Source organism: Prescottella equi, from assembly GCF_002094305.1.
Classification (GTDB): domain Bacteria; phylum Actinomycetota; class Actinomycetes; order Mycobacteriales; family Mycobacteriaceae; genus Prescottella; species Prescottella equi.
Genome location: NZ_LWTX01000005.1, coordinates 1 through 115343 on the forward strand (window position 1 = coordinate 1; position 115343 = coordinate 115343).

81 protein-coding genes (1 of these 81 running past the window's edge) are annotated in these 115343 nt (G+C 68.7%); 17 read left to right on the top strand and 64 right to left on the bottom strand.

All coding sequences use genetic code 11. The features are described from left to right. From A6I89_RS13930 to A6I89_RS13975, 10 genes are all read right to left on the bottom strand, one after another. The coding region (locus A6I89_RS13930; protein ID WP_084978814.1) for a non-ribosomal peptide synthetase at nucleotides 1-7189 on the bottom strand (7189 nt) is incomplete at its 3' end. An 87-nt stretch (nucleotides 7190-7276) separates the two neighbouring features. Next, complete coding sequence (locus tag A6I89_RS13935) at nucleotides 7277-28036, bottom strand: non-ribosomal peptide synthase/polyketide synthase (RefSeq protein WP_044991382.1); 20760 nt, start codon at nucleotides 28034-28036, stop codon at nucleotides 7277-7279. Between the two features lie 356 nt (nucleotides 28037-28392). Continuing rightward, nucleotides 28393-28809 carry a PPOX class F420-dependent oxidoreductase gene (locus A6I89_RS13940; protein WP_044991336.1) on the bottom strand — a complete coding sequence of 139 codons (417 nt, stop codon included), beginning with the start codon at nucleotides 28807-28809 and terminating at the stop codon, nucleotides 28393-28395. 65 nt (nucleotides 28810-28874) lie between these two features. Continuing rightward, nucleotides 28875-29630, bottom strand: coding sequence for a FadR/GntR family transcriptional regulator (locus A6I89_RS13945; protein WP_005518344.1), 756 nt, complete (start codon nucleotides 29628-29630; stop codon nucleotides 28875-28877). Nucleotides 29631-29791: 161 nt separating this feature from the next. Next, nucleotides 29792-31753 (bottom strand): acetoacetate--CoA ligase, encoded by a 1962-nt coding sequence (locus tag A6I89_RS13950; RefSeq protein ID WP_022597374.1) that lies wholly within the window; start codon nucleotides 31751-31753, stop codon nucleotides 29792-29794. A gap of 3 nt (nucleotides 31754-31756) precedes the next feature. Further along, a complete protein-coding gene (locus A6I89_RS13955; protein WP_022597376.1) occupies nucleotides 31757-32614 on the bottom strand; it encodes an HpcH/HpaI aldolase/citrate lyase family protein in 858 nt (285 codons plus the stop codon). Then, nucleotides 32611-33084, bottom strand: a complete 474-nt coding sequence (locus A6I89_RS13960) for a MaoC family dehydratase (RefSeq protein WP_005518341.1) — start codon at nucleotides 33082-33084, stop codon at nucleotides 32611-32613. Before A6I89_RS13960 ends, A6I89_RS13955 begins: the two co-directional genes overlap by 4 nt. Nucleotides 33085-33087: 3 nt before the next feature. After that, nucleotides 33088-34251, bottom strand: coding sequence for an acyl-CoA dehydrogenase family protein (locus tag A6I89_RS13965; RefSeq protein ID WP_022597377.1), 1164 nt, complete (start codon nucleotides 34249-34251; stop codon nucleotides 33088-33090). Continuing rightward, on the bottom strand, nucleotides 34248-36272 hold the full coding sequence (locus tag A6I89_RS13970) for an acetyl/propionyl/methylcrotonyl-CoA carboxylase subunit alpha (RefSeq protein WP_022597379.1): 2025 nt from the start codon (nucleotides 36270-36272) through the stop codon (nucleotides 34248-34250). Before A6I89_RS13970 ends, A6I89_RS13965 begins: the two co-directional genes overlap by 4 nt. A gap of 8 nt (nucleotides 36273-36280) precedes the next feature. Beyond that, nucleotides 36281-37840: a carboxyl transferase domain-containing protein gene (locus tag A6I89_RS13975; RefSeq protein WP_022597381.1), complete on the bottom strand. Its 1560-nt coding sequence runs from the start codon at nucleotides 37838-37840 to the stop codon at nucleotides 36281-36283. Between the two features lie 117 nt (nucleotides 37841-37957). On the opposite strand from A6I89_RS13975, the gene A6I89_RS13980 reads away from it, so the two are divergent. Next, the gene (locus A6I89_RS13980) at nucleotides 37958-38587 is read left to right on the top strand and encodes an SACE_7040 family transcriptional regulator (protein ID WP_022597382.1); all 630 of its coding nucleotides are present in this window, start codon (nucleotides 37958-37960) and stop codon (nucleotides 38585-38587) included. A gap of 5 nt (nucleotides 38588-38592) precedes the next feature. On the opposite strand, the gene A6I89_RS13985 is transcribed toward A6I89_RS13980, so the two are convergent. The 11 genes from A6I89_RS13985 to exaC form a co-directional block, all read right to left on the bottom strand. Then, nucleotides 38593-38856, bottom strand: coding sequence for a GlsB/YeaQ/YmgE family stress response membrane protein (locus tag A6I89_RS13985; protein ID WP_005518336.1), 264 nt, complete (start codon nucleotides 38854-38856; stop codon nucleotides 38593-38595). Nucleotides 38857-38975: 119 nt separating this feature from the next. Continuing rightward, a complete protein-coding gene (locus tag A6I89_RS13990; protein WP_005518335.1) occupies nucleotides 38976-40088 on the bottom strand; it encodes an NDMA-dependent alcohol dehydrogenase in 1113 nt (370 codons plus the stop codon). 38 nt (nucleotides 40089-40126) lie between these two features. Continuing rightward, nucleotides 40127-41620: an aldehyde dehydrogenase family protein gene (locus A6I89_RS13995; protein WP_005518334.1), complete on the bottom strand. Its 1494-nt coding sequence runs from the start codon at nucleotides 41618-41620 to the stop codon at nucleotides 40127-40129. Between the two features lie 106 nt (nucleotides 41621-41726). Next, nucleotides 41727-43367: a sigma-54-dependent Fis family transcriptional regulator gene (locus tag A6I89_RS14000; RefSeq protein ID WP_005518332.1), complete on the bottom strand. Its 1641-nt coding sequence runs from the start codon at nucleotides 43365-43367 to the stop codon at nucleotides 41727-41729. A 15-nt stretch (nucleotides 43368-43382) separates the two neighbouring features. Beyond that, nucleotides 43383-45035: an AMP-binding protein gene (locus tag A6I89_RS14005; protein WP_013416904.1), complete on the bottom strand. Its 1653-nt coding sequence runs from the start codon at nucleotides 45033-45035 to the stop codon at nucleotides 43383-43385. 171 nt (nucleotides 45036-45206) lie between these two features. Continuing rightward, on the bottom strand, nucleotides 45207-46523 hold the full coding sequence (locus tag A6I89_RS14010; protein ID WP_013416905.1) for an MFS transporter: 1317 nt from the start codon (nucleotides 46521-46523) through the stop codon (nucleotides 45207-45209). Nucleotides 46524-46638: 115 nt separating this feature from the next. Beyond that, nucleotides 46639-47295 (bottom strand): YoaK family protein, encoded by a 657-nt coding sequence (locus tag A6I89_RS14015; protein WP_013416906.1) that lies wholly within the window; start codon nucleotides 47293-47295, stop codon nucleotides 46639-46641. A gap of 61 nt (nucleotides 47296-47356) precedes the next feature. Further along, nucleotides 47357-47917, bottom strand: coding sequence for a hypothetical protein (locus A6I89_RS14020; RefSeq protein ID WP_022597385.1), 561 nt, complete (start codon nucleotides 47915-47917; stop codon nucleotides 47357-47359). Between the two features lie 64 nt (nucleotides 47918-47981). Then, nucleotides 47982-48512, bottom strand: a complete 531-nt coding sequence (locus A6I89_RS14025; protein WP_022597387.1) for a DUF779 domain-containing protein — start codon at nucleotides 48510-48512, stop codon at nucleotides 47982-47984. Beyond that, on the bottom strand, nucleotides 48509-49534 hold the full coding sequence (gene adhP / locus A6I89_RS14030) for an alcohol dehydrogenase AdhP (RefSeq protein WP_013416909.1): 1026 nt from the start codon (nucleotides 49532-49534) through the stop codon (nucleotides 48509-48511). The genes A6I89_RS14025 and adhP overlap by 4 nt, the downstream gene beginning before the upstream one ends. 27 nt (nucleotides 49535-49561) lie before the next feature. Continuing rightward, the gene (gene exaC, locus A6I89_RS14035) at nucleotides 49562-51085 is read right to left on the bottom strand and encodes an acetaldehyde dehydrogenase ExaC (RefSeq protein ID WP_005518324.1); all 1524 of its coding nucleotides are present in this window, start codon (nucleotides 51083-51085) and stop codon (nucleotides 49562-49564) included. A 257-nt stretch (nucleotides 51086-51342) separates the two neighbouring features. Here exaC and A6I89_RS14040 point away from each other — a divergent pair, with 257 nt between their 5' ends. After that, nucleotides 51343-52965, top strand: coding sequence for an acyl-CoA synthetase (locus A6I89_RS14040; RefSeq protein ID WP_022597389.1), 1623 nt, complete (start codon nucleotides 51343-51345; stop codon nucleotides 52963-52965). A gap of 1 nt (nucleotide 52966) precedes the next feature. Here A6I89_RS14040 and mftG read toward each other — a convergent pair whose 3' ends face one another. From mftG to A6I89_RS14060, 4 genes are all read right to left on the bottom strand, one after another. Continuing rightward, complete coding sequence (gene mftG, locus A6I89_RS14045; protein ID WP_022597391.1) at nucleotides 52967-54448, bottom strand: mycofactocin dehydrogenase MftG; 1482 nt, start codon at nucleotides 54446-54448, stop codon at nucleotides 52967-52969. A 2-nt stretch (nucleotides 54449-54450) separates the two neighbouring features. Then, a complete protein-coding gene (gene mftF, locus A6I89_RS14050; RefSeq protein ID WP_044991337.1) occupies nucleotides 54451-55848 on the bottom strand; it encodes a mycofactocin biosynthesis glycosyltransferase MftF in 1398 nt (465 codons plus the stop codon). A 73-nt stretch (nucleotides 55849-55921) separates the two neighbouring features. Then, nucleotides 55922-56614, bottom strand: coding sequence for a mycofactocin biosynthesis peptidyl-dipeptidase MftE (gene mftE / locus A6I89_RS14055; RefSeq protein WP_044991338.1), 693 nt, complete (start codon nucleotides 56612-56614; stop codon nucleotides 55922-55924). Nucleotides 56615-56643: 29 nt separating this feature from the next. After that, nucleotides 56644-57495: a DUF1707 SHOCT-like domain-containing protein gene (locus tag A6I89_RS14060; RefSeq protein ID WP_022597396.1), complete on the bottom strand. Its 852-nt coding sequence runs from the start codon at nucleotides 57493-57495 to the stop codon at nucleotides 56644-56646. 70 nt (nucleotides 57496-57565) lie between these two features. Between A6I89_RS14060 and A6I89_RS14065 the strand changes: the two genes are divergently transcribed. Continuing rightward, nucleotides 57566-58867 (top strand): HNH endonuclease signature motif containing protein, encoded by a 1302-nt coding sequence (locus tag A6I89_RS14065; protein WP_022597398.1) that lies wholly within the window; start codon nucleotides 57566-57568, stop codon nucleotides 58865-58867. 27 nt (nucleotides 58868-58894) lie between these two features. On the opposite strand, the gene A6I89_RS14070 is transcribed toward A6I89_RS14065, so the two are convergent. The 7 genes from A6I89_RS14070 to mftA all read right to left on the bottom strand — a co-directional run bounded on the left by A6I89_RS14070 (nucleotide 58895) and on the right by mftA (nucleotide 66562). Next, the gene (locus A6I89_RS14070; RefSeq protein ID WP_022597400.1) at nucleotides 58895-60853 is read right to left on the bottom strand and encodes a mycofactocin system FadH/OYE family oxidoreductase 2; all 1959 of its coding nucleotides are present in this window, start codon (nucleotides 60851-60853) and stop codon (nucleotides 58895-58897) included. 12 nt (nucleotides 60854-60865) lie between these two features. After that, a complete protein-coding gene (locus A6I89_RS14075; protein ID WP_005518310.1) occupies nucleotides 60866-61678 on the bottom strand; it encodes a mycofactocin-coupled SDR family oxidoreductase in 813 nt (270 codons plus the stop codon). A 9-nt stretch (nucleotides 61679-61687) separates the two neighbouring features. Further along, the gene (locus tag A6I89_RS14080; protein WP_022597403.1) at nucleotides 61688-63619 is read right to left on the bottom strand and encodes a mycofactocin system FadH/OYE family oxidoreductase 1; all 1932 of its coding nucleotides are present in this window, start codon (nucleotides 63617-63619) and stop codon (nucleotides 61688-61690) included. 12 nt (nucleotides 63620-63631) lie between these two features. Continuing rightward, the gene (gene mftD / locus A6I89_RS14085) at nucleotides 63632-64810 is read right to left on the bottom strand and encodes a pre-mycofactocin synthase MftD (protein ID WP_022597405.1); all 1179 of its coding nucleotides are present in this window, start codon (nucleotides 64808-64810) and stop codon (nucleotides 63632-63634) included. 33 nt (nucleotides 64811-64843) lie between these two features. After that, nucleotides 64844-66094, bottom strand: a complete 1251-nt coding sequence (gene mftC, locus A6I89_RS14090) for a mycofactocin radical SAM maturase (protein WP_005518306.1) — start codon at nucleotides 66092-66094, stop codon at nucleotides 64844-64846. A gap of 61 nt (nucleotides 66095-66155) precedes the next feature. Continuing rightward, a complete protein-coding gene (mftB, locus tag A6I89_RS14095; RefSeq protein ID WP_022597407.1) occupies nucleotides 66156-66476 on the bottom strand; it encodes a mycofactocin biosynthesis chaperone MftB in 321 nt (106 codons plus the stop codon). Next, nucleotides 66461-66562, bottom strand: coding sequence for a mycofactocin precursor MftA (gene mftA / locus A6I89_RS14100; RefSeq protein ID WP_022597409.1), 102 nt, complete (start codon nucleotides 66560-66562; stop codon nucleotides 66461-66463). The genes mftB and mftA overlap by 16 nt, the downstream gene beginning before the upstream one ends. Before the next feature lie 124 nt (nucleotides 66563-66686). Between mftA and mftR the strand changes: the two genes are divergently transcribed. From mftR to A6I89_RS14125, 5 genes are all read left to right on the top strand, one after another. Beyond that, entirely contained in the window at nucleotides 66687-67319 is a 633-nt protein-coding gene (gene mftR, locus A6I89_RS14105; RefSeq protein WP_005518304.1) for a mycofactocin system transcriptional regulator, read from the top strand. Then, the gene (mftM, locus tag A6I89_RS14110; RefSeq protein ID WP_005518303.1) at nucleotides 67316-68119 is read left to right on the top strand and encodes a mycofactocin oligosaccharide methyltransferase MftM; all 804 of its coding nucleotides are present in this window, start codon (nucleotides 67316-67318) and stop codon (nucleotides 68117-68119) included. Before mftR ends, mftM begins: the two co-directional genes overlap by 4 nt. Nucleotides 68120-68278: 159 nt before the next feature. Continuing rightward, on the top strand, nucleotides 68279-69334 hold the full coding sequence (locus tag A6I89_RS14115; protein ID WP_005518302.1) for a ferredoxin--NADP reductase: 1056 nt from the start codon (nucleotides 68279-68281) through the stop codon (nucleotides 69332-69334). 192 nt (nucleotides 69335-69526) lie between these two features. Then, nucleotides 69527-69889, top strand: a complete 363-nt coding sequence (locus A6I89_RS14120) for an SPW repeat protein (RefSeq protein WP_013416921.1) — start codon at nucleotides 69527-69529, stop codon at nucleotides 69887-69889. 25 nt (nucleotides 69890-69914) lie between these two features. Then, nucleotides 69915-70532, top strand: coding sequence for a TetR/AcrR family transcriptional regulator (locus A6I89_RS14125; RefSeq protein WP_005518300.1), 618 nt, complete (start codon nucleotides 69915-69917; stop codon nucleotides 70530-70532). Between the two features lie 23 nt (nucleotides 70533-70555). On the opposite strand, the gene A6I89_RS14130 is transcribed toward A6I89_RS14125, so the two are convergent. Together A6I89_RS14130 and A6I89_RS14135 are read right to left on the bottom strand one after the other, a co-directional pair. Beyond that, entirely contained in the window at nucleotides 70556-71323 is a 768-nt protein-coding gene (locus A6I89_RS14130) for a glutamate racemase (RefSeq protein ID WP_005518299.1), read from the bottom strand. 18 nt (nucleotides 71324-71341) lie between these two features. After that, a complete protein-coding gene (locus A6I89_RS14135; protein ID WP_080559339.1) occupies nucleotides 71342-72553 on the bottom strand; it encodes an NAD(P)/FAD-dependent oxidoreductase in 1212 nt (403 codons plus the stop codon). Between the two features lie 172 nt (nucleotides 72554-72725). On the opposite strand from A6I89_RS14135, the gene A6I89_RS14140 reads away from it, so the two are divergent. Genes A6I89_RS14140 through A6I89_RS14165 form a run of 6 tightly spaced genes read left to right on the top strand, consistent with a single transcriptional unit; the run spans nucleotide 72726 to nucleotide 75892 of the window. Then, entirely contained in the window at nucleotides 72726-73205 is a 480-nt protein-coding gene (locus tag A6I89_RS14140) for an Asp23/Gls24 family envelope stress response protein (RefSeq protein ID WP_022597412.1), read from the top strand. Further along, nucleotides 73202-73522 carry an Asp23/Gls24 family envelope stress response protein gene (locus tag A6I89_RS14145; protein WP_005518284.1) on the top strand — a complete coding sequence of 107 codons (321 nt, stop codon included), beginning with the start codon at nucleotides 73202-73204 and terminating at the stop codon, nucleotides 73520-73522. Before A6I89_RS14140 ends, A6I89_RS14145 begins: the two co-directional genes overlap by 4 nt. After that, complete coding sequence (locus A6I89_RS14150; protein ID WP_005518282.1) at nucleotides 73519-73698, top strand: hypothetical protein; 180 nt, start codon at nucleotides 73519-73521, stop codon at nucleotides 73696-73698. The genes A6I89_RS14145 and A6I89_RS14150 overlap by 4 nt, the downstream gene beginning before the upstream one ends. Next, on the top strand, nucleotides 73691-74644 hold the full coding sequence (locus tag A6I89_RS14155; RefSeq protein WP_022597416.1) for a DUF6286 domain-containing Asp23/Gls24 family envelope stress response protein: 954 nt from the start codon (nucleotides 73691-73693) through the stop codon (nucleotides 74642-74644). Before A6I89_RS14150 ends, A6I89_RS14155 begins: the two co-directional genes overlap by 8 nt. Further along, entirely contained in the window at nucleotides 74641-75258 is a 618-nt protein-coding gene (locus A6I89_RS14160) for a hypothetical protein (protein WP_013416926.1), read from the top strand. Before A6I89_RS14155 ends, A6I89_RS14160 begins: the two co-directional genes overlap by 4 nt. Nucleotides 75259-75262: 4 nt before the next feature. Beyond that, on the top strand, nucleotides 75263-75892 hold the full coding sequence (locus tag A6I89_RS14165; protein ID WP_022597418.1) for a pentapeptide repeat-containing protein: 630 nt from the start codon (nucleotides 75263-75265) through the stop codon (nucleotides 75890-75892). Here A6I89_RS14165 and A6I89_RS14170 read toward each other — a convergent pair. Continuing rightward, nucleotides 75886-76257 carry a YybH family protein gene (locus A6I89_RS14170; RefSeq protein ID WP_022597420.1) on the bottom strand — a complete coding sequence of 124 codons (372 nt, stop codon included), beginning with the start codon at nucleotides 76255-76257 and terminating at the stop codon, nucleotides 75886-75888. The genes A6I89_RS14165 and A6I89_RS14170 overlap by 7 nt on opposite strands. Before the next feature lie 102 nt (nucleotides 76258-76359). Here A6I89_RS14170 and A6I89_RS14175 point away from each other — a divergent pair, with 102 nt between their 5' ends. Then, nucleotides 76360-77232 carry a LysR family transcriptional regulator gene (locus A6I89_RS14175; protein WP_022597422.1) on the top strand — a complete coding sequence of 291 codons (873 nt, stop codon included), beginning with the start codon at nucleotides 76360-76362 and terminating at the stop codon, nucleotides 77230-77232. 103 nt (nucleotides 77233-77335) lie between these two features. Here the strand turns inward: A6I89_RS14175 and tuf are convergent, their stop codons facing one another. The 7 genes from tuf to A6I89_RS14210 form a co-directional block, all read right to left on the bottom strand. Further along, nucleotides 77336-78526, bottom strand: coding sequence for an elongation factor Tu (tuf, locus tag A6I89_RS14180; protein ID WP_005518275.1), 1191 nt, complete (start codon nucleotides 78524-78526; stop codon nucleotides 77336-77338). Between the two features lie 89 nt (nucleotides 78527-78615). Then, nucleotides 78616-80718, bottom strand: a complete 2103-nt coding sequence (gene fusA, locus A6I89_RS14185; protein ID WP_005518274.1) for an elongation factor G — start codon at nucleotides 80716-80718, stop codon at nucleotides 78616-78618. A 151-nt stretch (nucleotides 80719-80869) separates the two neighbouring features. Then, nucleotides 80870-81340, bottom strand: coding sequence for a 30S ribosomal protein S7 (gene rpsG, locus A6I89_RS14190; RefSeq protein WP_005518273.1), 471 nt, complete (start codon nucleotides 81338-81340; stop codon nucleotides 80870-80872). Further along, on the bottom strand, nucleotides 81340-81714 hold the full coding sequence (gene rpsL / locus A6I89_RS14195) for a 30S ribosomal protein S12 (RefSeq protein WP_003937662.1): 375 nt from the start codon (nucleotides 81712-81714) through the stop codon (nucleotides 81340-81342). Before rpsL ends, rpsG begins: the two co-directional genes overlap by 1 nt. 330 nt (nucleotides 81715-82044) lie before the next feature. Continuing rightward, on the bottom strand, nucleotides 82045-82602 hold the full coding sequence (locus tag A6I89_RS14200) for a DUF3558 domain-containing protein (protein WP_044991383.1): 558 nt from the start codon (nucleotides 82600-82602) through the stop codon (nucleotides 82045-82047). Between the two features lie 46 nt (nucleotides 82603-82648). Then, nucleotides 82649-83197: a DUF3558 domain-containing protein gene (locus A6I89_RS14205; protein ID WP_037086064.1), complete on the bottom strand. Its 549-nt coding sequence runs from the start codon at nucleotides 83195-83197 to the stop codon at nucleotides 82649-82651. Nucleotides 83198-83238: 41 nt separating this feature from the next. After that, entirely contained in the window at nucleotides 83239-83853 is a 615-nt protein-coding gene (locus tag A6I89_RS14210; protein ID WP_005518270.1) for a TetR/AcrR family transcriptional regulator, read from the bottom strand. 208 nt (nucleotides 83854-84061) lie between these two features. On the opposite strand from A6I89_RS14210, the gene A6I89_RS24960 reads away from it, so the two are divergent. Beyond that, nucleotides 84062-84196 (top strand): hypothetical protein, encoded by a 135-nt coding sequence (locus tag A6I89_RS24960; RefSeq protein ID WP_005518268.1) that lies wholly within the window; start codon nucleotides 84062-84064, stop codon nucleotides 84194-84196. 54 nt (nucleotides 84197-84250) lie between these two features. On the opposite strand, the gene A6I89_RS14215 is transcribed toward A6I89_RS24960, so the two are convergent. The 12 genes from A6I89_RS14215 to A6I89_RS14270 form a co-directional block, all read right to left on the bottom strand. Beyond that, a complete protein-coding gene (locus A6I89_RS14215; RefSeq protein WP_022597430.1) occupies nucleotides 84251-85039 on the bottom strand; it encodes an enoyl-CoA hydratase family protein in 789 nt (262 codons plus the stop codon). 11 nt (nucleotides 85040-85050) lie between these two features. Next, entirely contained in the window at nucleotides 85051-86214 is a 1164-nt protein-coding gene (locus A6I89_RS14220; RefSeq protein WP_022597431.1) for an acyl-CoA dehydrogenase family protein, read from the bottom strand. After that, on the bottom strand, nucleotides 86211-88220 hold the full coding sequence (locus A6I89_RS14225; RefSeq protein WP_022597432.1) for an acetyl/propionyl/methylcrotonyl-CoA carboxylase subunit alpha: 2010 nt from the start codon (nucleotides 88218-88220) through the stop codon (nucleotides 86211-86213). The genes A6I89_RS14220 and A6I89_RS14225 overlap by 4 nt, the downstream gene beginning before the upstream one ends. Before the next feature lie 8 nt (nucleotides 88221-88228). After that, nucleotides 88229-89827, bottom strand: coding sequence for an acyl-CoA carboxylase subunit beta (locus A6I89_RS14230; protein ID WP_005518263.1), 1599 nt, complete (start codon nucleotides 89825-89827; stop codon nucleotides 88229-88231). Then, nucleotides 89824-90972, bottom strand: a complete 1149-nt coding sequence (locus A6I89_RS14235) for an acyl-CoA dehydrogenase family protein (protein ID WP_022597433.1) — start codon at nucleotides 90970-90972, stop codon at nucleotides 89824-89826. Before A6I89_RS14235 ends, A6I89_RS14230 begins: the two co-directional genes overlap by 4 nt. Further along, nucleotides 90969-92720: an acyclic terpene utilization AtuA family protein gene (locus tag A6I89_RS14240; protein ID WP_022597434.1), complete on the bottom strand. Its 1752-nt coding sequence runs from the start codon at nucleotides 92718-92720 to the stop codon at nucleotides 90969-90971. Before A6I89_RS14240 ends, A6I89_RS14235 begins: the two co-directional genes overlap by 4 nt. After that, nucleotides 92717-93517, bottom strand: a complete 801-nt coding sequence (locus tag A6I89_RS14245) for a TIGR03084 family metal-binding protein (RefSeq protein WP_022597435.1) — start codon at nucleotides 93515-93517, stop codon at nucleotides 92717-92719. Before A6I89_RS14245 ends, A6I89_RS14240 begins: the two co-directional genes overlap by 4 nt. A 109-nt stretch (nucleotides 93518-93626) precedes the next feature. Further along, nucleotides 93627-93980 (bottom strand): hypothetical protein, encoded by a 354-nt coding sequence (locus A6I89_RS14250; protein WP_005518257.1) that lies wholly within the window; start codon nucleotides 93978-93980, stop codon nucleotides 93627-93629. 145 nt (nucleotides 93981-94125) lie between these two features. Next, nucleotides 94126-95637: a DHA2 family efflux MFS transporter permease subunit gene (locus A6I89_RS14255; RefSeq protein ID WP_005518255.1), complete on the bottom strand. Its 1512-nt coding sequence runs from the start codon at nucleotides 95635-95637 to the stop codon at nucleotides 94126-94128. Next, nucleotides 95634-96104, bottom strand: a complete 471-nt coding sequence (locus A6I89_RS14260) for a MarR family winged helix-turn-helix transcriptional regulator (protein ID WP_037084951.1) — start codon at nucleotides 96102-96104, stop codon at nucleotides 95634-95636. The genes A6I89_RS14255 and A6I89_RS14260 overlap by 4 nt, the downstream gene beginning before the upstream one ends. 151 nt (nucleotides 96105-96255) lie before the next feature. Then, complete coding sequence (locus A6I89_RS14265; RefSeq protein WP_044991340.1) at nucleotides 96256-97221, bottom strand: NADPH:quinone oxidoreductase family protein; 966 nt, start codon at nucleotides 97219-97221, stop codon at nucleotides 96256-96258. 71 nt (nucleotides 97222-97292) lie between these two features. Then, a complete protein-coding gene (locus A6I89_RS14270) occupies nucleotides 97293-98987 on the bottom strand; it encodes an FAD-dependent oxidoreductase (protein ID WP_022597437.1) in 1695 nt (564 codons plus the stop codon). 208 nt (nucleotides 98988-99195) lie between these two features. Here A6I89_RS14270 and A6I89_RS14275 point away from each other — a divergent pair, with 208 nt between their 5' ends. Then, a complete protein-coding gene (locus tag A6I89_RS14275) occupies nucleotides 99196-100005 on the top strand; it encodes an acyl-[acyl-carrier-protein] thioesterase (protein ID WP_044991384.1) in 810 nt (269 codons plus the stop codon). Nucleotide 100006: 1 nt separating this feature from the next. Here A6I89_RS14275 and A6I89_RS14280 read toward each other — a convergent pair whose 3' ends face one another. From A6I89_RS14280 to A6I89_RS14325, 10 genes are all read right to left on the bottom strand, one after another. Further along, on the bottom strand, nucleotides 100007-100207 hold the full coding sequence (locus A6I89_RS14280; protein ID WP_005518249.1) for a hypothetical protein: 201 nt from the start codon (nucleotides 100205-100207) through the stop codon (nucleotides 100007-100009). A 116-nt stretch (nucleotides 100208-100323) separates the two neighbouring features. Then, a complete protein-coding gene (locus A6I89_RS14285; protein ID WP_022597439.1) occupies nucleotides 100324-104283 on the bottom strand; it encodes a DNA-directed RNA polymerase subunit beta' in 3960 nt (1319 codons plus the stop codon). A gap of 133 nt (nucleotides 104284-104416) precedes the next feature. After that, complete coding sequence (gene rpoB / locus A6I89_RS14290; protein WP_022597440.1) at nucleotides 104417-107923, bottom strand: DNA-directed RNA polymerase subunit beta; 3507 nt, start codon at nucleotides 107921-107923, stop codon at nucleotides 104417-104419. Between the two features lie 388 nt (nucleotides 107924-108311). Beyond that, nucleotides 108312-109034, bottom strand: coding sequence for a hypothetical protein (locus tag A6I89_RS14295; RefSeq protein ID WP_022597441.1), 723 nt, complete (start codon nucleotides 109032-109034; stop codon nucleotides 108312-108314). 69 nt (nucleotides 109035-109103) lie between these two features. Next, nucleotides 109104-109730, bottom strand: a complete 627-nt coding sequence (locus tag A6I89_RS14300; RefSeq protein WP_022597442.1) for a hypothetical protein — start codon at nucleotides 109728-109730, stop codon at nucleotides 109104-109106. Between the two features lie 40 nt (nucleotides 109731-109770). Beyond that, nucleotides 109771-111021 (bottom strand): MCE family protein, encoded by a 1251-nt coding sequence (locus tag A6I89_RS14305; RefSeq protein WP_005518242.1) that lies wholly within the window; start codon nucleotides 111019-111021, stop codon nucleotides 109771-109773. After that, nucleotides 111021-112268, bottom strand: a complete 1248-nt coding sequence (locus A6I89_RS14310) for an MCE family protein (RefSeq protein ID WP_005518241.1) — start codon at nucleotides 112266-112268, stop codon at nucleotides 111021-111023. Before A6I89_RS14310 ends, A6I89_RS14305 begins: the two co-directional genes overlap by 1 nt. After that, complete coding sequence (locus A6I89_RS14315; RefSeq protein ID WP_022597443.1) at nucleotides 112265-113512, bottom strand: MCE family protein; 1248 nt, start codon at nucleotides 113510-113512, stop codon at nucleotides 112265-112267. Before A6I89_RS14315 ends, A6I89_RS14310 begins: the two co-directional genes overlap by 4 nt. Nucleotide 113513: 1 nt before the next feature. Next, complete coding sequence (locus A6I89_RS14320; RefSeq protein ID WP_022597445.1) at nucleotides 113514-114509, bottom strand: MCE family protein; 996 nt, start codon at nucleotides 114507-114509, stop codon at nucleotides 113514-113516. Then, nucleotides 114506-115343: the 3' portion of an MCE family protein gene (locus tag A6I89_RS14325; protein WP_037086055.1), read on the bottom strand. It continues 230 nt past the right edge of the window; only the last 838 of its 1068 coding nucleotides appear in the window; its start codon lies off the right edge, out of view; its stop codon occupies nucleotides 114506-114508. Before A6I89_RS14325 ends, A6I89_RS14320 begins: the two co-directional genes overlap by 4 nt.

A 115343-nucleotide genomic window follows, 5' to 3' on the forward strand; every position in this document is an offset into this window, starting at 1 on the left:
CGACAGCCACACCCTTCGGCCGACCCGTCGAACCCGACGTGAAAATCACATACGCAGTGTTGCCGGACCGCAGCGGAGCATTCCGCTCGACGTCGGCGATCGGACCGTCGGCGAAGTCCGACACGTCGACCGTGTCGATCTCCACGCTACGCAGGCCCGGCACGTCACCCGCGTCACGCGACGTGGTAAGCAGCAGCACGGGATTCGCGGTCGCGAGGATGTACCGGTTGCGCTCGGCCGGCTGATCGGGGTCGATCGGCACATACGCACCACCGGCCGCGAGCACCGCATACATGCCCACCAGCAGATCCACCGACCGCCGCATCCCCAGACCCACCAACGAGTCCGGCCCCACACCCTCCGCAATCAGCAACCGCGCAGTACGCCGCACCCGCGAAGCGAACTCCGCATACGACAGCGACTCACCCTCGAACACCACCGCAACCGCATCCGGCGTCCGCGCCACCTGCGCCTCGAACAGATCCACCAACGTTGCGTCCGGCACCGGCCGCGACGTCGCGTTCCACTCCCCCACCACCAACGACCGCTCGACCTCGTCCAGCAGCTCGATGTCGCCGACGACCCCCGACGGTGTGGCGGTCACGACCGACAGCACGCGAAGACAGCGGTCACCGAGAATACGAATCGTGTCGGCGTCGAACAGTTCCGTCGCATACGTCAGGTCGATCGTCAGCCCACGGTCGGGCGCGCCTTCCGTGACCGTGACTTGCAGATCGAACTTCGCTGTCGTCGAATCGAACTCGACGTCCGAGACCGCGAGCCCACCGAGTTCGAAGCTGGTGAGGCCGAGGTTCTGGAACGTCAGCATCACCTGGAACAGCGGATGCCGCGCCTGCGAGCGCGCCGGGTCCAGAATCTCCACCAGCCGCTCGAACGGCACGTCCGCATGCGCGAACGCCGCCAGATCGGTCTCCCGCGTCCGTGCCAGCAGGTCCTCGAACGAGCCGGCGGCGTCGACCTCGGTCCGCAGCACCAAAGTGTTGACGAACATGCCGATCACGTCGTCGAGAACAGCCTCGCCACGACCCGCGACCGGCGTGCCGATCGCGATGTCCGACGTCCCACTCAACCGCGCCAACAGCACCGACAACGCCGCATGCACCACCATGAACGGCGTGACGCCGCGGGTGCGGGCGAGCTCGGCGATCGCCGACTGCAGGTCCGCCGGAACCTCGACTGTGTGGCGGGCGCCGCGGTACCCGGCGACGGCGGGCCGCGGCCGGTCCGTCGGCAGGTCCAGCTGATCCGGCAGCCCCGCAAGGGTCCGCTTCCAGTACGCGACCTGCGTCGACATCGGCGATTCCGGATCGTCCTCCGAGCCGAGGACTTCGCGCTGCCACAGCGTGTAGTCGGCGTACTGCACCACGAGCGGCGCCCATGCGGGCAGCGTGCCCGCCGAGCGGGCGGCATACGCGGTCATCACGTCGCGCGTCAGCGGACCCATCGAGAATCCGTCGGCAGCGATGTGGTGCACGACGAGCACCAGCACGTGCTCGGTGGGCGAGACCGCGAACAGACCCACCCGGACCGGGATATCGGCGGTGAGGTCGAACCCGGCGACCACCATTCGCTCGACGAGCGCCGGCAGGTCGGCCTCCGTGACCGCCTCGGCGGTGAGCGTGCCCGCAACCTCGGAGGTCGGGCGAATCGACTGGTAGCCGACACCGTCGACGTCGGGGAACACCGTGCGCAGCGATTCGTGCCGGTCCAGCACGTCACCGATTGCGGCAGAGAGCGATTCGACGTCGAGGTCACCCGACAGCCGGATCGCCAGCGGGATGTTGTTCACCGCAGATTCCGGTTCGAACCGGTTCAGGAACCACATCCGCTGCTGCGCGAGCGACAGCGGGATCCGGTCCGGGCGCGGCGCGGCCACGAGGGCCTTCGTCCGCGCACCGGTGGACGCCGACACCCGTGCAGCGAGGGCCTCGACGGTGGAGGCGTCGAACAGGACGCGGACCGGGACCGTGGTGTCGAGCGCCGCGCCGAGGCGGGCGCATACCTGTGTCGCCAGCAGCGAGTTGCCGCCGAGCTCGAAGAAGTCGTCGTCGCGGCCCACCCGGTCGACGTCGAGGACGTCGGCGAAGACCGCGGCGACGGCTTCCTCGACCGGAGTGCTCGGGGCCCGGAATTCCCGCGCCTCGAACTCGGGTTCGGGCAGTGCCTTGCGGTCCAGCTTGCCGCTGCCGGTCAGTGGCAGGCGGTCGAGAACCACGAACACCGCCGGCACCATGTACGCCGTGAGGGAGCGGGCCGCGAACTCCTTCAGTTCGGCCACCTCGATCGACCGATCCGCGGCCGCGACCACGTACGCGACGAGCTGGTCACGCAGCACGACGACGGCGGTCTGGGCCACCGTGTCGTGCCGGGCGAGAACGGATTCGATCTCACCGAGCTCGATGCGGAAGCCGCGCAGCTTCACCTGGTCGTCGGCGCGGCCGACGTACTCGAGCACCCGGTCCGCGGTGGTGCGCACGACGTCACCGGTCCGGTACAGGCGCGAGCCGGGCAGGCCGAACGGGTTGGCCACGAACCGTTCCGCCGAGAGCGCGGGACGGCCGAGGTAGCCGCGGGCGACTCCGGCACCGGCGAGGTACAACTCTCCGGGGACGCCGGCCGGGACGGGCCGCAGGCGGCCGTCGAGGACGTACGCGTCGGCGCCGCGGATGGCCCGACCGATCGTGACGGGCTCGCCGGGGACGAGGGCGTCGGAGATGTTGGACGCGACGGTGGCCTCGGTGGGACCGTACGCGTTGAACATCCGGCGGCCCGGCGCCCATCGTGCGACGAGTTCGGCCGAGCAGGCCTCGCCGCCGACGACCACGGTGCGCAGGGCCTCGAGGCCCGCCGGGTCCACCGAGGCCAGGGCGGCCGGCGTGACGAACGCGTGCGTGACGTGCTGCGTGCGCAGGAGGTCGGCCAACTCGTGACCGCCGTAGATCGACGTCGGGGCGATCACCATCGTCGCGCCCGCACCGAAGGCCATCAGCAGTTCCAGGATCGACGCATCGAAGCTCGGGGATGCGAAATGCAGTGTCCGCGAAGCGGAATCGATGCCGTACCGCTCCACCTGCTCGGCCGCGAACGCGGCCAGGCCGGTGTGCGTGACCACGACGCCCTTCGGCACACCCGTGGAACCGGACGTGTAGATGACGTACGCGGCGTCGGTGACGCGCAGCGGTGCGGTGCGGTCCGCGTCGCTCACCGGAGCATCCGGCTGCGCGGCCACTTCGTCCGCCGTCGCGGGGTCGTCGAGCACGAGCCACGGCACCGCGGCGGGCAGGGCGCCCTCGTGTTCGGTGCGGGTGATGCCGAGCAGCGCCCGGGAATCGGTGACCATGTGCGCGACGCGGTCGGCCGGATAGTGCGGGTCCACCGGAACGAAGGCCGCGCCGCTCTTCGCGACGGCCCACACGGCCACGACCGACTCGATCGAGCGAGTGAGCGCCACCGCGACCACCGTTTCCGGGCCGGCGCCGCGCGCGATCAGTGCGCGCGCCAGTCGTGACGACTGCTCGTCGAGGTCCCGGTACGCGACGGTCCGCTCGCCCGAGACGAGCGCGGCCCGCGCCGGATCCGCGCTCGCGGCAGCGGACAGGATCTGCGGCAGCAGCATCGGGGCCGGGCCGGCGTCGCCGGACGCGGCGGTGAGCGCGGAGCGCTCCGCCGCATCGAGGACGTCGATGTCACCGACGACGACGGACGCGTCGGCGGCGACGGCCTCGAGCACGCGGACGAAGCGGTCGGCGAACACCCGCATCGTCGACGCGTCGAACAGGTCGGTCGCGTACGTGAGGTCCACGTCCAGTGCGCCGGTCGCGGAGTCGCTCTCGGCGACCGTGACGGCCAGATCGAACTTCGCGACAGCGGCGTCGAAGTCGACTCCCGACACTGTCAGATCACCGAGCGCGAGGTCGGTGCGGTCCATGTTCTGGAACGACAGGGCGACCTGGAACAGGGGGTGACGGGACTGCGAGCGGGCCGGGCTCAGTGCCTCGACCAGGCGCTCGAACGGCACGTCCGCATGGCCGAACGCCTCGAGATCGGTGGCGCGCACACCGGTGAGTAGTTCGGTGAAGGGGCGGTCGCCGCGGACGTCGGCCCGCAACACCAGGGTGTTGACGAACATACCGACCAGGTCGTCCAGCGCTGCCTCGCCGCGGCCCGCGACGGGGGTACCGATCGCGATGTCCGACGTGCCGCTCAGACGCGCCAGCAGCACCGACAGGGCCGCGTGCACCACCATGAACGTCGACGCCCCGTGGTCGCGGGCGATCGCGTCGAGTCGCGCCGCCGTCTCGGCACCGATCGAGAAGCGATGCGAGGCACCGTTGTTCGAGGCGACGGCGGGACGCGGGCGATCCGCGGGCAGATCCAGGCGGTCGGGCAGATCGGCCAGGGCGCCCCGCCAGAACTGCATCTGCTGGGCGATGACCGACTCCGGGTCGTCCTCGCTGCCGAGCACCTCGCGCTGCCACAGCGCATAGTCGGCGTACTGCACCGCGAGCGGCGCCCGTGACGGGGCCGCACCGGCCGACCGCGCGGCGTACGCGGTGACGATGTCGCGCGTGAGCGGATTCATCGAGAAGCCGTCGGCGCTGATGTGGTGCACCACCACCACCAGCACGTGCTCGGTGGGCGTCACCGCGAGCAGCCGCATCCGGAGGGGGACGGCCGCCGTGACGTCGAAGCCCTGCGAGATCGTCCGCGCGACGGCGTCGGCGACGTCGGACTCGCGCACCGGTTCCGCGGCGAGATCCACCTTCACCCGGTCGGCGGGCAGGATCACCTGGCTCGCGGCGCCGTCGATCTCCGGGAACACGGTGCGCAGCGACTCGTGCCGCTCGATCACGTCGGACACGGCCTCGCGGAGAGCGTCGACGTCCAGCGCGCCGGTCAGCCGGATCGCGACGACGATGTTGTTCGCCGCCGAGTCGGTGTCGAAGCGGTTGAGGAACCACATCCGCTGCTGTGCCATCGACAGCGGGAGCGTGTCGGGGCGCTCCTGCGCCACGAGCGGGGCCCGGGTGTCGCCGCCCGCGGCCACGGCCGCGTCGACGAGTGCCGCGAGCTGCGCGACGGTGGGGGCGTCGAAGAAGTCGCGCACATCGATGCGGATGCCCAGGTCGGCGTTGATGCGTGCGACGACGCGGGTGGCGCTGAGCGAGTTGCCACCGAGCGCGAAGTAGTCGTCGTCGACGCCGATGCGCTCGGCACCGAGGACCTCCGCGAACGTCGCGGCGAGTGTCTCCTCGGTGGGGGTGGTCGGTGCCCGGTACTCACTCGCGAGCGACGAGAAGTCCGGGGCCGGAAGGGCCTTGCGGTCCAGTTTGCCGCTGGCGTTCAGCGGGAACTCGGCCAGCGCGACGAACAGCGACGGCACCATGTACTCGGGTAGGCGGACGCTCACCGCGGCGGCCAACTCGTGCCGGTCCACGTCGGCGCCGCCGTCGGTGACGACGTACGCCACAAGGTGGTCGCCCAGGTCGGCGTCGGCGTGCACCACGACGACGGACTGCGACACTGCCGGGTGGTCCAGCAGCGCCGACTCGATCTCGCCGAGTTCGATACGCAGACCGCGCAGCTTCACCTGGAAGTCGGTCCGGCCGATGTACTCCAGCTCACCGGAGCGGCCCAGCTTGACCAGGTCACCGGTCCGGTACATGCGCGCGCCCGGTGCGCCGTACGGGTCGGCGACGAATCGGTCGGCGGTGAGGTCGGGACGCTGCAGGTAGCCGCGGGCCAACTGCACGCCCGCAAGGTACAGCTCACCCTCGGTGCCGGCCGGGACCCGCCGCAGGCCCTCGTCGAGGACGTACAGGGCGGTGTCGGCGACCGCCGCACCGATCGGGACCGTCGTCTCGTCGTCCGCGGTGACCTCGTGGAACGTGACGTCGACGGCGGCCTCGGTGGGCCCGTACAGGTTGTGCAGCGCGGCGCCGGAGATATCCCGGAAACGGGCCGCCGTCTGCGGCGGCAGCGCCTCACCCGACGCGAAGACGTTCCGCAGCGTCGCGACGTCCTCCGCGCTCGGCTGTGTCGGGTCCCCCGCCGCTCCGCTCGCCAGCGACGCCACGAACACCGACAACATCGAGGGCACGAAGTGCGCGACGGTGACGCCGCGCTCGGCCATGATCCGCGCGAGGTACGCCGGATCCCGGTGCCCGTCGGGCGCCGCGACCACCAGTCGTGCACCGACCTGCAACGGCCAGAAGAACTCCCACACCGACACATCGAACGTGAACGGCGTCTTCTGCAGCACGACGTCGGCGTCGGTCATGGGGTACATGTACTGGCGCCAGCGCAGGTTGGCCACGATCGCCCCGTGCCCCACCGCGACGCCCTTGGGCCGGCCGGTGGAGCCGGACGTGAAGATGACGTACGCGAGGTTCTCCGCCGACAGCGGCGCCGACCGGTCCGCATCGGTGACCGGCGTGTCCGAGTGGGCCTCCAGATCCAGGGCGTCGACCGCGACGATCGGGGTGTCGGTGTCCAGGGTCAGCTCGTCCCGAGTGGTCGTGAGAATCACGACGGGACGCGCGATGTCGAGGACGTAGCCGAGGCGGTCGGCGGGATGATCGGGGTCGAGGGGCACGTACGCGCCGCCCGCCTTGACGATCGCGTACATGCCGACGAGCAGCTCGAGCGAGCGCCGGATTCCCAGACCCACCAGGCTGTCCGGTCCCACACCGAGTGAGATCAGGTGGCGCGCGAGACGATTGGCACGCGCGTCCAGGTCCGCGTACGTGAGGGTGGCGCCGGCGTACTCGAGCGCGACCGCGTCGGGGGTGCGGGCGACCTGCTCGTCGAACAGCGATGCGAGTGTTACGGCCGATCCGGCCGGCGCGGCGGTCGCCGAGTCGCCGAGCACCTCTACAGCGTCCGCGAACAGTGTGTTCAGCAGCCCGGGCAGTCCCCCGGTCTCGGGGGCCTCGAGCAACCCGGGCGCCACGGTCGACAGCACGACCGGGACGAGCGCATCGATGCCGAGCACGCCGCCCATCGCGGCATCGAGGTTCTCGATCTCCTGCTTCAGCCGGGCGTACGTGACGGTGGTGTCGCCGACGGTCAACGCGATCCGGTCGGCATCGACCTCGACCACACCGGCGAGAAGCCTGGGCAGGTCCTCGATCGTCAACGCGTCGACTCCGGGCTGCTGGGCCGCCATGTACTTATCCTTCCCGACATCTGAAAACTTCGATCGCTCGATGCGGGGGAGCCGACGGATCGGCTCCCCCGCATCATCCGAGCGCGATCACTCGTGTCCGCCCTCGATGATCGCCGATGCGGCGACGATCATCTCGGCAACCGCCGACCGGTAGCCGTCCGGGCCCAGCGCCGGCAGGATGCCCGGCAGCAGCCCCGTCAGCGCAACGGTCATCAGCGCCTCACCCTTCAGCGCCGCGCCCATCAGGGCGACGGTCGCTTCCAGTTTCGCGTGCAACTGCCCGAACGTGACGTCGGTGCCGTCGTGCGCGACGGCCACCGTCTCCGGCGCGATCTGCGCGGCACCCGCGACCAGTTCGGGCAGGTCGTCGACCGTGAGCTGCTTCTTCGGTTCCAGTGCCGCCCGCTCGGCATCCGTGGTGACGTCGATGGCGCGCAGAACCACCGACGGGTTCTCGGTGACGACATCGAGGATCCGCACGAACCGGTCGGCGAAGACCTCGACGGTCTCCCGATCGAACAGTTCGGTGGCGTACGTGAACGATCCGTCGATCCCGGTGAGGGCACCGGACTGGTCGAACTGTTCCACCGCGGTGACCTGGACGTCGAACTTCGACTGGTCGGCACCGAGATCCAGCGCCGACACCTCCAGGCCGGGCAGGGCGAACGTGCCCGTCTGCATGTTCTGGAACGTGAGCATCACCTGGAACAGCGGCGAGTGGGAACTCGCGCGCCGGACACCCACGGCCTCGACCACCTGCTCGAACGGCACGTCGGCGTTCGCGAAGGCCGCGAGATCCTGCGTTCGTGCGTGCGCGAGCAGATCCGCGAACGACGCGCTCGGCTCGACACGGGTGCGCAGCGCGAGCGTGCCCACGAACATGCCGATCAGGTCGTCGAGGGCGGCGTCACCGCGGCCCGCGACCGGGGTGCCGATCGTGATGTCGTTCGACCCACCGAGCCGCGACAGCAGGATCGCGAGCGCCGCATGGAAGACCATGAACGTCGTCGCGCCCTGCTCGCGGGCCGTCTTCTCGACGCGCGCAGCGAGATCCGCGTCGACCGCGAACGGAACCGCGGCCCCCGCGAGCGACGGACGGGCCGGCCGCGGACGGTCGGTCGGCAGCGCCGAAAGTTCCGGCGCCCCCTTCAGTTCGTCCACCCAGTAGGCGATCTGCCGGGCCACGGCCGAGTCCGGATCCGACTCGTCGCCGAGAACCTCGCGCTGCCACAGCGTGTAGTCGGCGTACTGCACGCCCAACGGCTCCCACTGCGGCACACCGCCGTCGACCCGCGCGACGTACGCGAGCACGACGTCGCGGATCAGGGGGCCCATCGAGAACCCGTCGGCCGCGATGTGGTGTGCGACGAAGGCGAGCACGTGCTCGGTCTGCCCCACCGCGAACAGTGCGGCCCGGACCGGCACTTCGGCCGTGACGTCGAATCCACGTCCCAGGAACTCGATCAACCGATCGGTGACGTCCGCCTCGGACACCGCGATCGGCTGCAACCGCGGCACGGCCCGATCGAGCGGGACCAGCACCTGAGCCGGACCGTCGGCGGTGTCCGGGTACGTCGTGTGCAGCACCTCGTGCCGCGCGATCACGTCTGCCACGGCACTCGCGAGGACCCCGGCGTCGAGCGCGCCGGACAGGCGCACGGCGACCGGAATGTTGTAGGCCGCCGAGGCGGTATCGACCTGGTTGAGGGTCCACATCCGCTGCTGCGCGAGCGAGAGCGGAACGTGCGGCGGGCGCGGCCGCGCGGTGAGCGCTGGGCGTCCGCCCTGGCCGACGAGCGGCGTGACCGCGCCCGCGACGCCCGCGACGGTCGAGTCCTCGAACACCACGCGCACCGGCACCTGCGTGTCGAGCGCCGCACCGAGCCGGGCCACCAACTGGGTGGCCACCAGCGAGTTGCCGCCGAGTTCGAAGAAGTCGTCGTCCAGACCCACCCGTTCGATCCCGAGCACGTCGGCGAAGGCACCGGCGACGATTTCCTCGATCGGCGTGGTCGCGGCCCGGAAGTCGCGGGCCTCGAACACCGGCTCCGGGAGAGCCTTTCGATCGAGCTTGCCGTTCGCGTTGAGCGGCAACGCGTCCAGCACCACGTACGCCGACGGCACCATGTACGACGGAAGCGTCCGCGCCAGAGCGTCGTTCACCGTCGCGGTGTCGATGTCGGCGTCCGCCACCAGGTATGCGACCAGTCGCGTGCCGGTGTGAGCGTCGGTGTGCGCCGTGACAGCGGCCTCGCGGATCCCGGACAGTTCCCGCAGCCCGGCCTCGATCTCGCCGAGTTCGATGCGGAAGCCGCGGACCTTGACCTGGAAGTCGGCCCGCTCGACGTACTCGAGTTCGTCCGAGGCGTTCCAGCGCACCACGTCACCGGTGCGGTACATCCGCTCACCGGTGGCCCACGGGTCGGCCACGAAACGGTCGGCCGTGAGGTCCGCTCTGCCGTGGTACCCGCGGGCCAACTGCACGCCCGCCAGGTACAGCTCGCCCGTCACCCCGGCAGGCACCGGGTTCAGCCGCGAGTCCAGCACGTACACCCGGGTGTTCCACTCGGGCACACCGATCGGCACGACGACGGTGTCCGCGTCGGTCACCTCGTGGTGGGTCACCGACACCGCGGCCTCGGTGGGTCCGTACAGGTTGTGCAGCACGGCGGTGTTGTCGGCCCGGAACGCCTGCGCGGTCGCGGCCGGCAGCGCCTCGCCGATCGCGAAGATGCGGCGCAGCGACGGGGGCAGCGTCCCCCCTGCGGTCGTGGTGAGCATCGACAGCATCGACGGGACCACGTGCAGTGTGGTGACCTCCTCGTCGCGGAGGACGCCGAGCAGGTAGCCGGGATCGCGGTGGCCGTCCGGCGACGCGATCACGAGCCGTCCGCCGCTCGTGATCGTCGACCAGAACTCCCACACCGACAGGTCGAATGTCGCGGCCGTCTTGAGCAGCGCGGCGTCCGACGCGTCGAGCCCGTACTCGTCACGCATCCAGAGCAACTGGTTGACGATCGCCCCGTGCGGCACCGCCACACCCTTGGGCCGGCCCGTCGAACCCGACGTGAAGATCACGTACGCGGTGTTCCGCGAATCGAGCGGGCGCAATCGATCGGCGTCGACGACCGGGGTGGCTGCGAACGCGTCGAGGTCGACGGTGTCGATCTCGAGCACGGGCCACGACGCGACGGCGGCGCCGTCCCGCGAAGTCGTCAGCACGCAGACCGGTCGGGCCGCGTCCAGGATGTACCCGGTCCGGTCCGCGGGCTGGTCCGGGTCGACCGGAACGTAGGCGCCGCCCGCCTTCGCGACCGCGTACATGCCGACCAGCAGATCGACCGAACGGCGAATCGACAGGGCCACGAGCGACTCCGGTCCGACGCCGTCCGCGATCAACCGCCGTGCGAGACGGTTCACCCGGGCGTCGAACTCCGCGTACGTGACCCGCTCGGCGCCGCTGACGAGGGCGATCCCGTCCGGGGTGGCCTTCACCTGAGCGTCGAACAGGTCGACCAGGGTGGCCCGCGCGGTCGCGGTCGCGGTGTCGTTGCGTTCCACCAGCAGCCGCGCGCGTTCCTCGAGTCCCAGCAGATCGACGTCGCCGACGGGCAGCGTCGGCTTGACGACGACGGCGGCGAGCAGGCGCGCGAAGCGCTCGGCGAACGAACGGACGGTCGACTCGTCGAACAGGTCGAGGGCGTACGTCATCGACGCCTTCATGCCCGTCGGGTCGCCGCCGTCGTCGTAGTGGTCCTCGACGATCATGTGCAGATCGAATTGCGCCACACCCGATTCGATCTCGGCCGCCTCGACGGTGAGGCCGGGCAACTCGAGCGCGCCGGTGTCGTGGTTCTGGAACGAGAAGCCCACCTGGAACAGCGGGTGCCGCGCCGTCGACCGCGTCGGGTTGAGGTGCTCGACGAGCCGTTCGAACGGCACGTCCGCGTGCGCGAACGCCTCGAGGTCCGTGTCGCGGACCTCCGACACCAGGTCGGCGAACGACCGCGCACCGTCCACGCGGGTGCGGAACACGAGGGTGTTGACGAACATGCCGACCAGCGCGTCGAGTTCGGCCTCGCCGCGACCCGCGATGGGGGTGCCGACCGCGATGTCGTCGCTGCCCGACAGCCGCGACAGCAGCACCGCGAACGCCGAATGCACCGCCATGAACAGCGTCGCGTTCTGCTCACGGGCGAGATCACGCAACGCCCGGTGGGTCGGGGCGTCGATCTCGAACTCCACGAGTCCGCCGCGGAACGACTGCACCGCGGGACGCGGATGATCGGTCGGCAGATTCAGCTGGTCCGGCAGTTCGGCGAGGGTCTCGCTCCAGTACCCGAGCTGCTGAGCGGCGAGCGACTCCGGATCGGTCTCGTCGCCGAGGATCTCCCGCTGCCACAGCGCGTAGTCGGCGTACTGCACCGCGAGGGGCGCCCACCCGGGAGCGTGCCCGGCAGTACGTGCGGCGTACGCGGTCATGACGTCACGGGTGAGCGGGGCGAGGGACACACCGTCCGCGCTGATGTGGTGGACGACCATGCCGAGGACGAAGTCGTCTGCGCCCGTGCGGTACAACTCCACCCGGATCGGGACGTCGGAGGTCACGTCGAACCGGGTCTCGGCGAGTGCACGCAACCGGCCGGGTAGGTCGTCCGGAGCCACATCGACGATCCGGAGCGGCGTCCGCGCGTCCGCCGCGGGAAGGATGACCTGTGCGGGGCCGTCGTCGGTCGCCGGGAACACCGTGCGCAGCGACTCGTGCCGCTCCGTCACGTCGGCGAGGGCCAGATCGAGGGCCGCCACATCGAGATTCCCGGACATCCGCAGTGCCAGTGGGATGTTGTACGCGGTCGACTCGGTGTCGAACCGGTTGAGGAACCACATGCGCTGCTGCGCGAGCGAAAGTGGGATCCGCTCGGGACGGGGGCGGGCAGTGAGGGCCTTCCGCGTACCGCCGGCCTGCTGCGTCAGCCGCGCCGCGAGCGCCTCGACCGTGGATGCCTCGAACAACTCCCGCACCGGCACCCGGGTGTCCAGGGCCCGGCTCAGGCGGGAGACCACCTGGGTCGCAACCAGCGAGTTGCCGCCCAGGGCGAAGAAGTCGTCGTCGAGCCCCACCCGGTCGACACCCAGGACCTCGGCGAACACACCGGCCACGATCTCCTGGGTCGACGTCGTCGGAGCCCGGAACGCCCTCGTCTCGAAGACCGGCTCGGGCAGTGCCTTCCGATCCAGCTTGCCCGACGCGTTCAGCGGGAAGGAATCGAGAACGACGAACGTCTGCGGCACCATGTACGACGCGAGCGAGGCGGCCAGTTCGGCCTTGACCCCGTCGACGTCGAGGCCGCCGGTCGCGACCACGTAGGCGACCAGCTGATCGGACTTGACGAGCACCACCGACTGCGTGATCTCCGGCCGCGCCAGCAGAGCCGTCTCGATCTCGCCGAGTTCGATCCGCAGACCGCGCAGCTTCACCTGGAAGTCGGTGCGGCCCAGGTACTCCAGCTCGCCCGCAGGAAGATCCCCCGTCGCTTCGCTCGCCCCGACCGTCCACTTCACCAGGTCACCGGTGCGGTACATCCGCTCGCCGGCGGCGGCGAAGGGGTTCGCCACGAAGCGATCCGCCGTCAGGTCGGCCCGACCGAAGTAGCCCCGCGCCAGCTGGGCTCCCGCGAGATACAGCTCGCCCGCAACACCCGCCGGGACCGGACGCAGGCGCCCGTCGAGCACGTACGCCCGGCTGTTCCACACCGGCGACCCCATCGGGACGCTCGCGCCGACGGTGCCCGCCACCGGGCGCGCCGTCGCGTGCACCGTGAACTCCGTGGGCCCGTACAGGTTGTGCAGTTCCGCACCGTTCACCGCGGCGAACCGGGCCGCGGCCGACGTCGGGAACGCCTCACCGGCCACCTGCACCAGCCGCAGCGAATCGCAGTCGCCGGCGGCCAGCTCCGCGGTGAACGCCGTCAGCATCGACGGCACGAACGACGTCGCCGTCACCGCCTGGGCCTCGATCACCCGCTTCAGGTATGCCGGATCCCGATGCCCGTCCGGGGTCGCGATCACCAGACGCCCGCCGACCGCCAACGTGCCGAACAGCTCCCACAGCGACACGTCGAACGTGAACGGCGTCTTCTGCAGCACGACGTCGTCCGCCGACAGCGCGTACTCGGCGCACAGCCACTCGATCTGGTTGACGATCGCGGTGTGACCGACGGCCACGCCCTTCGGCCGGCCCGTCGAGCCGGACGTGAAGATCACGTACGCGGTGTTGCCCGGACGCAGCGGTGCACGACGTTCCGCATCGGTGACCGGAGCGTCCGAGAACCGCGAGACGTCCAGCTCGTCGAGAACCACGACTCGCTGGGCGGCGGGAAGATCGGCGCCGTCCCGTGAGGTGCTCAGCAGCAGAACCGGATTCGCCGTCTCCAGGATGTAGGCATTGCGTTCGGCGGGCTGGTCCGGGTCGATCGGAACGTATCCGCCGCCCGCGGCGAGCACCGCGTACATCCCCACCAGCAGGTCCGGCGAACGGCGCACGCCGAGCCCGACGAGCGAATCGGGGCCGACACCCTCTGCGATCAGCAGCCGTGCGGTACGGCGCACCCGCGCCGCGAACTCCGCGTACGACAGCGACTCGCCCTCGTAGACGAGTGCCGTGGCATCGGGCGTGCGCGCCACCTGCGCGTCGAAGAGGTCCACCAGCGTGGACGCCGTGACGGGGTGATCGGTCGCGTTCCACTCGTCCAGAACCAGGGACCGCTCGCGGTCGTCGAGCAGATCGATGTCGCCGACCACGACGGCCGGGTCGGCGACGACCTCGTCGAGTACCCGGACGAAGCGGGCGGCGAACACCCGCATCGACGCTTCGTCGAACAGATCGGTGGCATACGTGAGGTCGACCGTGTACCCGGCTTCGACCGGCTCGACGGTGACCTGGAGATCGAACTTGGCGACGGCCGCGTCGAAATCCACCGTGGACACGTGCAGTCCGGCGAGCTCGAGCGAGGCACGATCGAGGTTCTGGAACGCGAGCATCACCTGGAACAGCGGGTGCCGGGCCTGCGAGCGCTCGGGATCGAGGATCTCGACCAGGCGCTCGAACGGGAGGTCGGCGTGTTCGAACGCGGCCAGATCGGTCGACCTGATCCGTGCGAGCAACTCCTCGAACGGTTGTCCGCCGTCCACGTCCGTCCGCAGGACCAGAGTGCCGACGAACATGCCGATCACGTCGTCGAGCGCGGCCTCACCGCGTCCGGCGACCGGGGTGCCGATCGCGATGTCGGAGGTGCCACTCAACCGGGCCAGGAGAACCGCCAACGCCCCGTGCACCACCATGAACGGCGTGACACCGCGGGCTCGTGCCACCGCATCGATCGCGGCGTGCAACTCCGGACCGATCGAGAAGCGGTACGACGCACCGTGGTTGGACGCCACCACCGGCCGCGGCCGGTCCGAGGGCAGATCCAACTGCTCGGGAAGGTCGGCGAGCTGCTCGGTCCAGTAACTCACCTGGCGCGAGATGACGGACTCGGAATCGTCCTCGCTGCCGAGGACTTCCCGCTGCCACAGCGTGTAGTCGGCGTACTGCACCGCGAGCGGGGCCCACGCCGGCGCCTCGCCTGCCGAGCGCGCGGCGTACGCGGTCATCACGTCGCGGGCCAGCGGAGCCATCGAGAAGCCGTCGGACGCGATGTGGTGAACGACGATCGCGAGGACATGTTCGTCGTCGGCGAGACGGAACAGCGCGGCGCGCACCGGGACGTCGGCAGCCAGGTCGAAGCCGGCGGTGGCCAGCGACTCGATCCGCCCGATCAGCTCGCCGTCGGGCACGGCTTCGGGCTCGAGCTCGATCGTGACCCTCTCCACCGGCAGGACGGCCTGCGTTCCAACGCCGTCGACGTCGGGGAAGACGGTCCGCAGCGACTCGTGGCGCGCGATCACGTCCCGCACGGCGCGGCGCAGGGCCTCGACGTCCAGGCCACCGGACAACCGGATAGCGAGCGGAATGTTGTTCACGGCCGAATCGGGCTCGAACCGACTGAGGAACCACATGCGCTGCTGTGCGAGCGACAGCGGAATCCGTTCCGGCCGCACGCGACTCGTCAGCGCGGGCCGGGAACCTGAACCTGCGAGCACCTGCACGCGAGCCGCCAGGGACTCCACCGTCGACGCCTCGAACAGTGCCCGCACCGGCACCTGGGTGTCGAGAGCCGCACCCAGGCGCGACACCACCTGCGTCGCGACGAGCGAGTTGCCGCCCAGGGCGAAGAAGTCGTCGTCGAGTCCCACCCGGTCCAGGTCCAGGACGTCGGCGAACACGCCGGCCACGATCTCCTGCGTCGGTGTCGTCGGGGCCCGGAACGCCTTCGTCTCGAACTCCGGCTCCGGCAGCGCCTTCCGGTCCAGCTTGCCCGAGGCATTGAGCGGGAACGCGTCGAGTGCGACGAACACCTGCGGAACCATGTACGAGGCCAGCGACGTGGCCAGCGCGGCCTTGACCGTGTCGGCATCGAAGTGCGTGCCCGCGACCACGTACGCGACGAGCTGATCGTCCTTGACGACGACGACGACTGCTCGCGTGATCTCGGGCAGGGCGAGCAATGCGGTCTCGATCTCCTCGAGCTCGATCCGCAGACCACGCAGCTTCACCTGGAAGTCCGTGCGGCCCAGGTATTCCAGACGGCCGTCGCGGGTCCGGCGGACCAGGTCCCCCGTCCGGTACATCCGCTCGCCGCGGTCGGAGAACGGGTTCGCCACGAAGCGATCCGCGGTCAGATCCGTCCGTGCAGCGTAACCGCGCGCCAACTGCACGCCTGCCAGATAGAGCTCACCCGGAACGCCGGCGGGCACCGGGTTCAGGCGTTCGTCCAACACGAACGCTTGCGTGTTCCACACCGGTGTTCCGATGGGCACCACGCCGGACTCGGCCCCGGTGGCCTCGTGCCGGGTGGCTTGCACGGTCGCTTCCGTCGGGCCGTACAGGTTGTGCACCGACGCCCCCGCGACTCGTCGCAGACGCGACACCAGGGCTCCGGTCAGTGCCTCGCCACCGCTGAACACTCGGGTCAGCGACGTCGCTGCGTCCGCGTCGAGGTGGTCGATCGTCGCCTCGAGAACCGACGGTACGAACTGCGCCACGGTGACTGCCCGATCCCCGATGACCCGGGCGAGCGCGAGCGGATCGCGGTGCGCGTCGCGCGGGGCGACGACGATGGCGGCGCCGGCCTGGAGGGGCCAGAACAGTTCCCACACCGAGGCGTCGAACGTGAACACCGTCTTCAGCAGAACACGATCGGCCGCGCTCAGCGTGTACTCGGCCTGCATCCACGCGAGCTGATTGACGATCGACCGATGCGAGACCGTCACGCCCTTCGGCCGGCCCGTCGAACCCGACGTGAAGACGACGTATGCAGCATTGTCCGGACGCAACGGCGCCGGACGCTCCGCCGCCGTGACCGGGGCATCGGAGTAGCCGGACACGTCGACGGTGTCGAGGTGAACCGTGCGACGCACCGCGGGCAGCCCCTCGTGCTCCCGCGAGGTGGTCAGCAGTAGAACGGGATTCGCCGTCTCCAGGATGTAGCCGTTGCGCCGGGCGGGCTGGTCGGGGTCCACCGGCACGTAAGCGCCACCGGCAACGGTCACCGCGTACAGCGCCACGAGCTGATCGAGCGAACGCCCCATGGCGACCGCGACCAGCGACTCGGGGCCCACACCCTCCGAGATCAGGAACCGCGCCACACGGCGCACGCGGGCCGCGAACTGCGCATAGGTCAGCGACTCGCCCTCGCACACGACCGCCGTCGCGTCCGGGGTCCGGGACACCTGCGCCTCGAACGACTCCGGCAGCGTCGTGCCGTCGACCACTCGGCCGGTCGCGTTCCAGTCCTCGACGACCCGAGACCGCTCGGCGGCGTCCAACAGCGCGACATCGCCCACGGCAACCGACGGATCCGCCAGCACTGCGGACAGGATCCGGACCAGACGCGTCCCGAACTCTGCCATCGTCGCTGCCTCGAACAGGTCCGTCGCGTAGGTCAATTCGACGGTGAGACCGCCGGCGGTGCCGGCGTCGTCGATCGACTCCATGACGCTGACCTGGATGTCGAATTTCGAGAAGACCTCGTCGAAGTCGACCTCCGAGACCGTCACACCGGGGAGTTCGAAGCTCGTCCGACCGAGGTTCTGGAAGGCGAGCATCACCTGGAAGAGAGGGTTCCGGGCCTGGGAGCGCGCCGGCGCGAGCACCTCGACCAGCCGCTCGAAGGGCACGTCCGAGTGCGCGAACGCGCCCAGGTCGGTCTCTCGCACGGATTCGACGAGCGCCTCGAACGACCGATCGCCGTCCACCTCGGTGCGGAGGACGAGTGTGTTGACGAACATTCCCACGAGGTCGTCGATCGCGGACTCGCCGCGTCCCGCGACCGGGGTACCGATCGAGATGTCCGACGTACCGCTCAGCCGCGCCGCCAACACCGACAGTGCCGCGTGGAACACCATGAAGGGCGTCGTGTTCGTGCGCTTGGCGAACGCGACGACAGCCCGGTGGATCGACGCGGAGACGGCGAACCGGTGGGTGGCGCCGCGACCGGACGCCACCGCGGGCCGCGGCCGGTCGGCGGGCAGGTCGAGCTGGTCCGGGGCGCCCGCGAGCCGATCGCGCCAGTAGGCGATCTGCTGCGCGAACACCGAATCCGGGTCGTCCTCGGCGCCGAGCACCTCGCGCTGCCACAGCGCGTAGTCGGCGTACTGGACGGGCAACGGTTGCCACGCCGGCACGCTGCCCACGCACCGAGCGGTGTAGGCCACCATGATGTCCCGGGTCAGCGGCCCCATCGAGAAGCCGTCGGCCGCGATGTGGTGCACCACGAGGGCGAGGACGTGCTCGGTGGGGCTCAGTTCGTACAGCTCCGCCCGCAGCGGAACCTCCCGCGTGACGTCGAACGTCCAGCGGGCCAGCTCACCGAGGGCCGCCGGCAGTTCGTCGGCGCCGATCGCGACCGGCTCGAGTGCGACCCGCACCTGCGAAGCGGGACGGATCACCTGCGTGCCGACACCGTCGATCTCGGGGTAGACCGTCCGCAGCGATTCGTGTCGGACGATCACGTCGCCGACCGCCGCCCGCAACGCGGTGCGGTCGAGCAGCCCGGACAACCGGACTGCCACCGGAATGTTGTTACCCGCGGACGAGACGTCGAATCGGTTGAGGAACCACATCCGCTGCTGGGCGTACGACAGCGGAATCCGCTCGGGCCGCGACTTCGCGACGAGCGGGCGTCGCCCGCTGCCCACCGACTGCTCGATCCGAGCCGCCAACGCCTGCACGGTCGAGGCTTCGAACAACTCGCGCACCGGAATCCGCGTGTCGAGGCCCTCCCCGATCCGGGCGACGACCCGCGTCGCGACGAGCGAGTTGCCGCCGAGCTCGAAGAAGTCGTCGTCGCGTCCCACTCGCGGGGTGTCGAGCAGTTCCGCGAACACCCCGGCGACGATCTCCTCGATCGGAGTCTCCGGAGCCCGGAACTCGCGCACCTCGAACTCCGGCTCCGGCAACGCCTTTCGGTCCAGTTTGCCGCTGCCGCTGATCGGCAGCTCGTCGAGCACGACGACGGCCGCGGGGACCATGTACGCCGGCAGCGCCCGCCCCACCGTGTCCTTCACCTCGGCCGGGTCGATCGACGCGCCCGGCGCGGCCACGAGGTACGCGACGAGCTGCTGGTGCCGAACCACGACGACGGCCTGCGCGACGTCGCTCAGGCGGTGCAGGACGGCCTCGATCTCACCGAGCTCGATCCGGAAGCCGCGCAGCTTCACCTGGTCGTCGGCGCGGCCGACGTACTCGAGCACCCGGTCCGCGGTCGTGCGCACGACGTCACCGGTCCGGTACAGGCGCGAGCCGGGCAGGCCGAACGGATTGGCCACGAACCGCTCCGCCGTGAGCCCGGCGCGTTCGTGGTACCCGCGAGCCAGTCCAGCGCCCTCGAGGTACAGCTCACCCACGACGCCGGCCGGAACCGGGCGCAGGCGCGCGTCGAGCACGTAGGTGGCCGCCCCACGGATCGCGCGGCCGATCGTCACCGGCTCGCCCGGCACGAGCGGGTCCGAGATGTTGGAGGCGACGGTCGCCTCCGTCGGACCGTACGCGTTGAACATCTTTCGGCCTCCGGTCGCCCAGCGAGCCACCAGGTCCGCCGAGCAGGCCTCGCCACCGACGACGACCACGCCGAGGGCGTCCAGCGCGGACGGATCCACCGACGCCAATGCCGCCGGGGTCACGAACGCATGGCTGACGTGACGGGACGCCAGCAGTTCCGTGAGCTCCTGACCGCCGTAGATCGAGGTCGGCGCGATCACCATCGTCGCGCCCGCACCGAAGGCCATCAGCAGTTCCAGGATCGACGCATCGAAGCTCGGGGATGCGAAATGCAGTGTCCGCGAAGCGGAATCGATGCCGTACCGCTCCACCTGCTCGGCCGCGAACGCGGCCAGGCCGGTGTGCGTGACCACGACGCCCTTCGGCACACCCGTGGAACCGGACGTGTAGATGACGTAGGCGGGATGGTCCGGGGTGAGGGGCCGTACGCGATCGGCGTTCGAGAGCCGGTCCACCGACTGTTCCGCGAGGCCGGCCGCCACGGCGGCATCGTCGAGCACCAGCCAGGGCAGGCCGTCGGGCAGGGCGTCGGCATGCTCCGACGTCGTCACACCGAGCACGGCCCCCGAGTCCGAAACCATGTGCGCCACCCGATCACGCGGGTAGTTCGGGTCGACGGGCACGAACGCGGCACCGGACTTCGCGACCGCCCACACGGCGGTCACCGATTCGACCGACCGCGTCAGTGCCACCGCGATGACGTCCTCGGGCCCGGCGCCGCGGGACACCAGCAGCCGCGCCAGTCGAGTGGACCGCTCGTCGAGCTCGCGGTAGGTGAGCTCCTCGACACCGGCGACCAGCGCGAGTGCCTCGGGATCGCTGTCCGCCGCCGCGGCCAGCAGATCGGGCAGCGGCGTCGGCGCGGGCGCATCGAGCCCGGCCGGGCCGGTCAGCTGGGCGATCTCCTCGGCGCCGAGCAGGTCGATGTCCCCGACGACGGTGTCCGGGTCGGCGACCACGGCAGCGAGAATGCGCAGGAACCGGTCTGCGAACGCCTGCACGGTCGACGCGTCGAACAGGTCTGTGGCGTAGGTGAACTCGCCCGCCATCCCGTCCGCGAGGCCACCCTCGCCGATCGATTCCCGGAAGGTGAACTGCAGATCGAACTTCGCGACCTCCGCGTCGAGTTCGACCTTGTCGATCGTGAGGTCGGGCAACTCGAGATGGGTCGTGCCCAGGTTCTCGAACGACAGCATCACCTGGATCAGCGGGTGGCGGGCGGTCGACCGCGCGGGGTTGAGGATCTCGACGAGCCGCTCGAACGGGATGTCGGAGTTCGCGAACGCCCCGAGCGCCACGTCCCTCGCGTGCGAGAGCAGATCGGCGAACCGCGTACCGGATTCGACGTGGGTGCGCAGCACGAGCGTGTTGACGAACATGCCGACCAGGTCGTCGAGCGCCTGCTCGCCGCGTCCGGCCACCGGGGTGCCGATCGCGACGTCGTCGGTCGCGGCGGAACGGGACAGCAGCACCGACAGCGCCGCGTGCACCACCATGAACAGCGACGCGTTGCGTTCGTGCGCGATCGCGATCAGTGCGCGGTGCACGTCCGCCGGCACCGTGAAGTCGATCTTCGCGCCGCGATAGGACTGCCGCGCCGGGCGCGGACGGTCCGTCGGCAGGTCGAGTTGGTCGGGTAGACCGTCGAGGTGCGCCGACCAGTAGCGCGCCTGCTTCGCGACGATCGAGTCCTCGTCGTCCTCCGAGCCGAGGATCTGCCGCTGCCACAGCGCGTAGTCGGCGTACTGGACGGGCAGGGCCTCCCACACGGGCTGCCCCCAACGAACGCGCGCGTCGTACGACGCCATGACGTCACGGGCCAGCGGGCCCATGGACCAGCCGTCGGCGCTGATGTGGTGGACGACGATCGCGAGGACGTGGTCGAACGGATCGATCCGGAACAGTGTGGCGCGCACCGGGGTCTCCGTCGTGACGTCGAACCCGGCCGACGCGAAAGAGACCATCGCACGGTGCAATTCGTCGACTCCGACGTGCACCGGGGTGAGGTTCGGGACGACGCGCACGGCGTCCACCACCACCTGGTGCGGCCCGTCCGGCGAATCGGGGAACACCGTCCGCAGGGACTCGTGTCGGTCGAGCACGTCCACCAGCGCGACCTGCAGGGCCACGACGTCCAGGTCACCCCGCAAGCGGAGACCGAACGCGAGGTTGTAGGTCGCCGATCGGGGGTCGAGCCGGTTGAGGAACCACATGCGCTGCTGCGCCAACGACAACGGGACCCGGTCCGGGCGTTCCTGCGCGACGAGCGGGGCGCGGTTCCCCGCGCCCGCGTGCTGCTCCACCCGCACCGCGAGCTGCTCGACGGTGGACGACTCGAACAGCACCCGCACCGGCACGGAGGTGTCCAGAGCCGCCCCGAGGCGCGCGACCACCTGCGTAGCGATCAGCGAGTTGCCGCCGAGCGCGAAGAACTCGTCGTCCAGGCCGACCGTCTCGACGCCGAGGACGTCCGCGAGGACGTCCGCCACGATCTCCTCGACCGGGGTCCGCGGAATCCGGAACGATTTCGCCTCGAACACCGGGACGGGCAGCGCGCGCCGGTCGATCTTGCCCGATGTGGTCCGCGGCAGGGCGTCGATCGGCAGGAACATCGTCGGCACCATGTACGACGGCAGACGCAACGAGAGGTGTTCCCGCAGATTCGCAGGATCGAACGGGACGGCGCACTCGGTGGACGCGACGACGTACGCGACGAGCTGATCACCGGCACGCGGGTCGTGGTGCAGCGCCACCACGGCCTGGGACACCGATCCGTGCTCGCGGACAGCCGTCTCCACTTCGCCGAGCTCGATACGCAGTCCGCGCAACTTCACCTGGAAGTCGCTGCGTCCCACGTACTCCAATTCGCCCGCGCCGTCGGCGTCGACGATCCACCGCACGAGGTCACCGGTGCGGTACATCCGCTCGCCCGGCGCCCACGGATCGGCGACGAACCGCTCCGACGTCAGATCGGAGCGGCCGCGGTATCCGCGTGCCAGCTGCGCGCCGGAGACGTACAGTTCCCCGACCACACCGGCGGGCACCGGGTTCAAGCGGGAGTCGAGGACCCGCACCTTGCTGTTCCACACCGGCGCACCGATCGGCACGGCAGCGGACTCGGTCCCGGCGACGGTACGACGGGTTACCTGGACCGCGGTCTCGGTGGGGCCGTACAGATTGTGGATCGCGGCGTCGCAGATGCTCCGGACCCGCGAGACGACCGCCGTGGTGAGCGGCTCACCACCGCAGAACACGTGTGTCAACGACACACACCCCTGCCGTTCGAGGTGGTCCGCGACGGCGTCGAGCACCGTCGGAACGAACTGCACCACCGTGATCGCCTGCTCCGCCAGGATCCTCGCCAGGTACGCGGGATCGCGGTGGCCGTCCGGCGCGGCCACCACGATGCGGGCCCCGGATTCCAACGGCCAGAACAGCTCCCACACCGACGCGTCGAACGTGACCGGGGTCTTGAACAGCACCGAGTCGTCGGCGCCGAGGCGGTACTCGTCCTGCATCGACAACAGCTGGTTGACGACTGCCGAATGCGAGATCGTCACCCCCTTGGGGCGACCGGTCGATCCGGACGTGAACAGCACGTACGCGGCGTTCTCGGGACGCAGCGGGGCACGCCGGGCCGCGTCCGTCAGCGGCGCCGGCGACATCGCGGACAGATCCAGCGTGTCGACGTCGACACGCCGCACGTGTTCCGGCAGGTCGATGTCGTCACCGGACGTCGTCAGGACGCACGAGGGGCCCGCGGTACCGAGAATGTGGGTGTTCCGCTCGGCGGGCTGCCGGGGATCGATCGGCACGTACGCGCCACCGGCAGCGAGGACGGCGTACACGGCCGTGAGCAGTTCGGGCGACCGTTCCATCGCGACCGCGACCACGCTCTCGGGTCCCACGCCCAGCCCGACCAGATGTCGCGCGAGGCGGTTGACGCGGGATGCGAACTCCTCGTAGGTCCACGAACCCGTCGCGAAGACCACTGCCGGCGCCGACGGCGTCGCCGCTGCCTGCCGGTCGAACAGTTCGGGAAGCGTCACGGGGGGAAGGTCGTGGCCGGTCCGGTTCCACTCGTGGACCACCCGGCGCTGCTCCGTCTCGTCGAGAAGGCAGACGTCACCCACGGTCACGGTGGTGTCGGAGACGATCGCATCCAGGATGCGCACGAAGCGCTCCGCGAACGTCGCGACGGTGGACTCGTCGAACAGGTCCGTCGCGTACTCGAAGACCGCGCCGATCGATGCGGGCGCGCCGGACTCGTCGAATCCCTCCGAGATCTGCAGCTGCAGATCGAACTTGGAGACGGGGACGTCGAGTTCGGCGGCTGCGGCACGGACCCCGGCGAAACTCAGGTCGCGCACTCCGGCGACCTCGGCGGACAGCATCGCCTGGAACAGCGGATGGCGTGCCGGCGACCGGGTGGGCTCGAGCGCCTCGACCAGCCACTCGAACGGCACGTCCGCGTTGCCGTACGCCTCGAGATCGGTGGTCTTGACGGCGTCGATCAGGTCGGCGAAGGTGATGCCCGGATCCACCTGGGTCCGGAGCACGAGCGTGTTGACGAACATGCCGATCAACCCGTCGAGCGCCTGGTCCCCACGCCCCGCGACGGGGGTGCCGACGGCGATGTCCGACGTGCCGCTCAACCGCGCCAACAGCATCGCGTACGCCGCGTGCACGACCATGAACAACGTCGCGCCGTGCTCGCGCGCGACGTCCAGCAGTCGGGCGTGGGTCTGCGCGGAGATGTCGAAACGCAGCTTGGCTCCGGCGTTGGAGGCCACCGCCGGGCGCGGCCGGTCGGCCGGGAGATCCAGCTGGTCCGGCAGCCCCGCGAGGGCTTCGGTCCAGTACGCGATCTGCTGTCCGGCAATCGAATTCGGATCCGTCTCGGAGCCGAGCATCTCGTGCTGCCACACCGCGTAGTCGGCATACTGCACGGGCAGCGGCTCCCACGCGGGGGCGGCGCCCTCGGACCGGGCGGCGTACGCGATCATCAGATCGCGGGCGAGCGGGCCGAACGACGAGCCGTCGGCCGCGATGTGGTGCAGCACCATGGCGACCACGTACTCGGCGTCGGAGAGCCGCAGCAACTCGATCCGGAACGGCGGTTCCGAGGTGACATCGAAGCCACGGGAGGCGAGACGGAGCAGCGTCGGCTCGAGATCGTCCGCGGCGGTCGCGACCGGTTCGAGGTCCCGCACGACGTCGCGCGCGGGAAGGACGACCTGTCGGGCGACACCGTCGACCTCGGGGTAGACCGTGCGAAGCGACTCGTGGCGCTCGACCACGTCCGCGAAGGCGGCGGAGAAGGCCTGCGGGTCCACCGCACCCGACAACCGGACCGCGAACGGGAGGTTGTACACGGCGGTCGTGGCGTCGAAGCGGTTGAGGAACCACATCCGCTGCTGCGCGAGGGAGAGCGGGATGCTCGCCGGGCGGGCGACCGAACCGAGGGCCGGTACGCCGGTGCCGCGCTGGGCGGTGTCCCCGGCACGCGCGGCCAGCGCCGCGACGGTGGACGCTTCGAACAATTCCCGCACGCCGAGGCGGACGTCGAGGGCGGCGCCCACCCGGGTGACGACCTGCGTCGCGACCAGCGAGTTGCCGCCGAGCTCGAAGAAGTCGTCGTCGAGACCCACCCGCTCGATGCCGAGAACCTCCGCGTACACCGCGGCGACCGTCTTCTCGGCGTCGCTGCGCGGAGCACGGAACTCCTTGTTGCTCAAGAACGTCGGCTCCGGAAGCGCCTTGCGGTCGAGCTTGCCGCTGGTGTTCAGCGGGAAGGCGTCGAGCACGGTCACCGACGCCGGAACCATGTACGCCGGCAGCGAGCGGCCGGCGAACTCCGCCAGATCCGCCGGAACGAGGGTGCGCCCGGGTGCGGGCACCACGTACGCCACCAACTGGTCGCCGGTCGCGGTCGAGACCACGAGGACGACCGTCTGCGACACGTCCTCGTGCGCCAGCATGACGGTCTCGATCTCGCCCAGCTCGATCCTCTGGCCGCGGAACTTGACCTGGAAGTCGGTGCGCCCGATGTAGTCGAGGTTGCCGTCCGCGCGCCAGCGGACGAGGTCACCGGTGCGGTACATCCGCTCACCCGCTCGGCCGACACCGTCGAGTCCGCCGAACGGGTTGGCGACGAACCGATCCGACGTGATGTCGGGTCGGCCGACGTAGCCGCGGGCCAGCTGGTCGCCCGCGAGATAGAGCTCTCCCGGCTGACCGATCGGGGCGGGACGCAGCCGGTGGTCGAGCACGTAGGCGCGAGTGTTCCACTCGGCCAAACCGATCGGAACGGTGGCGGTGTCCTGCGGACCGGATTCGTAGTAGGTCACCGACACCGCGGCCTCGGTGGGTCCGTACAGGTTGTGCAGACCCGCACCGCACAGCTCCCGGAAGTCGGCTGCGGTCTCGGGCGGCAACGCCTCGCCGATGACGAAGCAGTCCCGCAACGAATCACACGACCCGGCAGGGGCGTTCGCGACGAACACCGTCAGCATCGACGGCACGAAGTCGGTCACGGTCACCGAGTGCTCGGCGATCTTGTTCGCCACGTACACCGGGTCGCGGTGCCCGTCCGGCGTGGCGATCACCATGGAGGCACCGACCCGCAGCGGCATGAAGAAGCCCCACAGCGACACGTCGAACGTGGTCGCCGTCTTCTGCAGGTAGGCGTCCGACTCGGTCATCGGGTACTCGTGCAGCATCCACTCGAGCTGGTTGTCGATCGCGGCGTGCGAGACCGCGACACCCTTGGGACGACCCGTCGAACCCGACGTGTAGATCACGTACGCGGTGTTCTCCGGACGCAGCGGCGCCAACCGGTCGGCGTCCGTGACCGTCCGGGTGTCCAGCGCCGGGAGATCGATCGTGTCGATCTCGATCGACACGATGCCCGCGGGCAGGTCCACGGCGTCCCGCGCGGTGGTGAGCACGCAGGCCGGACCGGCGGATTCGAGGATGTACGCGGTGCGATCGGCCGGGTGGTCCGGGTCGATCGGCACCCACGCGCCACCGGACTTCACGATCGCGTACAGGCCGACGATCAGGTCCAGGGAACGCCGGATGGACAGTCCGACAAGCGATTCGGGACCGACGCCCATTCCGATGAGCGTGCGGGCCAGCGCGTTCGCGCGCGCGTCGAGCTCGGCGTACGTGAGCGTCTCGCCCTCGAAGACGAGCGCGGTCGCGCCGGGAGTGCGCGCCACCTGCTCGTCGAACGCCTCCGCGAGGTTGCGCGGCCGGAACTCGTGCCCCGTGCGGAGCCAGTCGCCGAGCACCGTGCGGCGCTCGACATCGGTGCCGAGCGGCAGTTCCCACACCGGCTGCTCGGACCCCGCCGCCACGTAGCGGTCGAGGAACTCGACGAAGCGCTCGTGGTTGCGGCGGGCCTCGTCGTCGCCGTACAGGTTGGGGTTCGACTCGAAGTCCACGTGCGTCGTGGAACCCGCGATGCCCTGGTAGACGTTGACGCCGAGGTCCTCGATGAGACCCGTCGACAGGATGTGCTGCTCACCGACCGTGTCGCCGAACCGCAGTGCCGTGTGGAACATCATGATGTTCACCCACGGACCGAAGAACGACGCCTGGCCGGCCGCGCCGGTGACGTCACGGCGGATGTCCTCGTGCCGGTACCGCTGATGGCGCAGCGCACCCGACACCTCGGTCGCGACCAGGCCCAGCAACTGCGAGACGGTGGTGTCGGCGGACACGGTGAGGCGGAGCGGCACCACGTTGGAGGTCATGCCGCCGGAGCGGCGCAGGACCGCGTTCGTGCGCGCCGTGACCGGCAGACTCAGCACCACGTCCTCACGCCCGGTCATCTGGGCGAGGTATGCGGCGAAGGCTGCGATGACGGCCGTCGCGACCGTCGTGTCCTCGCGCTCGAGGAACGCATCCATCCGGGCCGCCGTCCCGTCGGAGAGCGCAGCGCTGTCGATCCGGCTCAGCGGCGCGGGCGGCGCGGCCCGGCCGGCGAGACTCGTGGGCTCCTCGACCCCGGCGACGCGTTCGAGCCAGTAGTCGCGGTCCGACGTGAACCGCGTCGACGAGCGATAGGTGCGGTCGGCGTCGTAGACCTTCTCGAGCGGCGATGCCACGTTCGGCGACGGCTCCACCCCGTCGACCTCGGCCGAGTACAACTCGGCCACCCGGTTCACGAACGTGGTGGCCCCGAAGCCGTCCAGCACGACGTGGTGGGCCCGGTTGTACCAGTAGTAGAGACCGTCCTCGACGTGGAGGACCGCGGCCACGACGAGGCGGTCACGCAGGAGGTCGACGGGCGCGCTGTAGTCGGCGCGCATCCACGCCAGCGCTGCCGCCCGCGGATCGGGCTCGGACCGCAGGTCGACGTACTCGGGGGTGTCGTCGAGCGTGGTGTCGACCAGCTGCCGCGGTTCGGCGTCGACCTCGAGGAGACGCACGTAGCCGGACCCGGTCTCGCCCGCCGCACGGGCGCTGGCCCGATGGAGTCGGGCGATGTCGAGTTCGCCCCGGAGCTCGACGTACTGCGCGATGTTGGCCGGCACGGACGGATCCACGTGTTGCGCGAACCACATGCCGAGCTGTGCCTGGGACAGCGGGAACGGCTGTGCGTCCCCACCGAACGAGCTGTCACCCTCTAGTCCACCGACGCCTAGCGAGTCCAAACCCAGAGCCTCTCTTCTCACCATCACGCGCCCCCGCCCCCGTGTCGCCGAGCGACACCGGGCGGACACCGAAACACATGACCCTTCTCAGCCGCGCCCGACACGGGTCCGGAACGACAGCCGACAAGGCACACACTCGGGATATATCTGCTGATCGGACCTGTTCCGTTACAGCAGTGCGGCGCCGACGGACGCCGGTCACAGAGTTCAGGGAGAGACGGCCGACCGCGTGGATCGCAATCGCGCAGACTCGCCGAACCCCTGTCTTTCCGAGGGGTCACCTATGGCGGTCTGTCACCGATTCACCTGGGTCGAACACACCCGCATCAATCTACAGGGTCGGTCCGTCAGAACCCATTTCCGCCCAGTTCACCGAGCATTCATTCGGTGACGTCGAGGGCGGCGATCACCTTGGTGGGGCGGACCCGCACCACGAGTTCTCCCTGGACAGCGTTGCGGCGTCCGAACTCCTCCGCCCGCTCCTCCCCCATGTAGCGTCGGGCGATCTCGGTCGCGACCCGCAGCAAGTCGTCCGGATCGGTCGAGATCGCGGCCTCACCCTGGATCTGCACGAACGCATACGGCGGCTCCTCGAGGTCGACACACAGGGTCACGCGAGGATCCCGGGCGAGGTATCTCCCCTTGGCCGTCGACGCCCCCGTGTTGAACACCACATCCTCCCCCTCGAGGACGTACCAGACGGGGGCAACCAGAGGGCGGCCGTCTCCGGAGAGAAAGCCGAGCTTGCCGGTCCGGGTCCCTCGCCTGAGGAACTGCCGGACTTCCGGGTCCTGCAAACTGTCATGCAGACTGCTCACGAACCGAACAGTACGCGGGCGGGCCGCCGGGCGCCTGGCTCTCGTCAGGACAGGACTTCGACCAGCGTCGTCGCCGAGTCGCCGACCATGTACTTCTCGATACCGTCCAGGTGCTTGCGCCAGAAGTCCTGGGCCGCGATCGCGTCGCCGCTGCGCAGGTGAGCGAGCAGCTTCGTGTAGGCGCGATGCGCCGCCCGCGCGGCCGGCTTGTCCTGATTGTCGCCGTGCGACGCGATGAACAGCGCGTTGTGCGCCTCGATGATGTGTACGAGCATGCCCGCGAGCACCGCGAGGGTCTCGTTGCCGGCGAGGTCGACCAGGCTCTGGTGCAGCTGCACGTCGTGGTGCGCGAACGCCGCGGCGTCGTCCACGAGGTCGGCACCCTCGTCGATCAACTCGGCGAGGCGATCGAGTTGCTCCGTATGCCCCGGACCCGCCAGGACCCCCACCGCGGACACCTCGAGCGAGGCGCGGGCGCGATAGACGTCGACCAGCGGGGTCCCCTGGTATTGCAGCAACAGGCCGGTGTACCGCGCGGCGACCGATGCGTCCGGTGCCATGACCCGAGCGCCACCGCGTGCTCCCCGGAGCACCGTGATGATCGACTCCGATTCGAGAATCCGGAAGGCCTCCCGGAGAGTGGGACGAGAGACCCCGAACTGCTCCATGAGCACCGACTCGTTCGGCAACGGATCACCCGCGCCGAGCTCGCCGGTGATGATCCGTCGGCGCAGGTTCGCGGCGACGAGCTCACCCGCCTTGGGCACCCGCACCACAGTCGACTTCGATCCGACCGCCACGTTGTCCCTCTCCTCGGCTCCCGTCCCGGCACGCGCCCGGACTCGGTACCGATGAAGAGTACAAGGCTTTAGTTGTTTCCTCGCCTTCCGACGGCGCAATCGGTCGGTGTCACCCCGCACGACGAGCGCAAGCGATGTTACCGATGGGTAATCTCACACCGTCAACGAGATCCGAATCGGGCGAACCAGTCGAGCAGTGCGGGATCGTCGACGGCGCTGCGATCGACGACGCGGGCCGCGTCGCCGCCCTGGAACAGCCGCTTGAGCGGGACCTCGAGTTTCTTGCCGGTGCGGGTGTGGGGAATGCCCGGAGCAGCGACGATCTCGTCCGGCACGTGCCGCGGCGACGCCTTCTCCCGGATCTCCGTGCGGATCCGCTCGCGCAGCGCGTCGTCGAGCTCACATCCGTCGGCGAGGACGACGAACAACGGCATCCAGTAGCCGCCGTCACTTCGCTCGGCACCTATGACGAGGGCCTCCACGACCTCCGGCAGCCGTTCGACGGCCTGATAGATGTCGGCGCTGCCCATCCGGATGCCGTTGCGATTGAGGGTCGAATCCGAGCGCCCGTGCATCGCGACGCCACCGCGGTCGGTGATCGAGATCCAGTCGCCGTGCCGCCACACCCCGGGAAAAGTCTCGAAGTAGCTCGCCCGGTACCGGGCGCCGTCCGGGTCGTTCCAGAACCGGACCGGCATCGACGGGAGCGGGCGGGTGATCACGAGTTCGCCCACGCCGTCGCGCACCGGCCGACCGGACTCGTCGAACGCGTCGAGAGCGACGCCGAGGTACGGGGCCGACAACTCCCCCGGCCACACGGCGGTGATGCGGGTCCCGCCGACGAACGCCGACACGACGTCGGTACCGCCGCTGATGGACCTGACCGGCACGTGCTCACCCACGTTCTCGGACAGCCACCACGACGAGGACGCCGGCAGCGTGGACCCGGTGATCCCCACCGCCCGGAGCGCGCCCAGGTCGTACTCCGCCGCCGGCACGATCCCGGCCTTCTGACAGCCCAGGACGTAGCCGGGGCTGGTTCCGACCACGGTGACGCCGAGCCGGGCCGCCGACTCCCACAACCGGCCCTGTGCCGGGTAGGCGGGGCTGCCGTCGTAACAGACGACCGTGGCGCCCACCAGGAGTCCGGCCACCTGGAAGTTCCACATCATCCAGCTCGGACTCGTGTACCAGAAGAAGGTGTCGTCTCGCCCGATGTCGCTCTGCAGCGCGATCGCCTTGAGATGTTCGAGGAGGACACCGCCGTGACCGTGCACGATGCCCTTGGGCAGGCCCGTCGTGCCGGACGAGAAGACGATCCACAGGGGGTGGTCGAACGGCACCGGTACCGGTTCGAGCGCGGCGTCGCCCGCAGTGGCCTGCTCCCACCGGATTGCGCCGGGCACTTCGCCGGCTGCGAGTCGCGGGACCACGACGGTCGCTGCGAGCGAGGGCATGCCGGCGCGCAACTGCTCGATCTCGCCGGTACGCGGATGCTCCTTGCCGCCGAACCGGTAGCCGTCGGCGGCCACCAGCACCGTCGGTTCGAGCTGTCCCAGGCGGTCCAGCGCGGCCGGCGCCGAATAGTCCTGCCCGCACGCGGACCACACGGCACCGATGCTCACGGTCGCGAGGAACGCGACGATCGCCTCCGGCACGTTGGGCAGGTAGCCGACGACACGGTCTCCGGGCCCGACGCCGAGCGAGCGCAGGGTCGCGGCGAGCGCCCCGGTCTGCCGCATCAGCTCGGCCCACGACACCGTCTCCCGGTCGCCGGCCTCGCTCTCGTACACCACGGCGGGCCGGTCGGTTCGGGCGTTGCGCATCACGTGGTCGACGTAGTTGAGCCGGGCCTGCGGGAACCAGACGGCCCCGGGCATCGCGTCGACGGCCAGAGCCGGCCCGGGATCCGACACCGAGCCGACCTCGAAGTACTCCCACACCGACTGCCAGAACGCGCCCACGTCGTCCACCGACCACTGCCACAGCGCCCGGTAGTCCGGGAACGTCCGCCCCGTGCGGCGTTCGACCCGGCGCGCGAAGTCGGTGATGCGGGCGCGGGTGACGTCCTCGTCGGTCGGCACCCACTGCGGCCGGGTACCGACGGTTCCTTCACTGGTCACAGGTCACCTCTCCCCTGTCCGGGCGATGCCCGAGCGGCGCACGATCTCCTCCGCGTGCCGTAGCACCGGACCGTCGACCATCTGCCCGTCGAGGGTGAACACCCCGCGTTCCCTCGTCGCTGCCGCGAGAACCCGCTCCGCCCAGCCCAATTGCTTCGCGGTCGGCGTGTAGGCGGTGCGGATGACGTCGATCTGGCTCGGGTGGATCGCCACCTTCGCATCGAATCCGACCGCGACGGCGTCCTCGCACTCGGCGCCGAGCCCGTCGAGGTCGCCGATGTCGAGGAACACCGAGTCGAGCGCGAACCTGCCGTGTGCCTTCGCCGCGAGCAGGGCGGTCGACCGGACGTGCCGGGCCACGTCCCGATAGGAGGCGTCCGGCTTCCGGCTGGACGTGCCGCCGAGGGCCGCGACGAGGTCCTCGGCTCCCCACATCACGCCGACGGCGTTCTCGGCCTGCACCGCCCCTTCGATCGCGAGCGCCCCGAGCGGCGATTCGACGAGAGCGATCACCGACAGCGGCGCGAGGTCGAGCACCTGGTCGACGGACTCGCACTTGGGCAGCATCACCGCGGTGTACGGCGTGCGGTCCAGTGCGGCGCAGTCGAGTGCGTGGTCGTCGGTACCGTGCGCGTTGACGCGGACGACGGTCCGGTCGGGGTCGAGCGGGACGTCGACGAGTGCGCGACGCGCGGCCTCCTTGTCGGCGGGTGCGACGCCGTCCTCGAGGTCGAGGATCACCACGTCGGCCGCGGCGGCCGCCTTCGCGAAGCGTTCCGGGCGGTCGGCGGGACAGAACAGCCACGCAGACCCGGGAATCGTTCCCGCCCAGATGCTCTCGCCGTTCGACGGTTCACTCATGCCGGCCTCTTCCTGACGAGGGTCTTGCGAACGGCGGTCGCCACGACGTCACCGTGCTGATTGCGGCCGGTGTGCTCGAGCGTGACGATGCCCTCCCCCGGCCGGCTGCGGGATTCGCGCAGGTCGGTCACGACGGTCTCGGCGTACAGCGTGTCGCCGTGGAACAGCGGCTTGGGGAACGCGATCTCGGAGAATCCGAGGTTCGCGACGATGGTGCCCTGTGTCAACTGGGCCACCGACAGACCGACCAGCGTCGAGAGCGTGAACATCGAATTGACCAGCCGCTCACCGAACTGCGTCTCGGCGGCGAACGCGGCGTCGAGGTGCAGCGCCTGCGTGTTCATGGTGAGCGTCGTGAACAGGACGTTGTCCGCCTCGGTGATGGTGCGACCGGGCCGGTGGGCGTACACGACCCCGGTCTCGAATTCCTCGAACCACAGCCCGCGCTGGACGATCTTTCGTGCCGTCACTGGTCAGACCCCCAGTTCCCGTGCGATCAGCATCAACTGGACCTCGGTGGTGCCCTCCCCGATCTCGAGGATCTTGCTGTCGCGGTAGTGCCGGGCCACCGGGTACTCGTTCATGAAACCGTATCCGCCGAAGATCTGGGTGGCATCGCGCGCATTGTCCATCGCGGCCTCGCTCGCGACGAGTTTCGCGATCGACGCCTGCTTCTTGAACGGCTTGCCGGACAGCATGAGTGCGGCCGCGTCGTAGTACGCGGCCCGTGCGGTGTGGGCCCGCGCCTCCATGCGCGCGATCTTGAATTCGATGGCCTGGTTGGCCCCGATCGGACGCCCGAACGCCTCGCGTTCCTTCGCGTACCGGACGGACTCGTCGACGCAGCCCTGCGCGGCGCCCACCGACAGAGCTGCGATCGCGATGCGGCCCTCGTCGAGGATGCGCAGGAAGTTCGCGTAGCCGCGGCCGCGTTCGCCGAGCAGGTTCGCCTCGGGCACACGCACGTCCTGGAACGTCAGCGGATGGGTGTCGGAGGCGTTCCAGCCGACCTTGTCGTACGCCGGTTCGGCGGTGAAGCCGGGTGTGGAGGTCGGGACCAGAATGGTCGAGATCTCCTTGCGGCCGTTCTCCTTGGTTCCGGTGACCGCGGTGACGGTGACGAGCTTGGTGATGTCGGTGCCGGAGTTGGTGATGAACTGCTTGTTGCCGTTGATCACCCACTCGCCGTCGACGAGTTCGGCCTTGGTGCGGGTGCCGCCGGCGTCGCTGCCGGCGCCGGGCTCGGTGAGACCGAACGCGGCCAGCGCCTTGCCGCTCGTGAGCTGCGGCAGCCACTCCTGCTTCTGTTCCTCGTTGCCGAAGCGGTACACCGGCATCGCACCCAGCGAGACACCGGCCTCGAGGGTGATCGCGACGGACTGGTCGACCTTGCCGAGTTCCTCGAGCGCGAGGCACAGCGCGAAGTAGTCGCCGCCCATGCCGCCGTACTCCTCGGGGAACGGCAGACCGAACAGGCCCATGTCGGCCATCCCGTCGACCACCGCATACGGGAACGTGTGGTTCGCATCGTGTTCCGCGGACACCGGAGCGACGACGTTCTGCGCGAAGTCCCGAACGGTCTTGGCAAGCTGCTGGTACTCGTCGGGCAGCGATCCGGTGGACAGATATTCGGTCATGACGCGGCATCCTCCGTTGCGAGTTCGGGTGAGGGCTGTGATTCGGTGGCGGGACTGACCCGCGCGAGGGGTTGATCGACCTTGACCTGATCGCCGACGGCGACGAGAACCTCGACGACGCCGCCGATCGGCGCGGACAGGGTGTGTTCCATCTTCATCGCCTCGACGACCACCACGGCGGTCCCGGCGTCGACGGTGTCACCGGACGCCGCGGACACCGCGATGACGGTGCCGGGCATCGGGCTGGTCAGTTCGGCGTCGCCGGCGTGGGCGTCACCGCCGCGGACATTCGCCTCGCGCAGTTGCGAGACGGTCCACGTGCCGGTGGCGCCGGCGAGCCACAGGGTGTCGGCGTCCTCCGCGACGCGATAGCGATCGCTACGCCCGTCGAGCACGACGGTGAGGACGCCGTCGTCGAGTCGTGCTGTGAGCGTGCGCTTCTCGCCGCCCTCGACGCGCACGAGGCCGTCGGCGGGAGTGCCGGCGACCAGTACGTGCTCGGTACGGTCGCCGGCGCGCAGGCGCAGCGAGACCGGACGAGTCCCGCCGACCCGCCACCCGCTCGGGACGTCCCACGGATTCGAGGTGTCCCGGGCCCAGAGTGCGAGCCAGTGGTAGGCGGCCGCGGCAACGAGGACGTCGTCGTCGACCGGCGGGGTGTGGAAGTCGGCGACCCGGCGATCGAGCAGACCGGTGTCGAGACGTCCGGCGCGGACGTCGTCGTCGGCGAGCAGGAACCTCGCGAAGGCGATGTTGGTGACCACGCCCAGCACCGAGGTGTCGGCGAGCGCCCGGTCGAGCCGTCGCAACGCCTCGGCCCGATCGTCGCCGTGCGCGATCACCTTCGCCAGCATCGGGTCGTAGTCGCTGCCGACGACGGTCCCGTCCTGCAGCCCCGAGTCGACACGCACGCCGGCACCGGTCGCCTCCGCGAGACCGAGGACCGTGCCGCCGGTCGGCAGGAAGCCACGAGACGGATCCTCGGCGTACACGCGTGCCTCGATCGCGTGTCCGGTGAGTGTGACGTCGTCCTGAGTGAATCCCAGCGGCTCCCCGGCGGCGATCCGAACCTGCCACTCGACGAGGTCGAGTCCGGTCACCATCTCCGTCACCGGGTGTTCCACCTGCAGGCGGGTGTTCATCTCCATGAAGAAGAACTCGTCGGGCCGGTCGGCGGACACGATGAACTCCACGGTTCCGGCGCCCGTGTAGTCGACGCTGCGGGCGGTGTCGCACGCCGCGGCGCCGATCCGTGCCCGGGTCGCGGCGTCGAGCAGCGGCGACGGCGCCTCCTCGATCACCTTCTGGTGCCGGCGTTGCAGGCTGCACTCGCGCTCGCCGAGATGCACGACGTTGCCGTGGCCGTCGGCGAGGATCTGCACCTCGATGTGCCGGGGCCGCAACACGAACCGCTCCAGGAACAGCGTGTCGTCCCCGAAAGCCGAGGCCGCCTCACGGCGTGCGCTCACCAGCGCACCGGGCAGATCCGCGGCATCCTCGACCAACCGCATGCCCTTGCCGCCGCCTCCCGCGGACGGCTTGACGAGCACCGGGTAGCCGATGTCGTCGGCGGCCGCGATCAGTTCGGCATCGGACAGTCCCGGCCTCGCGATGCCCGGCACCACCGGGACGTCGAACGCGGCCACCGCGTTCTTCGCGGTGATCTTGTCCCCCATCACCTCGATGGCCCGCGCGGACGGGCCGAGGAAGGCGATACCGGCCGCAGCACAAGCCGCGGCGAACGCCGTGTTCTCGGAGAGGAACCCGTACCCGGGATGGATCGCCTGCGCGCCGGTGCGCTTCGCCGCATCGAGCACCCGGTCGATGTCGAGGTAGCTCTCACGGGCCGCCGCCGGCCCGATCAGTACGGCGGTGTCGGCCTCGCGGACATGCCGGGCGCCGGCGTCGGCCTCGCTGTAGACGGCGACCGAGCGGATCCCCATCTGCCGGAGAGTGCGGATCACCCGGACCGCGATCTCGCCGCGGTTGGCGACGAGGATCGTCTGGAACTGTGTAGTCATATGTGCCCTCACATCCGGAAGACGCCGTAGGAGACCGGCTCGAGCGGCGCGTTCGCACACGCCGACAACGCCAGGCCGACAACGGTTCTGGTATCGGCAGGATCGATCACGCCGTCGTCCCACAGCCGGGCGGTCGAGTAGTAGGGGTTGCCCTGCGCCTCGTACTGGGCACGAATCGCGTCGGGATCCTTCCCGGACCCGACGGCGCCGAGAACGGACGCGGCCTGCTCACCGCCCATGACGGAGATGCGGGCGTTCGGCCACATCCACAGGAATCGCGGCGAGTAGGCGCGGCCACACATCGAGTAGTTACCCGCACCGTACGAGCCGCCGATCACCACGGTCAGTTTCGGCACCCGGGCGCAGGCGACGGCGGTGACCATCTTGGCGCCGTGCTTGGCGATGCCGCCGGCCTCGTACTCGCGGCCGACCATGAAGCCCGTGATGTTCTGCAGGAACAGCAGCGGGATGCTGCGCTTGTCGCACAGTTCGATGAAGTGGGCACCCTTCATCGCCGACTCGGCGAACAGCACGCCGTTGTTCGCGACGATGCCGACCGGGTGGCCGTGGATGCGGGCGAACCCGGTGACCAGGGTCTTGCCGTACTCGGCCTTGAACTCCTGGAACCGCGGCGCCCCGTCGCCGTCGCCGTCCACGAGGCGGGTGATGACCTCGCGCACGTCGTACGGCATGCGCGGGTCCGTGGGGACCACGTCGTACAACTCGTCCTGGTCCGCAACGGGCGCAACCGGCTCGGCCACGTCCCACGGCCGGGGCGCGCGCGGACCGAGGGTCGCGACGATGTTCCGGACGATGCGCAGGGCATCACGATCGTCCTCGGCGAGGTGGTCGGTGACGCCCGAGACCTTGGAGTGCAGGTCGCCGCCACCGAGTTCCTCGGCCGTGACCACCTCGCCGGTCGCCGCCTTCACCAGCGGCGGACCGCCGAGGAAGATCGTGCCCTGATTGCGCACGATCACGGCCTCGTCACTCATCGCCGGGACGTACGCACCGCCCGCGGTGCACGAGCCGAGGACCGCGGCGATCTGAGGAATCCCCTTGGCGCTCATGGTCGCCTGGTTGTAGAAGATGCGCCCGAAGTGCTCGCGATCGGGGAACACCTCGTCCTGCATCGGCAGGAACGCGCCGCCGGAGTCGACGAGGTAGATGCACGGCAGATTGTTCTGCAGCGCGATCTCCTGCGCCCGCAGGTGCTTCTTCACCGTCATCGGGTAGTAGGCGCCGCCCTTGACGGTGGCATCGTTGGCGACGATCACGCACTCCCGGCCGGAGACTCGGCCGATTCCGCCGATCACGCCGGCACCGGGGCACTCGTCGTCGTACATGCCGTTCGCGGCGAGCGGGGCCAGTTCGAGGAACGGGCTACCCGGGTCGAGCAGGGCGTCGACGCGATCGCGGGGCAGCAGCTTGCCGCGAGCGACGTGGCGCTCCCGGGACTTCTCGCTGCCGCCGAGCGCCGCCGCGGCCAGCCTGCCGCGCAACTCGGACACGAGGGCGAGGTGTTGCTCCCGATGGGAGCTGATGGAAGCGGTTCGAGCGGTTGTCACGTCACCGTCCTCGCAGTTGATGAATACGATGAGATTCGGTTAATCCCGACTAACTGAATTTAGGTTATCCGTGATTAACTGAGTTGTCCAGATCACACGAACGGAAATATGTGACCGATGACCGACGTCGATCGTGAAGCGGGTGTCGTCCCCGGCCGGCGCAGCCGCGCCAAGGCCGACCGACGCCGCGAGCTCCTGCGTGCCGCGGCACGGCTGATCGCCGAACGCGGCTTCCCCGGTGTGCGCCTCGAAGACCTCGGGTCCGCGGTGGGAATCAGCGGACCCGCCGTGTACCGACACTTTCCCAACAAGGACGCGCTGCTCGTCGAACTGCTCACCGACATCAGCGAGCGGCTGCTCGCGGGTGGAACAGATGTCGTCGAGCGGGTGCCCGACCCCCACCGGGCCCTCGCGGAACTGGTGGACTTCCACCTCGACTTCGCGTTGGGTGAGCCCGACCTGATCCGGGTACAGGACCGCGACCTGCATTCGCTGCCCGACGAAGCCCGCCACCGGGTGCGTCAGACGCAGCGTCGGTACGTGGAGTTGTGGGTGGGGGTACTGCGGAAGATGGATCCGGGTCTCGACAGCACGCAGGCGCGCATCGCCGCCCACGCGGCGTTCGGCCTGATCAACTCGACTCCCTACAGCGCCGTGTCCCCGACCGCCGATGCGGCGGACGGGGATCTGACCCGCTCGGTGCTGCGCCGAATGACGTTGGCGGCGCTCGCCGCCGAGACCCGCTGAGTCCGTCAGCTCCGCTTGGCCGTGACCGACGTGTACGCGAGCGTGAGGACCGCCGCGACCGCGATGCTGATGATCCACCGCCACCAGTCGATGCCGGGCGTGTCTCCCTTGTCGCTGATCAGTCCCCAGATCCAGTAGCCGATCAGCGCGCCGACGATGCCGATCACGATCGTGATGATCCAGCCCATCGCCTGCTTGCCCGGGACCACCAAGCGCGCGAGGACGCCGATGACCGCGCCGAAGATGATCGTGCCGATGATCTCGCCCATGACAGGCTCCTTTCCTACGCCCCCGTCATGCGCGGAACACACTCCCGCCCTGGCTCGACGGTACTTTCTCCGACGAACCAGGGCGGAAGATCACCGAGATCGTTGTGCGAGCGAGTCCATCACGACTCGTGGATGATGACGCCGCGGATGTTCTTGCCGTTGCGCAGGTCCTCGTAGCCCTGATTGACGTCCTCGAGCGAGTAGCGCGTCGTGACCAGTTCGTCGAGTTTGAGCTCACCCTGGTCGTACATCCGCAACAGGCGGACGATGTCGTACTGCGGATTGGCCGAGCCGAACAGCGTCCCCTTGATGGTCTTCTCGTTGAGGGTCAGGTCGGCACCCGAGACGTGCACGGTCAGCTTGGTCGGATCGGCGAGGCCGGTGATGACCACGGTGCCGCCCTTGCCGATGACTGCGGTCGCCGCCGCCACCACCTCCTCGTCCACCGTGCCCACCAGGATCAGTGCCTGATCGGCTCCCTGGCCCCAGCTGAGTTCGTTCACCTTCACCGCGGCCTCCTCCGCTGACGCGAAGGCGTGCGTCGCCCCGAACTTCAGCGCGGTCTCCCGCTTGAACTCGAGCGGATCGACAACCACCACGTATCGGGCGCCGGCCTGCACCGCACCCTGGACGGCGTTGATACCGAGACCACCGATGCCGTAGATGACGACGATGTCGCCGGCGCGGACGCCGCCCGCGTACACCGCCGTCCCCCACCCCGAGGGCACACCGCAGCCGACGAGAACGGCGGTCTCGAGCGGCAGCCACTCGTCGACCTTGACGACCGAGTGCTGCGAGATGGTCGCCCGCTCGGAGAACGTGCCGAGCATGCACATCGCACCGAACTCCTTACCGCCGGAGCGGAATCGGAACGTGCCGTCGGGCATCGAGCCCTCGAGGATCGTGGCTCCCATGTCGCACAGGTTCTGCCGCCCGGTGGCACAGTAGCGACACGTGCCGCAGTTGGGAATGAAGCTGCACACCACGTGGTCACCGGGCTTGACCTTGGTGACGCCCGGACCGACCTCCTCGATGATGCCGGAACCCTCGTGCCCGCCGACGATGGGATAGCGCGGCGGCAGATCGCCGTCGGTGAGATGCAGGTCCGAATGGCACAGTCCCGCAGCGGTGTACTTGATCAGGACCTCACCGGGGCCGGGCCCGTCCAGGTCCAGTTCCATGATCTCGAACGGCTTCCCGGCGTCGAGCAGCACGGCGGCCTTGGTCTTCATGGGTTCTCCTTCGAAGTGTTCTGTCGGGGGTGTCGAAGTCAGAGCGCGACGTTGACGGCCTTGGTCTGGGTGTAGAGGTCGATGGCGGAGGCGCCGAGCTCACGGCCCCAGCCGGACTGCTTGTAGCCACCGAACGGCATCGCGGTGTCGAACCCGTTGTACTGGTTGATCCACACCGAGCCGGCCTTCAGGCGGCGCGCGGTGCGATGCGCCTTGGAGATGTCCCGGGTCCAGATGCCGGCGGCGAGTCCGTAGATCGAGTCGTTGGCGGCGGTGACGATCCCCTCGTCGGCATCGAACGGCATGGCCGCGACGACGGGTCCGAAGATCTCCTCCCGAACGACACTGAAGTCGGGTTCGACGTCGACCAGCACCGTGGGCTCGACGAAGTAGCCCGTCTCGCCCCAGCGCTTGCCGCCGGTCAGGGCGCGGGCGCCGTCGGCGAGACCGTCGCGCAGGTATCCGGTGACCCGGTCGAGCTGTTCCTGCGACACCAGCGGGCCGAGTTCGGTGGTGGGGTCGAGCCCGGGCCCGATCTTGACGTTGCTCGCGGCCTCCGCGACGGCCTCGGTGAAACGCTCGAAGATGGAGTTCTCGACGTACAGTCGCGTACCCGCGACACAGCACTGGCCGTGGTTGAACAGCCACGCGTTGAGCGAACCCTGCACGGCCGCATCGAAATCGGCGTCCGCGAAGACGATGTTGGGACTCTTGCCACCGAGCTCGAGAGTCACCTTCTTCAGGTTGCCCTTGGCCGCCTCGACGATCTTCTTGCCCACCTCGGTGGAGCCGGTGAATGCCACCTTGTCGACGTCGTCGTGCGCCGACAGGGCGGCACCGGCGTCGCCGAACCCCGTGACGACGTTGACGACACCGGGCGGGAAGCCGGCCTCCTCGAAGACCTCGGCCAGCATGAGCGCGGTGAGCGGGGTCTGCTCCGCGGGCTTGAGGATCACCGTGTTGCCGGCCGCGAGTGCGGGGGCGAGCTTCCACGACGCCATCAGCAGCGGGAAGTTCCACGGCACGATGAGCCCGCACACCCCGACGGGTTCGCGGAGGGTGTAGGCGTGGAACTCGCCGCCCGGAACGAACGGCATCGACACGTTGACCGTGCTGCCCTCGATCTTGGTGGCCCAGCCCGCGTAGTAGCGGAACACGTCCGCAGCCCACGCGGTGTCGACGGCCGATGCGATGGCGGCGGACTTGCCGTTGTCGAGCGCCTCGAGCTGCCCGAACTCTGCCGCACGCTCGGTGAGCAGGTCGCCGACCCGCCAGATGAGACGCTCGCGCTCGTTGGGCTTCATCGCGGCCCACGGCTCGAAAGCCCGTCGCGCCGCGCGCACCGCGCGGTCGACGTCCTCGGCCTCCCCGTGTGCGACGTCGGCGAGGCGCTCGCCCGTCGCGGGGTCGTACGTGACGAACGTCCGCCCCGACGCAGCGTCGACGAACTCGCCGTCGATGTACAACTGCTTGGTGCCGGCGAGGAACTCGCGAACTCGCGGCGAAAGGGTCTGCTCGGCAACGACTGTCATGCCCGAACCTCCTGCAGTTCTGTCTGTGATGTGCAACACAGCCATCGTGCTTCGGGAGGTGGGTCGTCAACTGTTCAAGCTTTGGACAGCTCTGCCGATCGCCCGGTCAGACGGTGATGTCGAGCGCGCGGATACGGCTGTAGAGCGTCGTTCGACTGATCCCGAGTCGAGCCGCGGCATGCACCTTGTTGCCACCGCTCTCGCTGAGGGCCTCGACGATCGCGTCACGCTCGGCCCGCTCGCGCCCACCGAGCCGCGCGATACGGCCCGGCGCGCGGTAATCCTCCGGCAGATCCTCGACCCGGACGACGCCACCGTCCGGTCGGTCCGGCAGCCCGGCGAGCACAGCACGCAACTCGACGAGATTCCCGGGCCAGGCGTGCTCGGACAGCGCGGCCAGTGCGCTGGGCCCGAGCCTGAGATCCGCGCGCCCGAGCTGATCCGCGAGTGCCGCGACCAATCCGTCGAGTTCGCGGATCCGATGCCGGAGCGCGGGAACGCTCACCTGATTTCCGCAGCGCGCGAGCAGATCACGCGCAGCCGGCGGCACGGTGTCCACCGGGTCGCTGGTCATGACGATCCGCGGTCCTGCCGGATTCGCGACGAGTGACGCGATGAGCGCGAGCACCGAGTCGGGCGCCAGATGCACGTGCTCGATCAGCACGTGCGAGGGCGCCTGCCCGACGACCTCGAGCAGCCCGGCGGACCACTCGCGCTCCCCCTGCCCCACGATCTGCGCGGCGTCCAGCACGTCGACCGCGCCGTCAGCGAACTGCCGGGCCGCCCACGTCCGTCCGCTGCCGGGTTCGCCTACGAGCGCGAGCGAGCCCGTACCCGATCGCAATTCGTGCAACCGGCGTCGCAGCCGCGACGTCGCGTCCTGCGGTACGGCGGTGCGGCGCACCGGTGCCCGCGTCCGACCGGCGTCGAGCAGGAAGAGGGCACCGCTGTCCGCTCCGGCGACCCGGTCGATCTGCAGCGCCGTGCTGCCGCCGGCCGACAGCGCGAAGTGCAGCCGACGCGATTCCCCGGCCGGGACGTCCGCCGCGAGGGCGCGCAGCGCCGCGTGGTCACTCGGCGCGAGCATCTCGACCGCGGCCTTGTTGGTGAGCATGATGTCCTGCCCCATCGCGGCGACCGCCAGTCCGCGCTGCCGGGCGGCGCGCTGGAACGCGTCGACGACGCGACGATCCGACTCGCGCGCCCCCTCGAGCAGGCGCGCCTCGATGTCGCCGACCGCGCGGGCGACGAACGGCGCGAAGAGCGGGTTCGCGGTCTTCTCGGTGGCGGTGATGTCGAGGATGCCCTCGATCCGCCGGGTCACCGGATGGACGATCGGTTGTCCGTAACAACTGAACTGGCGGAACGACTCCAGGAAGTGCTCGTGACCGTGGACGACCACGCCCTGCCGCACCTCGAGCGGTGTGCCGAGCGCGTTGGTGCCGTAGTTCTCCTCGCTGAGCACGACGCCGGTCAGCAGACCGACACCCTCCATCGCGCCTCGCAGCGCGTCCGAATCGAACACGCGCGCCACCACACGGCAGTCGCGGTCGACCAGGAGGACGCCGCAGCCCGTCCCCGCCAACTGGACCCCGAGTTCGTCGAGCACCGGGCGGGCTGCCCGCAACAGACGCTCGGACGAGTCCGACGGATCGAACAGGGTCGGCTCGGGCACCCTGGCCGGGTCGATGCCGCTGAGCTGCGAACGCTTCCAGGACAGTTCGATCTCCGGCCGTAGACCGTGCACCACCGACTCCTCCGATCAGCCGCGATCGATCAGTTCGAGCGACAGCTCCCGCATCTCGACCTTGCGGATCTTTCCGGTCACCGTCATCGGGAACTCGTCGACGAGGTGCACGTACCGCGGGATCTTGTAGTGCGCGAGGCGCCCCGTGCAGAACTCGCGAACCTTGTCGACGTCGAGCGGCTGCGCGCCCTCCCGCATCCGGATCCACACCATCAGTTCCTCACCGTACTTCGCGTCCGGCACGCCGATCACCTGGGCGTCGAGGATGTCGGGATGCGTGTAGAGGAACTCCTCGATCTCCCGCGGATACACGTTCTCGCCGCCCCGGATCACCATGTCCTTGATCCGGCCGGTGATCGCGACGTAACCGTCGGAGTCCATCACCCCGATGTCACCGGTGTGCATCCAGCGGGCGGAATCGATTGCCTCGGAAGTCTTCTCCGGGTTGTTCCAGTAACCCAGCATCACCGAGTACCCGCGCGTACACAGTTCCCCCGCTTCGCCGCGCGGCACCGTCAGTCCCGTCGCCGGGTCGACGATCTTGACCTCGAGGTGTGGGCCGACACGACCGACCGTGGACACCCGCTGATCGATGGAGTCGTCCCGACGGGTCTGCAGCGACACCGGCGACGTCTCGGTCATGCCGTAGCAGATCGACACCTCCGCCATGCCCATGCGCTCGATGACTTGCTTCATCACCTCGACCGGGCACGGCGATCCGGCCATGATGCCGGTGCGCAGGCTCGACAGGTCGTAGCTGTCGAAGTCGGGGTCGGCCAGTTCGGCGATGAACATCGTGGGCACCCCGTACAACGATGTGCACCGCTCCGCCTGCACCGCCGCCAGAGTCGCGGCCGGCTCGAACGCCGGACCGGGAATCACCATCGCCGCTCCGTGGCTGGTGCACGCGAGGTTGCCCATCACCATGCCGAAGCAATGATAGAAGGGCACCGGTATGCACACCCGGTCGTGCTCGGTGTATCCGCACAGCTCGCCGACGAAGTAGCCGTTGTTGAGGATGTTGTGGTGACTGAGCGTCGCGCCCTTCGGGAATCCGGTTGTCCCCGAGGTGTACTGGATGTTGATGGGATCGTCGGCGGAGAGCGCCCCCTGCGCCCGGTCCAGGGCTGCGCGGTCGGCCTCGAGAGCGGCCCGTCCGTCGTCGAGCAGCCGGTCCCACTGCTCCGACCCCAGCAGCAGCACGTGCTCCAGGGCGGCACGTTCGGGGCGGACCTGCTCGATCATCGCCGCGTAGTCGGACGTCTTGAACGCCGGTGCGGCGATCAGCATCCGGATTCCCGCCTGATCGAGGACGTACTCCAGCTCGTGGGAGCGGTACGCGGGGTTGATGTTGACCAGGATCGCACCGATCTTCGCCGTCGCGTATTGCACCATCGTCCACTCGGCGCAGTTGGGCGCCCAGATGCCGACCCGGTCGCCCTTCGTGATGCCGGTGCCGAGCAGTCCCGTCGCGAGCGCGTCGACCTCGCGGGCGAGCTCACGATAGGTCCAGCGGCGGCCCGAGCCTCGATCGATCAACGCGTCCCGGTCGCCGTGCGCCGCGACGGTGCGGTCGAAGTTGTCGCCGATGGTGTCGCCCAGCATGGGCGCATCCCACGTGCCCGAGGCGTAGCTCGGCACCGATTGCGACAGCGAAGTCGTGGTCATCGCGTTCCTCTCCGGGCGCCTTCCCGGCACCCACGGGGAAAGCCCGGCAATGCGGGCTCCCCCAACGTACTCGCTCGAGTGTGATGTAGGACATAGTCGACGGTCGGGGGTGCCGACAACTGTTCAGTGTTCGAACACCCCCGACCGGTCAAACGTTCGGAGAACGAACGTTCAGAGGGCGCGGTCCTTCGTCTCGACCAGCGCCCTGGTGCACACGAAGCTGACGACGCCGAGCACCGCGAGCATCAGGCCGATCGCGAAGCTGCCGAAGGACGAGGCCAGCGGCGCCGCGATCAGCGGCGGGATCGCGCCGCCGAGCACGCCGGCGAGGTTGTAGCCCAGCCCGGCACCGGTGTAGCGGTAGCGCGTGTGGAACATCTCCGGCAGTAGAGCCCCGCACGGTCCGTAGGCCATGCCGAAGATCGCGAGCGTGACGCACATGCCGATCACGAACGCGGCGGCCGAGCCGGTGTCGAGGAGCGGGAAGAGCACGAGCGCCCAGACGACGGCGAGAACGCAGGAGATCATGATGACCCGGCGGCGGCCGATCCGGTCCGAGTAGAGCGCCGACACGACGATCGCCGCGCCGAAGACGACGGCCGAGACGATGCCGACAGCGAGCACGAAAGGGCGGCCGAACCCGAGGGTCTTGGTGCCGTAGCTGGTGAGGAACGCGGTGCCCATGTAGAAGAGCGCGAACAGCGTCGCGAGGGCGCCGCCCGAGAGCAGGATCTCCTTGGACTGGAATCGCCATGCGTCGAGGAACGGAAGCGTCCGCGGAGCCGACGTGTCGTCGGACGCCTGCTGGGCGCGGAACACCGGAGTCTCCTCGATGGCGAGACGCATGTACAGCCCGATGCCGACGAGGACGATCGAGAACACGAACGGCACGCGCCAGCCCCAGTCGAGGAACGCCTCGTTGGTGTCGCCGAAGATCGCCCCGGTGAGGATGAACGTGCTGCTCGAGAGCACGAACGCGATTGCCGGGCCCAGTTGGGGGAACATCGCGTACAAGCCGCGCTTGCCCGGTGGGGCGTACTCCGCGGTGAGCAGGGTCGCGCCGGCCCATTCGCCGCCGACCGCGAAGCCCTGACCGAACCGGAGCAGCACCAGGATGATCGGCGCCGCGACCCCGATGGTCTCCGCCCCCGGCAGCAACCCGATGAGGAGCGTCGAGATGCCCATCAGCAGCAGCGTCGAGACGAGGGTCTTCTTACGTCCGATGCGGTCGCCGTAGTGCCCGAACAACATTGCGCCCACGGGCCGGGCGATGAACGCCACCGCGAACGTCGCGAAGGACGCGACGGTGCCCGCGGTGGAACCGAGCGCCGGGAAGAACACCGTCGGAAAGACCAGTGCGGCAGCGGTTCCGTAGATGAAGAAGTCGTAGAACTCGATCGTCGTTCCGATGCAACTCGCGACTGCCACTCTGCGCACTCCGGTGCGCGGGGTGATCGTCGAGTCGACCGATGGCGACACAGTCGTCATGGATCCCTCTTCTCGAGCCGTGCGTGACGCCCCGATTGGCGTCAGCGACTGCGAGGAAAGGTAGTGATCCACGTCACTGACCGGCCACCCCCGAAAGGGGGTGGAGTGAGCTGTGTCACCCGCGCGCGGGGCGCGGTGGGGGCATCCGGGCGAGGACGACGGCGAGCGCCGCCGCCCACGACGCGGCCGCCCACAGCGCGTTCAATCCGACGAGATTGTGGGCGAACGCCCCGAGAGCGGCTCCGATCACCATCGCCGCCCAGAGCAGGAAGTGCCGGACCCACCCCCACCGCTCGCCGCCCGTCAGCGCGGTGACCAGGCGCTGGCCCATCTTCACGAGAGTTCCCGTCATGTAGGTGAGGCTGATACTCACCTCTCCCTCGCGTTCGAAGGTCGCGTTCTCCGCCCCCATCGCCAGGACCATCAGCGCGATCGCGACGGGCGTGCCCCCCACGAGGTGGGCCGTCGCGGCGAGGGCGAGGAGCACCGCGACGAGGGTGAGAACCGCCTGGCGGTGACTGCGTCCGGCGGTCCTGCCCGTGAAGGATCCGGCCATCACCCCGATCACGAACAGGACGACGATGCCGGCACCGGTGAGCGCGGTGCCGACCAGCCCCTCGCCGAGGGAGACCGCCAGCTTGGTCGAGTTACCACTCATGAAGGAGACGAAGTATCCACCGAGCGTGATGAATCCCATCGCGTCCACGAACCCCGCCAGGGCGGACAGGAAAACCGCGACGACCGCGACGCCACGGGGATAGTGCAGCACCATGGTTGGAACATAGTCCGGGTGCCCCGCCCACCGGCCGTCCGGCCGCCGGGCGGGGATCGCGTCAGGCCGCGGCGTCCTCGTCCAGCCCGCAGGCGCCGCGCAGCTCGCGCGCGATCTCACCCCACACCGTGGCGTACGACGCGATCTCCGGGGCGGCGATCCACGCCGCGTCGCCGGCCTGCGCCTTCCGCAGCGCCTCGGCGAACAGGTCCTGGTAGCGCGACAGCCGCGGCACGAACGCGGAGACGTCGTCGAGGACGTCCTGCGCCTTCCGGTCCAGCGCCGCGAGCGCCTCGACGTTCGGGTCGCCCTCGACGAGTTCGCGCAGCGGACCGTCGAGTTCCAGGAAGCGCTCGTGGATCTCGGCGATCGAATCCTCGTCGATCGACACGCGCTCGGCGTCGAGCTGATCGCCGAGCTCGGCCACACCCGCATCGGTCAGCGCGAACGCGCCGTCACCGGTCTCCTCCGCCTTGCCCTGTGCCAGGAGGGCGTCACGTGCCGCCTCCGCGGATGCGAGTGCGACGCCCAGCTGCGCGGCGAGGACGTCGGCCGTCACCTGCCCCTTCAGCCGGATCGTCTGCAGCAGTGCCAGTTCGTCGACGTTGCCCGCGAAGGCCATCGTGTTCTCCTCGTGTGTGCGGTGGTTCCGACAGGAAACCTACCGCCCGAGGATCCGCGCCGGGTCACCCACGGTGGCCCGGCACCGGGCACGCGTCGGCGGCCTCGGCCACCACGAGCGGGGCCGACGCCGGCCCGGGACGCGCGCCGCGTTCCCAGTCGGCACCGAGCAGCGGGACCTCGCCGTCCAGCGCGGCGAGTTCGGCGGCGTCGAACACCCGCCCCCGGCTGAGCAGGCGCACCCCCTCCGGCGCCTCGAGGCTGAACCCCGCACCGCGGCCGGGGACGACGTCGAGGACCAACTGCGTGTGTTTCCACGCGTCGAACTGCGGACCCGAGATCCACAGCGGCACGGCGTCGTCGTCCTGCGGGGTGATCGTGCCGAGCTCGCCCACCCCCAGACTCAGATCGAACACCCCGAGCAGGACGTCCCGATCGCCGACGGTGAACTCTCCCATCGGGAAACACATCGGCGCGGAGCCGTCGCAGCAGCCCCCGGACTGGTGCAGCATGAGCGGGCCGTGGACGTCCGCGAGGTGGCGCAGCAACGACGCCGCCGCGCCCGTGACGACCGCGCGGGGCGGGGCCGCGCTCATGCGAAGTCCAGGACGACGCGGCCGTCGATCATGCCGCGATCGAGTTCGTCGAAGACATCGTTGATGTCCTCGATTCGCCGCGCGTGGACGGTGGGATGGATCGAGCCGCGGGCGTAGAAGTCGAGCGCCTCCACCATGTCCTGCCGGGTGCCGACGATCGATCCGCGCAGCGTCAACCCCTTCAGCACGGTGTCGAAGATCGGGGTGGGGAACTCGCCGGGCGGCAGGCCCGTGAACGTGACGGTTCCACCCCGTCGGACCATGCCGATCGCCTGCGCGAACGCGGCCGGACTGACCGCGGTCACCAATACCGCGTCGGTGCCGCCGGTGGCCTGCCGCACCTTCTCCACCGGATCCTCCTCGAATGCGTTGACGAGCAGTTCCGCGCCGTGGCGGGCCGCAAGCGCGAGCTTCGAGTCGGCGACGTCGACCGCGGCGACGCGCAACCCCATCGCGGTGGCGTACTGCACCGCGACGTGCCCGAGCCCGCCGATCCCGGAAATGGTCACCCACTGGCCCGGGATGAGGGCACTGACCTTGAGCCCCTTGTAGACGGTGATTCCGGCGCACAGGACCGGCGCCACCTCGATCGGATCGGCTCCCTTCGGCACTCGGGCGGCGAACCTGGAGTCGACCAGCATGTACTCGGCGAACGAGCCGTCGACAGTGTATCCACCGTTGATCTGTCTCTCGCACAGCGTCTCCCAGCCCGTGCGGCAGTAGCGACACTCGAGGCACGTCGACCACAGCCACGCATTGCCCACGAGATCGCCCACCGTCAGTTCGGTGACGCCCTCCCCCACCTCGACGACCTCGCCGTAGCCCTCGTGCCCCGGAACGAAGGGCAGCGTCGGCTTGACGGGCCAATCTCCCTTGGCGGCATGCAGGTCCGTATGGCAGACGCCGCTGGACCGCACCTTCACGAGCGCCTGATCGCGTCCTGGCTTCGGGATCGGGACGTCCTCGATCGAGAGGGGCTTGCCGAACTCACGAACTACCGCGGCCTTCATCGTCTCGGCCATGCGAAACCTCCGGACTCGGTCGTTCGATCAGAAGAAGCCCTGTGCGCCGGGCGCGTAGCTGACGAGCAGGTTCTTCGTCTGCTGGTAGTGATCGAGCATCATGTGGTGGTTCTCGCGCCCGATGCCGGACTGCTTGTAGCCGCCGAACGCCGCGTGCGCGGGGTACTGGTGATAGGTGTTGGTCCACACCCGGCCCGCCTGGATGTCGCGTCCGGCCCGGTACGCGACGCCGCCGTCCCGCGACCACACTCCGGCGCCGAGACCGTAGAGGGTGTCGTTCGCGATCGCGATGGCCTCGTCGTAGTCGGCGAAGGACGTCACGGACACCACCGGACCGAAGATCTCCTCCTGGAAGATCCGCATGTCGTTGGTGCCGGTGAAGATCGTCGGCTGAACGAAGTACCCCTCGGACAGGTCGCCGCCGAGCTCGGCGCGCTCGCCGCCCGTGACGACCCGGGCGCCCTCGTTCTTCCCGATCTCGATGTACGACAGGATCTTCTCGAGCTGGTCGTTCGACGCCTGCGCACCGATCATCGTGTCGGTGTCGAGCGGGTCACCCTGCCGAACGGCCTTGGTGCGCACCGCGGCGAGCGCGAGGAAGTCGTCGAAGATGTCGCGCTGGATCAGTGCGCGCGACGGGCACGTGCACACCTCGCCCTGGTTCAGCGCGAACATCGTGAAACCCTCGAGGGCCTTGTCCTGGAAGCTGTCGTTCGCGGCGAGCACGTCGGAGAAGAACACGTTGGGACTCTTGCCGCCGAGTTCGAGCGTGACGGGGATGAGGTTCTGCGACGCGTACTGCATGATCAGCCGGCCGGTCGTGGTCTCACCGGTGAACGCGATCTTCTTGATCCGCGGGCTCGACGCGAGCGGCTTGCCGGCCTCGGTACCGAAACCGTTGACGATGTTGACGACACCGGGCGGCAGCAGGTCGCCGATGAGCGAGAACAGATACAGCACCGACGCCGGTGTCTGCTCGGCCGGCTTGAGGACCACGGCGTTACCCGCCGCGAGCGCGGGCGCGAGCTTCCACGTCGCCATGAGGATCGGGAAGTTCCACGGAATGATCTGCCCCACCACGCCGAGCGGCTCGTGGAAGTGATAGGCGACGGTGTCCGCGTCGATCTCCGACAGCGCACCTTCCTGCGCGCGGATGGCGCCGGCGAAGTAGCGGAAGTGGTCGACCGCGAGCGGGATGTCGGCGTTCAGGGTCTCCCGGATCGGCTTGCCGTTGTCCCACGACTCGGCGAGCGCGATCTTCTCGAGGTTGGCCTCGATCCGGTCGGCGATCCTGTTCAGAACGAGCGCTCGCTGCGCGACCGGCGTCTTCCCCCATGCCGGCGCCGCGGCGTGTGCGGCGTCGAGGGCGAGTTCGATGTCCTCGGCCGTCGACCGTGCGACCTCGCAGAACGGCTGGCCCGTGATCGGTGTCGGATTCTCGAAGTACTGCCCCTTCACCGGAGCCACCCACTCGCCGCCGATCCAGTTGTCGTAGCGCGTTTCGAAGGACATCAGGGCATCGGGAGAACCAGGGCGGGCGTACACGCTCATCGAAGACTCCTTACTCGGACGGGGCGAACACCCCGATCGGGGTGTGACACAGGACACTAAGCACGCGAACATTGCGATTACGACGTAGAAGTGGTCACAACTGGGCGACGGCGCCACTTCGGAGCAACAGCACACTTCGCCGCCGCGCGACGGAGGATGTCCGATTTCGTCACGAAACCGGCATCCGACTGGCTAGTGTGCGGACCAGAGGTGGAACACGTTCCACCGGATGATTCGTTGCTCTGGAAGGAATGCCGATGCAGTTCAACCTGGCCGATATCTTCGAGACCGTCGCGGACGCCGTGCCCGACCGCATCGCGCTGACGTACGAAGGCCAGCACCTGTCGTACAAGAGCCTGAACGCGGAAGCGAACAAGGTTGCACACTTCCTGGCCGAGGCCGGGGTGGCACCGGGCGAGCACGTGGCGCTCTTCCTGAAGAACAGCATCGAGCACGTGACGTCGCTCCTGGGGATCCTCAAGATCCGCGCGGTCCCGATCAACGTGAACTACCGGTACACCCCGTCCGAGCTCGAGTACATCTTCACCAACTCGGACTCGGTCGCGGTGGTCGTCGAACTTCCCGAACACCAGCGCACCCTCGCCGGCCTCCTCGACAACTGCCCGTTGGTCCGGACGGTGATCGTCGTCGGCGAACCCGAGCAGGAGCTGCTCACCGAGGCCGAGGCACGGTCCGTGACGGTGCTGCCGTTCAGTGACTCGCAGGCGCACTCGGACGCCACCGACTTCCCGGCCCGGTCGGGTGACGACCTGTACGTCCTCTACACGGGCGGCACCACCGGCTATCCGAAGGGCGTCATGTGGCGCCACGACGACTTCTTCCACAAGCCGCTGTCGGGCGGCAACCCCTACGGCGCGGAAGCCCGCAAGGATCTCGCGGAGATCGCGGCCGCCGCCAAGGAGTTCCCCGACATGACGTTCCTGATCGCGGCGCCGCTCATGCACGGCGCCGCGTCGTACTCGCTGTTCACCTTCTTCACCCTCGGGGCCCGCCTCGTGGTGATGCGCGACTTCGATCCCGTCAAGGTCGTCGAAGGCATCGAGAAGGAGAAGCTGCAGGTGATCCTGATCGTCGGTGACGGCATGGGGCTGCCGCTGGTCGACGAGATGGAACGCCGCAAGGGCGAGGTCGACCTCAGCTCGCTGTTCTCGATCACCTCGGGCGGCGCGATCTGGTCACTGAGCGTGCGCGAGCGGATGCTGGCCGTCAAACCGGAACTGTTGCTGCGCGACAACTTCGGTGCGTCGGAGTCCGGCAACGACGGCGCGTTCACGATCGACGACAACGGCAACCTGCGCATGCCCCCCTCCCCCAACCTGATCCTGGTGAACGAACGTCTCGAGCAGATTCCCGCGGGCTCCGACGAGATCGGGTACATCGCGCGCATCGGCAACGTTCCCCTCGGTTACTACAAGGACGAGGAGAAGACCGCCCGCACCTTCCCCACCCGCGCCGACGGCACCCGCATCTCGGTGCTCGGCGACATGGGCACGATCGAGGCGGACGGCACCATCGTCTTCCTCGGCCGCGGTTCGCAGTGCATCAACACCGGCGGCGAGAAGGTCTTCGCGGAGGAGGTCGAGGCGGCACTGCACGCACATCCGTCGATCTCCGACGCCCTCGTCGTACCGGTGCCGGACGAGCGGATGGGGCAGCGCGTCGCCGCCGTCGTCGCGGTGTACCCCGGCTCCGACGAGCTGACCCTCGACGCCGTCCAGGACCACTGCCGCAAGACACTCGCGGGCTACAAGGTGCCGCGCGCGTTCGTTGTCGTCGACGAGGTCAAGCGCACACCGGCCGGCAAGGCCGACTACCGCTGGGCCACCGACGTCGCCGCATCGGACGCCGTCTCGAGCTGATTCACAGGAGGGTGCTCGCACGCTCCGCCACCATCACGGCGGTGGCGTGCGGGCCCCGGCCCGGGATCGCGGGGAAGATCGACGTGTCGACGATGAACAGTCCGTCGACACCGTGGACGCGGCACTCCTCGTCCACCACCGACGTCGCCGGGTCGGCCCCCATCCGGCAACTGCCCGACAGGTGCAACGACGTGCCGAGGTGATCCGACAACCACTCGTCCGACGTGTCGACGTCGTCGGGATCGACCAGGGCACGCATCGCACCGGTGCGCATCAGGTCGGCGGCATGGAGCACCGCGGCCCGCAACGCGTCCCGATCCGCTGCCGACTCGAGGTAGCGGTACGACACCGAGGGCGGGGCGCCCGGATCGGCCGAGACCAGTCTGATCTCACCGCGGCTGTGCGGCTTCATCAGCACCACGCCCAGGCACGGCCGGCCGATCCCGGATCCGGGTATGAGGTCACCGAACGACGCTGTGTACGGGCGCATTTCGATGCCGTCGGCGTTGAGGGTCACCTGCAGGGCAGGCACACTCGTGGTCCTGGGGACCGGCACCCGGTAGCTGTACGGCAGCACCACCTCGGGATGGTCACTGAAACCGGACCCCACCGCCGGCAGGTCCGCGACCACCTCGATGCCGAGATCTCGGAGGTGTCGGGCGTCGCCGACCCCGGACAGCATCAGCAGGTGCGGGGTCGCTACCGCGCCGGCAGTGAGCACGACCGTCGACGCACGGATGGTGTGCAGCCCCTCTTCCGTCGCGATCTCGAGGCCGGCCACGCGGGTGCCGTCGAACAACACCTTGGTGACCGTTGCGCCGGAGCGCACCGTGAGGTTGGGGCGCCCCAGGTTCGGCAGGAGGTAGGCCGACGCCGGACCCACCCTCACGCCGTCCCGGATGTTGAGCGGCACCGGGCCGACGCCGTGCGAACCGGGCGCATTCTTGTCCGGATCCTCGGCGTGCCCCGCGTCGCGGGCAACGTCCACGAAGGCGCTGCTCACCGGGTGCCAGCGATCACGAGGTTCCCGATGCACCGGGATCGGCCCGTCCGACCCGTGCCACGGTCCGGTGAAGTCCGCGTCGGATTCGATGCGCTTGTAGTACGGCAGCACCTCGTCGAAGGACCACGACCGCGGCCAGCGATCGAAGTCGTCCGTCTGCGCGCGCACGAAGTACCCACCGTTGACGGCCCCCGAACCACCGAGGACCCGGCCGCGAGCGATCCACCCGGACCGTTCACTGGTGAGGTTCACCTGGTACGGCCACACCCAACGACTGTCGGGCCCCACCGGCAGCACCCCGGCGTCGACGAGCTCAGGGGGATATTCCGAGGGAATCCGATGTCCGGGAGCGGATTCGACGAGCAGCACCCGACGGTTCGGATCCTCACTGAGCCGTCCGGCGAGAACGCTGCCGCACGAGCCGCCCCCGATGACGACGACATCGGCGGACTCGGACGGATGCGGCTGGTCCCGACTCACCGTCAGCTGCCGATGCGGGGAGCGAGTGCTCGCAGGTCCCGGGCACGAATCGCGCCCTGCCACAGGCCCGCGCCGTACGCGACGTCGTCGAGTCGCTTGAATGCCGTGTGCCGCAGCGGGTCCAAACCACCCGGCTCGCGATGCTTCACCCAGTCGACGACGCCCTCGGCGACGGCCACCGCCACGGCCAGGCGCCGAATGCGCGGCGAACACAGAACCGCCAGGAACGTCACCGGCCAGTAGTGACGGCACATCGCGGACGCGAGTTGCCATGCGCCACCGGCAAAGCCGCGAGCTGCGAGAATCGCTGCGATCCGTGTCGGCTGGTCGAGCTCACGAAACGTGCGCCGCAGTCGCGTCGCCGTCACGAGCAGGGTCGCGAGGCTGCCGAGCAGGCCGATACGCGTTCCCGTCGCCGCCGCGAGCACGGCGAACAGCGTCCATTTCGACATCGCCAGCGGCGGGACCATGCCGTCGTGCCGTGACGCCAGCGGGGCCGCACCGGTGCCGTAGAAGAGCTTGCGCGAAAACCACTTCCGGAAGGTGACGCGGTGGTCGTGCGCTACCTGAGACACCGGTTCGTACCGCAATCGCCAACCCGACTCCTGCAGACGCCAGCACAGATCGACGTCCTCCGCGACGTGCATGGTCTCGTCGAATCCACCGGCCTCCACCAGGACGTCGCGGCGCACGAGCATCGCGGCGCTCGGCACGTACGCCACCGGGCTGCCGGAGCGGACCGCGGCCTCCTTGCGGCCCAGGTCCAGTGAAGAGCGCGTGTGCTCGTACCGGGCGAGCATCGACCCCTCGGGTTCGAGGGCCACGATGCGCGGCGCCACAAGTGCCACCGCGGGGTCGCTGAAATGCCCGAGCATCAGTTCGAGCCACCCGGTCTTCGGTACGACGTCCGAGTCCAGGAAGGCGACGAAAGGTGTTTGCGCCGCACGCAGTCCCGTGTTGCGGGCGGCGGCCGGGCCGCGCGAGGCGTCGTGCCGCAGCAGCGTCACGTGGGCGGTGCAACCGGACAGATCCGGAAGCTCGAGGGGCGTGGCGGAACCGTCGTCGACGACGATGACGTTCAACCCCCGCAGCGCCGGCACCAGGCGCGCGATGCCGTCGACGTTGTCGCGGATCGGCACGACGACCGTCACGTCACTCGGCGACGGCGTACTCATGGGGCGCGGGTTCCCGACGCCCGAGTCCAGCAGGCGACGCGCCACCACAGCGGTCTGCGAGTCCACGACCTCGAGGTAGCCGTCGCCGATCATCTCGGCCGCCGCCGGTGCCAGCTTGAGCATCCGCATCGGTGACCCGCCGATCAGTACCCGGCCTCCCGAATAGGCGCGTACCTGGGGATCGAGGCGGACCCCGAACCCGTCGGGGAGTCGAGCATTGCGCATCAGACGATGTTAAGGGGCGGTGCAGTCATGGGCAGAACTTGCCGCGAAAAACCAGGACAAACCGCCACACCAGTCACACCAGCCTCCCGTCGGGCCGTGGCGCCCAGTTCTCGATCGCCTTTCCGGCCCGGCGAACGAGGTCTGCGAACAGTCGTTCCCCCTCCTCTGCGGTGGCCCCGGTGGGATCGCCGAGGATGCCGTTGGGGGTCGCCGCGAGCATGCCACCCGACCGCAGTTGCGGCATGAGGTCCGCGATGGGCGCGGTGTTGCCGGGCTCGGCTCGGTCCATCGCCACGTCAGCGGGTGAAAGATGCAGCAGCATGGATGTTTCGGTGTGTCCGGCGTGCGCGTCGGCACCCGGTACCGCACACGGCAGCCAGGCCGCGTCGCGGCCCTCGTAGCGAAGGAGTTCGACGGCCTTCACCACCGCCGGGCCGTTCCCGCCGTGGCCGTTGACGAACACGACACGCCGGGCCCACCGACACGCCGAGCGGCCGAACTCGACGAGCAGCGCCTCGAGCGCCTCGGTGCCGATCGAGATGGTCCCGGCGAAGCCCTCGTGCTCGCCACTCGCCCCGTACGTGATGGCGGGCGCCGTCACGACGCCGGTGAGCGCGCCGGCGACAGCGCCGGTGAGAGCGGTCGCGATGCGTGTGTCGGTGTCCAGCGGCAGGTGCGGGCCGTGCTGCTCGAAAGAGCCGACCGGGACCGCGACGGTGAGGTCGTCGCGCGGCACATCGGGCCACGGGATGCGGGCGAGGTCCATCGGTCGATGGTAGAGCGGGCTCCCGCCGCTCACGGGCCCTGCACCTCGACGACCTCGCCGGCAAATGTCGCCGTCACGTTCCCCTTGGCGACGTCGGCGTCCACGACGTAGACCGTGACCCGCGGCTCGGCGACACCCGACGGCGAGCGAAGGGCGCGGATGGCGACCCGATCGACGTGGCCGCTGGGCAGACCCACGAGGCCGGTAGCGCGCCCGACCAGATCGACGATGGACTCGCTGTCGAGTAGCGCGAGGTCGACCGTATCTTGGTCCTCGTCCCGCATCGTGGGCGGCGTCCACGGCTCGAATCCGGCAGCGCCCGTGAACATCCACCGCTGCATCCGGGTCGGCTGCCGGGGGATCATCTTCGCAACCACCGCGTCATCGCTGTACAGATCGACATCGTCGGCGACCAGATTGCCGAACTTCGACTCGAAGCGGCGCACGAACTCGCGCATGCCGTCGGCGGTGAACAGAGCGATCGACTCGGCCGAGTGGTCGTCGGCGCTCGATTCGGAGGAGGCGGCAGGGCCATTGGAGCCCCCGGCGGACATCACCTGGACCAGGCCGACCACGATCAACGCCACGACGACCACCGCAGCGAGGACCACAAGGAGGTGGCGCGACCGCGGCGAGCCGGAGTCGGATTCAGTCTCGGACTCACCGCCGGTCCCGTCACCGACAAGATGATCGGGTACCTGCAAGTCCTTGGTCAGCGCCTGAAGAGCGCCGAGCGTCGTCGCGCGCATCGCTGCCGCAGTACGGGACTCGTGCTCTTCGACACCCAGCTGACCGTCCGCATATGCGGCGTCGAGCAGGCTGCACGTCTGCGCGCGATCGATGTCGCGCGCCCGGGTCTTGTCAGATCGAGGGTCCGGCACGCCCAGACCCTACTGCGTGGCGTACTCGATACCCATTGACTCGAACATATATTCGAACTAGGCTCGGGTCATGAATCCGGGGGGACTCAACAATTCGGGCATCGCAGTCGCTTCGCTGCGGCCTGGCGACGTGGGATCGCTCGCCGAAGCGGCCCTTGTGCAGGGCATGGCCGACGTTTGCCGTGAGATCGAACGGCTCCAAGCGTTGCGGGTAGCGATGGCCGCCGAAGTCGATGCGCGCGCAGTCTCGTTCGACACCCTCGGCTTCCGAAGTGTCAAGCAGTGGTTGGCCGCGAACTCACTGTTGGAAGTGCCGGCCGCGGCACGGATCCTCGCATTGGGCCGGATGCTCGCCCGGCAGCCCGAGATCGCCGACGCCTTCAACGCCGGAGATATTTCGGCCGAGCATGCGGCGTTGATCGGGAAGTTCTGCGAAACCACACCTCGTGGCATGCCCGTGGAAGCGCTAAATTCGTGCCGGAAGGTGTTGCTGGACGCCGCGTCCGGTCCCGCCGCAACCACCACGACCGTCCGCACGTGCATCTCCCGGTTGGAGCGGATCTTCGAATCCGACGAACTCCCACCCAGCGAAGACACCGAACGCAACGAATTCCACGCCTCGAAAACCCTGAACGGACGGGTCTCGGTCAAGGGTGACCTCGACGCCGTCACCGGCGAGATGCTCCTGACCGCACTGTCCGCGCTGACCAAACCGAGGAATCCGGTCGACGACCCCGCCGAGAAACTCACCCCCGCACGGCAGCGGGCGGACGCGTTCGCCGAGATCCTGCGCCGCTACCTCGACTCCGGCGACGCCCCGATCGAGGGCGGCGAGCGGCCACACCTGTCACTCCATGTGAACGCCAGCGACCTCGCCCGCAGCGAGTCGGCTCACGAGTGGACGCACACCGATGAAGGGTCGGACCTGTTCGGCGACAAAGACATCGCACGCATGCCCCACACCGGACCGCTGTCTATCGCGACCGCTCGCCGGATCGCCTGCGACTGTCACCTCACCGCCATCGTCATGGACGACGACGTCCCCCTGAATCTGGGGCGAACCAGCCGGACCGTGTCGAAGAAACAGCGCCGCGCCCTGATCGCCCGCGACCACGGCTGCGCCTTCCCCGGCTGCGGCACACCACCCGCCCACTGCGAAGGCCACCACGTAAAGCATTGGGCAGACGGCGGCCCCACCGACCTCGACAACCTCGTCCTACTCTGCCGCTACCACCACACCTTGCTGCACCACTCCCACTGGGACGTGAAAATCGGCGCCGACCGGCACCCGTGGTTCACCCCACCCAGCACCGTCGACCCCTACAAGAAACCCATCCCAGCCAATAGGCGGGCAGGACCACACGCAGCGTAGGACGCTGTGTCGGGGGCGTCGTCGTTGCTACAGCGCCGCCGCCACCCGATGCCCCTCGATCACCGCGGCATGCGAGCGGCGCGGCGTCACGGCGTCACCGATCCGATACACCTCGAACGGAGTGGAGCCACTGTGCGTCAATACTTTCCACAACTCGTCACAGGGTTCCTGGTGACTCGCGCACACCAGCCAGTCGAACACCTCGGTCAGAGTGACACCGGAGAGGTGGTTCTCCAGGGTGACCCGCAGACGGCCCGCCGCATCGGCGACACCGCTCACCGCCACATCGGTCCACTGCTCGATGTCCGCACGGTGCGCTCGCTGCTGCCATCGCTCCATGTCGAGTGTGACACCCAGGTCCTGTCCGACGATCATTCCTGGCGTACAGATCGTCACGGCACAACCGCGAGCAGCCAACGTCTCCGCCACGGACGGCCCCTGATGAAAACCCAGCTCGTCCACCACGAGAACCCGCCCGGCCGGGGCCACACTTTCGTCCAGCACGCCCCGGGCATGGACCACACGAGCACACTCCCCCGCCCACCACGGGCGAACCGGACGCGCCCCCGTCGCGACCACCACCACGTCCGGGGCCAGCGCCCGCAACTGCTCCGCGCTCATCTCGACACCGGTCTCGATCCGCACCCCGCGACGCACGCATTCACCCTCGAGATTCCGTACGAGATCACCCAGCTCGCCGCGCCCCGACGCAGACGACGCGACCCGGATCTGACCACCCACGACAGGCGAGCGTTCGAACAGTGTCACCCGATGCCCGCGCTCAGCCGCGGTCGCCGCCGCCGACAGCCCCGCCGGCCCGCCCCCGACCACCACCACCCGTCTGCCGGGCACCCGAGGATCGGGCAGCGGAACCGATTCCTTTCCGGCACGGGGATTCTCGACGCAACCGAGCCAACGACCCAGCCCCATGCGTCCCACACACTCCTGATTGCACGACAGGCAGGTGCGGATCTCGTCCGCGGCGCCGCGCAGCGCCTTCGTCGCGAAATCGGGGTCGGCGATCTGCCCGCGAGTGATACCGACGAGATCGCACCGCCCGTCGGTGAGCGCGCGTTCGGCCTCGGCCGGTTCTTTCAGCCGGCCCACGCCGATCACCGGCAGCGCCACCGCTGCCCGAATCGCCTCCGAGATGTGCAGCGCGTAGCCGCGGGGAGCCGCCATGGACGGCTCCACCAGGTGCAGCGTCTCGGTCGCCACGCCCATCGTGGTGTTGATGTAGTCGACGACGCCCGAGGCCTCCACGATCCGGGCCACCGCGACGGCGTCGTCGAGCACGATCCCGCCGGGCACCTGCTCGTCGCCCGAAAGACGCACACCGAGCACCAGATTCGGACCGATCGCGGCTCGGACGGCGGCAATCACCTCGACGAGGAACCGGGCGCGGTTCTCGAGGGATCCGCCGTAACGATCGCTCCGCCGGTTCGTGGCCGAGGACAGGAACCCCCGGATGAGCGACGACTGCGAGCCCTGCAGTTCGACGCCGTCGAATCCCCCGTCGCGGCAACGGGCGGCGACGACGGCGTAGGCGGCCACCAGCTCCGCGATCTCCGCCGCGTCGACCGCCTTGGGCACCTCCCGGAACAAGGGATCCGGAACGGGGCTCGGCGCCCACAGCGGTCGGCGCGAATACATGCCCGACCCCTGCCCGCCGTTGTGGTTGAGCTGCGCGAGGATCACCGCGCCGTGACCGTGCACAGCGTCGGTGATCGCCCGGTACCCGTCCACCACCTCCGGGCGATAGCCGTGAATCACTTTCTCGTACGGCCAGTCCGACGGATGGACACACTGTTCCTCGGTGATGATCATCCCCGCTCCGCCGGCGGCACGGGCCGCGTAGTACGCGGCGTGCTGTTCGGTGGGCAGACCCCCGTGCGCGTAGTTCGTCAGGTGCGCGGTGAACACGACCCGATTACGCAGGGTCCGCCCGCCGAGGCGAAGCGGGGACGACAACCGTGGATACAGCATGGATCGGTCGCGTCAGACCTTCGTGTTGCCCTGGTCCAGTGCGACCTGGCTGGCCGTCACCGTCTTGGCGCCGTCACCGGCCAGCCACAGCACCGCATCCGAGATGTCGTCGGGATCGGCGATGGGCTTCTCGGTGAGGATCGGCGCAAAGTTCGGGCCGTAGTGCGGGTACTGCTGGAGGATCACGAGGCTGCCCGGGTCGGTGCCCATGTGCGTGTTGACGCCGTACGGATGGATCGAGTTGACGCGAATCTTGTACTCGCCGAGTTCCTTCGCCGCGGCCTGCGTGAGACCGACAAGACCGAACTTCGACGCCGCGTAGTGCGCCTGGCCGGGCAGCGCCTTGATTCCGGCAACCGAACTGACGACGATGATCGAGCCACCGTTGCCGGCCTCGATCATGGCCGGCACCGCGGCCTTGAGGGTCTTGAAGGCGCCGGTGAGGTTGATGTCGATCAGCGTCTCCCACTGGTCGTCGGACATCTCCCAGAAGCGATTCCAGTTGCAGATACCGGCATTGGCGATCACGATGTCGAGCCGGCCGAACTGTTCCACACCCGCGTCGACGACGGCCTTCAGCGCCGCGCTGTCGCGGACATCCGCCTCGCGGGCGTAGATCTTGGCGCCCTCGGCCTCGACGAGTCGAACGGTCTCCGCGAAATCGTCGGCCGTCGCGGCGTCGTAGGTGTTGTGGTCGGTGACGCTCTTGCAGACGTCCACCGCGATGATCGCCGCGCCCTCACGCGCCAACCGCACCGCGTGCGTGCGTCCCTGCCCACGCGCCGCGCCCGTGATGAAGGCGACCTTGCCGTCGAACTGTCCCACCGTGATCTCCTAACCCGTGACTACCTCGTACTGCGCCATGGACATTGCCGCGAGTCTTCCCTCGCGGACGGCTTCGAGGACGGTGCGGGGGGCGACACAGTCGCCGACCCTCACCGCACCCTCGCCCACGGCCGACCACTCGTCCGGCAACGGAAGCGAACAGTCGACCAGTACCGAGCACGGTACGCCGAAGCGGACACCCGTGAAGCGGTTCTGCAGCAGCACTTCCCCCGCTGTCCCGGCCATCGGGAGAACCGCAAGAAGCGCCGTCACACCGGCGTCCCGCAGGCGTTTGTTCGCAGCCACCAGATCTCCCGTCGGCCCGAGTCTCGATCCGACCAACTGGTCGGGCGTCGCGATCGTGACGTCCACCCCGCGGTCCGCCAGCAGCAGTGCGACGGACACCGCCACCGGGCCGCCGACCGGGTCGAACACGACGACCGGCCCCGCATCCACCCTGGAACCGGACAGCACCTCGGCCGCGGTGAGCACGCGCATCGCGGCATCCACGGGGCACGGTGCCGGGCGGGGCCTGCTCCCGGTCGCGACGATCAGCGCCCCGTCTCCGCTCCGCCCGTCCGCGACATCGTCCGGCTCGATCTCGGCGGCCGTCCTGATCTCCACGCCCAGTCGACGGCACTCCGCCTCGAGCCAATCGGCGAGCATCGACAGTCGTGTCCGGCCCGGTCCCGCTGCGGCGGTGCGGAGCATCCCACCGAGCCGAGTGGTGCGCTCCGTCAACGTCACCCGCAAGCCCCGCGACGCGAGCACGCGCGCCGCTTCGAGCCCGGCAGGTCCTCCGCCCACGACCTGCGCGGAGGCGGGGCCGGCCACGGCCACCGGTTCCGGATCGACAGTCTCGAATCCGGCCGTCGGGTTACCGATGCACGTCACCACCGGGTTGCGAGGATCGCGGACCAGGCAGGTCTGGTTGCACAGCACGCACGGCCGCGGGGCCGACCCGGCCCGCACCCGCGACACGAGGTCCGGCTCGGCAATCTGGGCGCGCGTCATCTCGACGAGATCCGCGACGCCGTCGTCGAGCGCCCGCTGCGCCTGCGCCGCGTCTACGACGCTGCCCTGCAACACCACCGGAACCCGGCCACCCGCGGCCGCACGCATCGATCTGCACAGCCCGAGATTGAACCCGGGCGCGGTGTGGCCGTCCGGTCGATAGGCGGCGGTGGAGTACGGCCCGCCCCGGACCACCACGAGCAGGTCCAGCGACTCGGCCAACTCAGCGACGTGGTTCGCCGCGTCGTCCGGGGTGATGCCGGCCCACGGCGCCTGCTCGTCGCAGCTGAGCCGCAGCGACAGGATGCGGTCACCGAGTTCCGCCCGGACCGCAGCGATCACCTCACGCGTGAGGTGCAGCCGATCGACGCCGTAGCCGTCGGTGCGCCGGTTCGTCAGCCCCGAATGAAACTGGCGCAGAAGAGAGGACGGGCCGGCGTCGAGCTCGACACCGTCTACGCCCGCGGCCACCGCGAGCCGGGCAGCCCGACCGAAACCCTCGACGAGCGCGGCGATCTCGCCGGGCTCCATCTCCATCGGCAGCTCCCGCGACACCGGGTCCGGGAAGCGAGACGGCGCCCACAACGCCGACTGCGACCACGCACTCGACCCCTGCAGCCCGGTGTGCCCGAGACCCGCGAGCACGAGCGTCCCGTGCGGGCGGCACGCATCCGCCACTGCACGCCAACCCGGCTCGCAGTCCGCGGCCAGCGGGGACCGTTCGTACGGCCAGTCACTCTGGTGAACAGACGCGGTCTCGGTGACGACCAGTCCGGCGCCGCCGCGGGCACGACGTTCGTAGTACGCGACGTGCCGAGCGGACAGTGCGCGGGCGTCGCCCAGATTGGTCTCGTGCGGACCGAAGAGCACCCTGGCCGGGGCGATGCGCCCGGCCAGGGTGAACGGTTCGGTGAGGCTGCCGCGCACGCGCGCGGTGTTCTAGCCGACGCCGAGATCGCGGCGGAAGCCCTCGGGGACCACGAGGTCGTTCGGGCTCAGGTCGTGAATCGACTTGTGGCCCAAGCCGAGAACCGCCGAGTCGATGCCCCCGCGGAGGATGTCGAGGACGTTCTCGACACCTGCCTGGCCGTTGGCCGACAGACCCCAGAGGTAGGCGCGCCCGATCATGACGGCGCGGGCGCCGAGGGCGAGCGCCTTGACGACGTCGCTGCCGCGGCGGATGCCGCCGTCGAGCACGACCTCGAGCTGATCACCGACCGCCTCGGCGATCGCCGGCAGCGCCCGGATCGGAGCGGGGGTGCCGTCGAGGTTGTTGCCGCCGTGGTTCGACACCGAGATCGCGGAGCAACCGGCGTCGAGTGCCCGCTTGGCGTCGTCGACCCGCATGACGCCCTTGAGCATGAACGGTCCGCCCCACTGCTCACGCAGCCAGGCGACGTCCTCCCACGTGGGCAGCGGCGTGCCCATCCACTGGCCGTACGCCCCGAAGAACGTGGGCGGCTGCTGGCCCGGCGCCGCCAGGTTCGGCGTCGTCAGGTCCGGGACCTTGCCGGTCTTTGCGAACTCCCACAGCCACTTCGGGCGGGTGATGCCCTCAGGCGCGAACTGGAACATCGCCTTGAGATCCATCTTCTCCGGGATCGACGGGCTGCCCCAGTCGCGGCCGTTGGAGAACGACCAGTCCAGCGTGATGATCAGACCGCTCGCACCCGCGGCGCGAGCCCGCTCCATGCGCTGGAGCAGCGTGTCGCGATCGCCGACCCAGTACATCTGGAAGAAGGTCTGCGGATTGGCTGCCGCGACCTCTTCGATGGACTTGCTCGCGAAGGAGCTGAGGCCGATCGCGGTGCCGCGTGCCGCCGCGGCGCGCGCGACCGCGACCTCGCCGTCCGGATGCACGGCCTGCACACCCGTCGGCGAGATCATCACGGGCATCGAAATGGGCTGGCCCATCACGGTGGTCGACAGATCACGCTCCCCGGACAGCCCGGCCACGTGCGGGGCGAAGCCGAGCTCGGAGAAGGCCGCGATGTTGTCGTCGACGGTCAGCCCCTTCTCGGAGCCGGCAACCAGTGCCGCATACACCGACTTGGGCAGACGCTTCTTCGCGCGCCGTTGCGCCTCGGCAACCGTCTCGAACCACGTGTTCTTGGCCATTGAAAAACCTCTCGTACTGCTTGTGAACTACTTCTATTCCATTCCGGCAAGCGGATTTTCGTCGCAGATCTTCGCCGGAGGACGGGTCAGCAGGGTCAGCGGCACCGGCGCCTGCGGCGTGCGCCGCTCGGCGCGCTTGCCGGTCCGTGAATGGTCCTGGCTCGACTTCGGCACCGTGCGATCGGCCTCGAGCGCGGACGTGCCGTAACCCTGGACGCACTCGGGGTCCGGGCCGTCCATCGGCAGGCCCGTGAAGAACTTGGCCGCCATGCAGCCGCCGCGGCACGAGTCGTAGTGGTCGCACTTGCTGCAGGCTCCACCGGTCTGCGGCGACCGCAGGTCCTGGAACAGCTCCGAGTGCTGCCACACCTGCTGGAAACCACCGTCCGAGACGATGTTTCCGGCCAGGAACTGGTCGTGGATCGCGAACGGGCAGGCATACACGTCGCCGATCGGGTCGATCAGGCACACGACGCGTCCGGCGCCGCACAGGTTCAGCCCCGGCAACGCGTCGCCGTACGCCGAGAGGTGGAAGAACGAGTCGCCCGTCAGTACACCCTCGCCGTTCGCGACCAGCCAGTCGTACAGCTCACGCTGCTGCTCCTGGGTGGGGTGCAGTTCGTCCCACACGTCGGCGCCGCGACCCGACGGCCGCAGGCGCGTGATGCGCAGCGTCGCGCCGAACCGGTCGGCGAGCTCCTTGAACTCGTCGAGCTGGCTCACGTTCTCGCGGGTGACTACAACGGAGATCTTGGCATCCTTGAACCCCGCCTCGGCGAGATTCTCCAGCGCACGCACGGCCATCGCGAACGAACCCGGCCCGCGCACAGCGTCGTTCACCTCGGCGGTCGCGCCGTCGAGCGAGATCTGGACGTCGACGTAATCGCTGGCCGCCAGGCGCGCGGCGACCTTCTTGTCGATCTTGACGCCGTTGGTGGAGAACTTGACACCGACCTGGTGCTCGGTCGCGTAGTCGACCAGCTCCCAGAAGTCGGAGCGGACGGTGGGCTCACCGCCGCCGATGTTGACGTAGAAGACCTGCATGCGCTGCAGCTCGTCGATGATCGACTTGCACTGTTCGGTGCTGAGCTCGCGCGGGTCCCGGCGTCCCGAGGACGACAGGCAGTGCACGCACGACAGGTTGCACGCGTAGGTGAGTTCCCACGTGAGGCAGATCGGGGCGTCGAGACCGAGTTCGAACTGGTCTACGAGACGACCGACCTTGGGGACGAGCGGAGCGGCGGGAGACGACGTGGTCGCGGGCGGCTCGAGAACTGAGGTCATGGGCTGAGTCCTCAAATCTGAAGAGTCTGGTTGGGTACAGAACGTGAAGAAGAGGCTGGGATCAGGACGGCACGATCATGTGCGAGTCGGCGAGCGTGCCGAGGGCGCGCAGATACGGCCGCGCCGCATCCTCCTCGATGCCGTGCGCTCGCAGGGCTGCCCCGACGTTCGGGTGCTGGGGCAGCGATTCGACGATCTCGACGATGGTCCGGTTCTTCAGGAACGAGAGCTTGCGCGTCCCGAAGTGGTAGAGCAGCGCCCCGAAAGGTTCGGGGCGCAGCGCCACCTGCGGATGGAGCTTCCATGCCGCGTCGAGATCGATCGTGCCGGCCGACGAGCCGGAGCCGAGGGCCTGTTCGGACACGATCAGTACACGCCGCACATGCCGTCGATGGAAACCTCTTCCACGAGGGACTCCTCGACGAGCGAGTTCTCGTTGGCAGAAATGACACTGTCGCGATCGGACATCGATTCCTCCTCCAAATCGGACCCCAGCAGCGGGATCTGCGGTCATAGTGACTTCTTCACTGTGACTCGACTCACCACTGTAATGGCATCGGGTGCACAATGACTAGTGAAGGAGGTCACAGGAGTGCGCAGTCGTAGAAACCCGTCGTCGCGAATCGGCCGGAGGCCGACCACCACACGCGACCGCATCGCGGCGGTGGGCATCGACCTGTTCGCCACTCGCGGGTTCGACGACACCAGCGTCGACGACATCGCGGAGGCAGCGGGGATCGCGCGTCGCACGTTCTTCCGCTACTTCCCGTCGAAGAACGCGGTGCCGTGGGGAGACTTCGACGCGCATCTGGCCGAGATGCGCACCCTGCTCGCGGAGATGCCCGACGACGAGCCGATCCTGGACAACCTCGTCGCGGCGGTTCTCGAGTTCAACACCTTCCCGCCCGAGGTCACCGACGGCCACCGCCGGCGCATGGAACTGATCTTCGTGGTCCCCGCACTGCAGGCGTACTCCGTCGTGATGTACGAGGGATGGCGCAAGGTGATCGCCGAGTACGTGGCCGGTCGGCTCCACCTCCAGGCCACCGATCAGCTGCCCAGAACCGTCGGCTACCTGATGCTCGGCGTCGCGATGGGCGCCTACGAGACGTGGCTGGCCGACGACTCGGCCGACCTGATCGACCTGCTCACGAAGGGCAGTCGGATGCTCTACACCGGACTGTCCGAACTGCACGAGCCGCTACTGAACGGAACCGCCCCATGACGCTCGACTCGCTCGCACCCTGCGCCCCGGGACTGTGGTCGCACGACCACGTCACCGTCGAACGCGTCCCGAGTGGTCCGATCACCCTGACCCGCAGCGGGGACCGCTTGCACGTCCGGCACGCCCTCGGCCCCGAAGCGCTGAGCGAGCGGCTGGTCGCCGAGGTGACCGCGTCGATCGGCGACGCCGACTTCGGACAGACGGAGTTCGAACTCACGATGGTCGGACTGGTGCGCTCCACGGTGCCGGGCGCGCTCGAGTCGTGGACCGTCTACTACCGCAATTCGCTCGAGGAACTACTGGACGGCACCGCGGACTTCGCGCCGATCCACGACAAGGCCGCCGCACTGGTCCGCGGCTCGGTGCTCGACCTCGGCTCGTGCTTCGGCTTCCTGCCCCTGCGCCTGGCCCGCGCCGGCGTCCCCGTCACCGCGACCGACATCCTGCCGGGCACGATGACCCTGCTCGACGCCGTCGCACCCCGCCTCGGCATCCCGATCAGCACGCTCGTCTGCGATGCCGCGAACGTCCCGGTGCCCGACGACAGCGCCGACACCGTGACCGCGGTCCACCTCCTCGAGCACGTCGACGCCCGCACCGGCGCCGACGTCGTCGCCGAGGCCCTGCGCATCGCGCGCGAACGCGTCGTCGTCGCCGTGCCGTACGAGGACGAGGCCACGGCGTGCCACGGACACGTCCGCACCTTCGATGCCGACGCACTGCGGGAGCTCGGCGCATCGACGGGGCGACCGTTCGACGTCTTCGACCACCACGGCGGCTGGCTCGTCCTCGAGGCCTGACGCCTCGAGGATTCGTGCGCGCGCTCGAGAATGCTCCCGATCAGCGGGAGCCGGAAGAGGCGAATTACCATCGCCCCGGTAGCGTCGCTACGCTGCTACGCTGAAACTAGAACACGTTCTAAACGTTCTACACTGATCCACGAGAGGACCAGAGTTCGCATGACCACTATCGACGTGCCGCACAGCTCTCGATCCGCGGTGCTCACCGTGTCCGGGGTGATCGAGGAAACCCCCGACTCGCGGTCGCTGGTCTTCGACGTCCCCGCGGACATGAAGAGCAAGTTCCAGTACAAGCCCGGCCAGTTCCTGACGCTGCGCATCCCGAGCGATCAGACCGGCTCGGTCGCGCGCTGCTACTCCCTGGCCAGCTCGCCGTTCACCGACGACGCCCCCAAGGTCACCGTCAAGCGCACCGCCGACGGCTACGGCTCCAACTGGCTGTGCGACAACCTGAAGGTGGGCGACCAGCTCGAGGTGCTGCCTCCGGCCGGCGTCTTCACCCCGAAGTCCCTCGACCACGACTTCCTGCTCTTCGGCGGCGGCAGCGGCATCACGCCCGTCATGTCGATCCTGAAGTCGGCGCTGACCCAGGGCGGCGGCAAGGTCGTCCTCCTGTACGGCAACCGCGACGTCGAGTCGGTGATCTTCGCCGCCGAGCTGCGTGAGCTCGCCGCCAAGTACCCCGACCGCCTGACGATCATCCACTGGATCGAGACGGTGCAGGGACTGCCCAGCGTGACCCAGCTCGCGACGCTGGTGTCTCCGTACACCTCGTACGAGGCCTTCATGTGTGGCCCCGGCCCGTTCATGGACACCATCCACGAGGCCCTGGCCCAGGCCGGGATGCCGCGCTCGCAGGTCCACGCGGAGGTCTTCAACTCGCTGAGCGGCGACCCGTTCGCGGACGTCGAGCTCGAAGAGGTCACCGCCGAGGAGGCTGCCGACGCCGCCACCGTCGAGATCGAGCTGGACGGCGAGAAGCACAACCTCAGCTGGCCGCGGAAGCAGACGCTCGTCGACGTGATGCTGTCGAAGGGCCTGGACGTGCCCTACTCCTGCCAGGAGGGCGAGTGCGGCTCCTGCGCCTGCACCGTCATCGAGGGCGAGGTCTCCATGGAGCACGCCGGCGTCCTCGACGAGGAGGACATCGCCAACGGCTACATCCTGGGCTGCCAGGCCAAGCCGGTGACCGATCACCTCAAGATCGAGTTCTGACACTCGGCACCCGGTCCCAGGAAGGGCCCGACTCCACCGTCCGGTGGGTCGGGCCCTTCCCGCATCCGTACCCGTCGTGGCCGGAACTGCACGAACCCGTGACGTCAGTGCAATCCGGACAACATTGATCGGCCGGTCAGTCAGCGTGACACTGAGGATGGAGGACACGATCCTTTCCCTAGGAGGCTGGTCATGAAGGCATCAACTCGTTGGCAGGACTACGCGGCCGTCATCATCGGCGCCTACGCAGCCCTCTCCCCACTGTGGCTCGATACCAACAACGCGGCGGTGTGGTCGCTGATCGTGCTCGGTGTGCTGATCGCGGTCGCCGGACTGCTCCACATGGCTCGACCGGAGATGGTCGCGGCGGACTACGCGATGGGCGTGCTCGGCGTGCTGCTGTTCATCTCCCCGTGGGTGATGAACTTCCACACCATGACCGGGGCAGCCTGGACCGCGTGGGTGGTCGGGGCACTCGCGGTCGTGGTGTCCGTCGTCGGAATGCCGGCGATGAGTTCGCGAATGCATGGGCACGGAGGGGTGGCCGCACACTGATCCACTCCGACCGGAAGGCACCCCCATGCCGCCGCGTCCGCGTCGGCGACGAAGCGTGAAGACCGACGGCGACGCCCGCGAGAAGATCCTCGACGCCGCCGAGACGCTGTTCGCCGCCCACGGCTTCGACGCAACGTCCACGGCCGCGGTCGCGGGGGCGGCGGGGGTGCCCAAAGGCCTGATCTTCTACTACTTCCCCACCAAGGCGGACATCCTGACCGCCCTGCTCGCCGAACGACTCCCGGCCGAACCGCTCGACGACCTCGCGCCGCTGGTCGCTCCCGGCGATCCCGCCACGAGCCTGGTGAACCTCGACAACGCGCTCAACCTGCGCGATCACCACTCGTCGGTGATGCGGGTGATCATCTGGCGCGAGGCCGAATCGCACCCCGACGTCCGCGACTACCTGCGCCGCTTCCGGTCGTACCTGCACGACGCCACGGTGCGGATCCTCGAGGCCAGCGCCGCGGTCCCGGTCCGGCCGGGAACTCTGCGGGCGTGCGCGAATGCGTGGGTGGCCGCGATGTTCTCCGCGGCCGGCAACGACCGGCTGCGCGATCTCGACGACATCCCCCGGCAGCACCGTGAGGAACTCGACCCCGTCGCGCAGGTCGTGGCCGCGGGCATGGCGCGCCTGGGCTGACGCCGACGATCCGCGCCGGACCGTCAGCGCGACGGCGCCGCGAGCAGGAGCCGTCCGGCGTCGAAGTTCGCGGCACTGATCGGCAGCTCGCCGCGAGTCCCACTGAGTAGGACCTCCACGGTGCCCTGGCCGGTGGTGTCCCGCCCGAGGGCGTCGATCCGGCGCAGGGTCTGGGCCGCCACGGCCTCAGCGCTGTCGAACAGCGCCACCCCGTCCGGCAGGTGCGCCGCGATCTCGTCGGCGACGAGCGGGTAGTGCGTGCAGCCCAGCACGACACCGGTGACGTCGTCCGGGGTGCGGGCGGCGGCCGCGGCGATGGCAGCCCGCGCGGCCTCGACGTCCCCGAGGTCGATCGCGTCGGCGAGCCCGTGGCACGCCACCCCCACCACCGAACTGCCGTTCGCGAATTCCTTCACGAGATTGGCCTGGTAGTCACTCGCGGTCGTGGCCGCCGTCGCCCAGATCGCCACCGAGTCGCACACCGCCGCGGCGGGCTTGATCGCGGGCACCGTGCCGATCACGGGAATCGAGTCCCCCAGGTCCGCGCGGACGTGCTCGAGCGCCGTGACGCTCGCGGTGTTGCACGGCAGCACGACGACCTCGGCCCCGCGGTCCACCGCACGACGCGCGGTCCCGACCACCCGGTCGATCACCCAGCGTTCGTCGCGCGGACCCCACGGTGCGCCCTCGGGATCGAGCGACAGCATCAGGTCGAGATCGGGCCGCAATCGACGCAGCCACGCAGACGTCGGCAGCAGTCCCAGACCCGAGTCGATGAGCGCAACGATCACCCGACAAATCTAGCCCGCTCAGGCAGGGGCGGACTCGAGCAGTTCCCCGATCGGCGCCCCGGCCGCGATCTTGGCGCGCATCTTCATCACCGCGCCGGCCGATCCCGCACCCACGACGGCGGTGAGGACGCCGTCCCGCGAGTAGTACACGACGAACTTGCGGCCGTCGTCCTTGACGACGTGGACGTCGTCGGTGGCCGACACCGCGCCCAGCGCCTGGATCTTGAGGCCGTACTGGTCGCTCCAGAAGTACGGAACCTGCGTCGGCGCGTTCGGATCGCCAGTGCCGGTGAGCGCGCCGGCCAGGATCTTCGCCTGGTCACCGGCATTGCTCCAGTGCTCGACGCGCTTGCACTCACCCGTTCCCAGGGTCCACGCCGCGACGTCGCCGATCGCCCACACGTGCGGGTCACCGGTTCGGCCGACCGCGTCGCACACCACACCGTTGTCCAGTTCGATACCGGAATCCTCGAGCCACCCGGTGACCGGCGTCGAACCGATACCGATCGCGACGACGTCCACCTCGAGTTCGGTGCCGTCGGTCAGGACGGCACCGACGACGCGTCCCTCGCCGGTGAGTTCGGCCAGCCCGACACCGGCTCGGACGTCGACGCCGGCCTCGACGTGCAGTCGTCCCACGAGCGCGCCGACCTGCGCACCGAGCACCGACGCGAGCGGCGCCGGCTGCGGCTCGACCAGGACGACCTCCATGCCGAGCGCCCGCATGCTCGCCGCCAGCTCGCATCCGATGAACCCGGCACCGACGACCAGCGCACGCTTGCCCTCGCCGAGATCGGCTCGCAGCGCCCGACTTTCGTCGATCGAGCGCAGGACGTGCACGCCCGCGAGGTCGGGCAGGCCGGGGATGCGGCGCGGGGTCAGGCCGGTCGCGACGATCAGTTCGCCGTACTCGACCTCGCTGCCGTCGGCCAACAGCAGCCGTCGTGCCGCCCGGTCCAGTCCGGTCGCGGCGGAGCCGAGGCGCAGCGCGATCCGGTGCTCGTCGTAGAACTCGCGCGGTCGCAGGGTGGTGTCGTCGTTCTCGCCCCGAACGACCTCCTTCGACAGCGGCGGCCGGTCGTACGGCAGGTGCGCCTCGTCGCCGACAATGACCAGTTCGCCGTCGTACCCGGACTGGCGCAGTTCCTCCGCCGCGCGGACGGCCGCCAGGCCGGCCCCGACGATCACGACCGGACCGTCGACCTTCTCGGTGCTGCTCATCCCTGCCATCCCCTCGGACCACTCCGACCACTCGAACACAACTGGAACATGTTCTACCAAATCGCCGTGATGCGCGACACCCCGTCGCCGGGCGCCGCCATCTCCGGCGCCACCCCACCCCGGTCACTACAGTTGATTTCGACCGGCACCGCATCGGGAGGGCGCCGGAAGAGGAGCGACGATGACCACTGATCCGGGTTCGTTCAGTTCGAGCGCGGGCCGCGCTCCGGTGCAGTTCGGGAGCGGCCCCTCGTCCGACCTCGTCAGCTCGCAGGGGCGGACGATCATCGCGGACGCCGTCGTCGCGAAGATCGCCGGCATCGCGACTCGCGAGATCGACGGTGTCTACGACGTCGGCGGTGGCACCGCACGCGTCGTCGGGGCACTGCGCGACCGTATCCCCGGTGCGCGCGTCAACCACGGCCAGGGCGTCGCCGTCGAGGTCGGCGAGAAGCAGGCCGCGATCGACATCGGCATCGTCGCCGAATACGGCGTCGCGCTGCACGAACTCGCGGCCGGGATCCGCCGCAACGTGATCGCCGCCGTCGAGAACATGACCGGGCTCGAGGTCACCGAGGTGAACATCACCGTCTTCGACGTGGTCTTGTTCGACGAGAACGATTCCGGCTCCGAGGTGGACGCCAAGCCGAGGGTCCAGTGACCGAGGCCGATATCCGAGCACCCGACATCGCAGACCTCGCCGCCGCGGCCGCGCTCGCGGTACCCGGCGTCTCGGGCCTGCACGGTGGCGAGTTCGGGACGGTCGCGACCTATCTGCCGGGGCGGCGGATCACCGGGATCAGCATCGGAGCGGACGCGTGCGCGGTCCACGTGATCCTGCGCTATCCGGCAGACCTGATCGCGACCGCCGATCGCGTTCGCGACGCCGTCCGAGCGGTCGTCGGCGTGCCCGTCGACGTGACCATCGAGGACCTGACGGACGAACTTCCCCACGACGAGACAGGACCACGGACATGAGCAGTACGGGTATGGGACTGATCGCAGGCCTGCTCCTCGCCCTCGCCGGAATCCTCGGCGGTTTCAGCGGATTCGTGTTCGCGGTGCTGCTCGGTGCCGTGGGCATGGCGATCGGCGCGCACCGTGACGGCCACCTCGACCTCGGCGCCCTACTGCGGTCCCGCGGCCGTGGCTGAGACCCCGGAAGACGATCCCGGCACCCGCGGAGGCCTCGTCATCAAGGACCGGGCCTACGAGAAGATCGCGACCACCGCGGCGCTCGGGGTACCCGGCGTCGTCGCTCAGGGCGGCGGGCTGACCCGCTTCACCGGACGCGATCTCCCACGTGCCGACGTCTCCGCCGGCGACGCGTCCGTGGCGCTGAACCTGTATCTCGGAGTCCAGTGGCCCTGCGACGTCGCCGAACTCACCCGCCGGGTCCACCGGGAGGTCGGCAAGCAGATCGAGGACCTGACCGGCCGTCCACTGCAGCGCCTCGAGGTCCTCGTCGCGGGCACCGAGGCCCTTCCCGCCGACGAGTCCGACGGCGGCGCGTGCCCGACGCCCGCGCCTGCCGACATCGTGACCCCGCCGCGGCCGCCGACCGCCGCGCCGGCGGCCGTGCCTGCTGCCGTGGTGACGGCGATCGGACTCCTCGCGCTCGCCGCCGTCGCCGCACGAGAACTGCTGATCGCCCGTGGCGTGATCGGCGGCGCGCCCTGGCTGCGAAACACCTTCGAGTGGATCGGACGCCTGCACTGGCAGCAGTGGCTCGTCCCGGCCGCCATCGCCGCACTTGCCGTCGGGATACTGTGCGTCCTGCTCGCGCTCGCTCCGCGGACCCGCACCCACGTCGCGCTCCGCACGGCCACCGGCGCTCCGACCACGTGGATGCGGCCGGTCGACGTCGCGCGCATGTGCAGCGCGCGGGCCAGCACGGTGCCCGGTGTGGCCGTCGCGCACACGACGGTCGATCGCCGACGGTCCACCGTCCACGTGCGTCCGGACGAGACCGTCGCCGGGGAGGCCGTAGCGGCGCTCGAACAGGCCGTCGCCGACTCCGTGCGCGCGAGCCTCGACGTTCTCGACCGCCCGCTGAAACTCCGGGTGAAGATCCGCACGCGCGACCGGCGGCGGGCATGAAGCGCGGACCGGCGGCACTCAACCGCCTCCTCGTCCTGCTGATCGGTCTCGTCCTGGCCGGCCTCGGTGCGGCGGCGCTCGCGTGGGACCGCGATGTCGCGGCCGTGCGCGACGCGGTCGGCCGACTCGACCGCGACCGCGTCGTCGCCGTCCCCGACGAACCGTGGTGGCACTGGGCGCTCGGCGCGACGATCGGCGTCTGCCTCGTGCTCGGGATAGTCGTCCTGGCCGTCGACCTGAGTCGCCGCAGGGCCGCGCCCACCGGCATGCTCGAGAGCGTCACCGACACCCCGGTGTCGATCGATCTGGGCCCGATCGCGACCGGCGTCGCGGCCGAACTGGCCAGGCTGCCGGGGGTGCGCCGGGCCCGCGGACGCGCGCTTTCCGACCGCGGGCTCGCCACGATCCAGGTCACTGTCGAGGCCGACCCGCGCACCGACATCGCGGCCCTGACCGACGCCGCGGACCGCGTCGCCGCGACCACGACGGCCGCCCTGGGCGGCTCGGCGATCGCGGACGTGGCGGTCCGGGTGCTGCTCCACCTCGATCGCACCGACCAACCGCCGGTGCCCGCCCCGCGGCCGCAGCCCGAGTCCGAGGGTGGAGGAGACTGACCCCATGCGTGACACGGACTCCGGACTCTCGACCGACGATGCCTCCTTCGAGGGGGACGACTTCTCGGACGCCGACTTCTCCGGCGAGAGCTGGCAACACCGCTCCTACGTGGGCTGCCTGTTCCGCGACACCGACCTCTCGGGCCTCGTCACCGAATCGGTGACGTTCACCGACTGCGATTTCACGGGTGCCGACCTCACCGGTTCACAACACAGCGGCTCCGCGTTCCGGAACTGCCACTTCGAGTACACCCGCATGTGGGACAGCTCATTCCGCCACTCGAGCTTCCTCGGATCGGTCATCCGGGACTCCCGCATCCGTCCGCTCACCCTCGAGGAAGTCGACTTCACGCTCGCCTCCCTCGGCGAGATCGACCTGCGCGGCGTCGACCTGTCGGGCTGCAGACTGCGGGAGGCGAATCTCGTCAAAGCGGACCTGCGCAAGGCGATCCTGCGCGGGGCCGACCTCACCGGCGCCCGCACGGGCGACCTCCGTCTCGACGACGCCGATCTCGAGGGCGCCCGCGTCGATCCCTCGCTGTGGACGTCGGCGAAGCTCGGTGGTGCCCGCATCGAAATGAACCAGGCCGTGACCTACGCGGCCGCGCACGGGCTGCGCGTCGCCGGCTACTGAGCCGGCCGGACGAACTCCGGCTGATCGAGCACCCGCAGCCAGCTGCCGTCCGGTTGACGCCGCACGACCTGCGCGCGGGCCCCGGCACCGTCTCGGGGCGGCGTGGACGTCAACGCGAGATCGCTGCTGACGAGCGTCGGCAGCGGCGGCTCCGGCTCGAAGCGCGGCGCGTGCGCGAGCACCTGAGCCCACAGGTCCCGGATCGCCGCGCGACCCACCGTGACGGAACCCGGCGGATATGCCATCACAGCGTCCTCCTCGTAGAGGGCGGCGACGCCGTCCGCGTCCCCGGCGTTCGACCGCTCCACGAACAACCTCGTGAGGTCCTCGGGGGTCATCGCCTTCTCGACATCCGCTTTCGTCATCGATCTGTCCTCTCGTAGCTACCGAATCCGTCCGTACCAGCCTCGATCACTTCATTCCAGAACTCCAACAGATAGTTCTGCTGATATCTAGAATCCACAGTTATGGAGTTGCGTCAGCTGGAGTACTTCGTCGCGGTCGCCGAGGAAGCCAATTTCACCCGCGCCGCCGCGCGCGTACACGTCAGCCAATCGGGTATCAGCGCACAGATCCGACAGCTCGAGAACGATCTGGGCGCCCCGCTGTTCGACCGCTCGACGCGCGTCGCGGCGCTCACCGTGGCCGGAGAGGCCGCCCTCGCACACGCCCGCGCCGCACTGGCCGCCGCCCGCGCGGTCCGTGACGCCGTCGACGACGTCAACCAACTTGTGCGGGGCCGGCTCGAGGTCGGCATGGTCACCGCCTGCACCGTGACGCCGCTGTTCGACGCCCTGTCCTCGTTCCATCGGGCGCATCCGGGGATCGACGTGAGCCTGAGGGAGGACAACTCCGATCGGCTCGTGGACGACGTCCGCGCCGGCGCCGTCGACCTGGCGCTCGTCGGGGTCGCGGGCGCGGAGCCCGCCGGGCTGCACTCGTTCACCGTCGTGCGCGAGAGACTCGTCGCGGCGGTCCCGGGCAACCATCCGCTGGCCCAGCTGTCGTCGGTGACGCTCGCCGACGTGTGCGCGCATCCACTCGTGACGTTGCCGCCCGGCACCGGCATTCGCACGGTCCTGGACCGGGGGTGTGCGGATCTGAACTGCCGGGCCTCCATCGCCCTGCAGGCCAGCGCCCCCGACGCCGTCGCAGACCTCGCGACGCGCGGGCTGGGCGTGGCGATCCTCAGCGAGTCGATGGCCACGTCGTACCCCGATCTGGCGTCGCGGGTGATCGCCGACGTCGACGTCGAGGCGGTGCTTGCCCTCGTCTGGAGGCCGGAGATCTCGCCTGCTCTGCGCGAGTTGCTCTCGTTCACGAAACGCGCATTCGCCTGACGGGACGGCGTCCCCGCGAAGCCGGGCCCGCACCGGCGCCGAAAACGCCGAAGGGCGCCCACTCCCGAAGGAGTGAGCGCCCCAGGCGTCAGTGAGAACTAGCTCACTTGATGATCTTCGTGACGCGACCGGCGCCGACGGTGCGGCCACCCTCACGGATCGCGAAGCGCAGGCCCTCGTCCATGGCGACCGGCTGGATCAGCACGACGGACATCTCGGTGTTGTCACCGGGCATGACCATCTCGGTGCCCTCGGGGAGGGTCACAACGCCCGTCACGTCAGTCGTACGGAAGTAGAACTGCGGACGGTAGTTGTTGAAGAACGGGGTGTGGCGGCCACCCTCGTCCTTCGACAGGATGTACGCCTGGCCCTCGAACTCCGTGTGGGGAGTCGTGGTGCCCGGCTTGACGACGACCTGGCCGCGCTCGACATCCTCGCGCTTGATGCCACGAACCAGCAGACCGACGTTGTCGCCCGCCTGGCCCTGGTCGAGCAGCTTGCGGAACATCTCGATGCCGGTGACCGTGGTCTTGGTCGACTCGGGGCGGATGCCGACGATCTCGACCTCTTCGTTGACGTTGATCACGCCACGCTCGATGCGGCCGGTGACGACGGTGCCACGACCGGTGATCGTGAAGACGTCCTCGACGGGCATCAGGAACGGCTTGTCGGTCTCACGAACCGGGTCCGGGATGGACTCGTCGACCGCAGCCATCAGATCCTCGATGGACTTGACCCACTTGGCGTCGCCCTCGAGAGCCTTCAGAGCCGAGATCGGGATGACCGGAGCCTCTTCGTCGAACTCCTGGCCGGCCAGCAGCTCGCGGACCTCCATCTCGACGAGCTCGAGGATTTCCTCGTCGTCGACCATGTCGGCCTTGTTCAGGGCGACGAGGATGTAGGGCACGCCGACCTGGCGGGCGAGCAGCACGTGCTCACGCGTCTGGGGCATCGGGCCGTCGGTGGCGGCCACGACCAGGATCGCGCCGTCCATCTGAGCAGCGCCGGTGATCATGTTCTTGATGTAGTCGGCGTGACCCGGGGCATCGACGTGAGCGTAGTGACGCTTCTCCGTCTGGTACTCAACATGCGAGATGTTGATCGTGATGCCGCGAGCCTTCTCCTCGGGAGCCTTGTCGATCTGGTCGAACGCGAAGCTCTCGTTGAGGTCCGGGTACTTGTCAGCGAGCACCTTGGTGATGGCCGCGGTCGTCGTGGTCTTGCCGTGGTCGACGTGACCGATGGTGCCGATGTTCACGTGCGGCTTGGTCCGCTCGAACTTCGCCTTCGCCACTGGATGTCCTCCTGGACTGATTGTGCTTGCGGTATGCAGCAGTGCGGTTGGTTATTACTTTGGTCGTGCTTCGGCCGACGAAACCGAGGTTACTCGCCGGTCGCCTTGGCGATGATTTCCTTCGAGACGTTCGCGGGAACCTCTGCGTAGGAATCGAACACCATGGAGAAGTTCGCGCGACCCTGGGTCTTCGACCGCAGGTCACCGATGTAACCGAACATCTCCGAGAGCGGAACCAGCGCCTTCACGACACGGGCACCACTGCGTTCCTCCATGGCCTGGATCTGGCCACGGCGGGAGTTGAGGTCGCCGATCACTTCACCCATGTAGTCCTCGGGCGTGGTGACCTCGACAGCCATGAGGGGCTCGAGAATGACCGGGCCGGCCTTGCGGGCAGCTTCCTTCAGCGCCTGCGAACCGGCGACCTTGAAGGCCATTTCCGAGGAGTCGACGTCGTGGTACGCGCCGTCGAGCAGGGTCAGCTTCAGGTTCACGAGCGGGTAGCCGGCGAGAACACCGTACTGCATCGCGTCCTGCGCACCGGCGTCGACCGAAGGGATGTACTCGCGCGGAACGCGGCCACCGGAGACCTTGTTCTCGAACTCGTAGCTCGCGCCGTCCTCGCCGACGAAGGGCTCGAGGGCGATGATGACCTTTGCGAACTGGCCCGAACCACCCGTCTGCTTCTTGTGGGTGAACTCGTGCTTCTCGACCGGACGCGTGATCGTCTCGCGGTACGCGACCTGCGGCTTGCCGACGTTGGCCTCGACCTTGAACTCGCGACGCATACGGTCGACGAGGATGTCGAGGTGCAGCTCGCCCATGCCGCCGATGACGGTCTGGCCGGTCTCCTCGTCCAGCTCGACCGAGAAGGTCGGGTCCTCTTCCGCGAGCTTCTGGATCGCGGTGCCCAGCTTCTCCTGGTCGGACTTGGTCTTGGGCTCGATCGAGACCTGGATGACCGGATCCGGGAACGTCATCGACTCGAGGACGATCGGGTTCGCCTGGTCGCACAGGGTGTCACCGGTCGTGGTGTCCTTCAGGCCGATCATCGCGTAGATGTGGCCCGCGACGGCCTCGTCGACCGGGTTCTCCTTGTTGGCGTGCATCTGGAAGAGCTTGCCGATGCGCTCCTTCTTGCCCTTGGTCGCGTTGAGGACCTGGGCACCCGGCTCGATACGACCCGAGTAGACGCGCACGAAGGTGAGCTTGCCGAAGAAGGGGTGCGCCGCAATCTTGAAGGCCAGAGCCGAGAACGGCTCCTCCTTGCTGGGCTTGCGGGTCAGCTCCTCTTCCTCGTTGTTCACGGCGTGGCCGTGGACCTCGCCGATGTCCAGCGGGTTCGGGAGGTAGTCGATGACCGCGTCGAGCATGGGCTGAACGCCCTTGTTCTTGAACGCGGAGCCACACAGCACCGGGTACAGCTCGGAGGCGACCGTCATCTTGCGGATGGCGCCCTTGATCTCCTCGACCGTGAGCTCCTCGCCACCGAAGTACTTCTCCATGAGAGCTTCGTCGGACTCGGCAACGGTCTCGAGCAGCTTCTCGCGGTACTCGGCAGCCTTGTCGGCCAGATCCGCGGGGATCTCCTCGATGGTGGGCTCGGCACCGGTCGGGACGACGCCGCGCCACGTGATGGCCTTCATCTCGACGAGGTCGACGACGCCGTCGAAGTCGTCCTCTGCGCCGATCGGCAGCTGGAGAACCAGCGGCTTCGCGCCGAGGCGGTCGATGATGGTCTGCACGGTGAAGTAGAAGTCCGCGCCCATCTTGTCCATCTTGTTGACGAAGCAGATGCGCGGAACGTCGTACTTGGCAGCCTGGCGCCAGACCTGCTCGGACTGGGGCTCGACGCCCTCCTTGCCGTCGAAGACGGCAACGGCGCCGTCGAGGACACGGAGGGAGCGCTCGACCTCCACCGTGAAGTCGACGTGGCCGGGGGTGTCGATGATGTTGATCTGGTTCTTGTTCCAGAAACAGGTCACAGCAGCGGAGGTGATGGTGATACCACGCTCCTTCTCCTGCTCCATCCAGTCGGTGGTCGACGCACCGTCGTGGGTCTCACCGATCTTGTAGTTCACACCGGTGTAGAAGAGGATGCGCTCGGTGGTGGTGGTCTTGCCGGCATCGATGTGCGCCATGATGCCGATGTTGCGGACCTTGTTCAGGTCGGTCAGCACTTCCTGTGCCACAGGATTCTTCCCCGCTCGTTGATCGTGTCGGCCCTTCTGGGGCCACGTCTCTTTTTCTTGTCAGCCGGCCCGGTGACGGAACCGACACAGTAGTGACAACGCCAGGCCGAGGGTTTTCGTGCCCGTAAGGCTCCCTCGGCCTGGCGTGGTATCACCAGCGGTAGTGCGCGAACGCCTTGTTGGCTTCAGCCATCTTGTGGGTGTCCTCGCGACGCTTCACGGAAGCGCCCAGGCCGTTGCTCGCATCCAGAAGCTCGTTGGCGAGACGCTCGACCATGGTCTTCTCACGACGGGCGCGCGAGAAGGTCACCAGCCAGCGCAGCGCCAGCGTGGTGGAACGGCCCGGACGAACCTCGACCGGCACCTGGTAGGTGGCGCCACCGACACGACGGCTGCGGACCTCGAGGGCGGGCTTGACGTTGTCGAGCGCGCGCTTGAGGGTGACGACCGGATCGGTGCCGGTCTTCTCGCGAGCCTGCTCGAGGGCACCGTAGACGATGCGCTCGGCGGTGGACTTCTTACCGTCCAGCAGGATCTTGTTGACGAGCTGGGTGACCAGCGGCGAACCGTAGACCGGATCCGCGACGAGCGGCCGCTTGGGAGCGGGACCCTTACGAGGCATCAGCCCTTCTCCTTCTTCGCGCCGTAGCGGCTACGCGCCTGCTTGCGGTTCTTGACACCCTGGGTGTCGAGCGAGCCGCGGATGATCTTGTAGCGCACACCCGGGAGGTCCTTCACACGACCGCCGCGGACGAGCACCATCGAGTGCTCCTGCAGGTTGTGGCCCTCACCCGGGATGTAAGCGGTGACCTCGACGGAGCTGGTCAGGCGCACACGGGCGACCTTTCGCAGCGCGGAGTTCGGCTTCTTCGGGGTGGTGGTGTACACGCGAGTGCACACGCCACGGCGCTGCGGGCTGCCCTTCAGGGCCGCGGTCTTGACCTTGGCGGCCTTGTCGCGGCGGCCCTTGCGGACCAGCTGGTTGATGGTTGGCATGTACCGGCTTTCTTTCTTCGGTTCCAGACTGCTCAGTCGAGCAACCCTGGCTGTTCTGAAATCAGGGATCCATCGGTTGGGGCAAGGAAGCAACTGCCCCGCACCCATCCTCGTGCACACGAGGTCGGGCGTGTCGCGTACCCCCACACAGGCAGCCGGATGCTCGCACCTGCAGAAACCGCAGAATCACGTGCACGGCAATGCCCCGCATAGGCACACAGATCGGCCCGATCACGCCGGAGAGGAGCCCTGTGGAGCGACCCCAGCGGTCGGACACGACCCCCAACGATACCCGGCGGCGCTGTTGGAGGTCAAAGTGGGTCGGACATGCTATGCCGCGAGGTCCAGCGTGGACTCGACCAGCGTCGATGCGGCCTCGCACGGATCGGCCCCGTCCCCGCCCGGGTACTGGACCCACCATCCGACCACACCACCGGCCGGGAAGCCGGCCGTGATGCCGCAACTGCCGGGGTCGGCAGGAGTCCGCGCGAGCACTGCGCGCCGGCCGCCGACGGTGACGTCCTCGACCTCGTAGCCGAGCTGTTCGGACGTCCGCTTCTCGACCGCGAGCGTTCCCATCTCGAACCAGTTGAACGTCACCCGCGCCGGGCCGGTGGCCCCGTTCACGGTCCAGCGGCAGATCGCGCCCAGGAAGCCGCGCTCGACCGCCTCCCCACCGACGATCTCGGCGATCCGGTCCGGCGCGACGACGTCGCACTCGGTGAGCAGGGACGCGTAGTTCGACGAGTCCCCGGCGCCGAAGCCCTGCGGCACGGCGGTGCCCGTCACGGACTCGGCGCATCCGCCCAGGAGCAGGATCACCGCCGACGCGACGCCCGCGTTTCGCACGAGGCGGCCGAATCGCGCCACCTCCCCGACTCTCGACATCTCGGCTCTCTGCATCTCGGCTCCCGGCATCCCGGCTCGCTGCATCTCACTGCCCCCTTGCCACGGTCAGTTCGGCGAGACGGCGGGCCGCGACACACGGATCATCGGTGGGATCGGTTTTGCCGTACGAGATCGACCAGTGCACGAAGTCGTCGCCGAACTGCACCCCCAGTTCGCACAGTCGGCTCGACAGCGACGACTCGAACCCGGGGTGTCCGCCGATCTCGATGTCCACTGCGGGACGCCCGATCATCTCGCTGCCCGCCCGCTCGCGTCCGATCGGGCTGCCGCGATACCAGGAGAAGGCGAAGTGCGGCGCGTTTCGATCCTGGTCGGGCGACGTCTGCCATTCGCAGCCGACGGTGTTCCGGACCACGCCGGCGAAACCGGGGACCCCCACCGCCTCGGCCACCTCCTCGTCGGTGACCGAACCGCATTCACCGAAGAAGGGCCCGGAGCCGGCCGCCCCGGATTCCGTCGCGCGGGACTCGTCGGCCGAGTCACCTGGGCTGCAGCCGGCGCCGACCAGCGCAGCCGTCACGAGAACCACAACCGGCCATCCCCGCCTTCTCGCCGCCAGCCTGCTCGCCGCCATGACGCGGAACTGTACCGGCCTCGCCGCGCCGGCAGCGGTGCTCACACCACCGAATCGGTCGCCCCGAGCGGCGCGAGCGCGGCGTCCAGTTGCGCGGCCCAACTGCTCACGATGTCGGCGCGGCGGCGGGAGTCGTCGGTGAGCACATCGGCCAGGCCGAGTCCGCGGGCGAGGTCGAGGGTGGCCTGGACGAGTCGGCGTACCGCGGGGTCCGAGTCGTCGACACCGAGGCTCTCGACGGCCGTGCGATGCGCGATGCGCCCGAAGCGCTCCTCGAGCGGCAGCACGCGATCCCGCAATTCCGGGTCGGCGGCCGCCGCGGTCCACACCTGGAGGGCGGCCTTGAACAGCGTGCCGGTGTAGTAGTCGACGAGGCGCGCGACGACCGCCTCGGTCCGCCCCTCCCCCGTCGGCAATTCGGTGACTTCGCGGCGTGCCTGCTCCATCCGGCTGTCGAACATGAACTCGAGCGCGGCGGTGATGAGGTCCTCCCGCGTCGGGAAGTGGTGCTGCGCGGCTCCGCGGGACACCCCGGCGCGCTGCGCGACGACTGCGACGGTGGTGGCCGACCAGCCGAACTCGGCCAGGCAGTCGACGGTGGCTTCCAGGAGCCGGTGCCGTGTCAGTCGGCTCCGATCCTGTTGTGGTGCGCGCATCGGCGTGGTCCTCTCCGGTGTCTTCCGGCGTCGTGCGGGGTGCGTAGCCCACCTCGTGAGTGGGCGGTCGCGGACATTCAAGTAAACACTGCGCTAGTTAGGGTAACCTTCGTCACATTCGCATTGCGGAAGGGTCTCGGGCACGTTACTAATTCTTCTTAGGGAAGGTTTACCTACCTTCCGAATCGCATCGATCCAAGGAGACCTCATGTCCTCTGCCGAGCTCATTCCCGTTGCCGACTTCCTCGTCGATTTCGTCGGTGCCGCCGGTGACTTCTTCTCCGGCCTCAGCTTCTTCCTGGGCTCGCTCGACGCGGTCTCGGCGCTCTTCCCGGCTGCCTGAGCCGACCTGCCGGACGGCGCCCGTTCCCGCCAGGGGACGGGCGCCGTCCGCGTCTCAGCCTCCGGCCGCCCACGACGGCTGCCGCTTCTGCAGGAACGCCGTCACACCCTCGATGGCCTCCGGACTGCCGAACAGCCGAGCCGACTGCGCCGCAAGGGATTCCCCGAACGTGTCGAAGTCCGCGAGCACCTTCGCGGTGGTGAGCTTCTTGGATTCCGCCAACCCCTGCGGTGAGCACTTGCGCAGCGTCTCGATCAAGTCCTGCACCGCCTCCCCGGAGTCCTGCACCGCTTCGCTGATCAACCCGATCGCCTCGGCCTCGTGCGGGCCGAACTTCTCACCGGTCAGGAAGTACCGGCCGGCCGCGCGCGAGGTGAGCCTGGGAACGACCGTCAGCGAGATGATCGACGCGGCGAGACCCAACCGAGCCTCCGTCAGCGCAAAGGTGCTGTCCGGCCCCGCGACGACGATGTCACACGCGCCCACGAGCCCCATTCCGCCGGCGCGCACGTGGCCGTCCACCCGCGCGATGACCGGTTTCGGCAGCTCGAGGATCGCCCGCAACAGCTCCGTCATCTGGCGGGTCCGCTCCGCCGCGAGCTCGTCGGGGCTCGCGTGGGCGCCGGCCGCACTCGCTTCCGAGAGATCGGCGCCCGCGCAGAAGGTTCCGCCCGTGTGAGCGAGAACGACGGTGCGCACCCCCTCATCGACCTGTGCGTCGGCGAGCCCTTGGCGCAACTGCCCCACGAGCGTGCTGGATATCGCGTTGCGATTGTGTGGCGAGTCGAGCGTGAGCGTCGCGACACCGTCAGCGACTTCGTAGCGAACTTGTCGATTCGTCATCTGCAGCTTCCTCAGTACGACTTGGGTAGGCCCAGGGAGTGCTGGGCGACGAAGTTGAGGATCATTTCGCGGCTGACCGGCGCGACCCGCCCGATGCGCGCGGCGCCGAGCATCGCCGCGAGGCCGTACTCCTTGGTGAGTCCGCCACCGCCGTGCGTCTGAATGGCCTGGTCGAGCGTCTTGATGGCGGCCTCGGCGGCCGCGTACTTGGCCATGTTCGCGGCCTCGGCGGCCCCGAAGTCGTCGCCGCTGTCGTAGAGCGTCGCGGCCTTCTGCATCATCAGCTTCGCCAACTCCAGCTCGATCTTGCACTGTGCGAGCGGGTGGGCGAGTCCCTGGTGTGCGCCGATCGGCGTCTTCCAGACCGTGCGCTCCTTCGCGAACTTCACCCCGGCCTCGAGGGCCCAGCGTCCCATTCCGATCGCCATCGCCGCACCGAGAATGCGTTCGGGATTGAGGCCCGCGAACAGCTGCATCAGTGCAGCGTCCTCGGAACCGACCAGCGCATCCGCCGGGAGCCGCACGTCGTCGAGGAACAGCGTGAACTGGTGATCGGGCTCGATGATGTCCATCTCCATCGACTGCGCGACGAAGTTCTCGGCATCGGTGGGAACGATGAAGAGAGCCGGCTTCAACTTGCCGGTCCGGTGGTCCTCGGTCCGCGCGACGACGAGCACGGCGTCGGCCTGGTCGACCCCCGAGATGTAGACCTTGTTGCCGCGCAGGATCCAGTCGTCGCCGTCCCTGCGCGCCGTGGTGGTGATCTGATGCGAGTTGGAGCCGGCGTCGGGTTCGGTGATCCCGAAAGCCATGATCTTCGAACCGTCGGCGAGCGCGGTGAGCCACTCCTGCTTCTGGGCATCGGTGCCGTACTTGCCGATGATCGTGCCGCAGATCGCAGGCGAGACGACCACCAGCAACAGCCCGGCGCCCTGCGCGGCGAGTTCCTCCTGCACGAGGGCCAGTTCGTAGATGCCCGCTCCCCCGCCGCCGTACTCTTCCGGCAGGTTCACACCGAGGAAACCGAGTTTGCCGGCCTCGGTCCACAGTTCCGTGAGCGGTTCGCCCTTGCGCGCCTTGGGCAGCACGTAGTCGACGTAGTTGAAGCGCTGCGCGAGCTTGGACACAGCGGCCCGCAGTTCCTTCTGCTCGTCGGTTTCGATGAAGCTGCTCATGCGGACTCTCCTTCTGCGCCGGCCTCGTTCGACACCGGGGCTTCCACTACTGCGAGAACGGAACCGACGTCCACCTGCTGGCCGACGACGACGGGTAGTTCGGTGAGCACACCGGAGACGGGAGCCTTGACGGTGTGCTCCATCTTCATGGCCTCGAGCCACAGGATCGGCTGTCCGGCCTCCACGAGGTCCCCCTCGGCGGCCCCCAGCCGGATCACCGCGCCGGGCATCGGCGCGAGCAGCGAGCCCTCCGCGACGACGGTCGACGGGTCGACGAAGCGCGGAATCACGGTGAGCGACACCGGTCCGAGCGGCGAGTCGACGCAGACGGTGTCGCCGTAGCGTGCGACGTCGAAGCGTCGCTGCAGACCCGCGACGTCGAGCACGACGTGGTCGGGTGCCGACGAGACCAGCGCCACGTCGTCGAATCCGTCGGCTCGCAGACCGGACCGGGTCAGCAGGTAGCGGACGTCGTGGTCGCCGTGGATTCCGCTGTACCGCTTGACCTGCGGCTGCGACGGTAGGTTCCGCCACCCGCTCGGCAGTCCACCGACGACGGGTGCCGTGCTCCGGTTCGCAGCGGCGTCGGCCAGCGCCGCGGCCAACGCGGACAGCGACTCGGCCCTCTCGTCGGCCAGCGGCCGCGCCAGGGCTTCGAGCCCGTGGGTGTCGAAGAACGCCGTGTCGGTGTCGCCCGCGAGGAAGGCGGGGTGGCGCAGGACGTTGACGAGCAGGTCGCGGTTGGTCCGCAGGCCGTGCAGGCGGGTGCGGGCCAGCGCCGACGCGAGAACCTGGGCGGCCTGCGTCCGCGTGGGCGCGTACGAGATCACCTTCGCCAGCATCGGATCGTAGAAGACGCTCACCACGGAGCCGTCCTCGACTCCCGAGTCGAGGCGCACCCCGGTTCGCGCGAGCAGGTCGAATTCGACAGTGTCGCCAGGAAGTTCGATTCGTTCGACGGTGCCACTCTGCGGCCGCCAGTTGTGTGCGGGGTCCTCGGCGTACAGCCGGACCTCGATCGAGTGACCACGGATCGCCGGCGGTTCGGCCGGCAGTGCCGCCCCGGACGCCACCTGCAACTGCAGCTCGACGAGGTCGAGTCCCGTGGTGCACTCGGTGACCGGGTGCTCCACCTGCAGACGGGTGTTCATCTCCAGGAAGAAGAAGTCCCCGGCTTCGTCGGCGAGGAATTCGACGGTGCCGGCACCCTCGTAGCCGATCGCGTTCGCCGCCAGGCGGGCCGCCTCGAACAACTTCGCGCGCATGGCGGGAATGCGTTCGACGAGCGGCGACGGCGCCTCCTCGACCACCTTCTGGTGACGACGCTGGATCGAGCATTCCCGCTCGCCGACAGCCCACACCGTGCCGTGCCGGTCGGCCATCACCTGGACCTCGATGTGTCGTCCCGTCTCGAGATAGCGCTCGCAGAACACCGTCGGGTCCCCGAACGCCGACTGCGCCTCGCGGCGGGCCGCCTCGAGTTCGCGGGGCAGCGCCGACAGCTCACGAACCACGCGCATGCCACGTCCGCCGCCACCGGCAGACGCCTTGACGAGCACCGGCAGATCGGCCTCGGTCACGGCGCCGGGATCGAGTTCCGCCAGCACCGGCACCCCGGCCTCGGCCATGATTCGCTTGGACTCGACCTTCGAGCCCATCAACTCGATCGACTTGACGGGTGGACCGATCCAGGTGAGACCCGCGGCCTCCACGGCCTGCGCGAAGTCTGCGTTCTCGGAGAGGAATCCGTAGCCGGGATGGACGGCATCGGCTCCCGCCGCGTGTGCCGCGGCGATGAGAGCGTCGGCGCGCAGGTACGTCTCGGACGGTGTCGCGCCCGGCAACCGGACCGCGGCGTCCGCCTCGGCGACGTGCGGACTCGCGGAGTCCGGGTCGGAGAAGACCGCGACGGTGCCGACGCCGGCGCGCCGGCACGTCGCGAACACCCGTCGGGCGATCTCGCCGCGATTGGCGACCAGCACGGAAGTGATGTCGGAAGTAGTCACAGTCGGCCTCACATCCGGAAGACACCGAAGTTCTCGGTGCCCTCGATCGGGGCGGTGGCGATGGCCGACAGGCACATCCCCACCACCGTGCGGGTGTCGCGGGGGTCGATGACGCCGTCGTCGTAGAGGCGCCCGGAGAGGAACATCGGCAGCGACTCGGCCTCGATCTGGTTCTCGATCATCGCGCGCATGCCGGCGTCGGCTTCCTCGTCGAACGCTTGCCCGCGGGCCTCCGCCGCGGCGCGGCCGACGATCGAGATGACGCCCGCCAACTGGGCGCCGCCCATCACCGCGGACTTGGAACTGGGCCATGCGAACAGGAAGCGAGGATCGAACGCACGCCCGCACATGCCGTAGTGGCCGGCGCCGTACGACGCTCCGAGCAGGATCGAGATGTGCGGCACCGTCGAGTTGGCGACCGCGTTGATCATCATCGATCCGTGCTTGATCATGCCGCCCTCCTCGTACTCTCTACCCACCATGTATCCGGTGGTGTTGTGCAGGAACAGAAGTGGCGTGTTCGACCGGTTCGCGAGCTGGATGAACTGGGTGGCCTTCTGCGACTCCTCGCTGAACAGCACGCCGCGCGCGTTGGCGAGGATGCCGATCGGGTAGCCGTGCAGTTCGGCCCAACCCGTCACGAGCGACGACCCGTACATCGGTTTGAACTCGTCGAAGTCCGAACCGTCGACGATGCGCGCGATCACCTCGCGTGGATCGAACGGGATCTTCAGATCCGACGGGACGATGCCGATCAGTTCCTCGGGATCCTCGAGTGGCTCGATCACCTCGGCCCGCGGCGCCGGCCCCTCCTTACGCCAGTTGAGCCGGCGGACGATGCTGCGGCCGATCCGGATCGCATCCTGCTCGTCCTGGGCGAAGTAGTCGGCCAGACCCGATGTCCGCGCGTGCATCTCGGCGCCGCCGAGGGCTTCGTCGTCGGACTCCTCACCGGTTGCCATCTTCACCAGCGGCGGTCCGGCAAGGAACACCTTCGACCGTTCCTTGATCATCACGACGTGGTCGGACATGCCCGGGATGTAGGCGCCGCCGGCGGTGGAGTTGCCGAACACGAGCGCGATGGTGGGGATCCCGGCCGCCGACAGCTTGGTCAGGTCGCGGAACATCCGCCCGCCCGGGATGAACACCTCCTTCTGCGTCGGCAGGTCGGCGCCGCCGGACTCGACGAGCGAGATCACCGGCAACCGGTTCTGGACGGCGATGTCGTTGGCGCGGAAGCCCTTCTTGAGCGTCCACGGGTTGGACGTGCCACCCCGGACCGTGGGGTCGTTCGCGACGATGAGGCATTCGACGCCGCTGACGACGCCGATACCGACGATCGTCGACGCGCCCACCGGGAACTCGGTGCCCCATGCGGCGAGGGGGGACAGTTCGAGGAACGGTGAGTCCGGGTCGATCAGCAGCTCGATGCGCTCGCGTGCCAGCAGCTTGCCCCGCTTGTGGTGCCGCTCGACGTACTTCTCACCGCCTCCCGCGAGGGCCTTCGCGTGCTCTACCTCGAGTTCGGCGAGCTTGGCCGTCATCGACTCGGCCGCCGCCGCGTACTCGGCCGACTTCGTGTCCAGAGCCGATTTCAGAATCGTCACGACTGATACCCCAATCGCTTGGCCGCCAACGAGGTCAGGATCTCCGTGGTCCCGCCCCCGATACCCAGAATGCGCATGTCCCGGTACTGCCTCTCCACTTCGCTCTCCGCCATGTAGCCCATGCCGCCGAACAACTGCACGGCCTGATTCGCCACCCATTCACCGGCCTCGACGGCCGTGTTCTTCGCGAAGCACACCTCGGCGACGAAGTCCTCGTTCGAGACGAGCGAACGTTCGACGAGCGTGCGGGTGTAGACGCGAGCGACATCGACGCGCCGCGTCATCTCGGTGACCGTGTTCTGCACCGCCTGCCGCGAGATCAGCGGTCGCCCGAAGGTCTCGCGATCGCGGCACCACTGCAGCGTCAGGTCCAGGCAGCGCTGCGCACTCGCGTACGCCTGCGCCGCCAGAGCGATGCGTTCGGTCAGGAACGCCTGCGCGATCTGCGCGAACCCCGAGTTCTCCTCACCCACCAGGTTCTCCACCGGAACCCGGGCATCGACGAAGGACAACTCCGCGGTGTCCGACGCGCGCCAGCCCATCTTGTCCAGCTTGCGGGCCACCTCGAAGCCCGGCGTGCCCTTCTCGATCACGAGCAGCGACACCCCGCCCGCGCCGGGGCCGCCGGTCCGCACCGCGGTCACGACGAAATCGGCACGCACCGCCGACGTGATGAACGTCTTGGCGCCGTTGACGACGTAGTGGTCGCCGTCGCGGATCGCGGTGGTCCGCAGGTGTCCGACGTCGGAGCCGCCGCCCGGTTCGGTGATGGCGAGCGAACCGATCTTCTCGCCGGCCAGGGTGGGGCGCACCCAGCGCTCGATCTGTCGGGGGTCACCGGCCGCGACCAGGTGCGGCAGTGCGATGCCGCACGTGAACAGCGACGCGAACAGGCCACCGGACGCGCCGGCCTGGTGCATCTCCTCGCAGATCACCACCGCGTCCACCAGGTCGCCGCCGTCGCCGCCGACCTCCTCGGGGAAGCCCGCGCCGAGCAGTCCGAGCGCCGCGGCCCCACGGTGCAGCTCGCGCGGGATCTCGCCGTCGCGCTCCCAGTCGCCCAGGTGCGGGAGGATCTCCTGCTCGACGAAGCCGCGGACCGTCTTGCGGAGCTGTTGTCGCTCCGGGGTGTCCCACACACTCATGCGTGTCCTTCCTGAAGTTCGTCGGCGTACTCGGGGACCAGGCCGATGGGAATGTCGATGTGCCGCGAGCGCAGCCACTCGCCGAGCCCCTTGGCCTGCGGGTCGAAGCGGGCCTGGGACGCCACGCCGCGGCCGAGGATGCCCTCGATCACGAAGTTGACGGCCCGCAGGTGCGGCAGCACGTGCCGCGTGACCGCGAGCGACTTCGCCTCGGGCAGCATCCTTTTCACCTCGTCGACGGTGAGCGCGTGCACGAGCCACCGCCACTGCTCGTCGGTACGCACCCACACCCCGACGTTTGCGTTGCCACCCTTGTCGCCGCTGCGGGCCGCCGCGACCGTGCCGAGCGGAACCGTGACCGTGTCGTCGCCCGCGAGTGGTTGCGGCAGTGCGGGTTCCGGCACGTCCTCGAGCACTCGGGTAACGGCGCTCGGAGCGATGGCGACACGTGTGCCATCCGGCAGTACCGCGACGTGCGGCACCTCGCCGGCGTCGACGTAGCCGGGGGTGAACACCGCGTACGGCTGACCGTTCGACGGCGGGGCGGTGAGCGTGAAGCCCGGGTAGCTCGCGAGCGCCAGCTCGACGGCCACCGACGAGAACGCCCGTCCCACGACGTTCGGATCGGTGTCCCGCACCGTGCAGCGCAGCAGCGCGCTCGCCGCCTCCTCGGTGTCGGCGTCCGGGTGGTCCGTGCGGGCCAGGATCCAGTCGAGTTCCTGCGGCTTGTCTACGAGCCACGAGTCCATCTGCCGCCGAACCAGTTCGGCCTTGGCCTCGATGTCGAGTCCGGTGAGCACGAACGTCGCCTCGTTACGGAAACCGGCGAGCGCGTTGAGCGACACCTTGTACTGCGGCGGCGGAGCCTCTCCGGTGACGCCGGAGATGCGGACGCGGTCGGGGCCGTCGCCGGTGAGGACCGCCGAGTCCATGCGCGCGGTGACGTCGGGGTTGGCGTAGCGGCCGCCGGTGATCTCGTACAGCAACTGAGCGGTGACGGTGTCGACGGTCACCGCTCCCCCGGTGCCCGGATGCTTGGTGATGACGGACGAGCCGTCGTCCGCGATCTCGGCGATCGGGAAGCCGGGGCGGCCGAGGTCGGGGATCTCGGTGAACCACGAGTAGTTGCCGCCGGTGGCCTGGGTGCCGCACTCGATGACGTGGCCGGCGACGACGGCGCCCGCGAGACGATCGAAATCGTCTCTCGCCCAGCCGAAGTGCGCCGCCGCGGGTCCCACGATCACCGATGCGTCAGTGACCCGGCCGGTGACGACGACGTCGGCGCCCGCGTTAAGGCACTGCACGATGCCCCACGCCCCGAGGTAGGCGTTCGCCGTCAGCGGCGTCTCCGGTCCGGCCTGCCGGTCGAGCCCGAGTTCGGCTACCCGCGCGATCAGATCGTCGCCCTCGACGTGGGCGATCCGCGCATTCAGTCCCAGTCGGTCGTTCACCTCGCGCAGGGCGTCGGCGAGGCCGCTGGGATTGAGCCCGCCCGCGTTGGTCACGATCTTCACGCCGCGGTCGAGAGCGAGCCCCAGACAGTCCTCGGCCTGCCGCAGAAACGTCTTGGCGTAGCCGCGCGCCGGGTCCTTCATCCGGTCCCGCCCGAGGATCAGCATCGTCAGCTCGGCGAGGTAGTCGCCGGTCAGGTAGTCCAGCTCACCGCCCTCGAGCATCTCGCGCATCGCCGAGATCCGGTCGCCGTAGAAGCCGGAACAGTTGCCGATGCGCACCGTGGACGCCGTCATCGGGCCGCCTCCGTCCGAGTGGGTTCACGGCCCGCGCCGGGCGGTCCGGCGAAGGCCTGGGCGATGTCGAGCCAGCGGCGGGCGTCGTCACCCGTGGTCCGCAGTGCGGTGTCCCGGCGGTGCACCCGCTGCGTGACGAGCAAACAGAAGTCCTCGGCCGGGCCGGTCACGCGCTGAGGGGCGTCGTCCGGACCCCACGCCCACGTCCCACCGTCCGGCGCAACCAACTCCACCCGGAACTCCTCGGTGGGCGGCGTGATCTCGTTGACGCTGTACGCGAAGTCCCGCGTACGCACCCCCAGCCGCGCGATGTGCTCGAGCCGGTCCGTCGACGCCGCCGCCACACCGAGCGCCGCGGCGACGTCGCGGCCGTGCGCCCACGTCTCCATCAGCCGCGCGGTCGCCATCGAGGCCGCACTCATCGGCGGCCCGTACCACGGCAGCTTGGTGCCGGGCGGAACGTCTCGCAGGATCTGTGCGAGTCGCGCACGGCACTCGCGCCAGTCGGCCAACAGTTCCCGGGGCGGACGCTGCGCCTCGGCCTCGGCACCCTCGTCCACGAAGCCGTACGGGTTCTTCCACGCCTCGGCGAGCTGGGCGGTGAAGGCGTCCTCGTCGGTGGCCGCCAGCAGCGCGGCCCGGTCGGTCCAGGCGAGATGGCCGATCTGGTGTGCGACGGTCCAACCCTCCGCCGGCGTGGCCACCGCCCACTTCTCGTCCGGCAGATCGGCGACCAGCGCATCGAGTGCCGCGCCCTCCGCACACAGGTCGTCGACGATCTTGTTCAGGTCAGCCACATACCCCTCCTCGGATGCTGAGATCAGCATCACACCGAGGTGAGTAAAAATCAAGCATGAATGATTGTTTGGCGGTTACGGCAGGTCGGCGCCGGCGTGCAGTACTCGTTCACGCCGTCAGATGCCCTGCCACTCCCCAGGCTCGGCGACCACCGCTGAGCGACCACGCCGCGTCGGGCGCGCGCGTGACGGGGTGCTGGCGTTCTACGGTGAAGTTCGTGACGGGCAACCGCTCCACCATCGCGGCATCGGCCAGCATGTGGCCGACGATCCCCTGCTCGAACATCGAGTAGGCCGTGTGATTGACCGCGTGGACGGCGACCTGCAGCGCCGAGAGTGCGGTGGGGTGCGGGCCGAACTCGGCGAGCGTGTGACCACCGCCGATCGTGGTGCCCACCACCGCGTAGTAGTGCCAGTGCGAAGGATTGTCCGGGTTGTGCGTGACGCCAGGCTCTTCAGCCATGATGCGCCCCTTCCCTGCTCGAGGCTCCTGTCGTGACGATAGAACCGGCCACCGACACGTTCGGAGCGACGCGCCGAGTCGAACTCGGACAACACGAAGAGCCCCCGAGCGAAGGATCGCTCGGGGGCTCGTTCCGCGGCGGATGTCAGTGCATCATGACCGGCTGGACGTCCTCGGTCGTCGCGGCCACACGCTTGCGCGGCAGGAAGAACGCGGGGATCAGGGTGACCAGCACGAGGACGAACGCCACCATGAAGGTCGCGCCGAACGAGTCGGCCGAATCGTTGAGCATCTGCGCGACGCTGCTCGGATCGGTCGGCGGGGCAGCGTCCTTGCTGAGGCCGTGCGACGTCATCTGGTTCGTCAGCACCACCGACATCGTGGCGGTACCGATCGAGCCGGCCGTCTGCTGGACGATGTTCATCAGCGTCGAACCGCGGGCGATCATCTCGTGCTTGAGCGTGACCATGGCGGCCGTCATCAGCGGCATCATCGTGCAGCCCATGCCGAGACCCATCACGAACAGCGAGCCCATCAGCAGCGGGTACGACGACGTCGCGGTCAGCTGCGTGAACGTGAACATGCCCAGCGCGATCAGTGGCAGACCCGTCAGGACGATCTTGCCCGGGCCGATCTTGTCGACCAGTCGGCCGGCGATCGGCATCGTCACCATCGCGCCGATGCCCTGCGGCGCCAGCAGCAGACCCGCGGCCATCGCGGACTCACCGCGCACCTGGATGAAGTAGCTCGGGAAGAGCAGGCCCGCACCCATGAACGCGATGATGAACATCGTGGTGGTGAGCACCGCGACCGTGAGCTGACGGTTCTGGAACAGGTGCAGGTCGATCAGCGGATGGTCCTTGCGGAGGGCGTGGAACACGAATCCGATGATCAGGACCAGACCGATTCCGATCGGGATCAGCACCTCCGGGGACAGCCCCTTGCCGTGCTCCGGGATCGACGAGACGCCGTACAGGAACAGCGCCAGGCCGGGCGACAGCAGCAGCATGCCGACGAAGTCGAACGACTGGGAGGGGCTCGGCTCGTCCTTCGGCAGCAGCTTGAACGCCGCGGCGAGGGCGATGATGCCGATCGGCAGGTTGATGAGGAAGATCCAGTGCCAGCTGGCAGCGTCGATCAGCCAGCCGCCGACGATGGGGCCGGCGATGGGCCCGAGCAGCATCGGGATGCCGAGCACGGCCATGACGCGGCCGACCCGCTCGGGGCCGGCGGCCCGGGTCATGATCGTCATGCCCAGCGGCATCAGCATGCCGCCGCCCAGGCCCTGGATCACGCGGAACACGATCAGCGACGTGATGTCCCAGGCGAAGGCACACAGCACGGAACCGATGACGAACAGCACCAGTGCGCCGATGTAGAGGCGTTTGGTACCGAAACGGTCGGCGGCCCAACCCGTCACGGGGATCACTGTCGCGAGGGCGAGCGTGTAGGCGGTCATCGTCCAGGCGACCACCGCGTAGCTGGTCTCGAACGTCTCCGCGAACGTCGGCAGCGCGACACTGACGACGGTGACGTCGAGGATGGACATGATGGCGCCGAGCACCACCACGGAGGCGATCTTGAGAACCGCGCCGTCGATCTTGTCCGACTCCGGCGCCCCGGGTTGGGGTCCGGCCGTCGAGTTTGGCGTCGTCATGTACAGAATTCCTGACTTCGGGCCCGCAGGGCATCGCCCGCGAGTATCGGTTGAAGGGCCTCGAGCAACCGCCTGCGGTCCGGCTGATCCAACCGGCCCGCGAACGCTCGGAGCTCGTCACGCTTGTCCTCGAGGTGACGGGAGACCAGGCTTCGCCCGGACTCCGTCAGCGAGACCCGTTTGATCCGACGATCCTCCGGGTCCTCGCGGCGCAGCACAAGTTCCTGACACACCAACTGGTCGATGTTGCGACCCGCGGCCGCCACCGACATCCGCAGGCACTCCGCGACCTCGTTGATCGCGATCGGCTCGCCGTGCTGCGCCAGCACGAAGAGCGCACGAACCTGCGAGAACGACAGGTCCATCGCGACGAGGGTGTCCATGGACTCGGACTCCCCCATACCCAGGAGACGCATGATGAACTCCTCGAGCACGGTGTAGACGTCGTCCGGAGTCACATCAGCCACGGGCTCGAATAGTAGCGATCATGCAACTATTGCGGAAACGCAATTACCCCCACGGCCGCGTGAATCCGCGACCCTTCAACGACACCACGCCGCGACTACCTGCGGCAACACATTTTCCGGACAGGCAGCGGGCAGGTGACGAGGAACACAGTCAGCTCTGGACGAGAACGGCCTTTCCGAGCACCCGGCCGGCCTCGAGGTCGACGAGGGCCTCGGCCGCCGCGGCCAGCGGGTAGCGCGCCTTGACGACGGGACGCAGTCCCGCACGCACGTGTTTCACGAGCGCCGCGTGCGTCTCCGCCAGCGCCGACGGCTCGTGCCGGAGGAACTCACCCCACGCCGCGCCCACGATGCTGATGTTGCGGAACAGGACGCGATTCACCTTGACCGTCGGGATGCCCCCGCCCGCGAAACCGATGACGACCAGGCGCCCCTCGGGAGCGAGGGCGCGGACCGCGTCGTCGAACGCGTCCCCGCCGACCGGATCGATCACGACGTCCGCTCCGCGGCCACCCGTGAGTTCACGAACCTGCGCGGCCCACCCGTCGGCCAGTCGGACGACGTCGTCGGCGCCGATCTCGCGCAGGAAGTCGTCGGCACCGTCCCGGCGCACGACCGCGATCACCCGGGCCCCGTGGGCCTTCGCCAACTGGATCGCCGACGTCCCCACCCCACCGGCGGCGCCGAGGACCGCGACGGTCTCGCCTGGCTGCAGCCGGGCGCGGCGGCCCAGCCCGAACTCCATCGTCTGATAGTTGATGATCAGCGACGCCGCCTCCTCGAACGTCAACTCGTCCGGGATGGGCAGCACCAGATTCCGATGGACGGCGACCCGCTCGGCGTAGCCACCGAGACTCGACACCGCCAGCACCCGCTGTCCCGGTACGAACCCGCTGTCGTCGGGCGCGCTGAGCACGACACCCGCGACCTCGGTGCCCGGCACGAACGGTGGTTCGGGTCGAATCTGGTACTTGCCGTAGCTGATCAGCAGATCCGGGAAGCAGACGCCGCTGGCCTTGACGTCGATCAGCACCAACCCGTCCGCGTCCGGTTCGGCGATGTCCTGGACCACGATCGCCGACGGCCCCGCCAGGTCCGTGACCACCACTGCGCGCACTTTCCACCTCCGAATCCGCCGGGCGGCATCTCCGGTGGACGCTGCACCCTGTGCGTGACGCTACCCCGGACTCACCCGCCGAACAGTGCGCGACGCCGGCGCCCGAGCGCCACCATCTCCGCGGTGTCCGTCATCTTCACCCGCGGTCGGCCCGACGCCGTGCCGCGGTCACGCTCGGCCCGGTCGATCGCTTCCCAGCCGCGGCGCGAGATCCGTTCGGGCTGACGCCGGGCGAGCAACTTGCCGAGTTCCTTCCGCCCAGCGGTCGGCGCGGCGAGTCGCTTCGCCTCGAAGTCCTCGACGATCCGCGCCACGGTTTCCTTGGCGCACGTCTTGTTGGTTCCGATGACGCCGCTCGGGCCGCGCTTGATCCACCCCGTGACGTACACGCCGTCGACGGGTTCGCCGGCGCCGGCCACCACTCGACCGCGATCGTTGGGGACCACCCCGCGCCGCTCGTCGAACGGCACCCCGGCGATCGGACGTCCCCGGTAGCCGATCGAGCGCAGCACCAGGGCGGCGTCGATGTGCTCGGTGCGTCCGGTGGGATGCGCGGAGAGCCCACCGGAGGCGTCCTCCACCAGCTCGTTCGCGACGACCGTCAGTCCCTCGACCCGCTCGGCGCCGAGAATCTCCGTCGGCGACGTCAGGTACCGGAACACGATCCGCTTGTTGCCGGGCGTCGGGGTGCGACGTGCGTACTCCTGCGCGAGCCGCACCTTCATCGCAACCGCCGGTTCGGTCTCGTCCGCGTCGATCAGCGCCCGGGACCGCGAATCGAGTTCCGCCTCGGCCTCGTCGATCACGACGTCCACTCCCGGCAGGTCACCGAGGGCCAGGAACTCGGGATTGGAGTACGCCGCTTGTGCGGGACCACGCCGCCCCAACAGCACGACCTCGCGGATGTTGCTGCTGCGCAGAGCCTTCAGTGCGTGGTCGGCGATATCGGTCTTCGCCAGGTCGTCGGGGTCCATCGTCAGGATGCGCGCGACGTCGAGCGCGACGTTGCCGTTTCCGACGATCACCGCCCGCTCGCCGGAAAGGTCGAAGGTGCGGTCGGCATAGTCGGGATGCCCGTTGTACCAGGCCACGAACTCGGTCGCGGCATGACTGCCGGGCAGGTCCTCGCCGGGCACACCCAGCGCGCGGTCGCTCGATGCGCCCACCGCGTAGATCACCGCGTGGTGGTGGGCGAGCAGGTCGGCGTGACTGACATGCTTGCCGACCTCGACGTTGAGGTGGAACTGGAACGCATCGCGGCCGAGCGACCACTCGAACATCTCGGTCACCGTCTTGGTGCCCGGATGATCGGGTGCGACGCCGGCGCGCACCAGACCCCACGGCGTCGGCAGCTTCTCGAACATCTCGACCTCGACGTCGGACCGCTTGAGCAGTTCCTCCGCGGCGTAGCAGGCCGCGGGCCCCGCGCCGACGATCGCGACCCGCAGCGTGCCGAGGTTCCGTACCGGGGGCGTCGCGGGTGTCAGCGGAATCCAGTCCGGCTGGAGCGGGTGCCGCGTGTAGTAGTCGGCGTTGATCTCGCGATACCGCTGCAGCGACTCGCTCAACTGGTCCTCGGGGAAGATCGCGTTCACCGGGCACGCGTCGACGCATGCGCCGCAGTCGATGCAGGCCTGCGGTTCGATGTACAGCATCTCGGTAGTCGCGAACTCCGCTTCCTCCGGCGTCGGGTGGATGCAGTTCACCGGACACGCCGACACACAACTCGCATCGTTGCAGCACGTCTGGGTGATGACGTAGGCCATGTTCGATTTCCCGTCTCGCGTGTCACACGGGGCGTGACGCACGCCCGGCCCGGTCACCGATGTGACAGCCTTCATGTGACGATGAGTTACAGTTATGGGACTGTACTCGGCACCGGGCAATCGAACAAGCACCTCGGTCGTGTCCGGTGACTACGGAGCCGCCAACTGTCACAATCGCTGGCGACAACCGCCGAACCGAGGGAACACCGTGGCTTCCGAGCAGATCGCCCGCCCAACGCAGAGCGTCACCACACCGGAACCGTTGGCACCGGCGCCGCCGCCCGAGCAGTGCTTCGAGACCTCACGCCCGATCCGTACGGGAGACGTCGACATCGAGAATCGGCTACGCCTCGACGGCGTCGCCCGCTACCTCCAGGACATCGGCTCCGACAACCTCGCAGCGTTCGGATACGACGAAACCGACCCACTGTGGATCGTCCGGCGCACCGTCATCGAGGTGCACCGGCCCGCGGTGTGGCCGGACCGGATGACCCTCCGACGCTGGTGCTCCGCGCATTCGACGCGGTGGTCGGCGATGCGGGTCCGACTCACGAGCACGGCGGACGCGCTGATCGAGACCGAGGGATTCTGGATCGACATCGGCGCCGACACCGGGATGCCGACCCGGATCAGCGACGGCCTCCTCGAGAGCCTGGGCCGGACCACCGACGAGCATCGCCTCCGCTGGAAGCCGTTGCTGCCGGCGACGCCGCCCGACACCGACGACTGGGACGACCGCGAGCGGACGTTCCACCTGCGCACCACCGACATCGATCCGTTCAACCACGTCAACAACACGACGTACTGGCACGCGGTCGAGGAGTGCCTCGCCGACCGACCCGAACTACGCCGCGCGCCGTACCGGGCGGTGGTCGAACATCTCGGCCCGATCTACGCGCGCGATCACGTGCGGCTCCGCACGGACGGCGACGAGACCTCGCTGTCGGTGTGGTTCCTCGTCGGGAGCGAGGTGCGCGCCGTCGCGCGCGTCGAGATGCTCCCCCGCGAAAAGGTCTGAGTCAGAACACCTTCTTCGCGACCACCGCGATACCCGCGATCAGCAGGGTCACCAGCAGCGCCGTGCCGAATCCGGTGAGCCACCACAGCACACCGAAGACGACCAGGGCCGGTGCCGCGACGATTGCCACGATGGCCGGGCTCTCCTTGACGACCTCGAGCGCAGACTCCGCCTTCACCCGATCGATGTTCTTACCGGCCATGATGCCCTCCGCCTGTCCAATTAGTCCGATTACGGGAACATTCTTCCTGTCCCCAGAATGCCCGAAGGTCCCGCCCCCTGTCGGGAACGGGACCTTCGAGTCGAACTTTCTACGGGTCAGCGGTAGTCGCTACCGAATCCGTAGTCGTCCAGAGGAACCGCAGCGCCGGTGCCGGTGCCGAAGCCCTCCGGGCTGTAGTACTGGTCGTCGTAGGACGGAACCGCGTACGCAGCCGCGCGTGCCTCCTCGGTGGGCTGAACCTGGATGTTCCGGTACCGGTTGATGCCGGTGCCGGCCGGGATCAGCTTGCCGATGATCACGTTCTCCTTGAGACCGATCAGCTTGTCCGAGCGGCAGTTGATCGCCGCATCGGTCAGCACGCGGGTGGTCTCCTGGAACGAAGCCGCCGACAGCCACGAATCGGTCGCCAGCGACGCCTTCGTGATACCCATCAGCACCGGACGTCCGGCCGCCGGCTCGCCGCCCTCGGCGACGACGCGACGGTTGGACGCCTCGAACTCCGCACGCTCGACCAGCGAGCCGGGCAGGAACTCCGTCGAGCCCGAGTCGATGATCGTGACGCGACGCAGCATCTGGCGCACGATGACCTCGATGTGCTTGTCGTGGATCGACACACCCTGGCTCCGGTACACCTCCTGGACCTCGTTGACGAGGTGGATCTGCACCTGACGCGGGCCCATGACTCGCAGCACGTCGTGCGGGTCGGCAGCGCCCTCGAGCAGCTGCTGACCGACGTCCACGTGGTCACCGTCCGACAGCAGTCGCTCGGAGCCGTCGTCGTGCTTGAACACACGCAGACGCTGACGCTTCGACAGCTTGTCGTACACGACCTCTTCGCCACCGTCGTCCGGGACGACCGTGATCTTGTAGAAGCGGTCGTCGTCGTCCAACTGCACCCGGCCGGAGACCTCGGTGATCGGGGCCTTGCCCTTGGGGACGCGGGCCTCGAACAGCTCCTGGACACGCGGCAGACCACCGGTGATGTCGGCCGCGCCGGCCGCACCACCCTGGTGGAAGGTACGCATCGTCAGCTGGGTACCGGGCTCACCGATCGACTGTGCGGCGACGATACCGACGGCCTCGCCGATGTCGACGAGCTTGCCCGTCGCCATCGAGCGGCCGTAGCACGTGGCACACACACCCGTGGCAGTGGTGCAGGTCAGGACCGAACGGACCTTCACCTGCGTGATACCCGCCGCGAGCAGCGCGTCGATCGCCGGATCGCCCAGGTCGTGTCCACGCTCGACGACGACGTTGCCGTTCTCGTCGATCGCGTCCGCGGCCAGGGTGCGGGCGTACGTCGAGGTCTCGACGTGCGCGTCGCGGATCATCGTGCCGTCCGCTGCCTTCTCCGCGATCGTGGTGAGGATGCCGCGCTCGGTGCCACAGTCGACCTCGCGGACGATGACGTCCTGCGAGACGTCCACCAGACGACGGGTCAGGTAACCCGAGTCGGCGGTGCGGAGAGCGGTATCGGCCAGACCCTTACGAGCACCGTGCGTGTTGATGAAGTACTCGAGGACCGTCAGGCCCTCCTTGAAGGAGGACTTGATCGGACGCGGGATGAACTCACCCTTCGGGTTCGTCACCAGGCCCTTCATACCGGCGAGCGAGCGAACCTGAGTCATGTTGCCGGCGGCGCCGGACTTCACGATCATCGGGATCGGGTTGTCGTCGGGGAAGTGGGCCTCCATGGCCTTACCGACCTCGTCGGTGGCCTCGGACCAGATCTTCACCAGAGCACTGTTGCGCTCGGTGTGGTTGAGAGCACCGCGCTGGTACTTCTTCTCGATCTGGTCGGCCTGCGCCTCGAACTGCTCCATGATCTGAGCCTTCTCCGGCGGCACGAGGACGTCGGAGATCGAGACCGTGACGCCGGACCGGGTGGCCCAGTAGAAGCCGGTGTCCTTCATCTTGTCCACCGTCTGCGCAACCACGATCATCGGGTAACGCTCGGCCAGATCGTTGATGATCGTCGCCTGACGCTTCTTCGGCATCTGCTCGTTGATGAACGGGTAGTCCGCCGGGAGCAGATCGTTGAACATCACGCGGCCGAGCGTGGTCTCGACCATCCAGCCGTCGCCGAAGTTCCAGCCCTCGGGGAACAGCTCCGCCTCGATCTCACGCGGCGGGCGCTGATGCGTCAGACGCACCTTGATCTTCGCCTGCACCGACAGCACGCCACGGTCGACGGCCATCTGAGCCTCGGCCGGCGAGCTGTAGACGCCCTGCTCCGGCTGGCCGTCGGCGGCCGGCTGGTAGGTGCCGATCGCACCCTCGACCTCGCGGGTCAGGTGGAACAGACCCGTGACCATGTCCAGACGCGGCATGGCGAGCGGACGGCCCGATGCCGGCGACAGGATGTTGTTCGACGACAGCATCAGGATGCGAGCCTCGGCCTGCGCCTCTGCCGACAGCGGCAGGTGCACGGCCATCTGGTCACCGTCGAAGTCGGCGTTGAACGCCTCACACACGAGCGGGTGCAGCTGGATGGCCTTGCCCTCGACGAGCTGCGGCTCGAACGCCTGGATGCCGAGACGGTGCAGCGTGGGTGCACGGTTCAGCAGCACCGGGTGCTCGTTGATGACCTCTTCGAGGACGTCCCACACCTGCGGACGCTGACGCTCGACCATGCGCTTCGCGGACTTGATGTTCTGCGCGTGGTTGAGGTCGACCAGACGCTTCATGACGAACGGCTTGAACAGCTCGAGCGCCATCAGCTTCGGCAGACCGCACTGGTGCAGCTTGAGCTGCGGGCCGACGACGATGACGGAACGGCCCGAGTAGTCGACACGCTTACCGAGCAGGTTCTGACGGAAGCGGCCCTGCTTGCCCTTGAGCAGATCGGACAGCGACTTCAGCGGACGGTTGCCCGGGCCCGTGACGGGCCGGCCACGACGACCGTTGTCGAACAGCGCGTCGACGGACTCCTGCAGCATCCGCTTCTCGTTGTTGACGATGATCTCGGGAGCACCGAGGTCGATCAGTCGCTTGAGGCGGTTGTTGCGGTTGATGACGCGGCGGTACAGGTCGTTGAGGTCGGACGTCGCGAAACGACCACCGTCGAGCTGGACCATCGGGCGCAGCTCCGGCGGGATCACCGGAACGGCGTCGAGGACCATGCCCATCGGCGAGTTGCCCGACTGCTGGAACGCCGCGACGACCTTGAGGCGCTTGAGAGCACGCAGCTTCTTCTGGCCCTTGCCGCTGCGGATGGTCTCGCGCAGGGACTCGGCCTCGGCCTCGATGTCGAAGTTCTCCATCAGCTTCTGGATGGACTCCGCGCCCATCGCGCCGGTGAAGTACTCGCCGTAGCGGTCGACCAGCTCGCGGTACAGCGACTCGTCGACGATGAGCTGCTTGACGCTCAGCTTCGTGAACGTGGTCCAGATCTCGTCGAGGCGGTCCAGCTCGCGCTGGGCGCGGTCACGCAGCTGACGCATCTCGCGCTCGCCGCCGTCCTTGACCTTGCGGCGGACGTCGGACTTGGCACCCTCGGCCTCGAGCTCGGCGATGTCCGCTTCGAGCTTCTGCGCGCGGGCCTCGAGATCGGCGTCACGCTGATCGGCGACGGTCTTCTTCTCGACCTCCATCTCGGCCTCGAGCGTGGAGAGCTCGTTGTGACGCAGCTCCTCGTCGACACCGACGATGACGTAGGCGGCGAAGTAGATGATCTTCTCGAGATCCTTCGGAGCCAGATCCAGCAGGTAGCCGAGGCGGCTCGGCACACCCTTGAAGTACCAGATGTGGGTGACCGGAGCAGCGAGCTCGATGTGGCCCATGCGCTCACGACGCACCTTGGCGCGAGTCACCTCGACGCCGCAGCGCTCACAGATGATGCCCTTGAACCGGACACGCTTGTACTTGCCGCAGTAGCACTCCCAGTCCCGGGTGGGGCCGAAGATCTTCTCGCAGAAGAGGCCGTCCTTCTCGGGCTTGAGCGTGCGGTAGTTGATGGTCTCCGGCTTCTTGACCTCGCCGTAGGACCAGTTGCGGATGTCCTCCGCGGTCGCGAGACCGATGCGGAGTTCATCGAAGAAGTTGACGTCGAGCACGTAACTTCCTTTCCCCAGAGGGATTGTGGATCAGCGGGTGAGATCCGCTTCTCCTGACTGCCAATTCAAATGTGCTCTAGCGCCCCCGGGCCGTGGGTGCCGTGGGCATGCCCACGGCCCGGGGACCGTAAAACTAGTTCGCGAGATCGTCCACGGTCGCGGCCTCGTTCCGGGACAGGTTGATGCCCAGGTTCGCGGCGGCACGCTCGAGGTCTTCGTCGTCGCCGTCGGCCATCGCGATGGCTGCGCCGTCCGAGGACAGCACCTCCACGTTGAGGCACAGCGACTGGAGCTCCTTGAGGAGCACCTTGAAGGACTCGGGGATGCCCGGCTCGGGGATGTTCTCGCCCTTGACGATGGCCTCGTACACCTTCACGCGGCCGACGACGTCGTCCGACTTGATGGTGAGCAGCTCCTGCAGGGTGTAGGCGGCGCCGTACGCCTGCATCGCCCAGCACTCCATCTCACCGAAGCGCTGGCCACCGAACTGGGCCTTACCGCCGAGCGGCTGCTGGGTGATCATCGAGTACGGGCCGGTCGAACGCGCGTGGATCTTGTCGTCGACCAGGTGGTGCAGCTTGATGATGTACATGTAGCCGACCGACACCGGGTACGGGAACGGCTCGCCGGAGCGACCGTCGAACAGCGTCGCCTTGCCGTCCGGTCCGACCATGCGCTCGCCGTCACGGTTGGGCAGCGTCGAGCCGAGCAGACCGGTGAGCTCGTCCTCCTTGGCGCCGTCGAACACCGGAGTGGCGATGTTCGAGTCGGCCGGCGCGGACAGCATCTCCTCGGGCAGCGTCGCAGCCCAGTCCGGGCGCGAACCGTCGCCGGCGATCTGCACGTTCCAGCCGGTCTTGCCGATCCAGCCGAGGTGCGTCTCGAGGACCTGGCCGATGTTCATACGACGCGGAACACCGTGGGTGTTCAGGATGATGTCGACCGGGGTGCCGTCGGGCAGGAACGGCATGTCCTCCTGCGGGAGGATCTTGCCGATGACGCCCTTGTTGCCGTGGCGGCCGGCGAGCTTGTCGCCGTCCTGGATCTTGCGCTTCTGGGCAACGTAGACGCGGACCAGCTCGTTGACGCCCGGAGGCAGGTCGTCGTCGTCCTCGCGCGAGAACACGCGGATGCCGATGACCTTGCCGGACTCACCGTGCGGAACCTTCAGCGACGTGTCGCGAACCTCGCGGGCCTTCTCACCGAAGATCGCGCGGAGCAGGCGCTCCTCGGGGGTCAGCTCGGTCTCGCCCTTCGGGGTGACCTTGCCGACCAGAATGTCGCCGTCGCGGACCTCGGCACCGATGCGGACGATGCCGCGCTCGTCGAGATCGGCAAGCACCTCGTCGGAGACGTTCGGGATGTCCCGGGTTATCTCCTCGGCACCGAGCTTGGTGTCGCGGGCATCGATCTCGTGCTCCTCGATGTGGATCGAGGTGAGGACGTCCTCTTCCACGAGGCGCTGCGACAGGATGATCGCGTCCTCGTAGTTGTGGCCCTCCCACGGCATGATCGCCACGAGCAGGTTCTTGCCGAGCGCCATCTCACCGTTCTCGGTGCAGGGGCCGTCGGCCAGCACCTGACCGGCCTCGACCCGCTGACCCTCGTCCACGATCGGACGCTGGTTGGCGCACGTGCCCTGGTTCGAGCGCGCGAACTTGCGCAGGCGGTACGTGGTGCGGCTGCCGTCGTCGGCCATGACCGTCACGTAGTCGGAGGAGACCTCCTCGACCACACCGGTCTTCTCGGTGACGATGACGTCGCCGGCGTCGACCGCGGCACGCAACTCCATGCCGGTACCGACCAGCGGTGCCTCGCTGCGGACCAGCGGAACCGCCTGACGCTGCATGTTCGCGCCCATCAGGGCACGGTTGGCGTCGTCGTGCTCGAGGAACGGAATCATCGCGGTCGCGACGGAGACCATCTGGCGCGGCGAGACGTCCATGTAGTCGACGTCGGAGGACGAGACGAACTCGACCTCGCCGCCCTTACGACGGACCAGGACGCGGTCCTCGGTGAAGCGGCCGTTCGCGTCGACCGGCGAGTTGGCCTGCGCCACGACGTGGCGGTCCTCCTCGTCCGCGGTCAGGTAGTCCACCTGGTCGGTGAGCTGACCGTTCTCGACCTTGCGGTACGGGGTCTCGATGAAGCCGAACGGGTTGACCCGCGCGTACACCGACAGCGAACCGATCAGACCGATGTTCGGACCCTCGGGGGTCTCGATCGGGCACATACGGCCGTAGTGCGACGGGTGGACGTCTCGCACCTCGAGGCCGGCGCGCTCACGGGACAGACCGCCGGGGCCCAGCGCCGACAGACGACGCTTGTGGGTCAGGCCCGACAGCGGGTTGTTCTGGTCCATGAACTGCGACAGCTGGGAGGTTCCGAAGAACTCCTTGATCGCGGCGACGACCGGGCGGATGTTGATCAGGGTCTGCGGCGTGATCGCCTCGACGTCCTGAGTCGTCATGCGCTCGCGGACGACGCGCTCCATGCGGGACAGGCCCACGCGGATCTGGTTCTGGATCAGCTCGCCCACCGTGCGCAGACGACGGTTGCCGAAGTGGTCGATGTCGTCGACCTCGACGGGAACCTCGACGCCGCCCGGAGCGGTCATCATGGTGTCGCCGGCGTGCAGACGCACCAGGTACTCGATCGTGGTGACGATGTCGTCCTCGGTGAGGGTCGACGCCTCGATCGGCAGGCCGGTGTTCAGGCCCAGCTTCTTGTTGATCTTGTAACGGCCCACGCGAGCGAGGTCGTAGCGCTTGTCCTTGAAGAACAGGTTCTCCAGGAGGGTCTGCGCGCTCTCCTTGGTCGGCGGCTCGCCCGGACGCAGCTTGCGGTAGATGTCGAGCAGGGCCTCGTCGGTGTTCTTGGCCGGATCCTTCTCCAGGGTGGCCATCATGATCTCCGAGAAGCCGAACCGCTCGCGGATCTCCTCGTCGGTCATGCCGAGCGCCTTGAGCAGCGTCGTGACCGGCTGGCGGCGCTTGCGGTCGATGCGGACACCGACGGTGTCGCGCTTGTCGACGTCGAACTCGAGCCACGCGCCACGGCCCGGGATGACCTTGACGCTGTGCAGGGTCTTCTCGGTGCTCTTGTCGATGGACTCGTCGAAGTACACGCCCGGCGAACGGACCAGCTGCGACACGACGACGCGCTCGGTGCCGTTGATGATGAACGTGCCCTTGTCGGTCATCATCGGGAAGTCACCCATGAAGACCGTCTGGCTCTTGATCTCACCGGTGTTGTTGTTGATGAACTCGGCGGTGACGAACAGCGGCGCCGCGTAGGTCATGTCCTTGTCTTTGCACTCGTCGACCGAGGCCTTGACCTCGTCGAAGCGCGGGTCCGAGAAGGACAGCGACATCGACCCGGAGAAGTCCTCGATGGGCGAGAGCTCGGCCAGGATCTCTTCGAGACCACCGGTCACCGCTCCGTCGCGGCGTGCGGCCGCGCGCTCGCGCCAACTCGGCGAGCCGACCAACCATTCGAACGAATCAGTCTGTAGATCGAGGAGCCCTGGGACCTCGAGGGGTTCGCGAATTTTCGCGAACGAAACCCTTCGGGGGGCTCCGGGGATTCCGGCTACTGCCTTGGTCTGGCTAGAGACTGCCAAGATGCGTCCTTCCAGCACCTCACGCGGGCCGCTCTTGCTGGTGCGACCGCCGCTGTATCTGCTTCTTCTGTGGGGCGAATTCGCTGGTTACAACCCGAACGAAGCCTCGCCACAGGAGCAGGAAGTAATCACTTCGCCGCAGTGAGGTCGAGAGGTGGACAGGAGGCAGCCAGCGCAACGTCCAAAAGTACACCCAAACTCAGTAGATGTCGAGCCGGGCAGCAGAAAGGACACCCGTCGGGGTGCTGCGCGCGTGTGAGACGCGTGAATGTTCACGGATAGAGTGACGCGAGATCATCGTCGCGTCAAGCCTGGGTCCCGGCGATTCGATCACGGACCGTCCGAGGGGCAGTGCAAGCGAATCGCCGGCCACAGGAGGCGCTGACCGAATCTGTGGGACGCCGGACTATTGATCCGCGATATCAGACAATAGCCACACGCCGCCCACTTTTTCCATCCGAACGATCAACGGGCCCGACGCGCTGTCCTGCGCTACCCCGTTCGATTCCGCGCTCACTGTCACGTTCGTGATCAGTTCGGCCCGGTCACCGTCGAGCACCTTCACGCCGACGTCGGTCACCTGCACGGTCGTGGCCGTGCCGCCCTGCTTCACCGCGGCCACGGTGGGATCGATCGTCTTGTCGAACTCGCCGCGCATGTTCTCGGTGAGCACCTTGCGGGCCTGCTCCGGGTACGCGTCGATGGTGTCCGGGCTGTACGTGTAGAGCGTGTTCAGTGCGGAGCGCGCCGCCTCCGACACCTCCGCGGTGCCGCCGATGTCGACGTACGCGGTGTTCGCGACGTCCGCGCCCGGCTCGAACGCTGCGACCACGGCGAACGCAGCCAGCACCGCCGCCGCCGCTCCGAGGATCGCGAGAAGTCGGCGACTCGGACCGCCGGCCCGCGTCGGGCCGGTTCCGGTCTGGCCCTCCCCCACCGGGGGCGCCGAGTCCACCGGCCGAGCATCGTCGACGACCGCGACCCCGACCGCCGCCGGACCGCCGAGGTTCGAGTCGCCGTCGACCTCGGCCGCGCGGACCTCACTCCCCGGCCGCCCGCCACCCGTACCGGCGATCTTCGGGCGCCGACCGGACGACGCGGGCTTGGTGGTGCGGCGAATGGGAGGCATGACGCAGAACTCCTTCCGTCGGGCGGCGCGATTCCTACCGCCCGGGATGTGCAGTGAGACGTGGTGCGGCTACCGGCCGCCGGCGTCCGACTCCGGGGCGGGGACGCCCTGATCCGGGTCGGAAGCCGCAGGATCCTGCGGCGGGGCCGCGGGCGATTCCTCGAGCACGGCGGCGTTGCCGAGGTTGACGGACTTCGACGCCCGCCACACTCCGTCGTCGCCCTCCTCCATCGTCAGCCGCATCGTCACCCGCACCTTGCGCGACGTCTCGTTGGGCCAGGACGTGTCGGTTGCCAGAACGACGATCGCGTCGGCCGTGCCGTCGTCGGTGTTGAGCGAGGTCAACGACGCCCCCAACACCTCCGATTCACTGCGCGCCCCGGTCTGCTGGGTCTGCTGCGCCAACTGGTCGCGGGTGGCGTTCAGGTCCTCGACCAGCGCGCCGGTGATGGACGACTCGATGTCGGAGAACGACTTGTCGAGATTCGCGGCGTCGAACGAATTGAGGTTGATCGCGGCCTGCCGCGCATCGGCAAGTGCCGATTCCCGGGCCTCGGCGGCGGGCTTCTCCGACAACGCGGCGTGCGCCCACCCGTAGCCGAACCACACCGCCGCCGCGAGCGCGCCGACGAGGAGCACACCGACCGCAACCGTGGCCGCGACGATGGTGTTGTTGTTCTTGGTGGTCTCCGTCACACGGCAACCTTACTCTCGGGTAACGAATGCTTGCCGAACGCTACCGGACCGGCACGACGCCCAACAGGGTCGAGATCTGCGTCGCGATGGGGTTGAGGTTCAGCTTGTCCGGGTCCGTCTTCGGCGTGCTGTCCCACGGCTGCGGGGTCTCCGGATCGGCGTACACGATCCGCTCGGCGCTGCGCACGCCCGTCGGGTTGCCCTGGGGGACGGTGCACCGCGCGTCCGCGTTGAACGGGAAGTTGTCCACAGTGTCGTCGAAGTTCGGGTTCTCCGCCTTCATCTGCGCGAGGATCTCCTGCGTGCCCTCGTAGCCCTGAGTGCAGGGCACCGGGTTGTTGGTCTCGAGGACCAACCCGAAGTGGATCGTGCCGTCGCCCGGCGCAACCGCCGACGCACCCGCGGACAGCGCCGGCAGGAACTGGAAGATCGGCTGCAGCGCGATGAACGTCGGCGACACCTTCGTCAACGTGGTCGACAGGTTCGTCAGGTCGGTCGTGAGGGCGTCGCCGCTCTCGGCCACGAGCTTGCCGACGGTGTCCGACGCGTCCTTGCCCGTACCGATGAGACGACGCACGTCCGGGTCGCTGGACTTCAACTGCGCCGCGATCTGATCGAGTCCGTCGCTGAACGTGCGGATCGCGCCGGCCTGGTCGGCCTGGGTGTCGAACACCGTCCGCCCGTCACTGATGAGCGCGAGGGTCTCCGGCAGCGCCTCGTCGGCCGTCTCGGTGAACCGTCCGAGCGAATCGACGAGAACCTGCAGGTCCCCACCCTTGCCGGTGAGGGCCTTGCCGAGTTCGACGACCGTCGTGTGGAGCGAGTCGGTGGGCACCGACCTGGCGAGCCGGTCGACGCTGCCGATCAGGTCCTCCACCGGGATCGGCGTGGCGGTGTTCTTCTCCAGGATCACCGAACCGTCGGTGAGGAAGGGGCCCTCGTCGGTGTCGGGCTGCAGGTCCACGTACTGCTCACCGATCGCCGACCGATTGGCGACGACAGCCTTCGCCGACGCCGGGATCTGCGGTGCGCTGTCGTCGATCATCAGCGCCACCGATACGCCGTCCTGGGTCAGGGTCAGGTCACCGACCCGACCGACCGGCACACCCCGATACGTCACCTCGGCGTTGGTGAAGATCCCGCCGGAGTTCGCGAACCTGGCATCCACCTGGTACTCCCCGAACCCCAACAAAGTGTCGAGGCGGACGTACTTGGCACCGACGTAACCGATGCCGAGGACGGCCACGACCACGAACGCCACGAGCTGCCACTTGGCCAGACGCGAGACCATCACTCACCCACCCCCAACTGCTTCAGGAAAGCGTCGAACGGGTTGACCGCCGCGGGCGCCGACACCGGCGCGGTGCCCGGCTCAGGGACCGGGTTCGGGACGATCGGCGGCAACGGCAGGATCGACACCGTCGGCCAGCCCGGCCGCGCCCCGTTCCCGTTGTAGTAGGGATTGTCCGGGTTCACCGGAACCGGGGGACCGTACTTCGGCGGGTAGTACACAGGGTCCGGCTTACCGACGCCCAGATTCGACAGGGTGTCGCCGATCTGGAGATCGATGGACAGGAACACGTTGGCCTGACCGCCGTGGATGGACGGGATGATCGAGTCCGGGAACGGGAACGTCGGGACCAACGGTGCCGACGTGATGATGTCGGGTGTCGCCGCACCGAGCTCCTGCAGCGTCGGGCGCAGGGCCCGCAGGTCGGCGATCAGATCGTCCTTGGAACGGTTGATCACGTCGGTCCCGACCTGCCCGAGCCGATCGACCTGGCCCAGCATCTGCACCAGCTGCGGGCGCTGCTCGGACAGGATCTCCACGCCCTCGGGCAGCTCGTCGAGGATCTTCTCGAGCTTCACCGTCTGGTCCGCCACCCGACCGCTCAGCGTGTCGAGGCCGTCGAGAGCTCGCGTGATCGAGTCGCGCTGCTCCTCGAGACCCGCGATGAGTGTGTTCGCCTGCTCCAGCAGTCCGCGGACCTTGGTCTCGCGACCGTCGAGTGCCTTCTCCAGTTCGGAGACGATGGGCTGCAACTGGGCGACACCGCCACCGTTGAGCAGCAGCGACAGGGCGCCGAGGACCTGTTCGATGTCGGTGGCGTGCCGGGTACGGTCCACCGGGATCGTGTCCCCACTGGCCAACCGGGCGGTGGACGCGTCCTGCGGCGGCGCCGAGATGGCGATGAACTTCTCGCCGAGAAGGTTCGACTGCTGGACTTCGGCGACCGCGTTCGCCGGCAGATCCACCGAACTGTTGACCAGCGTCTCGACCTGCGCGGTCCAGCCGTCGTCGGCCACCGAGATGTTCTCGACGCGCCCGACGGGGACACCGTCGACCTTGACCGTCGACTGCGGCACCAGGTCCAGTACGTCGTCGAACTCGATCTTCACGTGCATCGGATCGCTGCCGATGTCGGCGCCGCCGGGCAGCGGGATCGAGTAGATGCCGTCCGAGCCGCACGCGCCGACGGTCAACGCGACGACGCATGCGCCGGCCGCGGCTGCGGCCGTCCTCCGAAGATGCTTCACGGCGTGCCCCCCTGCCGTTGCGTTTCGCCGCCGAGGCGCGGGGACGGGGTTCCGGGAACCGTCCCCGGAACCGCACCGCGCTGCAGGTTGTCGCCGCTCAGGATGCCGAGGGGCAGGTTGAGCGTCGGCGTCTTCACGCCGGCGGTCAATTGGTCGGTGACGACCTTGCAATTGTCGATCAGCGGCTTCATCTGCCGACCCAACGCCTCGAACTCGGGATCACCCGGCTTGAGCTTGGCGATGTCGATGAGCTTGCAGCCGAGACCGAACGGATCCTGTAGATCGGGCAGGTCGACGCGCATCTGCAGCGTCCCCGACTCGGCGTCGTGGGTGTTGACCAGGTTGCTGATCGCCAGTGGCAGCGTCACCAACGCCTCGGCTAGAGAATCTCGCTGGTCGGCGACCGTCTGGGTGACCGTCGTCAGACCCTCGATGTTGGCCTGCAGCAGTTCCCGGTTGTCCTCCACGAACCGCGCCACGTCTCCCAGCGCCAGCGAGAGCTGGTTCAGCGCGAGACCGAGGTTCTCCTTCTCCCCCGCCAGGTAGCCGCTGAAGTCCGCGAGCTGGGTGTTGAACTGGCGCACCTGTGCGTCGTTCGCGGCAAGGGCGCTGACGAACACCTGCAGGTTCTTGACGGTGTCGAAGATGTCGGCCCGGGAGTCCGACAGCGTCCGGGCCGCCGCCGACAGCTGGGTGAACGTGTTGCCCAGTGCGTCGCCGTTGCCGTCCAGATTGGCGGCTGCGGTGTCGACCAGGTTGGACAGCGCGCCGTCCTTGTTGGCGCCGTTCGGGCCCAGCGCCTCGGACAGTTCGGTCACGCTCGCGTACAACTGGTCGACCTCGACGGGCGTCGCCGTGCGCTCGCGCGGGATCGTCGCGTCGTTCGCCATCTTCTCGCCGCCCGTGTAGACGGGGGTGAGCTGGATGTACCGGTCGGACACCACCGACGGCGTCACCTGGGCGGCCTTGGCGTCGGCCGGGATGTCGACGCCCCGGTCGACGGTCATCGTGACCTGGACCTGATCGCCCTGCGGCTCCACCGAGTCCACCGTGCCGACCTTGACGCCGAGCACACGTACGTCGGAGCCCTCGTAGATGCCGACGGACTTGTCGAAGTACGCAGTGATCTTCGTGGTGCCGACGTTCTGGAAGAGCCACCACAGGACGCCCACGGCGACGACCACGACCGCGGCGACCAGCGCCACCGGGATCCACTTGCGGGTTGCTGCCCGCTCCTCACTCATGTCAGTTCCCCTCCATGGTGCGCAGAGGCTCGCGGTACCCGGGGATCTCCGGCAGGCCGGGCGGGGTCAGGTTGGTGACGACCGAGTCGAACCACCGGCCGTTGCCGAGCACGTTGGCGTAGATCCGGTAGAACGGCGCGGCCAACTCGAGCGCCTTGCTCACGTTCTGCTGGTTGGCGTTGAGGATGTCGATGACACCCTGCAACTGCGTGAGCGCGGGCGTGATCTGCGCTTCGTTGTCGGCGACCAGTCCGGTCAGCTCGCGCGAGAGGGTCTGGGTGCTGGTGAGCAACTGCCCGATCGCCTGCTGCCTCGTGTTGAGCTCCTCCAGCACGAGGCCACCGTTCGCCAGGATCTTCTGGAACTGGTCGTTGCGGTCGGCGAGGATCTGCGATGTCTGCTTGGTCGCGTCGAACAGCTTCTTCAGTTCCTGATCACGCTTGGCCACCGTCTCGGACAGCCGGGCGACGCCGTCGAGCGAACCACGGATCTCGTCCGGGGTGCCGGCGAACGACTGCGACAACACCTCGAAGCTGGACGCCAACTGGGTGGTGTCGATGTCCTCGAGCGTCGTGGCGGCATCACTGAAGGCGTCGATGACGTCGTACGGAGACGTGGTGCGCTCGAGCGGGATGCTGGTACCCGGGTCGAGGACTTCGGTGCCCCGCGGGTCCAGCGCCAGGTACTTCTGACCGAGGATGGTCTTGATCTGGATCGATGCGGTCGTCTGGTCGCCGATCCAGGCGTCCTTCGTCTGGAACGTCACCCGGACCCGGTCGCCGTCGAGTGCGACGTCCGACACCTTGCCGACCTTGACTCCGGCGACCCGCACCTCGTTGCCGGGCTTGAGGCCGGCCGCCTCCGTGAACTCGGCGGTGTACCGGTTACCCGCGCCGACGATGGGCAGGCTGTCGAGGAAGAACGCCGACATCGTCGCGAGGAGGACCACGACGATGCCCAGGGCACCGGTGACGGCCGGATTGCGCTTCTTGGTCATCGGGGCTCACCGTCCGCCCAGCAACGCGGCGCCGCGTTGGTGTAGATCGGCTGGTTGATCGTGGGCAGATCGCTCGGAAGGTTGAGTTGGGGCGCCGTACCGGGACCGGCGACGACGTCGATGCCGCACAGGTAGAACTGGAACCACGACCCGTAGCTGCCGGCGCGACCGAGCTTCTCCATCTTCACCGGCAGGTTCGCGAGCACCTGGTTCACCTCCCCGGACCGCTCGTTGACGTGTCCGGCCAACGTGTTGAGGCCCGCGATCGACCCCTGGATCGACGGCCTGGTCGGCACCAGCAGATCCGCGGTGGCGCTCGTCAGTTCGGACAGGGACTGCACCGACTGGCCGATCACACCGCGATCGGCGGACAGGCCGCTCACGAGACGTTCGGTGTTCACGATCAGCTGGTCCACCTGCTCGTCCCGCTTGTTCACCGTTTCGAGGACCCGGTTGAGATTGGTGACCAGGTCGCCGATGACCTTGTCCTTGTCGGCGATCGTGTTCGTCAGCGACGCCGTGTTCGCCACGAGCTCCTCGATGGTGCCGCCCTCCCCCTGGAACACCTGGATGATCTGATAGGACAGCTTGTTCACGTCGTCGGCGCTGAGAGTCTGGAACAGCGGCCGGAACCCGTTGAACAGCGTCGTGAGGTTGACCGCGGGCTTGGTGCGGTCGAGCGGAATGGTCTCCCCCGCGCTCATCTTGAAGCCCTGCTGACCGGTCCCCTGTTCGAGCGCGATGTAGCGCTGACCCACCAGATTGCGGAAGCGGATGGTCGCGGTCGTGCTCGCGGGCAGCCAGTCGCGGTCGGTGAGTGCGAACGTGACCTGC

Coding starts and splice junctions, on each gene's coding strand:
- A6I89_RS13935 (WP_044991382.1), bottom strand. CDS start 28,036: ATGGTGAGAAGAGAGGCTCTGGGTTTGGACTCGCTAGGCGTCGGTGGA.
- A6I89_RS13955 (WP_022597376.1), bottom strand. CDS start 32,614: ATGAGTGAACCGTCGAACGGCGAGAGCATCTGGGCGGGAACGATTCCC.
- A6I89_RS13965 (WP_022597377.1), bottom strand. CDS start 34,251: ATGACCGAATATCTGTCCACCGGATCGCTGCCCGACGAGTACCAGCAG.
- A6I89_RS13970 (WP_022597379.1), bottom strand. CDS start 36,272: ATGACTACACAGTTCCAGACGATCCTCGTCGCCAACCGCGGCGAGATC.
- A6I89_RS13980 (WP_022597382.1), top strand. CDS start 37,958: ATGACCGACGTCGATCGTGAAGCGGGTGTCGTCCCCGGCCGGCGCAGC.
- A6I89_RS13985 (WP_005518336.1), bottom strand. CDS start 38,856: ATGGGCGAGATCATCGGCACGATCATCTTCGGCGCGGTCATCGGCGTC.
- A6I89_RS13990 (WP_005518335.1), bottom strand. CDS start 40,088: ATGAAGACCAAGGCCGCCGTGCTGCTCGACGCCGGGAAGCCGTTCGAG.
- A6I89_RS13995 (WP_005518334.1), bottom strand. CDS start 41,620: ATGACAGTCGTTGCCGAGCAGACCCTTTCGCCGCGAGTTCGCGAGTTC.
- A6I89_RS14005 (WP_013416904.1), bottom strand. CDS start 45,035: ATGACCACGACTTCGCTGTCGCAATCGGTGCCGAGCTACGCCTCGGGC.
- A6I89_RS14010 (WP_013416905.1), bottom strand. CDS start 46,523: ATGACGACTGTGTCGCCATCGGTCGACTCGACGATCACCCCGCGCACC.
- A6I89_RS14015 (WP_013416906.1), bottom strand. CDS start 47,295: ATGGTGCTGCACTATCCCCGTGGCGTCGCGGTCGTCGCGGTTTTCCTG.
- A6I89_RS14020 (WP_022597385.1), bottom strand. CDS start 47,917: ATGGCCTTCGCGGGCAACGTCGACGAACTGGCACTGCTGCAGACGATC.
- A6I89_RS14025 (WP_022597387.1), bottom strand. CDS start 48,512: ATGAGCGCGGCCCCGCCCCGCGCGGTCGTCACGGGCGCGGCGGCGTCG.
- adhP (WP_013416909.1), bottom strand. CDS start 49,534: ATGGCCGAGACGATGAAGGCCGCGGTAGTTCGTGAGTTCGGCAAGCCC.
- exaC (WP_005518324.1), bottom strand. CDS start 51,085: ATGAGCGTGTACGCCCGCCCTGGTTCTCCCGATGCCCTGATGTCCTTC.
- A6I89_RS14040 (WP_022597389.1), top strand. CDS start 51,343: ATGCAGTTCAACCTGGCCGATATCTTCGAGACCGTCGCGGACGCCGTG.
- mftF (WP_044991337.1), bottom strand. CDS start 55,848: ATGCGCAATGCTCGACTCCCCGACGGGTTCGGGGTCCGCCTCGATCCC.
- mftE (WP_044991338.1), bottom strand. CDS start 56,614: ATGGACCTCGCCCGCATCCCGTGGCCCGATGTGCCGCGCGACGACCTC.
- A6I89_RS14065 (WP_022597398.1), top strand. CDS start 57,566: ATGAATCCGGGGGGACTCAACAATTCGGGCATCGCAGTCGCTTCGCTG.
- A6I89_RS14070 (WP_022597400.1), bottom strand. CDS start 60,853: ATGCTGTATCCACGGTTGTCGTCCCCGCTTCGCCTCGGCGGGCGGACC.
- mftD (WP_022597405.1), bottom strand. CDS start 64,810: ATGGCCAAGAACACGTGGTTCGAGACGGTTGCCGAGGCGCAACGGCGC.
- mftC (WP_005518306.1), bottom strand. CDS start 66,094: ATGACCTCAGTTCTCGAGCCGCCCGCGACCACGTCGTCTCCCGCCGCT.
- mftA (WP_022597409.1), bottom strand. CDS start 66,562: ATGTCCGATCGCGACAGTGTCATTTCTGCCAACGAGAACTCGCTCGTC.
- mftM (WP_005518303.1), top strand. CDS start 67,316: ATGACGCTCGACTCGCTCGCACCCTGCGCCCCGGGACTGTGGTCGCAC.
- A6I89_RS14115 (WP_005518302.1), top strand. CDS start 68,279: ATGACCACTATCGACGTGCCGCACAGCTCTCGATCCGCGGTGCTCACC.
- A6I89_RS14120 (WP_013416921.1), top strand. CDS start 69,527: ATGAAGGCATCAACTCGTTGGCAGGACTACGCGGCCGTCATCATCGGC.
- A6I89_RS14125 (WP_005518300.1), top strand. CDS start 69,915: ATGCCGCCGCGTCCGCGTCGGCGACGAAGCGTGAAGACCGACGGCGAC.
- A6I89_RS14135 (WP_080559339.1), bottom strand. CDS start 72,553: ATGGCAGGGATGAGCAGCACCGAGAAGGTCGACGGTCCGGTCGTGATC.
- A6I89_RS14140 (WP_022597412.1), top strand. CDS start 72,726: ATGACCACTGATCCGGGTTCGTTCAGTTCGAGCGCGGGCCGCGCTCCG.
- A6I89_RS14150 (WP_005518282.1), top strand. CDS start 73,519: ATGAGCAGTACGGGTATGGGACTGATCGCAGGCCTGCTCCTCGCCCTC.
- A6I89_RS14160 (WP_013416926.1), top strand. CDS start 74,641: ATGAAGCGCGGACCGGCGGCACTCAACCGCCTCCTCGTCCTGCTGATC.
- A6I89_RS14165 (WP_022597418.1), top strand. CDS start 75,263: ATGCGTGACACGGACTCCGGACTCTCGACCGACGATGCCTCCTTCGAG.
- A6I89_RS14170 (WP_022597420.1), bottom strand. CDS start 76,257: ATGACGAAAGCGGATGTCGAGAAGGCGATGACCCCCGAGGACCTCACG.
- A6I89_RS14175 (WP_022597422.1), top strand. CDS start 76,360: ATGGAGTTGCGTCAGCTGGAGTACTTCGTCGCGGTCGCCGAGGAAGCC.
- rpsG (WP_005518273.1), bottom strand. CDS start 81,340: ATGCCTCGTAAGGGTCCCGCTCCCAAGCGGCCGCTCGTCGCGGATCCG.
- rpsL (WP_003937662.1), bottom strand. CDS start 81,714: ATGCCAACCATCAACCAGCTGGTCCGCAAGGGCCGCCGCGACAAGGCC.
- A6I89_RS14200 (WP_044991383.1), bottom strand. CDS start 82,602: ATGTCGAGAGTCGGGGAGGTGGCGCGATTCGGCCGCCTCGTGCGAAAC.
- A6I89_RS14205 (WP_037086064.1), bottom strand. CDS start 83,197: ATGGCGGCGAGCAGGCTGGCGGCGAGAAGGCGGGGATGGCCGGTTGTG.
- A6I89_RS14210 (WP_005518270.1), bottom strand. CDS start 83,853: ATGCGCGCACCACAACAGGATCGGAGCCGACTGACACGGCACCGGCTC.
- A6I89_RS24960 (WP_005518268.1), top strand. CDS start 84,062: ATGTCCTCTGCCGAGCTCATTCCCGTTGCCGACTTCCTCGTCGATTTC.
- A6I89_RS14215 (WP_022597430.1), bottom strand. CDS start 85,039: ATGACGAATCGACAAGTTCGCTACGAAGTCGCTGACGGTGTCGCGACG.
- A6I89_RS14220 (WP_022597431.1), bottom strand. CDS start 86,214: ATGAGCAGCTTCATCGAAACCGACGAGCAGAAGGAACTGCGGGCCGCT.
- A6I89_RS14235 (WP_022597433.1), bottom strand. CDS start 90,972: ATGAGTGTGTGGGACACCCCGGAGCGACAACAGCTCCGCAAGACGGTC.
- A6I89_RS14240 (WP_022597434.1), bottom strand. CDS start 92,720: ATGACGGCGTCCACGGTGCGCATCGGCAACTGTTCCGGCTTCTACGGC.
- A6I89_RS14250 (WP_005518257.1), bottom strand. CDS start 93,980: ATGGCTGAAGAGCCTGGCGTCACGCACAACCCGGACAATCCTTCGCAC.
- A6I89_RS14255 (WP_005518255.1), bottom strand. CDS start 95,637: ATGACGACGCCAAACTCGACGGCCGGACCCCAACCCGGGGCGCCGGAG.
- A6I89_RS14270 (WP_022597437.1), bottom strand. CDS start 98,987: ATGGCCTACGTCATCACCCAGACGTGCTGCAACGATGCGAGTTGTGTG.
- A6I89_RS14280 (WP_005518249.1), bottom strand. CDS start 100,207: ATGGCCGGTAAGAACATCGATCGGGTGAAGGCGGAGTCTGCGCTCGAG.
- A6I89_RS14295 (WP_022597441.1), bottom strand. CDS start 109,034: ATGCCTCCCATTCGCCGCACCACCAAGCCCGCGTCGTCCGGTCGGCGC.
- A6I89_RS14305 (WP_005518242.1), bottom strand. CDS start 111,021: ATGGTCTCGCGTCTGGCCAAGTGGCAGCTCGTGGCGTTCGTGGTCGTG.
- A6I89_RS14315 (WP_022597443.1), bottom strand. CDS start 113,512: ATGAGTGAGGAGCGGGCAGCAACCCGCAAGTGGATCCCGGTGGCGCTG.
- A6I89_RS14320 (WP_022597445.1), bottom strand. CDS start 114,509: ATGACCAAGAAGCGCAATCCGGCCGTCACCGGTGCCCTGGGCATCGTC.